112 protein-coding genes, 1 tRNA gene and 1 riboswitch (2 of these 114 only partly in view) are annotated in these 111,674 nt (G+C 64.7%); of the genes, 69 read left to right on the top strand and 44 right to left on the bottom strand.

Annotated elements, in window-relative coordinates; genetic code table 11:
* From rplP to ACN0X7_RS12275, 23 genes are all read left to right on the top strand, one after another.
* Positions 1 to 315 carry the 3' portion of a 50S ribosomal protein L16 gene (gene rplP / locus ACN0X7_RS12385; protein ID WP_417517658.1) on the top strand. 105 nt of this gene lie to the left of the window's left edge, so the window shows 315 of its 420 coding nt (coding positions 106-420); the start codon falls outside the window, past its left edge; its stop codon occupies positions 313 to 315.
* A gap of 1 nt (position 316) precedes the next feature.
* A complete protein-coding gene (gene rpmC / locus ACN0X7_RS12380; protein WP_417517656.1) occupies positions 317 to 523 on the top strand; it encodes a 50S ribosomal protein L29 in 207 nt (68 codons plus the stop codon).
* A 4-nt stretch (positions 524 to 527) separates the two neighbouring features.
* Entirely contained in the window at positions 528 to 764 is a 237-nt protein-coding gene (gene rpsQ, locus ACN0X7_RS12375; RefSeq protein WP_417517654.1) for a 30S ribosomal protein S17, read from the top strand.
* A gap of 45 nt (positions 765 to 809) precedes the next feature.
* Entirely contained in the window at positions 810 to 1,178 is a 369-nt protein-coding gene (gene rplN / locus ACN0X7_RS12370) for a 50S ribosomal protein L14 (protein ID WP_417517652.1), read from the top strand.
* Between the two features lie 2 nt (positions 1,179 to 1,180).
* Positions 1,181 to 1,504 (top strand): 50S ribosomal protein L24, encoded by a 324-nt coding sequence (gene rplX, locus ACN0X7_RS12365; RefSeq protein WP_417517650.1) that lies wholly within the window; start codon positions 1,181 to 1,183, stop codon positions 1,502 to 1,504.
* Positions 1,505 to 1,518: 14 nt separating this feature from the next.
* A complete protein-coding gene (rplE, locus tag ACN0X7_RS12360) occupies positions 1,519 to 2,073 on the top strand; it encodes a 50S ribosomal protein L5 (RefSeq protein ID WP_417517648.1) in 555 nt (184 codons plus the stop codon).
* A 4-nt stretch (positions 2,074 to 2,077) separates the two neighbouring features.
* Positions 2,078 to 2,383, top strand: a complete 306-nt coding sequence (gene rpsN / locus ACN0X7_RS12355; RefSeq protein WP_417517646.1) for a 30S ribosomal protein S14 — start codon at positions 2,078 to 2,080, stop codon at positions 2,381 to 2,383.
* A 12-nt stretch (positions 2,384 to 2,395) separates the two neighbouring features.
* A complete protein-coding gene (rpsH, locus tag ACN0X7_RS12350) occupies positions 2,396 to 2,794 on the top strand; it encodes a 30S ribosomal protein S8 (protein WP_417517644.1) in 399 nt (132 codons plus the stop codon).
* 2 nt (positions 2,795 to 2,796) lie between these two features.
* Complete coding sequence (rplF, locus tag ACN0X7_RS12345) at positions 2,797 to 3,330, top strand: 50S ribosomal protein L6 (RefSeq protein WP_417517642.1); 534 nt, start codon at positions 2,797 to 2,799, stop codon at positions 3,328 to 3,330.
* 12 nt (positions 3,331 to 3,342) lie between these two features.
* Complete coding sequence (gene rplR / locus ACN0X7_RS12340; RefSeq protein WP_417517640.1) at positions 3,343 to 3,711, top strand: 50S ribosomal protein L18; 369 nt, start codon at positions 3,343 to 3,345, stop codon at positions 3,709 to 3,711.
* A gap of 13 nt (positions 3,712 to 3,724) precedes the next feature.
* The gene (rpsE, locus tag ACN0X7_RS12335) at positions 3,725 to 4,285 is read left to right on the top strand and encodes a 30S ribosomal protein S5 (protein WP_417517638.1); all 561 of its coding nucleotides are present in this window, start codon (positions 3,725 to 3,727) and stop codon (positions 4,283 to 4,285) included.
* On the top strand, positions 4,278 to 4,472 hold the full coding sequence (gene rpmD, locus ACN0X7_RS12330; RefSeq protein WP_417517636.1) for a 50S ribosomal protein L30: 195 nt from the start codon (positions 4,278 to 4,280) through the stop codon (positions 4,470 to 4,472). The genes rpsE and rpmD overlap by 8 nt, the downstream gene beginning before the upstream one ends.
* Positions 4,473 to 4,514: 42 nt before the next feature.
* The gene (gene rplO, locus ACN0X7_RS12325) at positions 4,515 to 5,063 is read left to right on the top strand and encodes a 50S ribosomal protein L15 (RefSeq protein ID WP_417517634.1); all 549 of its coding nucleotides are present in this window, start codon (positions 4,515 to 4,517) and stop codon (positions 5,061 to 5,063) included.
* A 109-nt stretch (positions 5,064 to 5,172) separates the two neighbouring features.
* Positions 5,173 to 6,528, top strand: coding sequence for a preprotein translocase subunit SecY (secY, locus tag ACN0X7_RS12320; protein WP_417517631.1), 1,356 nt, complete (start codon positions 5,173 to 5,175; stop codon positions 6,526 to 6,528).
* Entirely contained in the window at positions 6,525 to 7,100 is a 576-nt protein-coding gene (locus ACN0X7_RS12315; protein WP_417517629.1) for an adenylate kinase, read from the top strand. The genes secY and ACN0X7_RS12315 overlap by 4 nt, the downstream gene beginning before the upstream one ends.
* A gap of 115 nt (positions 7,101 to 7,215) precedes the next feature.
* Positions 7,216 to 7,584: a 30S ribosomal protein S13 gene (rpsM, locus tag ACN0X7_RS12310; protein ID WP_417517627.1), complete on the top strand. Its 369-nt coding sequence runs from the start codon at positions 7,216 to 7,218 to the stop codon at positions 7,582 to 7,584.
* Between the two features lie 6 nt (positions 7,585 to 7,590).
* Entirely contained in the window at positions 7,591 to 7,980 is a 390-nt protein-coding gene (gene rpsK, locus ACN0X7_RS12305; RefSeq protein ID WP_417517625.1) for a 30S ribosomal protein S11, read from the top strand.
* A 101-nt stretch (positions 7,981 to 8,081) separates the two neighbouring features.
* Complete coding sequence (locus tag ACN0X7_RS12300) at positions 8,082 to 9,098, top strand: DNA-directed RNA polymerase subunit alpha (RefSeq protein WP_417517623.1); 1,017 nt, start codon at positions 8,082 to 8,084, stop codon at positions 9,096 to 9,098.
* A 54-nt stretch (positions 9,099 to 9,152) separates the two neighbouring features.
* A complete protein-coding gene (gene rplQ / locus ACN0X7_RS12295) occupies positions 9,153 to 9,581 on the top strand; it encodes a 50S ribosomal protein L17 (protein WP_417517621.1) in 429 nt (142 codons plus the stop codon).
* Between the two features lie 73 nt (positions 9,582 to 9,654).
* Complete coding sequence (locus tag ACN0X7_RS12290) at positions 9,655 to 11,070, top strand: Do family serine endopeptidase (protein ID WP_417517619.1); 1,416 nt, start codon at positions 9,655 to 9,657, stop codon at positions 11,068 to 11,070.
* Positions 11,070 to 12,383 carry a replication-associated recombination protein A gene (locus ACN0X7_RS12285; RefSeq protein WP_417517617.1) on the top strand — a complete coding sequence of 438 codons (1,314 nt, stop codon included), beginning with the start codon at positions 11,070 to 11,072 and terminating at the stop codon, positions 12,381 to 12,383. The genes ACN0X7_RS12290 and ACN0X7_RS12285 overlap by 1 nt, the downstream gene beginning before the upstream one ends.
* On the top strand, positions 12,380 to 12,757 hold the full coding sequence (gene crcB / locus ACN0X7_RS12280) for a fluoride efflux transporter CrcB (RefSeq protein ID WP_417517615.1): 378 nt from the start codon (positions 12,380 to 12,382) through the stop codon (positions 12,755 to 12,757). Before ACN0X7_RS12285 ends, crcB begins: the two co-directional genes overlap by 4 nt.
* Entirely contained in the window at positions 12,754 to 13,737 is a 984-nt protein-coding gene (locus ACN0X7_RS12275) for a pseudouridine synthase (protein WP_417517613.1), read from the top strand. Before crcB ends, ACN0X7_RS12275 begins: the two co-directional genes overlap by 4 nt.
* 614 nt (positions 13,738 to 14,351) lie before the next feature.
* Here the strand turns inward: ACN0X7_RS12275 and ACN0X7_RS12270 are convergent.
* From ACN0X7_RS12270 to ACN0X7_RS12240, 7 genes are all read right to left on the bottom strand, one after another.
* The gene (locus tag ACN0X7_RS12270; RefSeq protein ID WP_417517611.1) at positions 14,352 to 15,554 is read right to left on the bottom strand and encodes an acyl-CoA dehydrogenase; all 1,203 of its coding nucleotides are present in this window, start codon (positions 15,552 to 15,554) and stop codon (positions 14,352 to 14,354) included.
* Positions 15,551 to 15,973 (bottom strand): RidA family protein, encoded by a 423-nt coding sequence (locus ACN0X7_RS12265; protein ID WP_417517609.1) that lies wholly within the window; start codon positions 15,971 to 15,973, stop codon positions 15,551 to 15,553. Before ACN0X7_RS12265 ends, ACN0X7_RS12270 begins: the two co-directional genes overlap by 4 nt.
* Before the next feature lie 43 nt (positions 15,974 to 16,016).
* Positions 16,017 to 16,355, bottom strand: a complete 339-nt coding sequence (locus ACN0X7_RS12260) for a PilZ domain-containing protein (RefSeq protein WP_417517607.1) — start codon at positions 16,353 to 16,355, stop codon at positions 16,017 to 16,019.
* A 90-nt stretch (positions 16,356 to 16,445) separates the two neighbouring features.
* Complete coding sequence (locus tag ACN0X7_RS12255; protein ID WP_417517605.1) at positions 16,446 to 17,762, bottom strand: TRAP transporter large permease; 1,317 nt, start codon at positions 17,760 to 17,762, stop codon at positions 16,446 to 16,448.
* Between the two features lies 1 nt (position 17,763).
* Complete coding sequence (locus ACN0X7_RS12250; RefSeq protein ID WP_417517603.1) at positions 17,764 to 18,285, bottom strand: TRAP transporter small permease; 522 nt, start codon at positions 18,283 to 18,285, stop codon at positions 17,764 to 17,766.
* A 29-nt stretch (positions 18,286 to 18,314) separates the two neighbouring features.
* The gene (gene dctP, locus ACN0X7_RS12245) at positions 18,315 to 19,298 is read right to left on the bottom strand and encodes a TRAP transporter substrate-binding protein DctP (protein WP_417517601.1); all 984 of its coding nucleotides are present in this window, start codon (positions 19,296 to 19,298) and stop codon (positions 18,315 to 18,317) included.
* Between the two features lie 143 nt (positions 19,299 to 19,441).
* Positions 19,442 to 20,524: a ferritin-like domain-containing protein gene (locus tag ACN0X7_RS12240; RefSeq protein WP_417517599.1), complete on the bottom strand. Its 1,083-nt coding sequence runs from the start codon at positions 20,522 to 20,524 to the stop codon at positions 19,442 to 19,444.
* A gap of 162 nt (positions 20,525 to 20,686) precedes the next feature.
* Between ACN0X7_RS12240 and ACN0X7_RS12235 the strand changes: the two genes are divergently transcribed.
* The 9 genes from ACN0X7_RS12235 (at position 20,687) to ACN0X7_RS12195 (ending at position 27,572) form a co-directional block, all read left to right on the top strand.
* The gene (locus tag ACN0X7_RS12235; RefSeq protein WP_417517597.1) at positions 20,687 to 22,717 is read left to right on the top strand and encodes a hypothetical protein; all 2,031 of its coding nucleotides are present in this window, start codon (positions 20,687 to 20,689) and stop codon (positions 22,715 to 22,717) included.
* A complete protein-coding gene (locus ACN0X7_RS12230) occupies positions 22,714 to 23,220 on the top strand; it encodes a hypothetical protein (protein ID WP_417517595.1) in 507 nt (168 codons plus the stop codon). The genes ACN0X7_RS12235 and ACN0X7_RS12230 overlap by 4 nt, the downstream gene beginning before the upstream one ends.
* Positions 23,221 to 23,252: 32 nt before the next feature.
* Positions 23,253 to 23,891: a hypothetical protein gene (locus ACN0X7_RS12225; RefSeq protein ID WP_417517593.1), complete on the top strand. Its 639-nt coding sequence runs from the start codon at positions 23,253 to 23,255 to the stop codon at positions 23,889 to 23,891.
* Positions 23,888 to 24,358: a type II 3-dehydroquinate dehydratase gene (locus ACN0X7_RS12220; RefSeq protein WP_417517591.1), complete on the top strand. Its 471-nt coding sequence runs from the start codon at positions 23,888 to 23,890 to the stop codon at positions 24,356 to 24,358. Before ACN0X7_RS12225 ends, ACN0X7_RS12220 begins: the two co-directional genes overlap by 4 nt.
* A 40-nt stretch (positions 24,359 to 24,398) precedes the next feature.
* The gene (pgsA, locus tag ACN0X7_RS12215; protein WP_417517590.1) at positions 24,399 to 24,974 is read left to right on the top strand and encodes a CDP-diacylglycerol--glycerol-3-phosphate 3-phosphatidyltransferase; all 576 of its coding nucleotides are present in this window, start codon (positions 24,399 to 24,401) and stop codon (positions 24,972 to 24,974) included.
* On the top strand, positions 24,971 to 25,468 hold the full coding sequence (mobB, locus tag ACN0X7_RS12210; protein ID WP_417517588.1) for a molybdopterin-guanine dinucleotide biosynthesis protein B: 498 nt from the start codon (positions 24,971 to 24,973) through the stop codon (positions 25,466 to 25,468). The genes pgsA and mobB overlap by 4 nt, the downstream gene beginning before the upstream one ends.
* Positions 25,465 to 26,715, top strand: a complete 1,251-nt coding sequence (glp, locus tag ACN0X7_RS12205) for a gephyrin-like molybdotransferase Glp (RefSeq protein WP_417517586.1) — start codon at positions 25,465 to 25,467, stop codon at positions 26,713 to 26,715. The genes mobB and glp overlap by 4 nt, the downstream gene beginning before the upstream one ends.
* Positions 26,712 to 26,963, top strand: a complete 252-nt coding sequence (moaD, locus tag ACN0X7_RS12200; RefSeq protein ID WP_417517584.1) for a molybdopterin converting factor subunit 1 — start codon at positions 26,712 to 26,714, stop codon at positions 26,961 to 26,963. The genes glp and moaD overlap by 4 nt, the downstream gene beginning before the upstream one ends.
* 156 nt (positions 26,964 to 27,119) lie before the next feature.
* Entirely contained in the window at positions 27,120 to 27,572 is a 453-nt protein-coding gene (locus ACN0X7_RS12195) for a molybdenum cofactor biosynthesis protein MoaE (RefSeq protein WP_417517582.1), read from the top strand.
* Between the two features lie 421 nt (positions 27,573 to 27,993).
* On the opposite strand, the gene ACN0X7_RS12190 is transcribed toward ACN0X7_RS12195, so the two are convergent.
* Both ACN0X7_RS12190 and ndk read right to left on the bottom strand, forming a co-directional pair.
* On the bottom strand, positions 27,994 to 29,625 hold the full coding sequence (locus tag ACN0X7_RS12190; RefSeq protein WP_417517580.1) for a FumA C-terminus/TtdB family hydratase beta subunit: 1,632 nt from the start codon (positions 29,623 to 29,625) through the stop codon (positions 27,994 to 27,996).
* 266 nt (positions 29,626 to 29,891) lie between these two features.
* A complete protein-coding gene (gene ndk, locus ACN0X7_RS12185; protein WP_417517578.1) occupies positions 29,892 to 30,314 on the bottom strand; it encodes a nucleoside-diphosphate kinase in 423 nt (140 codons plus the stop codon).
* A gap of 180 nt (positions 30,315 to 30,494) precedes the next feature.
* Here ndk and ACN0X7_RS12180 point away from each other — a divergent pair, with 180 nt between their 5' ends.
* A complete protein-coding gene (locus tag ACN0X7_RS12180; protein ID WP_417517576.1) occupies positions 30,495 to 32,375 on the top strand; it encodes an ABC-F family ATP-binding cassette domain-containing protein in 1,881 nt (626 codons plus the stop codon).
* 2 nt (positions 32,376 to 32,377) lie between these two features.
* On the opposite strand, the gene ACN0X7_RS12175 is transcribed toward ACN0X7_RS12180, so the two are convergent.
* The 6 genes from ACN0X7_RS12175 to ACN0X7_RS12150 all read right to left on the bottom strand — a co-directional run bounded on the left by ACN0X7_RS12175 (position 32,378) and on the right by ACN0X7_RS12150 (position 36,591).
* A complete protein-coding gene (locus ACN0X7_RS12175; protein ID WP_417517574.1) occupies positions 32,378 to 32,875 on the bottom strand; it encodes a PAS domain-containing protein in 498 nt (165 codons plus the stop codon).
* Positions 32,876 to 32,994: 119 nt separating this feature from the next.
* Positions 32,995 to 34,212 (bottom strand): 3-hydroxybenzoate 6-monooxygenase, encoded by a 1,218-nt coding sequence (locus ACN0X7_RS12170; protein ID WP_417517572.1) that lies wholly within the window; start codon positions 34,210 to 34,212, stop codon positions 32,995 to 32,997.
* A gap of 61 nt (positions 34,213 to 34,273) precedes the next feature.
* Complete coding sequence (locus ACN0X7_RS12165) at positions 34,274 to 34,678, bottom strand: hypothetical protein (protein ID WP_417517570.1); 405 nt, start codon at positions 34,676 to 34,678, stop codon at positions 34,274 to 34,276.
* 224 nt (positions 34,679 to 34,902) lie between these two features.
* A tRNA-OTHER gene (locus ACN0X7_RS12160) sits at positions 34,903 to 34,990 on the bottom strand.
* A gap of 5 nt (positions 34,991 to 34,995) precedes the next feature.
* Positions 34,996 to 35,784, bottom strand: coding sequence for a hypothetical protein (locus ACN0X7_RS12155; RefSeq protein WP_417517568.1), 789 nt, complete (start codon positions 35,782 to 35,784; stop codon positions 34,996 to 34,998).
* Positions 35,785 to 35,817: 33 nt separating this feature from the next.
* On the bottom strand, positions 35,818 to 36,591 hold the full coding sequence (locus tag ACN0X7_RS12150) for a crotonase/enoyl-CoA hydratase family protein (protein WP_417517566.1): 774 nt from the start codon (positions 36,589 to 36,591) through the stop codon (positions 35,818 to 35,820).
* A gap of 48 nt (positions 36,592 to 36,639) precedes the next feature.
* On the opposite strand from ACN0X7_RS12150, the gene ACN0X7_RS12145 reads away from it, so the two are divergent.
* The 4 genes from ACN0X7_RS12145 to ACN0X7_RS12130 all read left to right on the top strand — a co-directional run bounded on the left by ACN0X7_RS12145 (position 36,640) and on the right by ACN0X7_RS12130 (position 39,973).
* Entirely contained in the window at positions 36,640 to 37,329 is a 690-nt protein-coding gene (locus tag ACN0X7_RS12145) for a glutathione S-transferase family protein (RefSeq protein WP_417517564.1), read from the top strand.
* A 10-nt stretch (positions 37,330 to 37,339) separates the two neighbouring features.
* Positions 37,340 to 38,557 carry an amidohydrolase family protein gene (locus tag ACN0X7_RS12140; protein ID WP_417517562.1) on the top strand — a complete coding sequence of 406 codons (1,218 nt, stop codon included), beginning with the start codon at positions 37,340 to 37,342 and terminating at the stop codon, positions 38,555 to 38,557.
* 117 nt (positions 38,558 to 38,674) lie between these two features.
* Complete coding sequence (locus ACN0X7_RS12135; RefSeq protein WP_417517560.1) at positions 38,675 to 39,301, top strand: exopolysaccharide biosynthesis protein; 627 nt, start codon at positions 38,675 to 38,677, stop codon at positions 39,299 to 39,301.
* 12 nt (positions 39,302 to 39,313) lie between these two features.
* Complete coding sequence (locus ACN0X7_RS12130) at positions 39,314 to 39,973, top strand: exopolysaccharide biosynthesis protein (RefSeq protein WP_417517558.1); 660 nt, start codon at positions 39,314 to 39,316, stop codon at positions 39,971 to 39,973.
* A gap of 7 nt (positions 39,974 to 39,980) precedes the next feature.
* Here the strand turns inward: ACN0X7_RS12130 and ACN0X7_RS12125 are convergent, their stop codons facing one another.
* The 3 genes from ACN0X7_RS12125 to ACN0X7_RS12115 all read right to left on the bottom strand — a co-directional run bounded on the left by ACN0X7_RS12125 (position 39,981) and on the right by ACN0X7_RS12115 (position 47,458).
* Positions 39,981 to 41,408 (bottom strand): glutamate synthase subunit beta, encoded by a 1,428-nt coding sequence (locus ACN0X7_RS12125; protein ID WP_417517556.1) that lies wholly within the window; start codon positions 41,406 to 41,408, stop codon positions 39,981 to 39,983.
* Positions 41,408 to 46,012, bottom strand: a complete 4,605-nt coding sequence (gene gltB, locus ACN0X7_RS12120; RefSeq protein WP_417517554.1) for a glutamate synthase large subunit — start codon at positions 46,010 to 46,012, stop codon at positions 41,408 to 41,410. Before gltB ends, ACN0X7_RS12125 begins: the two co-directional genes overlap by 1 nt.
* A gap of 495 nt (positions 46,013 to 46,507) precedes the next feature.
* On the bottom strand, positions 46,508 to 47,458 hold the full coding sequence (locus tag ACN0X7_RS12115; RefSeq protein ID WP_417517552.1) for a complex I NDUFA9 subunit family protein: 951 nt from the start codon (positions 47,456 to 47,458) through the stop codon (positions 46,508 to 46,510).
* A 129-nt stretch (positions 47,459 to 47,587) separates the two neighbouring features.
* On the opposite strand from ACN0X7_RS12115, the gene ACN0X7_RS12110 reads away from it, so the two are divergent.
* The 9 genes from ACN0X7_RS12110 to ACN0X7_RS12070 all read left to right on the top strand — a co-directional run bounded on the left by ACN0X7_RS12110 (position 47,588) and on the right by ACN0X7_RS12070 (position 55,141).
* Positions 47,588 to 48,202 (top strand): ribonuclease D, encoded by a 615-nt coding sequence (locus ACN0X7_RS12110; protein WP_417517550.1) that lies wholly within the window; start codon positions 47,588 to 47,590, stop codon positions 48,200 to 48,202.
* A 167-nt stretch (positions 48,203 to 48,369) separates the two neighbouring features.
* Positions 48,370 to 49,365 (top strand): KpsF/GutQ family sugar-phosphate isomerase, encoded by a 996-nt coding sequence (locus tag ACN0X7_RS12105; protein WP_417517548.1) that lies wholly within the window; start codon positions 48,370 to 48,372, stop codon positions 49,363 to 49,365.
* Entirely contained in the window at positions 49,362 to 50,024 is a 663-nt protein-coding gene (lptC, locus tag ACN0X7_RS12100; protein WP_417517546.1) for an LPS export ABC transporter periplasmic protein LptC, read from the top strand. The genes ACN0X7_RS12105 and lptC overlap by 4 nt, the downstream gene beginning before the upstream one ends.
* Positions 50,024 to 50,536, top strand: coding sequence for an LptA/OstA family protein (locus tag ACN0X7_RS12095; RefSeq protein ID WP_417517544.1), 513 nt, complete (start codon positions 50,024 to 50,026; stop codon positions 50,534 to 50,536). The genes lptC and ACN0X7_RS12095 overlap by 1 nt, the downstream gene beginning before the upstream one ends.
* A 17-nt stretch (positions 50,537 to 50,553) precedes the next feature.
* A complete protein-coding gene (gene lptB, locus ACN0X7_RS12090; protein ID WP_417517542.1) occupies positions 50,554 to 51,339 on the top strand; it encodes an LPS export ABC transporter ATP-binding protein in 786 nt (261 codons plus the stop codon).
* 5 nt (positions 51,340 to 51,344) lie between these two features.
* Positions 51,345 to 52,898, top strand: a complete 1,554-nt coding sequence (gene rpoN, locus ACN0X7_RS12085; RefSeq protein WP_417517540.1) for an RNA polymerase factor sigma-54 — start codon at positions 51,345 to 51,347, stop codon at positions 52,896 to 52,898.
* Positions 52,899 to 53,017: 119 nt separating this feature from the next.
* The gene (gene hpf, locus ACN0X7_RS12080; protein ID WP_417517538.1) at positions 53,018 to 53,593 is read left to right on the top strand and encodes a ribosome hibernation-promoting factor, HPF/YfiA family; all 576 of its coding nucleotides are present in this window, start codon (positions 53,018 to 53,020) and stop codon (positions 53,591 to 53,593) included.
* Positions 53,594 to 53,650: 57 nt separating this feature from the next.
* Positions 53,651 to 54,115: a PTS IIA-like nitrogen regulatory protein PtsN gene (ptsN, locus tag ACN0X7_RS12075; RefSeq protein WP_417517676.1), complete on the top strand. Its 465-nt coding sequence runs from the start codon at positions 53,651 to 53,653 to the stop codon at positions 54,113 to 54,115.
* Between the two features lie 24 nt (positions 54,116 to 54,139).
* Entirely contained in the window at positions 54,140 to 55,141 is a 1,002-nt protein-coding gene (locus ACN0X7_RS12070) for a M23 family metallopeptidase (protein ID WP_417517536.1), read from the top strand.
* A gap of 1 nt (position 55,142) precedes the next feature.
* On the opposite strand, the gene ACN0X7_RS12065 is transcribed toward ACN0X7_RS12070, so the two are convergent.
* Complete coding sequence (locus ACN0X7_RS12065; RefSeq protein WP_417517534.1) at positions 55,143 to 56,810, bottom strand: thiamine pyrophosphate-binding protein; 1,668 nt, start codon at positions 56,808 to 56,810, stop codon at positions 55,143 to 55,145.
* Between the two features lie 280 nt (positions 56,811 to 57,090).
* Here ACN0X7_RS12065 and ACN0X7_RS12060 point away from each other — a divergent pair, with 280 nt between their 5' ends.
* From ACN0X7_RS12060 to ACN0X7_RS12045, 4 genes are all read left to right on the top strand, one after another.
* Positions 57,091 to 58,239: an acyl-CoA dehydrogenase family protein gene (locus ACN0X7_RS12060; protein WP_417517532.1), complete on the top strand. Its 1,149-nt coding sequence runs from the start codon at positions 57,091 to 57,093 to the stop codon at positions 58,237 to 58,239.
* Positions 58,236 to 59,276, top strand: a complete 1,041-nt coding sequence (locus ACN0X7_RS12055; protein ID WP_417517530.1) for an acyl-CoA dehydrogenase family protein — start codon at positions 58,236 to 58,238, stop codon at positions 59,274 to 59,276. The genes ACN0X7_RS12060 and ACN0X7_RS12055 overlap by 4 nt, the downstream gene beginning before the upstream one ends.
* Before the next feature lie 154 nt (positions 59,277 to 59,430).
* Entirely contained in the window at positions 59,431 to 60,204 is a 774-nt protein-coding gene (locus tag ACN0X7_RS12050) for an enoyl-CoA hydratase (protein ID WP_417517528.1), read from the top strand.
* A gap of 34 nt (positions 60,205 to 60,238) precedes the next feature.
* Positions 60,239 to 61,192 (top strand): AEC family transporter, encoded by a 954-nt coding sequence (locus ACN0X7_RS12045; RefSeq protein WP_417517526.1) that lies wholly within the window; start codon positions 60,239 to 60,241, stop codon positions 61,190 to 61,192.
* 6 nt (positions 61,193 to 61,198) lie between these two features.
* Here ACN0X7_RS12045 and ACN0X7_RS12040 read toward each other — a convergent pair whose 3' ends face one another.
* Positions 61,199 to 64,138 (bottom strand): SBBP repeat-containing protein, encoded by a 2,940-nt coding sequence (locus tag ACN0X7_RS12040; protein ID WP_417517524.1) that lies wholly within the window; start codon positions 64,136 to 64,138, stop codon positions 61,199 to 61,201.
* Between the two features lie 162 nt (positions 64,139 to 64,300).
* Between ACN0X7_RS12040 and ACN0X7_RS12035 the strand changes: the two genes are divergently transcribed.
* Together ACN0X7_RS12035 and trmFO are read left to right on the top strand one after the other, a co-directional pair.
* Positions 64,301 to 64,762 carry a flagellar basal body-associated FliL family protein gene (locus ACN0X7_RS12035; RefSeq protein WP_417517522.1) on the top strand — a complete coding sequence of 154 codons (462 nt, stop codon included), beginning with the start codon at positions 64,301 to 64,303 and terminating at the stop codon, positions 64,760 to 64,762.
* Positions 64,763 to 64,824: 62 nt separating this feature from the next.
* A complete protein-coding gene (gene trmFO / locus ACN0X7_RS12030; protein ID WP_417517520.1) occupies positions 64,825 to 66,165 on the top strand; it encodes a methylenetetrahydrofolate--tRNA-(uracil(54)-C(5))-methyltransferase (FADH(2)-oxidizing) TrmFO in 1,341 nt (446 codons plus the stop codon).
* Positions 66,166 to 66,168: 3 nt separating this feature from the next.
* Here the strand turns inward: trmFO and ACN0X7_RS12025 are convergent, their stop codons facing one another.
* Genes ACN0X7_RS12025 through ACN0X7_RS12005 form a run of 5 tightly spaced genes read right to left on the bottom strand, consistent with a single transcriptional unit; the run spans position 66,169 to position 73,120 of the window.
* The gene (locus ACN0X7_RS12025) at positions 66,169 to 67,977 is read right to left on the bottom strand and encodes an adenylate/guanylate cyclase domain-containing protein (protein ID WP_417517518.1); all 1,809 of its coding nucleotides are present in this window, start codon (positions 67,975 to 67,977) and stop codon (positions 66,169 to 66,171) included.
* 12 nt (positions 67,978 to 67,989) lie between these two features.
* Positions 67,990 to 69,594: a cisplatin damage response ATP-dependent DNA ligase gene (locus ACN0X7_RS12020; RefSeq protein WP_417517516.1), complete on the bottom strand. Its 1,605-nt coding sequence runs from the start codon at positions 69,592 to 69,594 to the stop codon at positions 67,990 to 67,992.
* A gap of 51 nt (positions 69,595 to 69,645) precedes the next feature.
* Positions 69,646 to 71,307 carry a phospholipase D-like domain-containing protein gene (locus ACN0X7_RS12015; RefSeq protein WP_417517514.1) on the bottom strand — a complete coding sequence of 554 codons (1,662 nt, stop codon included), beginning with the start codon at positions 71,305 to 71,307 and terminating at the stop codon, positions 69,646 to 69,648.
* A gap of 2 nt (positions 71,308 to 71,309) precedes the next feature.
* On the bottom strand, positions 71,310 to 71,906 hold the full coding sequence (locus ACN0X7_RS12010; protein ID WP_417517512.1) for a histidine phosphatase family protein: 597 nt from the start codon (positions 71,904 to 71,906) through the stop codon (positions 71,310 to 71,312).
* The gene (locus ACN0X7_RS12005; protein WP_417517510.1) at positions 71,903 to 73,120 is read right to left on the bottom strand and encodes a serine hydrolase domain-containing protein; all 1,218 of its coding nucleotides are present in this window, start codon (positions 73,118 to 73,120) and stop codon (positions 71,903 to 71,905) included. The genes ACN0X7_RS12010 and ACN0X7_RS12005 overlap by 4 nt, the downstream gene beginning before the upstream one ends.
* A gap of 76 nt (positions 73,121 to 73,196) precedes the next feature.
* On the opposite strand from ACN0X7_RS12005, the gene ACN0X7_RS12000 reads away from it, so the two are divergent.
* A complete protein-coding gene (locus ACN0X7_RS12000) occupies positions 73,197 to 73,898 on the top strand; it encodes a glutamine amidotransferase-related protein (protein ID WP_417517508.1) in 702 nt (233 codons plus the stop codon).
* A gap of 54 nt (positions 73,899 to 73,952) precedes the next feature.
* Positions 73,953 to 74,762 carry a phytanoyl-CoA dioxygenase family protein gene (locus ACN0X7_RS11995; RefSeq protein ID WP_417517506.1) on the top strand — a complete coding sequence of 270 codons (810 nt, stop codon included), beginning with the start codon at positions 73,953 to 73,955 and terminating at the stop codon, positions 74,760 to 74,762.
* 194 nt (positions 74,763 to 74,956) lie between these two features.
* Here the strand turns inward: ACN0X7_RS11995 and ACN0X7_RS11990 are convergent, their stop codons facing one another.
* From ACN0X7_RS11990 to serB, 4 genes are all read right to left on the bottom strand, one after another.
* Positions 74,957 to 75,391: a hypothetical protein gene (locus ACN0X7_RS11990; protein WP_417517504.1), complete on the bottom strand. Its 435-nt coding sequence runs from the start codon at positions 75,389 to 75,391 to the stop codon at positions 74,957 to 74,959.
* 112 nt (positions 75,392 to 75,503) lie between these two features.
* Positions 75,504 to 75,947: a hypothetical protein gene (locus tag ACN0X7_RS11985; RefSeq protein WP_417517502.1), complete on the bottom strand. Its 444-nt coding sequence runs from the start codon at positions 75,945 to 75,947 to the stop codon at positions 75,504 to 75,506.
* A 126-nt stretch (positions 75,948 to 76,073) separates the two neighbouring features.
* Positions 76,074 to 76,535 carry a hypothetical protein gene (locus ACN0X7_RS11980; protein WP_417517500.1) on the bottom strand — a complete coding sequence of 154 codons (462 nt, stop codon included), beginning with the start codon at positions 76,533 to 76,535 and terminating at the stop codon, positions 76,074 to 76,076.
* Positions 76,536 to 76,616: 81 nt separating this feature from the next.
* Positions 76,617 to 77,477, bottom strand: a complete 861-nt coding sequence (gene serB / locus ACN0X7_RS11975) for a phosphoserine phosphatase SerB (RefSeq protein ID WP_417517498.1) — start codon at positions 77,475 to 77,477, stop codon at positions 76,617 to 76,619.
* Between serB and miaA the strand changes: the two genes are divergently transcribed.
* From miaA to ilvC, 4 genes are all read left to right on the top strand, one after another.
* Complete coding sequence (gene miaA / locus ACN0X7_RS11970; protein WP_417517496.1) at positions 77,476 to 78,450, top strand: tRNA (adenosine(37)-N6)-dimethylallyltransferase MiaA; 975 nt, start codon at positions 77,476 to 77,478, stop codon at positions 78,448 to 78,450. The genes serB and miaA overlap by 2 nt on opposite strands.
* A 95-nt stretch (positions 78,451 to 78,545) precedes the next feature.
* Positions 78,546 to 80,312, top strand: coding sequence for an acetolactate synthase 3 large subunit (locus tag ACN0X7_RS11965; RefSeq protein ID WP_417517494.1), 1,767 nt, complete (start codon positions 78,546 to 78,548; stop codon positions 80,310 to 80,312).
* Positions 80,313 to 80,402: 90 nt separating this feature from the next.
* Positions 80,403 to 80,909: an acetolactate synthase small subunit gene (ilvN, locus tag ACN0X7_RS11960; RefSeq protein ID WP_417517492.1), complete on the top strand. Its 507-nt coding sequence runs from the start codon at positions 80,403 to 80,405 to the stop codon at positions 80,907 to 80,909.
* 313 nt (positions 80,910 to 81,222) lie between these two features.
* Positions 81,223 to 82,242: a ketol-acid reductoisomerase gene (ilvC, locus tag ACN0X7_RS11955; RefSeq protein WP_417517490.1), complete on the top strand. Its 1,020-nt coding sequence runs from the start codon at positions 81,223 to 81,225 to the stop codon at positions 82,240 to 82,242.
* 201 nt (positions 82,243 to 82,443) lie between these two features.
* Here the strand turns inward: ilvC and ACN0X7_RS11950 are convergent, their stop codons facing one another.
* Positions 82,444 to 83,703 carry a thiolase family protein gene (locus tag ACN0X7_RS11950; RefSeq protein ID WP_417517488.1) on the bottom strand — a complete coding sequence of 420 codons (1,260 nt, stop codon included), beginning with the start codon at positions 83,701 to 83,703 and terminating at the stop codon, positions 82,444 to 82,446.
* Positions 83,704 to 83,847: 144 nt separating this feature from the next.
* Between ACN0X7_RS11950 and ACN0X7_RS11945 the strand changes: the two genes are divergently transcribed.
* Both ACN0X7_RS11945 and ACN0X7_RS11940 read left to right on the top strand, forming a co-directional pair.
* Complete coding sequence (locus tag ACN0X7_RS11945; protein WP_417517486.1) at positions 83,848 to 84,414, top strand: bactofilin family protein; 567 nt, start codon at positions 83,848 to 83,850, stop codon at positions 84,412 to 84,414.
* Between the two features lie 132 nt (positions 84,415 to 84,546).
* The gene (locus ACN0X7_RS11940) at positions 84,547 to 84,672 is read left to right on the top strand and encodes a hypothetical protein (RefSeq protein WP_417517484.1); all 126 of its coding nucleotides are present in this window, start codon (positions 84,547 to 84,549) and stop codon (positions 84,670 to 84,672) included.
* A gap of 45 nt (positions 84,673 to 84,717) precedes the next feature.
* Here ACN0X7_RS11940 and ACN0X7_RS11935 read toward each other — a convergent pair whose 3' ends face one another.
* Positions 84,718 to 86,619: a DNA/RNA non-specific endonuclease gene (locus ACN0X7_RS11935; RefSeq protein ID WP_417517482.1), complete on the bottom strand. Its 1,902-nt coding sequence runs from the start codon at positions 86,617 to 86,619 to the stop codon at positions 84,718 to 84,720.
* 161 nt (positions 86,620 to 86,780) lie between these two features.
* Here ACN0X7_RS11935 and ACN0X7_RS11930 point away from each other — a divergent pair, with 161 nt between their 5' ends.
* Positions 86,781 to 87,863 (top strand): LLM class flavin-dependent oxidoreductase, encoded by a 1,083-nt coding sequence (locus ACN0X7_RS11930; RefSeq protein WP_417517480.1) that lies wholly within the window; start codon positions 86,781 to 86,783, stop codon positions 87,861 to 87,863.
* Positions 87,864 to 87,875: 12 nt separating this feature from the next.
* Here the strand turns inward: ACN0X7_RS11930 and ACN0X7_RS11925 are convergent, their stop codons facing one another.
* Positions 87,876 to 88,226, bottom strand: a complete 351-nt coding sequence (locus ACN0X7_RS11925; RefSeq protein WP_417517478.1) for a RidA family protein — start codon at positions 88,224 to 88,226, stop codon at positions 87,876 to 87,878.
* Between the two features lie 113 nt (positions 88,227 to 88,339).
* Between ACN0X7_RS11925 and ACN0X7_RS11920 the strand changes: the two genes are divergently transcribed.
* Together ACN0X7_RS11920 and ACN0X7_RS11915 are read left to right on the top strand one after the other, a co-directional pair.
* On the top strand, positions 88,340 to 90,613 hold the full coding sequence (locus ACN0X7_RS11920; RefSeq protein WP_417517476.1) for an arylsulfatase: 2,274 nt from the start codon (positions 88,340 to 88,342) through the stop codon (positions 90,611 to 90,613).
* 79 nt (positions 90,614 to 90,692) lie between these two features.
* Positions 90,693 to 90,908 (top strand): DUF6898 family protein, encoded by a 216-nt coding sequence (locus tag ACN0X7_RS11915; RefSeq protein WP_417517474.1) that lies wholly within the window; start codon positions 90,693 to 90,695, stop codon positions 90,906 to 90,908.
* On the opposite strand, the gene ACN0X7_RS11910 is transcribed toward ACN0X7_RS11915, so the two are convergent.
* The 5 genes from ACN0X7_RS11910 to ACN0X7_RS11890 form a co-directional block, all read right to left on the bottom strand.
* Positions 90,896 to 92,086, bottom strand: a complete 1,191-nt coding sequence (locus ACN0X7_RS11910; protein WP_417517472.1) for a CaiB/BaiF CoA transferase family protein — start codon at positions 92,084 to 92,086, stop codon at positions 90,896 to 90,898. The two genes, ACN0X7_RS11915 and ACN0X7_RS11910, sit on opposite strands and share 13 nt — an antisense overlap.
* A gap of 3 nt (positions 92,087 to 92,089) precedes the next feature.
* Entirely contained in the window at positions 92,090 to 92,974 is an 885-nt protein-coding gene (locus tag ACN0X7_RS11905; RefSeq protein ID WP_417517470.1) for an enoyl-CoA hydratase/isomerase family protein, read from the bottom strand.
* Positions 92,975 to 93,010: 36 nt separating this feature from the next.
* Positions 93,011 to 94,627, bottom strand: a complete 1,617-nt coding sequence (locus ACN0X7_RS11900) for a flavin-containing monooxygenase (RefSeq protein WP_417517468.1) — start codon at positions 94,625 to 94,627, stop codon at positions 93,011 to 93,013.
* Between the two features lie 174 nt (positions 94,628 to 94,801).
* Positions 94,802 to 96,529, bottom strand: coding sequence for an N-acyl-D-amino-acid deacylase family protein (locus tag ACN0X7_RS11895; RefSeq protein ID WP_417517466.1), 1,728 nt, complete (start codon positions 96,527 to 96,529; stop codon positions 94,802 to 94,804).
* 70 nt (positions 96,530 to 96,599) lie between these two features.
* Entirely contained in the window at positions 96,600 to 97,217 is a 618-nt protein-coding gene (locus tag ACN0X7_RS11890; RefSeq protein ID WP_417517464.1) for a TetR/AcrR family transcriptional regulator, read from the bottom strand.
* A 207-nt stretch (positions 97,218 to 97,424) separates the two neighbouring features.
* Between ACN0X7_RS11890 and ACN0X7_RS11885 the strand changes: the two genes are divergently transcribed.
* Together ACN0X7_RS11885 and ACN0X7_RS11880 are read left to right on the top strand one after the other, a co-directional pair.
* Entirely contained in the window at positions 97,425 to 98,339 is a 915-nt protein-coding gene (locus tag ACN0X7_RS11885; protein ID WP_417517462.1) for a dihydrodipicolinate synthase family protein, read from the top strand.
* On the top strand, positions 98,336 to 99,673 hold the full coding sequence (locus ACN0X7_RS11880; RefSeq protein WP_417517460.1) for an NAD(P)/FAD-dependent oxidoreductase: 1,338 nt from the start codon (positions 98,336 to 98,338) through the stop codon (positions 99,671 to 99,673). The genes ACN0X7_RS11885 and ACN0X7_RS11880 overlap by 4 nt, the downstream gene beginning before the upstream one ends.
* A gap of 22 nt (positions 99,674 to 99,695) precedes the next feature.
* Here the strand turns inward: ACN0X7_RS11880 and ACN0X7_RS11875 are convergent, their stop codons facing one another.
* From ACN0X7_RS11875 to ACN0X7_RS11855, 5 genes are all read right to left on the bottom strand, one after another.
* A complete protein-coding gene (locus tag ACN0X7_RS11875; RefSeq protein ID WP_417517458.1) occupies positions 99,696 to 100,694 on the bottom strand; it encodes a mechanosensitive ion channel family protein in 999 nt (332 codons plus the stop codon).
* Positions 100,695 to 101,101: 407 nt separating this feature from the next.
* The gene (locus ACN0X7_RS11870) at positions 101,102 to 102,088 is read right to left on the bottom strand and encodes a hypothetical protein (protein WP_417517456.1); all 987 of its coding nucleotides are present in this window, start codon (positions 102,086 to 102,088) and stop codon (positions 101,102 to 101,104) included.
* Between the two features lie 107 nt (positions 102,089 to 102,195).
* Positions 102,196 to 102,699 (bottom strand): 30S ribosomal protein S9, encoded by a 504-nt coding sequence (rpsI, locus tag ACN0X7_RS11865; RefSeq protein ID WP_417517454.1) that lies wholly within the window; start codon positions 102,697 to 102,699, stop codon positions 102,196 to 102,198.
* Between the two features lie 8 nt (positions 102,700 to 102,707).
* Complete coding sequence (rplM, locus tag ACN0X7_RS11860) at positions 102,708 to 103,166, bottom strand: 50S ribosomal protein L13 (RefSeq protein WP_417517452.1); 459 nt, start codon at positions 103,164 to 103,166, stop codon at positions 102,708 to 102,710.
* Positions 103,167 to 103,342: 176 nt separating this feature from the next.
* Positions 103,343 to 104,140, bottom strand: coding sequence for a 2-keto-4-pentenoate hydratase (locus ACN0X7_RS11855; protein ID WP_417517450.1), 798 nt, complete (start codon positions 104,138 to 104,140; stop codon positions 103,343 to 103,345).
* Positions 104,141 to 104,286: 146 nt separating this feature from the next.
* A riboswitch (glycine riboswitch) is annotated at positions 104,287 to 104,379 on the top strand.
* A gap of 165 nt (positions 104,380 to 104,544) precedes the next feature.
* Here ACN0X7_RS11855 and gcvT point away from each other — a divergent pair.
* Genes gcvT through gcvPB form a run of 4 tightly spaced genes read left to right on the top strand, consistent with a single transcriptional unit; the run spans position 104,545 to position 108,900 of the window.
* Positions 104,545 to 105,651 (top strand): glycine cleavage system aminomethyltransferase GcvT, encoded by a 1,107-nt coding sequence (gene gcvT, locus ACN0X7_RS11850; RefSeq protein ID WP_417517448.1) that lies wholly within the window; start codon positions 104,545 to 104,547, stop codon positions 105,649 to 105,651.
* 23 nt (positions 105,652 to 105,674) lie between these two features.
* Complete coding sequence (gene gcvH / locus ACN0X7_RS11845) at positions 105,675 to 106,052, top strand: glycine cleavage system protein GcvH (RefSeq protein ID WP_417517446.1); 378 nt, start codon at positions 105,675 to 105,677, stop codon at positions 106,050 to 106,052.
* Positions 106,052 to 107,398 (top strand): aminomethyl-transferring glycine dehydrogenase subunit GcvPA, encoded by a 1,347-nt coding sequence (gene gcvPA / locus ACN0X7_RS11840; protein WP_417517444.1) that lies wholly within the window; start codon positions 106,052 to 106,054, stop codon positions 107,396 to 107,398. Before gcvH ends, gcvPA begins: the two co-directional genes overlap by 1 nt.
* Positions 107,395 to 108,900 carry an aminomethyl-transferring glycine dehydrogenase subunit GcvPB gene (gcvPB, locus tag ACN0X7_RS11835; protein ID WP_417517442.1) on the top strand — a complete coding sequence of 502 codons (1,506 nt, stop codon included), beginning with the start codon at positions 107,395 to 107,397 and terminating at the stop codon, positions 108,898 to 108,900. The genes gcvPA and gcvPB overlap by 4 nt, the downstream gene beginning before the upstream one ends.
* Before the next feature lie 227 nt (positions 108,901 to 109,127).
* Here the strand turns inward: gcvPB and ACN0X7_RS11830 are convergent, their stop codons facing one another.
* Positions 109,128 to 111,413, bottom strand: coding sequence for a molybdopterin cofactor-binding domain-containing protein (locus tag ACN0X7_RS11830; protein WP_417517440.1), 2,286 nt, complete (start codon positions 111,411 to 111,413; stop codon positions 109,128 to 109,130).
* 14 nt (positions 111,414 to 111,427) lie between these two features.
* Positions 111,428 to 111,674, bottom strand: the 3' portion of a protein-coding gene (locus tag ACN0X7_RS11825; RefSeq protein ID WP_417517438.1) for a (2Fe-2S)-binding protein. Its footprint extends 203 nt past the window's final position; the window shows 247 of its 450 coding nt (coding positions 204-450); the start codon falls outside the window, past its right edge; its stop codon occupies positions 111,428 to 111,430.

Genomic DNA, 111,674 nt, shown 5'->3' with positions numbered 1-111,674 from the left:
GCGCAACAGCCGGGGCGTGTCACGGCCCGTCAGATCGAGGCCGCGCGTCGTGCGATCACCCGTCACATGAAGCGTGCGGGCCGCGTGTGGATTCGCATCTTCCCGGATGTCCCGGTCTCGAAGAAGCCGACCGAGGTCCGCATGGGCAAGGGCAAGGGCTCGCCGGAATTCTGGGTGTGCCGCGTGAAGCCGGGCCGGATCATGTTCGAACTGGACGGTGTCTCGCAGGAACTGGCGCAGGAAGCGTTCGAGCGCGCGGCGGCCAAGCTGCCGATCCGCGTGAAGATGGTCAGCCGTTACGGGGGAGATCAGTAAGATGGCCGCCGAGGAATTTCGCGCCAAGTCCGATGACGAACTGCAGGAAAACCTGATCGACCTGAAGAAGGAGCAGTTCAACCTGCGCTTTCAGCGGGCCACCGGCCAGGTCGAGAACACGGCCCATGTCCGCAAGCTGCGCCGCGACATCGCGCGCATCAAGACCGTGATGAACGAACGGGCGAAACAGCCCGCGAAGGGAGCCTGACGATATGCCCAAGCGTATCATGCAGGGCGTCGTTGTAAGCGACGCCAACGACAAGACCGTTGTGGTCCGGGTCGAACGCCGTGTGCGGCATCCGCTGTACAAGAAGTTCATCCGCCGCAGCAAGAAGATCCACGCGCACGATCCCGAGAACAGCTGCAAGGCTGGTCAGATGATCCGTGTGATCGAGTGCCCGCCGGTTTCGAAGCTGAAGCGGTGGGAAGTGGTCAAGGAAGCTGACTGAATTCCGTCCGGAATTCGGTCGTGGTAGCAGGACAGGAGTAGTCCGATGATTCAGATGCAAACCAACCTGGACGTCGCCGACAATTCAGGCGCGCGGCGGGTGCAGTGCATCAAGGTGCTGGGCGGTTCGAAACGCAAGGTGGCCGGTGTGGGCGACGTGATCGTCGTCTCCGTCAAGGAAGCCATCCCGCGTGGCCGCGTGAAGAAGGGCGAAGTGATGCGCGCCGTGATCGTGCGGACAGCCAAGGAAGTCAGCCGGGGCGACGGCACGTCGATCCGGTTCGACCGCAACGCGGCCGTGCTGATCAACAAGCAGAACGAGCCGATCGGCACGCGTATCTTCGGCCCGGTGACGCGCGAACTGCGCGGCAAGGGCTACATGAAGATCATCTCGCTGGCGCCGGAGGTGCTTTGAGCATGGCTGAGAAATTCAGGATCAGGAAAGGCGACAAGGTCGTCGTGCTGACCGGTCGCGACAAGGGCCGCAAGGGCGAGGTGCTGCGCGTGCTTCGCGACGAACGCCGTGTCGTGGTGTCCGGGATCAACATGATCAAGCGCCACCAGCGCCCGGGCGCCGGCAATCCCGGCGGCATCATCGAGCGTGAGGCCGCCATTCATATTTCCAACGTCGCCCACGAGGATCCGAAGGACGGCACGCCCACGCGCGTCGGCTACAAGACCCTCGAGGATGGCCGCAAGGTACGTGTTGCCAAGCGGTCCGGCGAAGTGATCGACGTCTGAGGAGGAGCGGAAAAATGGCTCAGCCAAGACTGAAAGAGCATTACGAGAGCGCGGTTGTTCCGAAGATGAAGGAACACTTCGGCTATGCCAACGTCATGCAGATGCCGAAGCTGGACAAGATTGTCCTGAACATCGGCGTCGGCGACGCGGTCAGCGACTCGAAGAAGATCAACGCGGCCTACGAAGAGCTGATGAAGATCGCGGGTCAGAAGCCGGTGATCACCAAGGCGCGCACGTCCATCGCGACGTTCAAGCTGCGTGAAGGCATGCCGATCGGCGTGAAGGTCACGCTGCGCGGTGCCCGGATGTACGAATTCCTGGATCGCCTGATCACCATCGCGCTGCCGCGCGTCCGTGACTTCCGTGGCGTGAACCCGAAAAGCTTCGACGGCAACGGCAACTATGCCATGGGCCTGAAGGAGCAGATCGTGTTCCCGGAAATCAATTATGACCAGGTCGACGAGATCCGCGGCATGGACATCATCATCTGCACGACGGCAAAGACCGACGACGAGGCACGTGAGCTTCTCGCCGGGTTCAACATGCCGTTCCAGAAGCAGGGAGACTGATCCGATGGCGAAGAAAAGCGCAATCGAGAAGAACAAGAAACGCGAGCGTCTGGTGAAGAAATATGCTGCCAAGCGCGAAGCCCTGAAGGCCATCTCCAAGGACACGTCGCTGTCCCTGGAAGAACGGTTTGCCGCCCGGCTGAAGCTGGCGGAACTGCCGCGCAACAGCGCGCCGTCCCGCGTGCACAACCGCTGCAGCGTCACCGGCCGCCCGCACGCTTACTACCGTAAGCTGGGTGTTTCCCGTATCGCCCTGCGTGAGCTGGGTTCCCAGGGGTTGATCCCCGGCCTCGTCAAGTCGAGCTGGTAAGGAGAAGAGAGCATGTCGTTTTCTGATCCCATCGGGGATATGCTGACCCGCATTCGCAACGGCCAGATGGCCCGGAAATCCGCGATCCGCACCCCGGCATCGAAGTTCCGTGCCTCGGTTCTGGAAGTGCTGAAGCGCGAGGGTTATATCCGCGACTATCATGATGACTCCAATGAGCGGGGCCATCCCGAGATCGTGATCGAGCTGAAGTATTACGAGGGAACCCCGGTCATCTCGACCATCAAGCGGGTCTCCAAGCCGGGACGCCGGGTCTATTCCAAGATCGGCGATCTGGGCAAGGTCGCGAACGGTCTCGGCATTTCGGTGCTGTCGACCCCGCGCGGCGTTCTGTCAGATGCGGAAGCCCGCGCCGAGAATGTCGGCGGCGAAGTACTCTGTGAGGTGTTCTGATCATGTCACGTATCGGCAAGAACCCGGTTCCGGTGCCCAGCGGCGTTGACGTCAAGCTGGACGGACGCGATATGACGGCCAAGGGCAAGCTGGGTGAACTCAGCATGCGCTTCGTCGATGATGTCGACGTCGATTTCTCCGATGGCCAGATCACGGTCAAGCCGGCGAACGACAGCAAGGAAGCGCGGATGATGTGGGGCATGCAGCGCACCCTCGCCGACAATCTGGTCAAGGGCGTGTCCGAGGGCTTCACCAAGGATCTGGAGATCACCGGCACGGGCTACCGTGCGCAGGTGCAGGGCAACAAGCTGAACCTTTCGCTGGGCTTCAGCCATGATGTCATCTTCGATATCCCCGAAGGCATCGACATCAAGTGCGAGCGGCCGACGGCGGTCCGCGTGTCCGGCATCGACAAGCAGAAGGTCGGCCAGGTTGCGGCTGAGATTCGTGGCTGGCGTCCGCCGGAGCCCTACAAGGGCAAGGGTGTGCGCTACGCGGACGAGTATGTCGTCCGCAAAGAAGGCAAGAAGAAGTAAGGAACGCTGGTCATGGCCTATTACAAGCGCAAGACAGGCGCCGTTCGGCGGCGCGAACGTGTCCGCTCCAAGCTGCGTCGCGTGGCCGAGGGACGTCCGCGTCTTTCGATCCATCGCAGCGGCAAGCATCTCTACGCCCAGATCATCGACGATTCGGAGGGCCGGACACTGGCTTCTGCCGCGACGGTCGAGAAATCCCTGGCAGAGACGCTGAAGTCCACCATGTCCGTGGCTGCGGCGGAAGCTGTCGGCAAGGCCGTGGCGGAACGCGCGGTCGCCGCGGGCGTGAAGACGGTCGTCTTCGACCGTGGCGCGCTGCAGTATCATGGCCGCGTCAAGGCGCTGGCCGAAGCCGCCCGTGAGGGCGGTCTGGAATTCTAGGGGAGCGGAACCTATGGCACGACGTCCCGATTTCAACGACCGCGATCGCGATAGCGAATTCGTCGATAAGCTGGTCCACATCAACCGTGTTGCCAAGGTGGTCAAGGGTGGCCGCCGGTTCGGCTTCGCCGCGCTGGTCGTCGTCGGCGACCAGAAGGGCCGCGTCGGCTTCGGCAAGGGCAAGGCCCGCGAAGTCCCCGAGGCGATCCGCAAGGCGACCGAGGTGGCCAAGAAGACCATGATCCGGGTGCCGCTGCGCGAAGGCCGGACCCTGCATCACGACATCTCGGGCCGCCACGGCGCGGGCCGGGTGATGCTGCGGGCGGCGCCTGCGGGTACCGGCATCATCGCCGGCGGTCCGATGCGCGCGGTGTTCGAGACCCTGGGTGTGCAGGATGTGGTGACCAAGTCGGTCGGCACCTCCAACCCCTACAACATGATCCGCGCGACGTTCGATGCGCTGGAGCACATGACCTCGCCGAAGCGTGTCGCCGCGAAGCGCGGACGCAAGGTGGGCGATATCGTCGGCCGCCGCGATGATGCGGCTGCGGTGCAGGAGGCGGCAGATGGCTAAAAAGAAACAGCTCAAGGTGACGCAGATCGGCAGCCCGATCGGCCGTCCGAAGGATCAGCGCGCGACCCTCGTCGGGCTCGGTCTGAACAAGATGCACCGCTCGCGGGTCCTGGAAGACACACCGTCTGTCCGGGGCATGTGCGCGAAGATCCATCACCTGGTGAAGGTGGAGGAAGTCAGCGCCTGATAGGGGCTGCTGACGGAATACAGTACAGGAAGGACGATCAGCATGCAGCTGAACGAACTCAGAGACAATCCCGGCGCACGCCGCCCGAAAAAGCGGGTCGGTCGCGGTCCCGGTTCCGGAACCGGCAAGACGTCTGCCAAGGGCATGAAGGGCCAGAAGAGCCGTTCGGGCGTCGCCATCAAGGGTTTTGAAGGCGGCCAGATGCCGATCCACATGCGTCTGCCGAAGCGGGGCTTCAACAACATCTTCCGCAAGGATTATGTGGCGGTGAACACCGGCCGCATCCAGGAAGCCATCGATGCGGGCAAGCTCGATGCGGGTGCGAAGATCGACGGTCAGGCCCTGGTGGCTGCCGGCGTGATCCGGCGGGTGCGCGACGGCGTGCGTCTGTTGGCCAAGGGCGAGCTGACTGCCAAGGCCGAATTCGAACTTGCCGGTGCTTCGGCGAAGGCCGTCGAAATGGTTGAAGGTGCCGGTGGCTCCATTGCCCAGACCGACAAGCCGACCGAGGAACAGGCCGCGGCCAAGGCCAGGAAGGCCGAGACGCGCCGGACCAAGGTCATCGGCAAGGGCCACAAAAAGAAGAAGTGATCGATGAGCGGGTGGCGGGACACTGTTCCGCGATCCAGATGAGTGCGATGAGGGATAGCAGATGGCGGTGCCCGCGGGGTGCCGCTCCCTCGTCTTTTGAGGTGATGTAATGGCGTCAGCCGCCGAACAGCTAGCCGCGAACGTGAACTGGAGCGCCTTTGCCAAGGCGACCGAGTTGCAGAAACGCCTGTGGTTCACCCTGGGCGCGCTGGTGATCTATCGGCTGGGCACCTACATCCCGGTCCCCGGCGTCGATCCGGCCATCATGGGCGATATCTTCGAGCAGAATTCCAGCGGCGTGCTGGGGCTGTTCAACGTCTTCGCCGGCGGCGCGCTGGAGCGGATGACGATCTTCGCACTGAACGTGATGCCCTATATCTCCGCTTCCATCATCATGCAGCTGATGACCACGGTCTCGCCGACCCTGGAACAGTGGAAGAAGGAAGGCGAGCAGGGCCGCAAGAAGATCAACCAGTACACCCGCTACGGCACGGTGATCCTGGCCGCGGTGCAGGCCTACGGCATCGCCGTGGGTCTGGAAAGCCTGCAGGGCAGTACGGGTACGGCCGTGTCCGATCCTGGTGCCTTTTTCCGGTTTACCACCGTGATTACCCTGACGGGCGGCACGATGTTCCTGATGTGGCTGGGTGAGCAGATCACCGCGCGCGGCGTCGGTAACGGCATTTCGCTGATCATCTTCGCCGGCATCGTGGCCGAGCTGCCAAGCGCGCTCGCCGGGACGCTGGAACTGGGCCGCCTCGGCACCCTGTCCACCGCGATCATCCTGTTCCTGATGATCATGGTCGTTGCCGTCATCGCCTTCATCGTGTTCGTCGAGCGGGCCCAGCGCCGGGTGCTGGTCCAGTATCCGAAGCGGCAGATGGGCCAGCGCATGATCGGCGGCGAGACCTCGCACCTGCCGATCAAGGTCAACACGGCCGGCGTGATCCCCGCGATCTTCGCCTCGTCGCTGCTGCTGATGCCGGTCACGGTCGCGCAGTTCAGCCAGGCCTCGGGTCCGGAATGGCTGCAGAGCGTCGTGGCGCTGCTCGGCCCGGGACAGCCGCTCTATCTGGCGCTCTATATCGGCGGCGTGGTCTTCTTCTGCTTCTTCTACACCACCGTTGTCTTCAATCCGCAGGACACGGCCGAGAACCTTAAGAAGAACGGCGGCTTCATTCCCGGCATCCGTCCGGGCCAGCGCACGGCTGAATATCTCGATTACGTGCTGACCCGCCTGACGGTCATCGGCGCGGCCTATCTCGCCGCCGTCTGCCTGCTGCCGGAACTGATCCGCGGCCAGTGGAACGTACCCTTCTACTTCGGCGGCACCTCGCTGCTGATCGTCGTTTCGGTCACCATGGATACGGTCGGCCAGATCCAGTCCCACTTGCTGGCGCACCAGTACGAAGGGCTGATCAAGAAATCGAAGCTGCGCGGCAACAGGGGGGGGATGCGGCGTTGAACCTGATACTTTTCGGACCGCCTGGTGCCGGCAAGGGCACGCAGGCCCAGTTCATCATGGACCGCTACAATGTGGTCCAGCTCTCGACCGGTGACATGCTGCGTGCGGCTGTCGCTGCGGGCACCGAACTCGGCCGGAAGGCGAAGTCGGTCATGGACGCGGGCGAACTGGTTGCCGACGACCTGATCATCGGCATCATCGGCGACCGCATCGGCGAAGCCGACTGCGCCAACGGCTTCATCCTGGACGGGTTCCCGCGCACGCTGGCGCAGGCCGAGGGGCTGGATGTCCTGCTGGCGGAGAAGGGGCTGACCCTGGACGCCGTGGTCGAGATCCGCGTTCCGGACGAGGCGCTTTTCGCCCGCATCGAGAAGCGCGCCGCCGAGACCGGCGGCACGCGTGCCGACGACAACGCCGAGACTTTGAAGAACCGTCTGGCCGTCTATCACGAACAGACGGCACCGGTTCTGGGCTACTACGAGAAGAAGGGTCTGGTCGACACGGTCGATGGTCTGCAAGGGATCGAGGACGTGACGGCCGACATTACAAGGGTTCTGGACGGGAAGAGGTAATCAGGGGCGGTTGACGGCATCGCGCGCATTCGTATAATCGCGCGCCTTCATCGATCAACGGGTCCTGTGGCGGTTTTGGCCGACCTCTGACTGCTGCGTTTTTAAGGAGAACAGCGTGGCGCGTATTGCTGGTGTGAACATCCCGAGCGGGAAGCGAGTGGAAATAGGCCTGACCTATATCCACGGTATTGGCTCGACCAAATCGAAAGAGATCTGCGAGAAGATCGGGATTCCGCGGGAGCGCCGTGTCAACGACCTGACCGACGCCGAAGTGATCCAGATCCGCGAGACGATCGAAAGCGACTACCTGGTGGAGGGCGACCTGCGCCGTGAAGTCGCCATGAACATCAAGCGTCTGATGGACCTGAAATGCTACCGGGGCCTCCGTCACCGCCGTAACCTGCCGGTCCGCGGTCAGCGCACCCACACCAACGCCCGCACCCGGAAGGGTCCGGCGAAGGCGATTGCCGGCAAGAAGAAGTAGGAACAGATGGCCAAGAAAGAAACACGCGTCCGCCGTCGCGAACGCAAGAACATCACGAACGGCGTCGCCCACGTACAGGCGTCGTTCAACAATACGCTGATCGCCATCACCGATGTGCAGGGCAACGCGATTTCCTGGTCGTCGGCCGGGATGATGGGCTTCAAGGGCTCACGCAAATCGACGCCCTATGCCGCGCAGATGGCGGCCGAGGACGCCGGCAAGAAGGCGCAGGAACACGGCGTGCGCACGCTGGAAGTGCGTGTGAAGGGTCCGGGGTCGGGACGTGAATCTGCCCTGCGCGCGCTTCAGGCGACCGGGTTCGAGGTCACCTCGATCCGTGACGTGACGCCGATCGCGCACAACGGCTGCCGTCCGCGCAAGCGCCGTCGCGTCTGATCATTCTTTCGGCACGGTTCACCGTTGCCGGTCCGTTTTTTGGGCGGCGCGCAGGCCTTGGTTCTGCCGCTGCCGCCCGGTTTTGACATGAGGTTTGCCAAGTGATCCAGCGTAACTGGAAGGAACTGATCAAGCCGAACAAGCTCGAGTTCCAGGGCGGAGACGACCTGTCGCGCCGCGCGACCGTGGTTGCCGAACCGCTCGAACGGGGCTTCGGCCTGACGCTCGGCAACGCGCTGCGCCGTGTGCTGCTGTCCAGCCTGCAGGGTGCCGCCGTGACGGCCATCCACATGGACAACGTGCTGCACGAGTTCTCGTCGATCGAAGGTGTCCGTGAAGACGTCACCGACATCGTGCTGAACGTGAAGCAGCTTGCCCTGAACATGCACGGCGACGGCCCGAAGCGCATTTCGCTGCGCGCCGACGGCCCGGGTCCGGTGACGGCGGGGCAGATCGATGCCGGCCACGATATCGATGTGCTGAATCCGGAACTGGTGCTGATGCATCTGGATGACGGCGCGTCGATCAGCATGGAAATGACGGTCGATATGGGCGCGGGCTTCGTTGCGGCGTCGGACAACCGTCCGGAAGACGCGCCGATCGGCCTGATCCCGGTCGATTCGCTGTTCTCGCCGATCAAGAAGGTCGCCTACCGGGTGGAGAACACCCGCGAGGGCCAGGTGCTGGACTATGACAAGCTGTCGATGGACATCGTCACCAACGGCGCGCTGAGCCCCGAAGACGCCGTGGCGTTCGCCGCGCGCATTCTGCAGGATCAGCTTCAGCTGTTCATCAACTTCGAGGAGCCGCAGCGCGAGGTCGTCGAGGAAACCAGCAGCGAGCCGGAGATCAACCGCAACCTGCTGCGCAAGGTCGACGAACTGGAACTGTCGGTCCGTTCGGCCAACTGCCTGAAGAACGACAACATCGTCTACATCGGCGACCTGATCCAGAAGACCGAGGCGGAGATGCTCCGGACCCCGAACTTCGGACGCAAGTCGCTGAACGAGATCAAGGAAGTGCTGTCCCAGATGGGCCTGCGTCTCGGCATGGAAGTGCCGGGCTGGCCGCCGGACAATATCGACGATCTGGCCAAGAAGCTGGAAGACAATTTCTAGGATCTGACGATCCGAAGGCCGGTCACGGCCCCCGAACAAGAAGGTAACGTCACCATGCGTCATCGCAAAAAAGGACGGAAGTTCAGCCGCACTGCCTCGCACCGCAAGGCAATGTTCGCCAATATGGCCAATGCGCTGATCAAGCATGAGCAGATCACCACGACCCTGCCCAAGGCCAAGGATCTGCGCCCTGTGGTCGAGAAGCTGGTCACGCTGGCGAAGCGTGGCGGGCTGCACGCCCGTCGGCAGGCCTATGCCCAGCTGCCCGAGGAAGCCATGGTGCGGAAGCTGTTCGATGTGCTGGCCGAGCGCTACGCTGACAGGCCCGGCGGCTATACCCGTATCGTCAAGGCGGGTTTCCGCTATGGCGACGCGGCGCCGATGGCCATCATCGAATTCATCGACCGTGACGAGGATGCCAAGGGCACCGATTCCGGCCCGGTACCGGGTGAAGATGACGATGACCTGGAAGACGCGGCCTGACCACGGCGTCCAGACACGCTAGATTCTGGGGCGGGCCGGCGACGGCTCGCCCTTTTTCGTTCCGGAGAGTCTCATGGCAATGATCCTGCCGCGTTTTCTGCTCACGCTGCTCCTGATGGCGGGCACGGTGCCCGCGCTGGCCCAGTCCGACCGCCGGGTGCCATCGTCGGCCGCCGAGATCTCGCTGTCCTTCGCGGCGGTGGTCGAGCGTACCGCGCCGGCTGTCGTGAACATCTATGCCAAGCGCATGGTGCGCGCACGGGCCAACCCCCTGCTGGATGATCCGTTCTTTCAGCGCTTCTTCGGCGACGTGCTGGGGGGACGCAACCGTCAGCGCGAGGTGCCGTCGCTGGGATCGGGGGTGATCGTGGACGGGGCCGGCCTGATCGTCACCAACGCGCACGTAATCGCCGATGCGGATGACATCACTGTGGTCCTGAACGACCGGCGCGAGTTCGATGCGCGTGTTGAGCTGACCGACGAGGACACGGATCTGGCGGTGCTTCGCATCGATACCGCCGGCGCGCGATTGCCCGCGCTGGCGTTCGGGGATGCCGACCGGCTGCGGGTCGGGGACCTGGTGCTTGCCATCGGCAACCCGTTCGGGGTCGGCCAGACCGTGACCAGCGGCATTGTCTCCGGGCTGGCACGCAGCCGCGTGACCCCCCAGGGCGGTCCGCAGAGCTTCATCCAGACCGATGCCGCCATCAATCCGGGCAATTCCGGCGGCGCGCTCGTCACCCTCGACGGGCGCCTCGCCGGGATCAACACCGCCATCTTCACCCGCTCCGGCGGCAGCCACGGTGTGGGTTTCGCGATCCCGTCGAACCTGGTTCAGGCCGTCGTGCAGGGCGCGCGCAGCGGCAAGGGCATCGTGCGGGCCTGGATCGGGATGACAGGGCAGGACCTGACGGCGGACATCGCGGACGGGCTGGGCCTCGCGAAACCCGGCGGGGTGCTGGTCTCGGAGATCTATCCGGGTGGTCCGGCGGAACGGGCCGGCATCCGGGTCAGCGACGTGATCGTCAGTTTCGATGGCCGCCCGGTCCGCTCGCCCGCCGAATTCCAGTTCCGCCTCGCGACCCGCAATGTCGGCGAAAGCGTCGCGCTGGGTCTCCTGCGCCGCAACAAGCCGGTTTCGGTCACGCTGCCGCTGGAAGCCGCGCCCGAGGTACCGCCGCGCAATGTCACGGAACTGAAGGGGCTCCATCCCTTGCAGGGCACGCGCGTTGCCAACATCTCTCCGGCCCTGATCGAGGAACTCGGCATTCGCGGTGCGGATCGGGGTGTCGTGCTGCTGGGCGTCGCGCGCGGCTCGCAGGCGCAGAGGTTCGGTGCCCGGCCCGGCGACATCATCGTTGACGTGAACGGACAGAAGGTATCGCGCGTGCGCGATGTGGAGCCCGCCCTGCTGGGCGTCAGCGAATCCTGGGAGATCACCATGCGGCGCGGACAGAGCCTGTACCAGATCAAGGCGCGCCGGGGCTGATGGCACCCAGTCTCTTCGAGCAGGCCGGTCTGGAGAACGAGGCATCGCGTCCACTGGCGGACCGACTGCGGCCTTCGACGCTGGCTGAGGTGGTGGGCCAGACGCATCTCACCGGTCCCGATGCACCGATCGGGCGGATGGCGGCGCAGGGCCGGCCCGGGTCAATCATCCTCTGGGGACCGCCGGGCACGGGCAAGACGACCATCGCCCGCCTGATGGCCGAGAGCATCGATCTGGAGTTCGTGCAGCTCTCCGCGGTCTTTTCCGGCGTGGCCGACCTGCGCAAGGCATTCGAGGCGGCACGCACGCGGCGGCGCGACGGTCAGGGTACGCTGCTGTTTGTCGACGAGATCCACCGCTTCAACCGGGCCCAGCAGGATGGTTTCCTGCCCGTGGTCGAGGATGGCACCATCGTCCTGATCGGGGCGACGACGGAGAATCCCTCGTTCGAACTGAACCCGGCGCTGCTGTCGCGCTGCCAGGTGCTGGTGCTGCGCCGGCACGACGACGACTCGCTGGAGGAACTGCTGGCACGTGCCGAGAAGATCGAGGGCACGCCCCTGCCGGTCACGGCGGAAGGCCGCCAGGCCCTGAAAGCGATGGCCGACGGCGACGGGCGCTACATGCTGAACCTGGCCGAGGAACTGTACCGCGTCGCACCGCACCAGCCGCTGGACCCCGCCGGGCTCGCGGAAGTGCTGCAACGTCGCGCGCCCCTCTACGACAAGGCGCAGGAAAGCCACTACAATCTGATCAGCGCCCTGCACAAGTCGCTGCGGGGCTCCGACGCGGATGCGGCCCTGTACTGGATGGCGCGGATGCTGGCGGGTGGCGAAGATCCCCTGTACATCGCCCGCCGGTTGGTGCGCTTCGCGTCCGAGGATATCGGTCTCGCGGATCCCGAGGCGCTGCGGCAGGCGCTGGCTGCCAAGGAAGCCTACGATTTCCTGGGCAGTCCGGAAGGCGAACTGGCGCTCGCGCAAGCCGCGCTGTATCTCGCCACCGCGCCGAAGTCGAACGCGGCCTACACCGCCTTCAAGGCGGCGAACCGGTCCGCGAAGGAAACGGGATCACTGAACCCGCCCCTGCACATTCTCAACGCGCCGACCGGCATGATGAAGGATCTGGGCTATGGCAAGGGCTACGCCTACGACCATGATGCCGAAGACGGGTTTTCTGGGCAGAACTACTTTCCCGATGACATGCCGAGGCAGCGCTTCTATCAACCGGTCGAGCGCGGCTTCGAGCGGGACATCGCCAGGCGGCTGGCCTACTGGGACAAACTGAGGGCGAAGCGGATGGACGACGCATGAATGCGATACTGGCAGTTGCGGCAGGCGGCGCGCTCGGCGCCGTCGGACGGTTTGGCGTTCAGATCGTGATGATCCGCGCTTTCGGTGCAGGATTTCCGCTTGGAACGCTTGTCGTGAACGTGATTGGCAGCCTGATGATGGGTTTTCTGGCACACTGGTTCCTGTCGCGGGGCGTCTCGCCGGAGCTGCGCAATTTCGTGCTGATCGGCTGTCTGGGTGCGCTGACGACCTTCTCCACCTTCTCGCTGGATGCGGTGACGCTTTACCAGCGCGGTGAGATCGGCGCGGCGGCGCTGTATGTGATCCTCTCGGTGGTTCTTTCCATCGGTGCGCTGTTCGCCGGTCTCGCCCTGTCGCGGATGATGTTCGCATGAGCGGCGTCAGCAAGCAGACCGTCAGCGCGGACGAGGATGGCATGCGCCTCGACCGCTGGTTCCGCAGCCGGTATCCGGACCTGACACAGGGCCGCCTGCAGAAGATGCTGCGCAAGGGCGACGTCCGTCTGGACGGCGGGCGCGTGAAGGCCGACCAGCGGATCGCGGCGGGCCAGATCGTGCGGGTGCCCCCGATGCCGGAACCGGGCAGCGCTGCGGCGCGTCCGAAGCCAAACCGCATATCGGATGCGGATCGTCAGCTGATCGAGGATCTGGTGATCTTCCGCGATCCCGAGGTGCTGGTGCTGAACAAGGTGCCGGGGCTGGCCGTGCAGGGCGGGACGAAGGTGGTCCGTCATGTGGACGGGCTGCTGCCCGCGCTGACCTTCGGGCTGGATGAACCGCCGCGGCTGGTGCACCGGCTGGACAAGGACACATCCGGCGTTCTGGTGCTGGGCCGGACGCGGCAGGCGGCGCAGTGGCTGACCCGCGCGTTCCGCGAACGCAACACCGAAAAGACCTACTGGGCGCTGGTCGCGGGCGTGCCCCGGCCGCACCAGGGCACCATCAATCTGCGCCTGTCGAAGGAAGAGGGCCTGTTCGGCGACCGGATCGAACCCGTCGACGAAGGCGGCCAGCGTGCCGTCAGCCACTACAGCGTGATTTCGAACGCGGGCCAGCGGGCGGCCTGGCTGGCCATGCGCCCGGTCACCGGACGAACGCACCAGTTGCGTGTGCACGCGGCGGCGATCGGCTGCCCGATCATCGGCGACATGAAATACGGCGACGAGAAGGCCCATGAAGGCGGCTTCGAAAAAGGCCTGTTCCTGCACGCGCGCCGGATCGTTCTGCGACGGCCCGACGGCCGGTCGCTGGACGTGACCGCCGATCCGCCCCGGTCGTTCCTGGAGGGGATGGAACAGCTCGGCTTCGATCCCAACGATCCCGACGCCGAGGTGGACTGGTCCGAGGCCGGTTAGCGCCGCCCGCTGTTCGACTGGACCGCCGGTTTCCGGACCGTCATCCCTCGCTTGTCCGGGGGCAGAGGATCTTCATCCCCGTGCAAACGACTGTCACCCCCGGCTTGTCCGGGGGCGGGTGCGTGAGTTGTTCCGAAGGTGCAGGATGTCCGCCCCGGCCCCCGCATTCCGCTGCGCTCCAGCGGGGGTGACAGTTTGTGCGGGCGGAGAAGCCGGGGCAGAGAACCTTCATCCCCGTGCAAACGACTGTCACCCTCGGCTTGTCCGGGGGCGGGTGCGTGAATTGCTCCGAAGGTGCGGGATGTTCGCCCCGGCCCCCGCATTCCACTGCGCTCCAGCGGGGGTGACAGTTTGTGCGGGTGGAGAAGCCGGGGCAGAGGATTCTCATCCCCGTGCAAAGGACAGTCACCCCCGGCTTGTTCGGGGGGCGGATGCGTGAGTTGCTCCGAAAGTGCAGGATGTCCGCCCCGGCCCCCGCATTCCGCTGCGCTTCAGCGGGGGTGACAGTTTGTGCGGGTGGAGAAGCCGGGGCAGAGGATTTTCATCCCTCGCAGAAGACTGTCACCCCCGGCCTGTCCGGGGGCGGGTCGGTCATGGCGTGCTTCCGCAGGTCTCTAGAAGAACGCCTGTATGCCGGTGATGGCGCGGCCCAGGATCAGGCCGTGCACGTCGTGCGTGCCTTCGTAGGTGTTCACGGTTTCCAGGTTAATCATGTGGCGCATCACGTGATATTCCTCGTGGATGCCGTTGCCGCCGTGCATGTCGCGGGCGACCCGGGCGATCTCCAGCGCCTTGCCGCAGGAATTGCGCTTGATGATGGAGATGGTCTCCGGCGGGCAGATCCCGGCATCCTTCATGCGGCCCGCAGCCAGACAGGCCTGCAGCCCGATGGAAATCTCCGTCTGCATGTTGGCAAGCTTGAGCTGCACCAGCTGGTTCGCGGCCAGCGGCCGGTCGAACTGCTTGCGGTCCAGCGTGTATTCGCGCGCGGCGTGCCAGCAGAACTCCGCCGCACCCAGCGCACCCCAGGCGATGCCGTAGCGGGCGTTGTTGAGGCAGGAGAACGGGCCCTTGAGGCCGACCACGTTGGGCAGCAGGTGATCTTCCGAGACCTCGACATTGTCCATGACGATCTCGCCCGTGGTGGAGGCGCGCAGCGACAGCTTGCCCTCGATCTTCGGCGCGGAGAGGCCCTTCATGCCCTTCTCCAGCACGAAGCCGCGGATCTTGCCGTCATCGGTCTTCGCCCAGACCACGAAGACATCGGCGAAGGGCGCGTTGGAAATCCACATCTTCGACCCGCTGAGGCTGTAGCCGCCGTCGATGGTCTTGGCGCGGGTCTTCATGCCGCCCGGATCGGAGCCGTGATCCGGCTCGGTCAGGCCGAAACAGCCGACCCATTCACCGGTCGCCAGCTTGGGCAGATATTTCTCCCGCTGCGTTTCGGTGCCGAAGGCGTGGATCGGATGCATCACCAGCGAGGACTGCACCGACATCATCGAGCGATAGCCGGAGTCCACCGCCTCGACCTCGCGCGCGATCAGGCCGTAGGTCGTGTAGTTGGTGCCCGCGCAGCCATAGCCGTCGATGGTGGAACCCAGCAGACCCAGTTCGCCCATCTCGTTGAAGATGTTGCGGTCGGTCTTTTCCTCGCGATAGGCTTCGATCACGCGGGGCAGCAGTTTTTCGCGGGCGTAGGCACGGGCCATGTCGCGGACCATGCGTTCGTCTTCGGAAAGCTGGCTGTCCAGATCGAACGGGTCTTCCCAGTTGAAGCTGGCCTGTATCTGTTTGGAACCTGCGGTGTCCGCGTTCATGGCGTGTCCTCCTGACTCGTTCCGTTGTCCGGCACGACGGCCGTTGTCTCGATTTCGATCTTGGCACGGTCTTCCATCAGCGCGGTGACCTCGACGACCGCCATCGCCGGGAAGCTGCGCCCGAAGACCTCGCGGTAGGCGGCACCGACTTCACGCGCCTGATCCAGATATTCCGCCTTGCTGGTGATGTACCAGGTCTGGCGCACCATGTGTTCGGGCGCGGCACCGGCTTCGTCCAGAACCGCCTTCGTGTTCAGGAAGGTCTGGCGCGCCTGATCGGCGAAAGTGTCGGATTCGAAGTTGCCTTCGGGCGTCCAGCCGATCTGGCCTGCCACGAAAACCATGGTGCCGCGCGCGGCGACACCGTTCGCGTAACCTTTCGGCCGGGGCCACCCGGCAGGCTGTAGAACCTTGCTCATGGTCTGTTTGTAGCGGGTCGCGGAAGGCCCGGCAATTGCGCTCTCAGGTCGCGCGCTGAACCTGTTCGGACAGGGCCAGGGCGACCCGTTCGCCTTCATGGGGGTCCATGAACTGAAGTGCGGTCCCCTGATCGCGGTGGCCGACGACGATCGTCATGACGCCCGAGGCCAGAACCCCGATGTCGATCGCGACCACCGCGCCGATGGCGGGTCCGTCGACGGTCGGCCGGATCAGCAGACCGCCCGTCGAGAAATTGCGTGTCATGTGCGCGGTGCTCGTGCCGCTGAAATGCACCATCACCGGCAGCTTCACCGGAAACCGGGCCGCTGCACGCCGCTCCACATGCCGAAGCACATTCTGCTGAACCAACTGAACTGTCATCTGTCTTCCGTTCCCGCCAAACCCCGACTGTCCTGAGTGCCTTGATACCCCGGGTTGCGTTAACAAACCCCCAAGGTCCCGCAAGACGTGTCAGCGGAACTGGGCAGGCAGCCAGACGGCGATGTCGGGGAACAGCACCAGAAAGGCCAGCACCAGAAGTTCCAGCGCGATGAACGGCATGGCGGCGGCATAGATTTCCGTCAGGCGGATATGCGGCGGCGCGACGCCCTTCATGATGTAGAGCAGCAGACCGAAGGGCGGGGTCAGCAGGCTGATCTCCATGGCGATCAGCATCATCACCATCAGCCAGATCGGATCCAGCGCCAGGCTTTCGGCGATCGGCAGGAAGAACGGCAGGGTCAGCAGCGCCATGCTGACCTGATCCATGAAGGCGCCCAGAAACAGCAGGATCAGCATCATCAGCGCCATGGCGGTGACGGGCGTCAGATCGAACGCGCCGACCAGGGCCAGCAGCCCGCTGGTCGCGCCGGAGATCTGCAGGATCTGGCTGAAGGTCAGGGAACCCGCGATGATGAACAGGATCATCACGTTGATCTTCGCGGTCTCCGTCAGGGCCTTCATCAGCCGGGCCAGGGTCAGTTCCCGGTAGCAGGCGCAGACCAGAACGGCGGCGACGCACCCCAGCGCCGCCGCTTCCTCGGGCGCCGCGATGCGAAAGAAGATCGACCCGACCACGACGACGAAGATCGTGAACAGGGGCAGCACGTCGCGGATGAACGGCCCCCAGCGTGCCCAGCCGCGCGCGACCTGCAGGTCCTCATCGACAGGTGCCAGCGACGGATTGATCCGGCATCGCACCATCACGTAGATCACGAATAGCAGCGCCATCATGACGCCGGGCAGGATGCCGGCGATCAGCAGGTCCTTGATCGAATGCTCGGCCAGGCTGGCCAGCAGCACCGCCAGCGCCGACGGCGGGATCAGCATGGCGATGCCGCCGACCGCCATGATCGGTCCCATGGCCAGCTTCGGCTGATAACCGCGCTTCAGCATGTCGGGCAGCATCACGCTGCCCAGGATCGCGGTGTTGGCAATGGTCGAACCCGACAGCGACGAGAACACGGTGCCGCCCGCGATGGACACGACCGTCAGGCGGCCAGGCACGCGGGCGATCATGCGGTCGATGGCGCGGATGGCGCGGAAGGCGACGCCGGTCTGGAACAGGATCTCGCCCATCAGGATGAACAGGGCGACCGGCACCAGCGAGAATTTCGCGATGGAGAAGACATATTCGATCGGCATGATCGACAGGCCGATCTCCCCGCGCATGAAGATGAAGACGCCGACGATGTTGGCGGCGAAGAAGGCGAAGACCACGGGCAGGCCCAGGAACATCAGCCCGATGACAATGCCCAGCATCAGGCCGAGCGCCCAGTACCATTCCATGTCAGAAACCGCCGCCGGTGCTGGCGGTCCCCTCCGGCGGCGCACCCGACCGGAGCAGGCGGAACAGGAACTCGACCGCCAGCATGACGAAACAGGCGACGAAGCCCGACAGCAATATCCATTCGGGCATCTGGAAGTAATTGTGCTGCATCGACTGGAACATCCAGGCACTGGTCAGGTTGGCCCAGCCGAACCAGAGCAGGGTCAGGCAGATCGCCAGCCCCAGAAGGTCGAGCGCGCGTTCCATCACGCGTCCCACCGCCGGCGGGACGTTGCCGACGATCAGGTCGACGCGGACATGGGCGTTCAGCCGCAGCACCCACGGCGCGGCGAGGAACACGCTGGCGAACAGCAGATACTGGATCACCTCCTGCAGGCCGGGGATGTTGCCCCATGCCAGCAGGCGGAGGCCCAGATCGATCGAGATCGCCAGCGCGAAGCCGCCGATGGTGATGCCCACCAGCGCCCCGATCAGCGCATAGAACCGCCCCGCCGCCCTGTCGAGTTTTTCAAACGGGGTCATGGACAGGGCGGTCTCCGGGTGTCGACGACCTATTCCTTCGCGAACAGGTTGCGCAGTTTGGGTCCGTTCTCGGGGCTGTTGGCGATCACGCCTTCCCAGCCCGCGTCGCGTGCGGTGCTGGACCATTTCTCGGTATCGGCGGCGGAAAAGGTGATGATCTCGAATTCACCGGCCTGCTTCTCGGTCGAGGCCTTCACCGCGGCCTTGTCGGCCTCGATCCCGGCCTGCTCGGCCTCCATGGCGAGATCGGTGATCAGGCCGACGGCTTTCGCGTCCAGGCTGTCCCAGCTCCGCGCGTTGACCAGCAGGTTGATGTCGGCGTCATAGAAACCGGGATCGACGCGATATTTGGTGACCTTCTCCCAGCCGGGACGCAGGCCCGTGATCGGCCAGCCATAGCCCGCCACGGTCCCGTTCTCCATCAGCGGATAGATCTGGGCCAGGTTCGAGTTCTGTGTGGTCGCGCCCAGCGCCTTGAAGAAGTTGGTGTAGATCGGCGCCACGCGCAGGTGCAGTCCCGTCAGATCGGGCTTGTCGATCTTCTTGCCTTCGGCGAGATACAGGTGAAACGGCGTGCCGTAGTGGAATCGCGAGATCGGCACCAGGTTCTTGTTGCGGTGAATGGCCTCCATCAGGTCCCATCCGCCGTTGGCGCGGGCCTCGTCCGGCGAAGCCTCCAGCAGTTTCCAGGCATCGGCCTCGGGCACCACGTTCTGATAGTAGGCACCCGTACAGCTGACGATGTCATAGACGCCCTGCGCCTGTTTCTGCACCAGCGTGAAAGGGCTGCCGATGGCCGGTGCACCGCCCTTGTAGTCGATCTGGACGACGCCCTTGCCCTTGGCGTTGACCTGCTCGACGAAGGCCTCGAAACGCTTGGAGAAGAACGACCCTTGCGGGAAGCAACTCGCACCGACCAGCGTGGTCTCTGCGCTCGCCTGCGCCGCAAATCCCAGCGCACCGGCGGTGATGGCCGCCGCGCCCAGCACGCGGCGAAGTGTCGATCCAGACATGATGCCCTCCCGTGGCAAATGTGAATGCCGGAACTATGAAGGGCGAATGGACGTCGCGCAAGCCGACCACCGGTGTGCGTCAACAAGAACGGGCGGCCACGCCGATGGCCGCCCCGTCGACCATCTTGATAAAGTGTGTGCGACTATTCCGCGGCGGCCGGCTGGTCGGTGAGGCCGTCGCTGACGAACTGCTGGGCGTCGAATTCCTCGGCGACCTTGTTGTCGGCGTCCAGCAGGGCCTCGGCGTCGATTTCCGAGAACTGGATGACGTTCATGTCCGCATAGGCCTTGCGCACGCGATTGCCCCACAGGCCGATGTCCTTCACCGTCGGCACGATGCGGGTGAACAGGCGCTGGCGGAACTGGTTCATCTGCTCGCTGTTCTCGACAGCCTCGACCAGCTGTTCGCGGCTGAAGCCCAGGTTCTCCCAGACCTCGATCTGGTTGAAGCGGTCGCGCATGTGATAGCAGGCCTCGACCACGAACTCCTCGCGTTCGTCGCGTTCGGACTCGGTCAGCTCGGGGTAGTAGTCGCGCAGGGCCAGGCGGCCGAAGGCGACGTGACGGGCCTCGTCCTGCATGACGTAGGCGTTGACCGCCTGCACCAGATCGTTGCCCGAATGATCGCGCTGGCGCTGGAAGGCGGCGAGCGCCAGACCCTCGATCAGGATCTGCATGGTCAGATAGGTCATGTCCCAGCGGCGGTCCGACAGGCCCTGCTCCAGCAGGGACTTCAGGCCGGGCGTGATCGGATAGGCCAGTTGCACCTTCTCGTGCAGCAGCCGCGAGAAGGCCTCGACGTGACGGGCCTCGTCCATCACCTGCGTCGCGGCGTAGAACTTGGAATCCGCATCCGGCACCGTGGCGACGATCTTCGAGGTCGCGATCAGCGCGCCCTGCTCGCCGTGCAGGAACTGGCTCAGCGTGGCTCCCTGCAGGTGACGGCGCAGCTCGGCGCGGTTGTCCTCGTTCATCTTGTTCCAGGTGTCGGTACCGAAGATCGGGATGCCCTCGTCCGGCAGCGACATCGGGTTGGCCCAGTCGACGTCCTGATTCCAGTTGATGCGCTCGGCGGCGTCCCACTGCTGTTTCTTGCCCTTGTCGTACAGGGCCAGCAGGGCCGCGCGTTCGTCATCATATTCCCAGGTGAAATTGATCTCGGTCGCGCCGTCGAACTCCCATCCGGTCTGCTCGACCGGCATCGCGTACAGGTGCTGTGTTGTCATTCGTCCCTCCCGTGAATTTTTCTGCATGACGTTAACGGCAATTAGTGGCGGCGAAATGACTTCGGGTCAATAGAGCGATCGCCCGTTTCCCTTAACGGTTCTTTCAGCATGACGGTGGCAAATATGGCCGCGAATCCGCAACGGCAGACAGGGTCCGCGAGTTTGGCCAGACAAGACCAGAAACCGACGATTCACCTGATCGAGGAGAAGGACGGTCTTCGCCTGGGCGACCGCTTCACCATCGACACGGCGCGTCCGCTCGGTCATCTGTCGAAGCCCGGTGCGCAGGCCTTTGCCGTGGCCGACGACATGGAAAATCCGGACGAGTATTTCTGTCTGCTGTGCGAACCGACGGTCTACATCCGTCACGCGGCGATGGAACTGCTGGCGACGAAGCAGCCGCGCCACGTGCGCCTGCCGCTCGCATCCGGCACGGTTCGCATGAACGATGGCCGGCACTTCACCGCGATCGTCTTCGACAATGCGGGGGCGCGGCCGATCCTGGAATACTATGGCAAGGACGCGATACCCGAGCGGGATCTGACCCAGAAGGTGCTGCCCGATCTGATCAATGCCCTGTCGGACATGAATCCGCATGGCCTGTGTCATCGCGGCATCCGCCCCGAGAACATCCTGATCACGCCGGACGGCCAGGTGATTCTGGACCAGTTCGTTCTGCACCTGCCGGGCGAGACGCAGCCCGCCGCCTATGAACCGGTCCTGTCCGCGTTCGCCAGCGCCGGCGGCAGGGGCGAGGGGACCGCGGCGGACGACTTCTATGCACTGGGTGTGGCGGCGCTGCATCTGGTCAGCGGCAAGCTGCCGGCCGGCAACCTGTCGCCGGAGGAGCTTCTGGCCAGCCGCGTAATGCGCGGGTCCTATGTGGCACTGCTGCAGCGCCGGAAATACACCTCGGCCCTGCAGGCGCTGTTCTCGGGTGTCTTTGCCGACGAGGCGCATCGGCGCTGGTCCATCGAGAACCTGCGGGGCTGGGCGGGCGGACACTGGGATACGGCGCGTCCGACTGCGGGCGGGCGGCGGGCCTCCCGGCCGTTCCTGTTCATGAACCGCGACTACTACTGTCCCGAGCTGCTGGCCTGGGCCTTCTTCGGCCATCAGGAAGAGGCGCGGCAGACGATCAGCGCCGGGCGTGTCGGAAAGTGGGTCCGCAACGTTCTGGAAGACAATCAGGCGGCGGATATCATCGACAACGCCTGCTCGGGGATGAAGGCGTCCGACCGCGATCCGGAACTGGAGGCGGCGGAACTGATCACACGGATCTGCTTCGCGCTGGATCCGGGCGGGCCGTTGCGCTACCGGGATCTCGTTGTGCCGCCGACCGGCATCGCCGGCGCGCTGTGGACGGCATTCATCCGGAACGATGAGGCACAGCTCGCCAGCCTGGAACAGTTGCTGTCGTCGACGCTGCTGGGCGAATGGCAGGCCACGGGCAGCCGGGTGGTCCGCGCGGCACTGCCCAATTTCGTCACCACGACCATCAAGTCGATCATGGTCGAACGGTCCAAGCCGGGTTTCGGTCTGGAACGCGTCCTTTATGAGATGCTGCCCCGCACGGCCTGCCTGGAAGAGAACGTCCGCGATGCGTTGGCCCGCAACACCGGCGAACTGATGCTGGCGCTGGACCGGATCGCGGAAAAGGATGCCGACGCGGCCCTGCGCATCGGGCGGCATGCCGCGGCCTTCATCATGGCCAAGGACAAGAACGCCGAGACCACCATCCGGGCGCTGGGGGCCCAGCACGCCACCCGGATCGAGGAACTGATCGCCATCGGCGACCTGCTGGCCTATCTGCAGCGCAACTACTACCAGCTCAGCGTGCCCAGTCTGTCGAAGGCCATGGGGACGGCGCTGACCCCCGCCGCCGACGCCATCCGCAGCCGCGTGCGCCGCATGGTGGTCAGCAAGAAGATCGAGACACTGTCGTCTGCCGGCGACATGACCGCCTTCAGCCGCGATCTGAGCATGAAGGAAACCCTGCGTCAGGACGAGAAGGAGCTGAAACAGGCCCGTCACCGGCTCGGCGCGATCGACCAGCTCATCCGCATCGCCTCGTCGAACGGACCGGCGCAGGCGATTCTGGCGCAGAAGCGCGGATACCGCTATGCGCGCCTGTTCAGCATGTCCGTGTCGTTCCTGACCGTCTTCTATTTTTCCATGGTTGAGATGCTGTGACCGATCTGACCGCCACCGAGGAAACCGAAACCGATCCCCCCAAATCATCCGGGGGTGACGGATCGCGCACGGGCATGCTGCTGTTTGCGGCGCTGCTGCTGCTGATGCCGATTGCACCGTCGACCTTTGCCGTGGTCGCGGTCTACATGGCACCGACCTGGCTGACCGCCTGTTTCCGGCCTTTTCATCTGCCCGGTGCCATCGCGACGGTGGCGGGCATGAACTTCGCGGGAACCCTGCCGGCGCTCTACTACCTCTGGACCCGGGGCAATAATTTCGAGACCGCGTTCATGCTGCTGTTCCACACCGAATTCCAGGGGATGAATCTCGCGGCGGCGGCGATGGGCATCTCGCTGTTGTGGATCGCGCCCTTCATCGCCCGGACCTGGGTCGATATCGCCAGCCAGCGTCTGCTGCACAAGGCCGAGGCCGAGCGGGAGAAGCTGATCGACGAGTGGGGCGATCACCTGTTCCAGAAACCGGATTCGACCGAAAACGGGTGACTTCCCGTCCCGTCGGCGACAGGCTGGCGGGTATGGACGATGCGAATGATCCACGGCCCGGCGTTCTGGCCATCTGGCACGCGTGCCGGGAGAGCCGGCTGGCCGCTTTCGAACACTGGTATCAGACCGAACATCTGGCTGAACGGCTGGCCGTGCCCGGGTTTCTGCGCGGTCGCCGTTACGGCGCGGCGGACTCCAGGACGCGGTTCTTCACCTGTTATGAGGTCGACAGCCCCGATGTCCTGTTTTCGGAGGCCTATCTGGCGCGCGTCAATGCACCGACCGAGCAGACCCGGCAGATCATGGCGACGGCCTTCACCGAGATGAACCGCACCGTGTGCAGGACCGTCTGGCAGTCGGGCCGCATGAGCGGTGCCTGGGCGGTGACCTGCAAGGGCGCAGTGGCGGATCGGCTTGTCGCACAGGCGCGCGCACTGGGCGCGGATGACGGCATTGCCCGCATCGCGGTCTGGCAGCGGGCCGCGGAGGGCGACGGGACCGGCAGCGTGGAACAGGACATCCGCGGGCGCGATGCCCAGATCGATGCGTGCCTGTGCGTGGAGACGCTGCGGATCGAGGATGCTGAACGCGTTGCCCGCGCGCTGACGCCGGGGGAAATGACGGCCGAGCCACCGGAGATCTTCCGCCTGCTGTGCGAACTGACGGCATGACGGACGGCGCTGCGGCCCGGGTCTGCCTCATTCAGGGGGCCAACATGGTCGCGCTGGGGCATCGGCAGCCGGCATTCTACGGACGGACGACGGCGGCTGAACTGGACGCCATGCTGCAGGACGCGGCACCTCGCTACGGGCTGAGCCTGGATATCCACTACGTCAGCCGCGAGGCCGAGGCGATCGCCCTGATCGACCGGATCGATGCGGGCGAGGCCCGGGGCCTGATCATGAACCCGGCCGGATTTCTGTACGCCGGGCGGTCGCTGGAAGCCCGCCTGAAGGTCATGGACGCGCCCTTCATCGAGGTTCACATCACCAATATCGAACAGCGCGGCAAACGCTCGGCGACCGCCGCCGCCGCGACCGGGATGATCGCCGGGCTGGGCGTGGGATCCTACATCACGGCACTGATGGCCATGGGGGCGCTGCTGGATCGTTCGCCGGGCCGCCGGAACGGGGTTTGAAGCCTTCCGTGGGCGCAGCGAATTCGCTACGAAGGACGGCATGAACGCGAAATACAAAGCGACAGGTCTCAGGCGGCAGGTTCCCAATCTGCTGACCGCCGCACGAATCGTCGTGATCCCCGTGCTGATCCTGGCCTTCTATCTCGATCCGCCGCTGTCGGACTGGCTGCCGCTGGTCCTGTTCGTGCTCGCGTCAGCCACCGACTGGTTCGACGGCAAGCTGGCGCGGGCCTGGAACGCGCGCTCGAAGCTGGGCCAGTTCATGGACCCGATCGCCGACAAGCTGCTGGTGGTGGCGGTGATCCTGATGCTGGCGGTGACCGGCGATATTTCAGGCGTTCATGTCATTCCCGCCATCGCCATCCTGTGCCGCGAGATGTTCATTTCGGGTCTGCGGGAGTTCCTGGCGTTCCGGAATGTCGAGATGCCGGTGTCCAATCTGGCGAAGTGGAAGACGACGGCGCAGATGACCGCGCTGACCATCCTGCTGGTGCCGCTCGACGCGGCGGTGGTGCCGGGGTTGGTGCTGCTCTGGGTGTCGGCGGTGCTGGCGGTGCAGACGGGGTGGGTTTACCTGTCCACTGCCATGCCGCATTTCCGGGAGGATGCGCCGTGAAAGTGCTCGGTCTCGCGGGCTGGAGCGGTGCCGGCAAGACCACGCTGATGGTTCGGCTGATCCCGGTGCTGACCGCGCGGGGCCTGCGCGTCTCGACCGTCAAGCACGCGCATCATCGCTTCGATGTCGATACGCCGGGCAAGGATTCCCATCGCCATCGCGAAGCGGGCGCGACCGAGGTCATGGTGGCGTCCGCCAACCGGTTCGCCCTGATGCATGAACTGCACGGCGCACCCGAACCGTCGCTGGACGACCTGCTCTCAAGGATGTCACCGGTCGATCTGGTGCTGGTCGAGGGCTTCAAGCGTGAGGAGCACGCGAAGATCGAGATCCATCGCGCGGCGAACGGCAAGCCTTTTTTGTTTCCCGACGACGCGGCGATCGTTGCGGTGGCCTCGGACGCTGCTCCCGACACCGGAGGGCGGCCCCTGATCCCGCTGGACGACGTGGATGCGATCGCCGATTTCGCGTCGGATTTCGCGAGGGCGGCATGAGCCAGATCACCGATGACTGCTTCGCGTTCGGCGGCCCGCTGATGCGGGCGGACGAGGCGCTGGCGATCATTGTCGAGCGGACGCCTGCCGTCACCAGCATCGAGTCGCTGGGACTGTCCGAAGCGCAGGGGTTCGTGCTGTCGAGTGACGTGCGGGCGCGGTCGTCCTCGCCACCGCACGACAATGCCGCCGTCGACGGGTACGCGCTGCTGGGCGCCGATCTGCGCACGGACGGTGAAACTGTCCTCACGGTCCGGGGCCGCGTCGCCGCCGGTCATCCGGAAGCGGCGGAACTGCAGCCCGGTGACGCGGCGCGCATCTTCACCGGCGCACCCATGCCAAGGGGCGCGGATACCGTCGTCATGCAGGAAGACGTTGCGGTGACGGGTGACCGGCTGACCATTCCGCCGGGCCTGCAGCCCGGTGCCAACCGCCGCCGCAAGGGCGAGGACATCGAATCGGGCAAGGCGCTGCTGGGCGCCGGAACGCGGATGGGGCCGGCGGAACTGGCGCTGGCCGCGGCCGGCGGGCTGGACCGTGTTCTGGTCCATCACCGGCCGCGTGTCGCCGTGCTGTCGACCGGCGACGAGATCGCGCCGGTGGGGGGCGGGCTGAATCCGGGTCAGGTCTATGACGCCAACGCGCCGCTGCTGCTCGGTCTGTTGCGGCGGATCGGCATCGATGCGTCACACCACGGCATCGTCGCCGATGACCTGTCCGCGACGATCGCCGCGCTGGAAGACGCGTCCGAGGCCGACCTGGTCATCACCTCCGGCGGAGCCTCGACGGGTGACGCCGACCACGTGCGGGCGGCGGTCCAGCATCTGGGTGCGGTGCACCTGTGGCGGCTGGCCGTCAAACCGGGCCGCCCGCTCGCCTTCGGGCATGTGAGAGGGACGGCCTTCGTCGGGCTGCCGGGCAATCCGGTGGCGGTGATGGCCTGCTTCCTGATGTTCGTCCGGCCGCTGATCGACCGGCTGGAGGGGGCTGTGCCCGTGCCGCTCAGGCGCTGGCCGGTGATCTCCGGGTTCGACATGAAGTCGAAGCCCGACCGCCTGGAATGGCTGCGCGGTACCCTGCACGAACGCGACGGTGCCCTGGTCGCGGAACGCTACCCCAGACAGGGTTCGGGCATCATCCATTCGCTGACCGAAAGCGATGGACTGATCGAGGTGCCCGAACAGGTGACCGCGATCCGGCAGGGCGATAGGCTGGGGTTCATTTCCTTCCGGGAGGCGCTGTCGTGAAACTGCTCTATTTCGCCTGGGTGCGCGAGCGGACCGGTGTGCATGAGGAGGACTACGCGCTGCCTGCAGGCGTGGCCACGGTCGCGGACCTGATGACGCACCTGAGAGGCCGCGGCGACGGGTTCGATCGCGCCTTCGCCGATCCGGACCGGATCCGCGCGGCCGTCAATCAGGAGACCGCCGCACCGGGCGACCCCGTGTGCGATGCCGATGAAGTGGCCTTCTTCCCGCCCATGACAGGGGGCTGAAATGTACGCGGGTCGGTCTATCAAAAAGTCTGGGACCGCACCGGGACTTGATCCCGGTGCCCAGTCGGCAGCTGCAGGGTTTGCTGGCTACTCAGGACTGGGTTGCGGGATCGAGTCCCGCAACGGGCAGAGACTTTATGTCGGGAGGCGTATGTCTTGACCGTCTCCGTGCAGCGCGAGGATTTCGACCCGGCGGCCGAGATGGCGGCGATGCTGGAGGGGCGTGTCGACGTCGGTGGCGTCGTCAGCTTCATCGGGCTGGTGCGCGATTTCTCCGACGGGCGCGGCGTCGGTGCGCTGACGCTGGAACACTATCCGGGCATGACCGAAAAGATGCTGGAGAAGATCGAGACTGAAGCGCACGAGCGCTTCGACGTGCAGGCCACCCGCATCGTGCACCGCTACGGACGGATGGCACCCGGCGAACGCATCGTGCTGGTGCTTGCCGCGTCGGCCCATCGCGGCGAGGCGTTCCGCGCCAGCGAGTTCCTGATCGACTGGCTGAAGACGAAAGCGCCGTTCTGGAAGGTGGAAGACACCGACAAGGGTGCCGAGTGGGTCGAGGCCCGCGATACCGACGATGCCGCGACGGAGCGCTGGGAGCGTTAGAGCGGTCCTGCATTTGATTGAAACGGTCAAACACACCGCGTGTCATCCCCGCCTCCGTGCGGGGGCAACGGACGACCCGGCAAACCCGGCGCATGTCCGTTATTCAGGAAAGGCCCCCGGATAAACCGGGGGTGACAGTCCGAGAGTCGGCGATTCAGTCAAAGCCGGGACTGCTCTAGGAAACCGCCCGGCTGGGGTTTGCTGGGTCGGTCGGGCGGACGGCTCAGGCCCTTCAGGACCTGCACTGCCGCACTGAGGGTGAAAACAGCTTTTCCGACGGAACCAATATTTGCGGCGCGTTGCGGGACTTGATCCCGCAACCCAGTCCTGAGCAGCCAGCAAACCCTGCAGCCACCACCTGCACCGGGATCAAGTCCCGGTGCGGGTGGTGGTTTCTTCACGCGAGACTTCGGAAAACGCCCTACGCGTCCACGTCGCGTTTGCTGTTGAAATCGAAGAAGTCGTTGCCCTTGTCGTCGATCACGACGAAGGCGGGGAAGTCCTTCACCTCGATCTTCCAGACCGCTTCCATGCCCAGATGTTCGAAGTCCATGACCTCGACGTTGGTGATCTGGTCCTGGCCGATGCGCGCCGCGCCCCCGCCGATGGAACCGAGGTAGAAGCCGCCGTTCTTCTTGCAGCTGTCGACCACCTGCTTGGAGCGGTTGCCCTTGGCGATGGAGACCATGGAGCCGCCGATGGCCTGGAATTCCGCCACATAGGGGTCCATGCGTGCCGCCGTGGTCGGGCCGAACGCGCCGGAAGCGCGGCCTTCCGGGGTCTTGGCGGGGCCCGCGTAATAGATCGGATGGTCCTTGAAATAGGACGGCAGTTCGCCGCCTTCGGCGATCCGCTTGGACAGTTCGGCGTGCACGATGTCGCGTGCCACCACCATGGTGCCCGACAGCATGACCGGGGTCTCCACGGGCAGCTTGGTCAGGATGCTGCGGATCTCGTCCATGGGCAGGTTCAGGTCGATCTGCACGGCCTCGCCCGCGCTCACTTCCTTTTCCGGCAGGTAGACGGACGGATCGCGGACCAGCTCTTCCATGAAGACGCCATCGCCGGTGATCTTGGCTTTCGCCTGACGGTCCGCCGAGCAGGACACACCGATGCCGATGGGCAGGGACGCACCGTGGCGCGGCAGGCGGATCACGCGCACGTCGTGGCAGAAATACTTGCCGCCGAACTGTGCGCCGATGCCGAGCCCCTGGGTCAGCTTGTGGATTTCCTGCTCCAGCCCGATGTCGCGGAAGGCGTGGCCCGAGGCGGACCCTTCGGTTGGCAGTTCGTCGTAATATTTGGTCGAGGCCATCTTGACCGTCTTCAGGTTCTGCTCGGCCGACAGGCCGCCGATGACGATGGCCAGGTGGTAGGGCGGGCAGGCCGCGGTGCCGAGCTTCGGCAGTTCGTCGCGGAAGAAGACCATCAGCCGCTCCGGGTCCAGCACGCGGCGTGTCTGCTGGAACAGGAAGGTCTTGTTGGCCGATCCGCCGCCCTTGGCCACGAACAGGAACTTGTAGTCGCTGCCGGTCGTGGCCTCGATATCGATCTGCGCGGGCAGGTTGGTGCCGGTGTTCTTCTCCTCGAACATCGAGATCGGGGCCATCTGGCTGTAGCGCAGGTTGCGGCTGCCCCAGGTGCGCTGCACGCCTTCCGACAGGGCCGCGCCGTCATCGCCTTCGGTCAGCACATACTGGCCCTTCTTGCCCGACACGATGGCCGTGCCCGTGTCCTGACAGGAGGGATATTCCATGGCGGCGGAGATGTTGGCGTTCTTGATCAGCTCCAGCGCCACGAAGCGGTCGTTGGCCGAGGCGTCGGGGTCGTCCAGGATGGCGCGCAGCTGTTCCAGATGCGCCTTGCGGAACAGGTGGCTGATGTCGCCGAAGCCGGTCTCGGCCAGATGGCTGATGGCTTCGGGCTGGATCACGGTGAAGTCGCGCCCGCCGAGCTTTTCTCTGGTGACGCCGCCGACATCCAGCCTGCGGTACTCGGTCTTGTCCTCGCCCAGCGGAAACAGCGGCTGATAGGTGCTCGTCTCGGTGCTCATGGCAGATCCCCCAATCTGTGACCGCATCATATCGGGCGCGGTCTCCGGCAAGGCTGCAGAAAACCACAGTTCCGCAGCCGTTGCAGCATTGAACTGGCGTGATCCCGAAATTGACCGGATCAGAACCTGGCAATCACGCGCACCGGGACTTGATCCCGGTGCCCGGAACGATGCGGATGCAGGGCGATTTGCCCTGGCCGGATTTTCGATGTTGAGGCCGGACCGGGTTCCGGGATCAAGTCCCGGAACAGATCAGGCGCCAGGCCTCAGCCGACGATGTCGAGGTCCGAGAAGAAGTACTTGATCTCGATCTCGGCGTTCTCCGGGCTGTCGGAACCGTGTGCCGAGTTGGCCTCGATGGATTCGGCGAAGGACTTGCGGATCGTGCCTTCGTCGGCGTCCGCCGGATTGGTCGCACCCATCACCTTGCGATAGGCGGCGATGGCGTCCTCGCCTTCCAGCACCTGCACGACGACCGGGCCCGAGGTCATGAATTCGACCAGCGAATCGAAGAAGGGGCGTTCGCGGTGCACGGCGTAGAAGCCTTCGGCGGCTTCCTTCGACAGCTTCACGCGGCGCTGGGCGACGATGCGCAGGCCGGCATCCTCGATCATGGCGTTGATCTTGCCGGTCAGGTTGCGGCGGGTGGCGTCGGGCTTGATGATGGAGAAGGTGCGCTGGATGGCCATGGTGTCTTGTCCTCGGATTTCGGTGGGGCGATGCGGGCGGTGCCGCAGCGCAACATGATTGCTGCCGGGCTTATACCCAAGCGCCGGAGCGGCGGCAATCACCGGACTTCGCGGCGATGCGCCGCGCCGCAATCCGCTACGGCTTTCGCAGTCGCGGATAGTTCCCTATAAGCCGCCTCCATGCTGGTACTGGAAGACATCACGATACGGATCGCCGGGCGATTGCTGCTGGAAAACGCCTCGGCGCGCATCCCGACGGGCAAGCGCGTGGGGCTGGTCGGTCCGAACGGTACGGGCAAGACGACCCTGCTGCGTGCGATCCTGGGCGATCAGGCGATGGAATCGGGCGATGTCCAGATTCCGCGCGGCAGCCGGATCGGCTCGGTCGCGCAGGAAGCGCCGGGCGGCACGCTGCCGGCGATCGAGGCCGTGCTGGCCGCCGACCGCGAACGCGCGGCCCTGCTGGCGGAAGCCGAGACCGCGACCGATCCGAACCGGATCGCGGAGATCCAGACCCGCCTGGTCGACATGGGCGCGCATTCCGCACCCGCACGGGCGGCAACGATCCTGGACGGTCTGGGCATCCATGCGGATCGCCAGACCATGCCCTGCAACACCTTCTCCGGCGGCTGGCGCATGCGCATCGCGCTGGCGGCGGCCCTGTTCGCCGAACCGGAAGTGCTGCTGCTGGACGAACCGACCAACCATCTGGATCTGGAATCGACGATCTGGCTGGAGGGCTTCCTGCAGAAATATCCGCACACGATGGTCATCGTCAGCCATGACCGCGACCTGCTGAACCGTGCGGTCACCGACATCCTGCATCTGGACCAGTTCAAGTTGACGCTCTATCCGGGCGGATACGACAATTTCGAGGAGCGCCGCCGCACGGCGCAGCGGCACCTGACGGAACTGGCCAACAAGCAGGCCGGCGAGCGGGCGCGCATCCAGTCGTTCGTCGACCGGTTCCGCTACAAGGCCTCCAAGGCGCGGCAGGCGCAGAGCCGCCTGAAGATGCTGGCGAAGATGCAGCCCATCGCCGCCATCGTCGATGCGCGCGCACCGCGCTTCCCCTTCGCTGAGCCGACCAAGCTGTCCCCGCCCATCGTCACGCTGGACGAGGTGGATGTGGGCTATGAACCCGGCAAGCCGGTCCTGCGCCGGATGGGGCTGCGCATCGACGAGGATGACCGGATCGCGCTTCTGGGCGCGAACGGCAACGGCAAGTCGACGCTGGTGAAGCTGATCTCGGGGCGCCTGCAGCCCGAGAAGGGCCAGATCCGCCGTTCCTCGAAGCTGAAGATCGGGTTCTTCGCTCAGCACCAGATCGACGATCTGAAACGCAACGAGAATGCGATGCAGCACCTGCGCGAGATCTGCCCCTATGACAGCGAGTCCGCGCTGCGGACCAAGCTGGACGGCTTCGGGCTGGACCACAAGCGGGTCGAGACCCCGGCGGGCGAACTGTCCGGCGGTGAGAAATCACGGCTGTCGCTGTGCCTGATGGCGCAGGCCGAACCGCACATGATCATCCTGGACGAACCGACCAACCATCTGGACATCGACAGTCGCGAGGCGCTGGTGCAGTCGCTGAACGCGTACCCCGGTGCGGTCATCCTGGTCAGCCATGACAGCCATCTGGTGGAATCCGTCGCCGACCGGCTGTGGCTGGTCAAGGACGGCGGGGTGCATCCGTTCGACGGCGACATGGACGATTACAAGCGGCTGGCGCTGGCCGACGCGGCGGATGCCGCACGCGGTCCGGCGCCGGAGAACGGCGGTCAGCCGAAGCAGAACAAGCGGCGGGAGCGCAAGCAGGCGGCCCAGGCGCGCTCCGAACTGGCCCATGTCCGCAAGGCCAAGCGCGAGGCGGAGGAGCAGATCGAACGCTTCACCGCCCAGATCGCTAAAATCGAGGCCCGACTGCAGGATCCGAAGGTCTATCGGGGAGCGCCCGACAAGATCGCCGAACTGACCAAGCTGAAATCGCTGGCGCAGTCCGCCATCGAGGCGGCCGAGGCGCGCTGGCTGGAAGCGTCGGAAAAGCTGGAAGAAGCCTGAGTTCAGACTTCGGCGACGGGCACGAAGTCGAGACCGATCAGGATCTGATCCACCCGCATGCCATCGGTCGAATAGGGCAGCGAGACCATTTCGGCGACCCGGGTCTCGCCGCGCGTGCCGATATAGGAAACGGTGCTGGCCTGGGGAAGGGCGTCCTGCGCGGTGTCTGAAAGCAGGACCCAGAAGGCCGTGCCGACGGTCTGGAAACCGATTTCGCTCGCGCGCACCCCTGTGAAGCACTGCCCGAACTGCCGATCCAGCAAGGTGCCCGTCAGGCGGTAGCGGAAATCGAGCGGCGCGCGCTCAATCTGCAGAATGGCGAGATTGGGCAGCAACGGCAGAAGCTGGTCGGGCCGCAGGGACCTGCGTCGCGGCCACAGGCCGGATCCCCGCGCGCGGGTCCAGTTCTCCAGCAATGCATGTGTGATTCCCGATGACAGCCGTCCAGCCGCGATCAGAACCGCCCGTTCCACGGCGGCCTCGCCCGAATTCGCCAACATCTCACGCCCGAGATTGATTGTTGTCAGATCACGCCCAACGACGCCCTCAACCTGACCAACACCTGAACAGGCGGCTTATTCGAAAAAAGTGTGATTGCGATCACAGGTTGAAGAAGGTTCTATCCAATCGCTGAATCGCCGTCCTGCAGGCCGGTTCCGCCGTAGATCCACTGGATGGCATCGTACCACTGGTCCACCGTCCGGGAGCGCATGTAGGCGTTGCGCAGTTCGGCGTGGGCACCGTCCGGGTGATAGACGTGATCGCCCAGCAGCCGCGACTGCAGCTGGACCCGTGCCGTCCTCAGCTTGCGGCGCGCCTGATAGGCGGGCAGGGCACGTTCGGGATTGCCGCCATGGGCTTCCATCTCGGCGGCCAGCGCGACGGAGTCCTCCATCGCCATGCAGGCCCCCTGCGCCATGTACTGCATCATCGGATGGGCGGCGTCGCCGAGCAGGGCCACGCGGCCGTCCAGCCATTTCGCAGCCGGGTCGCGGTCGCACAGCACCCACAGTTTCCAGTTCTCGCCGCGCTCGATCAGGCTGCGCGGCTGTTCGGCGATATGTTCGAAACCGCGGCGCACCTCGTCCTTGCCGACGGGCAGTCCGGCGACCGGTTCGGGCGCGTCATTGTGATAGGTGACGACCAGGTTGAACAGTTTCCAGCCCGACAGCGGGTAGTGGACGATGTGGCACTTCGGGCCCGCCCAGAGCGTCGCCGCGTTCCAGCGCAGATCCTCGGGCATCTCGTCGGCGGGAATGACCGACCGGTAGGTCGTGTGCCCCGACACCCGCGGCGCGCCGTCGCCGATCACCTGCTTGCGGATGTTGGACCAGAGCCCGTCCGCGCCGATCAGCATGCCGCCGGTCACGCGTTCGCCGTCCGTCAGGGTCGCGGTGACCGAGCCGCCGTCCTGATCGTAGCGCTCGACACCGGCATTCGTGCGCAGTTCGACCAGATCGTTTGCCACGCAGGCTTTCAGGAAAACGCCATGCAGGTCGCCCCGGTGCACCACGGCATAGGGATTGCCGAAGCGGGTGCGGAAGGCATCGTCCAGCGGGATGCGCACGATTTCGGAAGCGTCCATCGCATCCATCAGGCGCAGGCTGTCGATGTAGACCGCCATCGCACGTGCCGCGTCGCCCACGCCCAGATAGTCGAAGGCGTGAAAGGCATTGGGACCGAGCTGGATGCCCGCGCCGATCTCGCCGAGTTCCGGTGCCTTCTCCAGCACGATGGAGCGGAAGCCCTTCTGCGCCAGACCCAGCGCCGCCGTCAGTCCCCCGATGCCGCCGCCGGCGATCAGGGCAGGCTTTCTACTGATCCAATAGTCGGACATCTCTATTCTTGCAATCGTAACCAAGTGAGAGGGGCGGAGAAAACTCCGCCCCTCCAGACGGCTAAAATACACGCCCGTTAGGCTGATGCATATCCCGTCCAAGTGAGAAGAAGACGTTTGTTTCCTCGCGGATGATGCTGACAGTAGCGGGATTATCAAACGTGAAGCCGACCTTCACGCGGGTATATCCCACAAACTCATGGCACCAAGCCCCTGTTACAATACGCTTACCAGAATTTTTGCCCAAGGTGTTCTTGTACCACCACTTGAGCTTCGCTGGTGTTCCGTCATCATATTTTGCTTCGAAGCAAACCTTGCCAGCGAGATTCAGTCCTTCATAAATTTGCTGTTTTGAGTTGCCATCGACGCGGACTTCTCCGCGAGCCATCGCAGTGTTCGAAGTCGCGATAATCGCCGAGGCTGCCATGACCGCGCAAACCGACGCAATTTTCTTCATCTGTTTCATGTCTAGGGCCTTTCTGAATGGTTAGCCAACTTTTGTCGGCCATCATTCATTTGGCGATCCACAAATTGCAGTCGATAACTTTGCAGAAGCATCGCAAAAGATGTAATGATACTAGCTAGTTACGAGATTCATATTAGTATAAATCTCCGCCCGCATGAAAAGACATAATTCTTTTAAACTCTTGTTTTTATTGACTAAATTATCAAACGGTGTTTGGGCGATAATGGTGGCCGTGGAATGATTCGAACATTCAGCCTCGATCCGGGCCACACGGCGATCTGGATCGCGCTCTACCAATTGAGCTACACGGCCATTCCTCAAATTCTAAAGATCTCATCGGTTTCATCAACGCGAATATAATCGTGAATCTTTGTCACACCTTCGCCATGTTGGTAATACTGAGAAGTGACGACACTATCACTCAGTACATAGTAGATAGAAATTATTGGTATTTTTCTATCAATGAAGAGTACTGTTCCTCCAGATCTATAAAATCGCAATATTTTTTCCCATTCTTTGCCAATAAGAAGTGAAATATCAGAATTTTTGTCATATGATAATGTAATTGATCTAGGAATTTCATCTAGTATTTTTATAGGAGAGGATATGAAAAAGCTGTACGCAATTCTAGATCTGCCTTCAATACGCACTTCTTTTAATTCAATAAAAAAATTTTCAGATATTTCAATTTTTGAGTTGTAATCCCTCTTTATTTTTTGAATACTATTGGAGATGACTTGACGATCTCCGCCGGTAATATTTGATATTTCGGACACGGAAAATGCCTGTTGAATATTGCGATAAAATTTATCTGCTTTTTCATATATTTCCTGATGCGTAAGGATTAGTAACTGGGCGGCAGTTCGGTTTGTGTACGCTGTTTTGTGTGAAAAAAATCTTTGAATATTCTTTCTATCTTGAATAAAAATATCATTGACTACGGATTTCATTTTTCGTGCGGCCATGAAGACGCCATTATTATCCAACTTTTTCTTTATTTCATTTTTCTTACTAGATTTCCAATTCAAAATGATATCAGAAAAAATATAGTCTAACGATAATGCATCCAGGTCGATCTTATTCAAGTTTTTATCAGATTCTCCCATTGAATTTCTCTCTCCAAATTCTTGATGCGATTGTCAGGTTGCTCCGCCGTGGCGTCCCGCACCTTCGGCGAAACGGGCGGCACCGTCGGTCGCTTCCTGCCGCTTGGCCTGCTCCGCAAGATGCTTCTCGTTGGCGAACGCCGCAGACAGGCTGTCATGATCCCATTGCTGCAGTGCCGAAAGCCGGTCGGACTGCATGGCGATCTGAGGGAAGCGGGCGAGCTTTTCAGCCATCGAGAGGGCCGCGTTGAGCGCCATGCCTTCCGGCACGACTTCCGTTGCGAGGCCCCAGTCGTGCGCCGTATGCGCATCGACGGCCTCGCCGGTGAGCAGCATGTGAAGCGCGCGTCCCTGACCCACGATGCGTGGCAGTCGGACGGTGGTGCCGTCGCTCATGGGCACACCGAAGCGCCTGCAGAAAACGCCGAACACGGCCGTCTCGCTGGCGATGCGGATATCGCAACGCAGCGCGACACCCAGCCCGCCGGCGACCGCGTGGCCTTCTACGGCTGCGATCACCGGTTTCGACAGATGCGCCGCGCACGGGCCATCCGCATCTCCCGCCCAGGCGACATAGTCCGATGACAGGGCCTTCAGGTCGGCCCCGGCGCAGAACGCGCCGCCAGTCCCGGTCACGATCGCCACTTTCCGGCTGTCGTCGTCATCGAAGTCGGCCAGCGCCCTGCCCAGCGCCCGGGCCGTTGTATCGTCCAGCGCGTTTCGCGCGAAAGGCCGATTGATGGTCAGGATCGTGATCTCGTCCCGGTGCTCGACCAGCAATCCGTCATCCATGGCTTTGCCTTCCATTGAATCTCCCCTACGTTGCGCCCCATCATAGTGTGGGAGCGGGCAACAATGACAATCCAGATGTACGATTTGTGCGGCGCCGAGGCGGACCGGCGGTTCAGCCCGTTCTGCTGGCGAACCCGCTTCGCGCTGGCGCACAAGCGGCTGGATCACGAGACGATTCCGTGGCGGTTTCTGGAAAAGGACGTGATCGCCGCGCACGGTTCGAAGACGGTTCCGGTCATCATCGACGGAGAGACGAAGGTCTCGGATTCATGGGCGATCGCCGAATATCTGGAGGACACCTATGCCGACAGGCCGGCACTGTTCCCCAACGGGCGCGGCGAGACGCGGTTCATCAAGTCCTGGGCCGAGGCGGTGCTGACCGGTGGTATCTTCGGCATGATCGTGCATGACATCTACCGCCATCTGGATGCCGACAATCAGGCCTATTTCCGCGAAACGCGCGAACAGCGTCTGGGCACCACGCTGGAGGACTTCCAGTCCGGGCGCGAGCAGAAGGTGAAGGGCTTTCAGGCGTCGCTGGCCCCGCTGCGCCTGACGCTGAAATCCCAGCCCTTCGTTGCAGGTGACCAGCCGGCCTTTGCCGATCACCTGTGCATGTCGCCCTTCATGTTCGCCCGCGGGGTCTCGGATTTCCAGCTGCTGGAAGCCGATGACGCGGTGAACGACTGGCGCAACCGGATGCTGGATCACTATGACGGGCTGGGCCGCAGGTCGCCCGGCTATGACTGGTAAGGAAACGGACATGATCGAGGAACGGACACTCTACAGCGGCGGGCTGGTCTTTGACGGACGTCAGGCACCGAAGCCGGGCTTCGGCGTGGTGGTCGAGGACGACCGGATCGTCGAGGTCGATACGGTCGGCAACTTCGACGGTTTCACGGGCAACAGGGTCGATACGACCGGTGCGACGCTGATGCCGGGGCTGATGGATTGCCACATCCATATCTGCTACGGCGCGGAAGGTAACCCGAGCGACGCGGCCGACAAGCTGACGGCGTCGGCGCTGACCCTGAAAGCGATGGAAAACGCCCGCCGGACCCTGGAAGGCGGCGTGGTCGCCGTCCGCGATTGCGGCGGCAAGGACTACATCGACCTGGATGTCCGCGATGCGCTGAACGCCAAGCGCTTTCCCGGTCCGGTGATGCGGGCGTCGGGCCGGATGATCTGCATGACCGGCGGCCACGGCAACAAGAACGGGATCGTGGCCGACGGCTGCGACGAGGTCATCAAGGCGGTGCGCACCAACGTCCATCTGGGCGTCGATGTCATCAAGATCATGGCGACCGGCGGCGTCATGACGCCGGGTGTGAACCCGGAAGACGCGCACTATTCAGCCGAGGAAATGAAGGCCGGCATCTCCGAGGCCCGGCGCTTCCACAAGCGCACCGCCAGCCACGCGCAGGGCGCCGAGGGCATTCTGAACGCCGTGCGCGGCGGCATCCATTCCATCGAACACGGCATCTTCATGGATGACGAATGCATCCGGGAAATGATCGACGGCGGGGTCTTTCTGGTGCCCACCCTGGCAGCGGTCAAGAACATCCTGAACAACCGCGACTCCGGCATTCCGGCCTGGGCGGTGGAGAAGTCGCTCAGGGTCTATGACATCCACCTCGCCGCTTTCCGGTCCTATATCGAGGCGGGCGGGCGTGTGGCGATGGGCACGGATGCCGGCACGCCCTTCAACCAGCACGGCGAGAACGCGCAGGAACTGGCCTGGATGGTCGAGGCGGGCATGGGCGAGGTCGACGCCCTGATCGCGGGTACCTCCAATGCGGCGGAACTGATCGAACCGGGCGAGCGCGGTGTGATCGCCGGCGGCTATATCGCCGACATGCTGCTGGTCGGCGGGGATCCGTCGAAGGATATCAGCATGGCGGCGGACCGGGCCAACCACCTGAAAGTCATCAAGGACGGCCGCGTCGTGATCGAGCGCGCCCGCCCGCAGCAGGCCGCCTGAGGCACGGGCGCGCCCGTCGTGCGTCACCCCTGACCCTTGATACGCCCGCCGTGTCTCCCATGTCCGTTGCAGGCCGGTAATCGGCCCTGAAAAAGCAACAAGCGAGCAATCGCGGACATGACGGACGACCACGACAATGAAACCCGGACGGATGATCGTGCCGGTTCGAACTCGCTGACCGATCTGCTGGACCAGATCGACCGTCAGGCCGAGGACGGGTCGACCACGATCGGTGCCATCATGGACGCGCTCGACTCGCGCAGCTTCGCGCCGCTGCTGCTCGTCCCCGGACTGATCGCCCTCGGGCCGACCGGTGCCATCCCCGGCATGTCGATTGCCACCGGGTCAATCATCCTGCTGGTCAGCGTCCAGATCCTGTTCGGCAGGGACAATCCCTGGCTGCCGCAGAAGGTTCTCGATTTCGAGGTGTCGGCCGACCGCCTGGAAAAGCTCGTCGGCTATTCCCGGTCGCCGGCCGGGTTTCTGGACCGCTACCTGAAGAAGCGGCTGACGGTTTTCACCGATGGACCCGGCGGGCGGCTCGGCGCGCTGATGTGCGCGCTCATGGCGCTGACGATGTATCCGCTCGCGTTGCTGCCGTTCGGGGTCAGCCTGCCTGCCGGCTCGGTCACGGCCTACGCGATGGGCCTGGCAACCCGTGACGGTGTTCCGGTTCTGCTGGCCAATCTGCTCGGACTCGGGGCGCTCGGCCTCGCGGTCCAGGTGCTGACGGGCTGGATCTAGGGAGGTCCTGTCATGACAGGTCACACACAGGAAGCCGGCGTGGACGGCCTGCCCGGGCGGACGGCGGCGGAAGCCGAACAGGAACGCGCCGAGGAGCCGCTGACCGAAATTCTCGATCAGCTCGAGGCAGAGTGCGATGACCGGGAGAAGCTCTCGCTGGGTGAGGTCCTGCGCGGTTTCGACCGGCGCGGTTTTGCACCGATGCTGCTGGTGCCGGCCCTGATCGCGCTGGGTCCGACAGGCATGATACCGGGCATGTCGATCGCGACGGGAACGGTCATCCTGTTGATCTCGCTTCAGATTTTGGCCGGACGGCGCAGTCCCTGGCTGCCGGAGCGGGCCAAGAACTTCAGGCTTTCGACCAGAAAGCTGAAATCGCTGGTTGACCGGTCCCGCACGACGGCACGATTTCTGGACCGCCACCTGCGCGAACGCTGGCCCTTCTTCACCAGGGGCATCGCCGCGCGGCTGGGATCGCTGTTCTGTATCGTCATGGCGCTGACGATGTTCCCGCTGGCACTGGTGCCCTTCGGCGTCGCGCTGCCGGCCGCCGCCGTCAGCCTGTTCAGCATGGGGCTCGCATCAAGGGACGGTATCCTGGTGCTGATATCGAACGCACTCGGACTGGGTGCCATCGGACTGGCAGTCTGGTTTCTGGCAACCTTCGTCTGACGTCGGGTCAGCGCGGCAGCAGGGTTTCACCCATAAGGAATTCATCGACCGAGCGGGCGCACTGGCGGCCCTCGCGGATGGCCCAGACGACCAGTGACTGGCCGCGGCGCATGTCACCGCAGGCGAAGACCTTGTCGACGGATGCCTTGTAGTCCTCGGTATTGGCCAGGATATTGTTGCGCGGGTCCAGTTCAAGCTGCAGATCCTTGATCATGCCTTCCAGGATCGGGTTGGTGAAACCCATCGCCAGCAGGACCAGATCGGCCTTCAGTTCGAACTCGGTGCCGGGGATGATCTCGAAGCCCTTCTCCGGGCCCTCGCAACGGGCGCATTCGATCGCGACGACACGACCGTTCTCGCCGCGAATGCCGGTCGTGACCACCGAAAAGTCGCGCACCGCGCCCTCGGCCTGGCTGGAGGATGTCCGCATCTTCATCGGCCAGTGGGGCCACGTCAGGCCCTTGTCTTCCTTCTCGGGCGGCTTCGGCATGATCTCCAGCTGCGTGACGGACCTGGCCCCCTGCCGGAAGCTGGTGCCGATGCAGTCGGACCCCGTATCGCCGCCGCCGATCACGATGACGTCGCACTCCTTGGCCAGGATTTCCTTCTGCACGTTCAGCGGTTCGTTGCCGACGCGGCGGTTCTGCTGGGGCAGGAAGTCCATGGCGAAATGCACGCCGTCGAGATCGCGGCCGGGCACGGGCAGGTCGCGCGGCTGTTCGGCCCCGCCCGCCAGCACCACGGCGTCATAATTGTCGATCAGGTCCTGCACCGGCTTGTTCACACCGATGTGCATGCCGCCGTAGAACGAGACGCCCTCGGTCTGCATCTGCGAGACGCGGCGGTCGATCAGATCCTTCTCCATCTTGAAGTCGGGGATGCCGTAGCGCAGCAATCCGCCCATGCGGGCGTTCTTCTCGTAGACATCGACTTCGTGGCCGGCGCGCGCGAGTTGCTGCGCCGCGGCCAGTCCCGCCGGGCCGGAGCCCACGACGGCGACGGCCTTGCCGGTCCGGTGATCGGGCACCACCGGTTCGATCCAGCCTTCGGCCCAGGCCCGGTCGACGATGGCGCATTCGATGGACTTGATGGTTACCGGCACGTCGTCGATGTTCAGGGTGCAGGCCGCCTCGCAGGGCGCGGGGCAGATGCGGCCCGTGAATTCGGGGAAGTTGTTGGTCGAATGCAGGACCTCGGATGCGCCCTTGAAGTCGTCGCGATAGACCAGATCGTTCCAGTCCGGGATGATGTTGTTCACCGGACAGCCCGTGTGACAGTAGGGGATGCCGCAATCCATGCAGCGCGCACCCTGGATCTTCAGTTCGTCCTCCGGCAACGGCACGACGAACTCGCGGAAATGCTTCACCCGCTCCTCAGCCGGACGATAGACGCGGTCCTTGCGCTCGAATTCCTTGAAACCGGTGATCTTGCCCATCAGTCGTCTCCTGCCGATGCTGCTTCAAGTGCCGTCACGCTGCCCATCCGCATCTCCATCAGCGCCCGGGCATAATCGCGCGGCGTGACTTTCACGAACTTGCGGATCGTGGCGTCGAAGTCATCCAGCAATGCCTTCGCCTGGCGGCTGTTGGTGTAGTGCGCCTGCCGTTCCAGCAGCATCCGGATGCGGCTCACATCGTGCTGCAGGTGATCGCCCAGTTCCCCGTCGGGGGCGGTGTCGTCCACATCGATGGCGTCGATGTCGACCATCTCGCGGTTGCAGCGCCGCTCGAAATCGCCGTCCTCGTCCAGGACATAGGCGATGCCGCCCGACATGCCCGCGGCGAAGTTGCGCCCGGTCGGGCCGATCACCATGACGATGCCGCCGGTCATGTACTCGCAGCCGTGGTCGCCCACACCCTCGACGACCGCCGTCGCGCCGGAGTTACGCACGCAGAAGCGCTCGCCCGCAACGCCCCGGAAATAGCACTCGCCGGAAATCGCGCCGTACATCACGGTGTTGCCGACGATGATGCTGCTTTCGGGATGAATCCGGCTTTCGGGATCGGGATAGATCGCAATCCGTCCGCCCGACAGGCCCTTGCCGACGTAATCGTTGCCGTCGCCCTTCAGATCGAAGCTCACGCCCTTGGCCAGAAACGCGCCGAAGCTCTGTCCCGCAGTGCCCGTGAAGCGGAAGGAGATCGTATCCTCCGGCAGGCCCGCATGACCGTACTTCTTCGCGACCCGGCCCGACAGCATGGCACCGGCGGTGCGGTCGCTGTTCCTGATCGTCAGATCGGACTGGACGGGCGTGCCCGTCTCGATGGCATCTTCGGCGATCTCGATCAGCTTCCGGTCCAGGATGTCGTGAATGTCGTGCGACTGACGCTCGGTGCGGCGGATGCCGACGTCCGGACCCATCATCGGGCGGTAGAACAGGCGCGAGAAATCCAGCCCCTGCGCTTTCCAGTGATCGATGGCCTTCTTCTTGTCCAGCATCTCGGTCTGGCCGACCAGATCGTCGAACCGGGCGATGCCCAGATCGGCCATGATCTGCCGGACCTCCTCGGCGACGAAGAAGAAGTAGTTGATCACATGCTCCGGCGTGCCGGTGAACTTCTTGCGCAGGTCCGGATCCTGGGTGGCGATCCCGACGGGGCAGGTGTTCAGGTGGCACTTGCGCATCATGATGCATCCGGCGGCGATCAGGGGCGCGGTGGAGAAACCGAACTCGTCGGCGCCCAGCAATGCGCCGACCACCACGTCGCGGCCGGTGCGGATGCCGCCGTCGACCTGGACCGCGATACGGCTGCGCAGCCGGTTCATGACCAGCGCCTGCTGGGTCTCGGCGAGGCCGATCTCCCAGGGGCTGCCCGCGTGCTTGATCGATGTCAGCGGAGAGGCACCGGTGCCGCCCTCGTAGCCTGAGATCGTCACGTGATCGGCCTTGGCCTTGGAGACGCCGGCGGCCACGACGCCGACGCCGACTTCCGAGACCAGCTTGACCGACACGTCGCCTTCGGGATTCACGTTCTTCAGGTCGTAGATCAACTGCGCCAGATCCTCGATCGAATAGATGTCGTGGTGCGGCGGCGGCGAGATCAGGCCCACGCCGGGGGTCGAGTGCCGGACCTTCGCGATCACTTTGTCGACCTTGTGGCCGGGCAGCTGTCCACCCTCGCCGGGCTTCGCACCCTGCGCCATCTTGATCTGCATCATGTCGGAATTGACCAGATATTCGGTGGTCACACCGAACCGGCCCGATGCCACCTGCTTGATGGCCGACCGCTCGGAATCGCCGTTCGGCTTGGGCAGGAAGCGTTCCGGCTCCTCGCCGCCCTCGCCGGTGTTGGACTTGCCGCCCATCCGGTTCATGGCGACGGCCAGTGTCGCGTGCGCCTCGCGGCTGATGGAACCGAAGGACATCGCACCGGTCGAGAAACGCTTCACGATCTCGGCGGCGGGCTCCACCTGTTCCAGCGGTATCGGATCGCGCCGGGCGATGATGTCGAACAGGCCACGCGGGGTGTAGTACTGCTTGCTCTGGTCGTTCAACGCCTTGGCGAAGGCATCGTAGCGGTCCTGGGCGTTGCCGCGCACCGCGTGCTGCAGATCAGCGATCGATTCGGGGTTCCATGCATGGGCATCGCCGCGGATGCGGAAGGCATAGTCACCGCCGACCTCCAGCGCCTTGCGCAGGGTCGGCGCGTCGGACCAGGCCAGGCGGTGCCGCTCGACCGTCTCGGTCGCGATCACGTCCAGATTGACGCCTTCGATCTGCGTGCGTGTGCCGGGAAAATACTCGGCGACGAAGGCCGAGGACAGGCCGACCGCATCGAAGATCTGCGCGCCGCAATAGGACTGGTAGGTCGAGATGCCCATCTTGGACATGACCTTCAGGATGCCCTTGCCGATCGCCTTGATGTAGTTCTTGTGGATGCGCTTCTCGTCATCGGGCGAGATGCCGGGGTGCATGTCCGACAGGGTCTGGAAGGCCAGCCACGGATTGATGGCCTCGGCCCCGTATCCGGCCAGGACGCAGAAATGATGCACTTCGCGGGCCTCGCCGGTCTCCACGACCAGGCCAACGGATGTTCTCAGGCCCGTGCGCACCAGATGATGGTGCACCGCCGAGGTCGCCAGCAGGGCGGGCACCGGCACGTGGTCCGCATCCACCCGGCGGTCGGACAGGATGATGATGTTCTCGCCCCGGCGCACGCATTCCTCGGCTTCCGCCTGCAGTTCGGCGATCCGCACGCGCATGCCGTCCGCGCCTTCCGACGCGGGGTAGATCGCGTCCAGGGTCTGGGCGTGGAAGTCGTTGCTCGGCACATCCTCGATGTGCCTGATCTTCTCCAGATCCTCATTGGTCAGGATCGGCTGTTTCATCTCCAGCCGGACATGGGCGCCGCCGCCCAGTTCCAGCAGGTTGTGGCGCGGTCCGATGAAGGACAGCAGCGACATCACCAGTTCCTCGCGGATCGGATCGATCGGCGGATTGGTGACCTGCGCGAACAGCTGCTTGAAGTAGTTGTAGAGCGGCTTGCCCTTCGACGAGAGTGCCGGGATCGGCACGTCGTTGCCCATCGATCCGATGGCCTCGGCACCGGTCTCGGCCATGGGCTGCATCAGGAATTTCAGGTCTTCCTGCGTGTAGCCGAACACCTGCTGCAGATCCAGCAGGGTCTCATGGTTCGGGCGCATCGGCGCGCTGGCCGGCGGCAGGTCCCGCACGCGCAGCTGGCTGTCGGCCACCCAGTCGCCGTAGGGCTTGGCCTGCGACAGGGTCGCCTTGATCTCGTCGTCGGCGATGATGCGGCCCTGCTCGGTATCGATCAGCAGCATCTTGCCGGGCTGCAGCCGCCACTTGTGGACGATGTCCTTCTCGGCGACGGGCAGGGTGCCGGCTTCCGAGGCCAGGATGACGCGGTCGTCGGCGGTCACGATATAGCGGGCCGGGCGCAGGCCGTTGCGGTCCAGGGTCGCGCCGATCTGGCGACCGTCCGTGAAGGCGACGGCGGCGGGGCCGTCCCACGGCTCCATCAGGGCGGCATGATGTTCGTAGAACGCGCGGCGGTCCTCATCCATCAGCGGGTTGTTGTCCCAGGCTTCCGGGATCAGCATCATCATCGCGTGGCTGAGCGAGTAGCCGCCGGCCACCAGCAACTCCAGCGCGTTGTCGAAGCATGCGGAATCCGACTGGCCGTCCGGGATCAGCGGGAAGACCTTGCGCAGGTCCTCGCCCAGCAGTTCCGATTCCAGCGCCTGGCCGCGGGCCGCCATCCAGTTGACGTTGCCGCGCACCGTGTTGATCTCGCCATTGTGGCAGATCATCCGGAACGGATGCGCCAGCGGCCATGCGGGGAACGTGTTGGTCGAGAAACGCTGATGCACCAGCGCCAGCGACGAGACCACGCGGCTGTCCTGCAGGTCCAGATAATAGGTCTCGACCTGATTGGCGAGCAGCATGCCCTTGTAGCAGATCGTGCGGCTGGACGAGGACGTGACATAGAACTGCTGCGCACCGGCATGTTCGACCTTGCGGACCTCATTGGCGATCTGCTTGCGGATCACGAACAGCTTGCGCTCGAAGGCGTCCTGATCGGCCATGTTCTTGCCGCGGCCCACGAAGACCTGACGGATCACGGGCTCGACGGCCAGCACGCTGTCGCCGATGCCGTCGCGGTTCACGGGCACGTCGCGCCAGCCCAGGATGTTCTGGCCCTCGCTGACCACGAAGCGGTCGATGATGTTCTCGCACAGCACGCGCACCGCCTGCTCTTTCGGCAGGAAGCAGTTCAGCACGCCGTACTGGCCCGGCTCGGGCAGGTCGAAGTCGCAGACCTCGGTGAAATAATCGTGCGGAATCTGGATGATGATGCCCGCGCCGTCGCCTTCCAGCGGATCGGCGCCCACGGCACCGCGATGGGTCAGGTTGACCAGGATCTGCAGGCCCTGCGAGACGATGTCGTGCGATTTTCGGCCCTTGATATCAACGACAAAGCCGACGCCGCAGGCATCGTGCTCGTTGGCTGGATCATACAGGCCCTGCTTGGGCGGCAGTCCAAAGGCGCGTGGGGTCTCAGTCTTGCGCGTCATACGAACTCCATCATCTCAAATCGACTGCCGTACTCGATGGGGCCCCGTCGTACATGCATGACATCTGTCCGGCGTGCGCCGGTCCTGCCGCATGATCGAGCACGGCCGTCGTCGGTCAGACGGCGGTCGCGGCATTGCTGCCTGTTGTCGGCCGGGCGGGTTTGCCCGGTTTCTTTCGGGGACGCGTTCGGACCGATCCACGGGTTTTCTCCCGCAAGAAACCGGCTTTCCCGACCACCCCTGACCATGATCACGCTGTCGCGCGCATGGAAGCGGAATATGGCCAGCCTGCACCATTAAGGCAAGCGTCGTGTCGCCAAACCCGCCGCGCCGGTCTTTAGTTGGTTTTGACCACTTAAGTCAATAATGTTGACGCGGTTTGGCAAGATTGTTGCGGTATGGCAGGTATGTACTTGCCGGATATTTCGAATCAGGACGATACGGCGTTCGAACCCGAATGATCGGTGCGCGATGCCTGCTGCGGCACCCCGGCGTTCAGCCGTAGTCCGCGGCGTCCTGCTGGCTGGGCTTGCGGAAGCGTTCCAGATAGGCCGGCGCAACCGCCTCGATGGTGGCCGGCTTGTCGATGCCCAGCGCGTCAAAGCCCGGCACGCCGTCGCCCACGACATTGTCCGTCTCCAGCATGACCACCTGATCGCGTGTCAGCGGCGGGGACGGCAGGAACTGCGTCACTGTGCCGATGGCTTTCGCCACCGGGAACGGCAGCGGCACCAGCAGGGCCGGACGTTTGGTGACCGACAGGATGAACTCCAGGACCTCCTTGAAAGTCATGATCTTGGGTCCGCCCAGCTCGTAGGTCTGCCCCTGCGCCGCATCCATGGTCAGCGCCGCCACGATCGCATCGGCCACGTCGCCGACATAGACCGGCTGGAACCGGGTCTCTCCACCGCCGATCAGCGGCAGGAAAGGCATGATCCGCGACATGGCGCCGAACCGGTTCAGGAAATCATCTTCCGGTCCGAACAGCACCGAGGGGCGCAGGATCGTGGCGGTCGGAACGGCCTCCCGCACGGCCTTCTCGCCCGCGGCCTTGGTGCGCGCATACAGCGCGGGACTGTCCGCGCTGGCACCGATGGCCGAGACCTGAACGAACCGCGCGATGCCGAGTTCGGCGGCGGCGGTGGCGATGTTCTTCGCGCCCGCCACGTGAACGCCCGCGAAGGGCTGTGACCCTTGATCCAGCACGCCGACCAGGTTGACCACCATGTCGGCCCCCTGCAGCGCCTGCGCCACGGACTTCGGCTTGCGGACGTTGGCATAGAGCGGGGTGATCTGGCCGACATCGCCCATCGGCTTCAGGAACTGGGCACCCTGCGGGTCGCGCACGGCCACCGTGACGTTCGCGCCGGCATGGGCCAGCCGCTTGACCAGATACCGGCCGATGAAACCCGATCCGCCAAAAACCGCAACCCGGCTGCCGCGCATTGCCCATCTCCTGAAAGAAGGAATGATCCCTTGAGGCAATCGGTCTAACCTGCCCGCCGAACATTGGCAATCGCGTGATGACGGTTGCGCCAGCATGACCCAACGAACCTGACCGGAGAACATCTGACCGTGACCATCCACTTCCATCGTGACGATCTGCCCTCGGGCCTCAGCTTTGGCGACCGTGTCGCCGTCGATACCGAAACCATGGGCCTGATTCCGGGACGTGACCGCCTGTGTCTGGTGCAGCTTTCCGCCGGGGATGGCGACGCCCATCTGGTGCAGATCCGGCCGGGCGGTCCTGCCGCCACGCACCTGAAGGCGCTGCTGGCGGATACCGGGGTGCTGAAGATCTTTCACTTCGCCCGGTTCGACATCGCGTCCCTGAAAGCCGGCCTGGGCGTCGATACCGCGCCGGTCTTCTGCACCAAGATCGCCAGCAGGCTCTGCCGGACCTACACCGACCGGCACGGCCTGCGCGACATCTGCCGCGAACTGATCGGAGTCGATATCTCGAAGCAGCAGCAGTCATCGGACTGGGGGGCGGACGATCTGACCGACGCGCAGAAGGAATATGCGGCGTCGGATGTGTTGTACCTGCATCAGCTGATGGATGTGCTGGTCCCGCGACTGGAACGCGAAGGGCGCGATGGCATCGCCGACGCCTGCTTCCGTTTCCTGCCGACGCGGGCGGAACTGGATCTGGCGGGCTGGCCCGAAACGGATATTTTCGCGCATTCGTGACGCGCGTCCGTCGGCCGTTCAGGTTGCGGCAAGCTCTGCACCCTAGGTTTGCCGCGTGTCAGGCAACCTTCGTGCCATTGCAAACGGACGCGCGAGTGGCCATTATTGGCACGAATCTTGATGCTCCCGACGGAGCGCCCATCCTGCCAGGGGAGAAAACGAACCGCATGGCCGATCAGATACGGTCCACGGCATCGGACGGCACGTCCGCCATCGTCGATATCGGCAAGCAGGTCATCCGGACCGAGGCGGCGGCGCTCTCGGCCATGGCCGACGCGCTGGACGATGCGTTTGCCGAAGCCGTCGAGATCGTGCTGGCGACCCCGGGCCGCGTGATCCTGACGGGCATGGGCAAGAGCGGACATGTCGCGCGCAAGATCGCGGCGACCATGGCCTCCACCGGTACGCCCGCCTACTTCGTTCATCCGGGCGAGGCCAGTCACGGCGATCTGGGCATGGTCACCCGCCACGACACGGTGATCTGCCTCAGCAACTCCGGCGAGACCAGCGAACTGGCCGATATCATGAGCTTTGCCGCCCTGAACCAGATCAAGGTGATCGTCATGGTGGGCCGTGCAAAGAGCTCGATGGGCGACGCGGCGGACGTGGCGCTGATCGTGCCGCCGTTCGAGGAAGCCTGCCCCAACGGGCTGGCGCCGACGACATCGACGACGATGATGCTGGCGATGGGGGATGCGCTGGCGGTCGCGCTGCTGGAGAAACGCCATTTCACCGCCGATGACTTCCGGCGCTTCCATCCGGGCGGCAAGCTGGGAGCCAAGCTGCTGAAGGTGGATGACCTGATGCATCGCGGTGACGAGATGCCGGTGGTGAAGGCCGGCACCCGGATGTCGGACGCGCTGATCGTGATGACGACGAAGAGCCTCGGCTGTGCCGGAATCGTGGATGATGACGGCGCGCTGGCCGGGCTGATCACCGACGGCGACCTGCGGCGCGGGATGGAGGAACGCCAGGATCTGCTGGCGGCCACGGTCGACGACGTGATGAACCGGGCGCCCCTGACCATCGAAAGCGGGACGCTGGCCGCGGAAGCGATGGGCGAGATGAACCGCCGCAAGATCACCAGCCTGTTCGTCATGGACGGCGACAGGCCGGTCGGCCTGCTGCATCTGCACGACTGTCTCAGGACGGGCATCCAGTGAGTCATATCGAACAGGATCAGAGCCCCGCGCGCCGCTGGAACGTCGCGCCCCGCGAGGAAATGGCCGGCCAGCGGTCGACCCGGCGCAAGACGCATGTGGTTCTGCTGAAATACCTGCTGTTCGGCCTCTCGGCGCTGATGGTGCTGGCGATCATCGTCTGGCCGCAGTTCGCCGAACGGCAGAACGGGCAGGCGATCGACTTCGCGGAAGTCGCGAAGACCACGCCCTCCTCGACCATGACGAACGCGCGCTTCGTCAGCGGCGGGGACAAGAAGGTCAACGTTACCGCCGAACAGGTCGTGCAGGACGCGAATGTGCCCGAGCTGGTTCATCTGACGACGCTCGCCGGCGACACGACCACCAACAAGGGCACCTGGATGCACCTGTCGGCCAATACGGGGCAGTTCAATCGGGAATCGGCGCAACTGACACTGAACGGGGACGTCGCGCTGTTCACTGACGAGGGGAACGAGTTCCATGCGGCCGATGCGGTGATCAAGCTGAACGAAGGGGAGATCGACGGCGGCGGGCCGGTGACGGGGCATGGTCCCTTTGGCCGGTTCGAGGCCCGCCGTTTCGCCATTCGCGAGAATGGTAACGTTCTCTTATTGAGCGGTGATGTCAAATTGGTCATCGAACCGGGTGGAGTAGCGAACTGATGGTCCGGAAATTTCTGTTCATGATGCTGGTGCTGGCCCTGCCGACAGGGCTGCTGGCGCAACAGGTGCCGGGACGCGATCCCGATGCGCCGATCGAGATCGAGGCGGACAATCTGGAAGTCAGGCAGGAACAGCAACTGGCGATCTTCACGGGCAATGTCGATGCCGTGCAGGGCGGGATGACGCTCAGGACCGATGAGCTGCGCGTGACCTACCGGCAGGACGGCAAGGGCGGCGGTGCGGATGTCGGCGGTGCGATCTCGCGGCTGGAGGCGATCGGCAGCGTGGTGATCATCACGGCCAAGGAACGCGCCACCGGACGGCGCGGCCTGTACAATGTGGATGCCGGCACCATGCAGCTGGAAGGCGGGGTGCAGCTTTTCCGCGACGAGAACGTGCTGACCGGACAGACCCTGGTGATGAACCTCAATTCGGGTGTCACGACGCTGGATGCGGGGCAGCGTGGCCGGGTCAAGGGCATCTTCCGTCCCGACAAGTCGAAGAGCAACTGAGGAAGACCGACCGAACGATGGATCTGAGCGGCGACATTCCGATAGATGCCTCCGAGGAGGGGCCGCGGCTGGTCCATCGCAGCAGCGGGCTGGAAGCGCGCAACCTGGGCAAGCGCTACAAGAAGCGCCCCGTCCTGCGCGACGTCTCGCTGTATGTCGAGCGCGGCGAGGCGGTCGGCCTGCTGGGGCCGAACGGCGCGGGCAAGACCACCTGCTTCTACATCATCACCGGTCTGATCGCCGCCGATTATGGACAGATCAGCCTGGACGGCCACGACATCACGACGCTGCCCATGTATCGCCGCGCCCGGCTGGGCGTCGGATACCTGCCGCAGGAAGCCTCGATCTTCCGGGGCCTGACGGTGGAGCAGAACATCCGGGCGGTGCTGGAGGTCGTCGAGAAGGAACGCGACATCCGCGAACAGATGCTGGAAGACCTGCTGGGCGAATTCACGCTGACCCATCTGCGGCGGACGCCGTCGGTGGCGCTGTCGGGCGGCGAGCGCCGGCGTGTCGAGATCGCGCGGGCGCTGGCGTCGCGGCCATCCTTCATGCTGCTGGACGAACCGCTGGCCGGTATCGATCCCATCGCCGTGGGCGAAATCCGGGATCTGGTGTTCCATCTGAAGGACCGGGGGCTGGGCGTGCTGATCACCGATCACAACGCCCGCGAGACCTTGGACCTGATCGACCGCGCCTACATCCTGCACGACGGGCGGGTGCTGACCGAAGGCACGCCGGACGATATCGTCAACCATGATGACGTGCGCCGGGTCTATCTCGGCGAACGGTTCAGGCTGTAACTGCCATGGCAATGACTCCCAGGCTGGAGATGCGGCAGGGCCAGAGCCTTGTCATGACGCCGCAGCTGCAACAGGCGATCAAGCTGCTGCAGCTGAACAATATCGAGCTGACCTCCTTCGTGGAACAGGAACTGGAGCGCAATCCGCTGCTGCAGGATCCGGGGACCGACGGTGCGGTCGGACGCGAGAAGGCGGAACGGTCGGACGGATTCGACGACGAACCCGTGAAGGAAATGTCCATCGACGCGGCCAAGCCGGGCCAGGCCGAGGCCGATTCCGCCATGGACGCGCGCTACGAGGACATGCACGGCGAGGATGGCGTTTCCGACCGGTCGCCGCCCGCCGATACGACACCCGCATCCGCCATGGATGTGGGCGGCGGCAGTCTGGGCGCGATGGGCAACGGCGGCTCGTCGAAGTTCGAGGACATGGACCTCAGCCTGGAGAACACGCTGAGCAATGAAGCCTCGCTGCGCGATCATCTGTCGGCGCAACTGAACATCGCCGTGCTGGAACCGACGGTGCGGATCGTGGCGCAGACCATCATCGATTCGCTGGAACCGGACGGTTATTTCCGTGAAACGCTGGAGGATCTGGCAGAACGTCTGGGGTGCGATACCGAAGTTGCCGCGTCGGCGCTGGTGGCGGTGCAGGGGCTGGATCCCACAGGCGTCGGTGCCCGCGACCTGAAGGAATGCCTGCTGCTGCAGCTGCGCGAACAGGACCGCTGTGATCCGGCCATGCAGGCCATGGTCGAGCGCCTGGAACTGCTGGGCAAGCAGGATTACCCGGCGTTGATGCGCGAATGCGGCGTCGACGAGGAAGACCTGATCGACATGATCCGCGAGCTGAAGCGTCTGGATCCCCGGCCCGGCCTGCAGTTCGAAACCGAGACCGCCCACACGGCGATCCCCGATGTCCTGCTGCGTCAGACCGCCGACGGCGGCTGGTCCATCGAACTGAACCCCGAGACCCTGCCGCGCGTGCTGGTCAACAACCGCTACTACACGGAAATCAGCGCGGTCACGAAGAAGGCCGAGGACAAGACCTATCTGACCGAATGCTACAACAACGCCAACTGGCTGGTGAAATCGCTGGAACAGCGGGCCAACACGATCATGAAGGTGGCGACCGAACTGGTGCGCCAGCAGGACGGCTTCTTCGCCATGGGCGTGCAGTACCTCAGGCCGCTGAACCTGAAGACCATCGCCGACGCCATCGGCATGCACGAAAGCACCGTCAGCCGTGTGACGTCGAACAAATACATCGGCACGCCGCGTGGTATCTTCGAGATGAAGTATTTTTTCACCGCCTCGATCCCGTCGACCGGCAGCGGTGAAGCCCATTCGGCCGAGGCCGTGCGGCATCGAATCAAGAATCTGATCGACGAGGAAACACCAAAAGCGGTGTTGTCTGACGACCGGATCGTGGAGATACTGAAGGCGGACGGCGTCGATATCGCGCGCCGCACCGTGGCCAAATACAGGGAAGCCATGCGGATTCCTTCGTCGGTTCAGCGCCGTCGCGCGAAGCGCATGCAGCTTGACATGGCGCGCTGAACGGGTGTCCTCCGGGCGGGTTGACTTGCCCTGGCACCAAACCTATGGTCCGCGCCGCTTCGAGGGCCGGTGCCGCAACGCGATGCTGAACCATTCAATCCCGGCCATGAAGGGGAACCATGCATATTACAATTCAAGGCAAGCATATCGAACTGGGCGACGCGCTTCCGCAGCGCGTGACGGAGCGCCTGGAAGCTGCCGTATCAAAATATTTCGGTGATGCCATCGAAGGCAGCGCCACCTTCACCAAGGACGCGGGCGGCGTGCAGGCCGACTGCCAGATTCACGTCGGTCAGGATATCTATCTGAAAAGCCGCGGCAGTGCGGGCGACGCCCATGCGGCCTTCGACGATGCCGCCGAGAAGATCGAGAAGCAGCTGCGCCGCTACAAGCGCCGGCTGCGCGATCACCACGCCGATCAGAAGCGTGTCGGTGCCGCCGCGGCGGCGCAGGCCTATGTGCTGGCCGCCGAGCAGGCCGCGGAGCAGGAAGACGAGCCTCAGGGCGATGCGCCGACGGTGATTGCGGAGATGCGCGATTTCATTCCGGCCTGTACAGTATCCGATGCGGTCATGCGCATGGATCTGGCCGACCAGCCCGTGATGATGTTCAGGAATCTGGGCAATGACCGGCTGAATGTCGTGTACCGCCGGACGGACGGCCATATCGGCTGGATCGATCCCAGCGAAACCTGAGATCATCCTCAGGCCCGCGCGCGACGGCGTGATGTTGGAACAGACAAGGTGGCAGTAGTGGAAATCACCGATATTCTTGATCCGAAAGGGGTCGTGATCGACCTCAAGGCCGGCAGCAAGAAGCAGGTTCTGCAGGCGCTGGCCCGGCACGCGGCGACGGCGACGGGTCTGCATGAGCGGCTGATCTTCGATACGCTGCTGGAGCGCGAACGTCTGGGCACCACCGGCGTGGGCGACGGCGTGGCCATCCCGCACGGGCGGATCGGCGAGATCGAGAAGATCAGCGGCCTGTTCGTGCGCCTGAAGGAGCCGATCGATTTCGACGCGGTCGATGGCCAGCCCGTCGATCTGCTGTTTTTGCTGCTGGCACCCGCACAGGCGGGCGCCGATCACCTGAAGGCCCTGTCGAAGATTTCCCGGCTGTTGCGCGACCGCAGCAATTGCGAGAAGCTGCGCGGTGCACAGTCCGCCGATGCGGTCTACGCCCTGATTTCGGGCGGGAGCGCATCCCAGGCGGCATAGGCCGCCACAGTCTTTCGGGGTTGCATGTACATTCTGCGTAGCATCTGGGGTCTTGCAGCGCTGATCGGCAGTGTTGGCGTTGCGTCAGCGGCCGATATCTCGCTGGGTCTGCCCCTGCGCTGCGAGATGAACCAGGAATGCTTCATCCAGCAGTATGTCGATGTGGATCCCGGGCCGGGTGCCCGCGAACACACCTGCGGTCCGCTCACCTATGACGGCCACAAGGGCACGGACTTCCGGCTGCGCGACCTTCAGATGATGCGCGACGGCGTCGAGGTCGTCGCCTCGGCGGGCGGCACGGTTCTGGGCATCCGCGACGGCATGCAGGACATCGATGTGCGCGAGCTTGGCGGATCGGCGGCGCTCAAGGGCAGGGACTGCGGCAACGGTGTCCTGCTGGATCACGGAGACGGCTGGCAGACGCAATATTGCCACCTGCGGCGTGGCTCGGTTTCGGTCCGCAAGGGCCAGACGGTGGCCAAGGGCGACGTGCTCGGGTTGGTCGGCATGTCCGGTGCGGCGGCGTTCCCGCATGTGCACCTGTCGGTGCGCCGCGGCAAGCAGGTGGTCGACCCCTATCGCGGCGCCGATGCGGCGGCAGAAGCCTGCGGCGCTTCGTTTCAGGACATGTGGGATCAGGATGTGCGCGAGGCCGTGGCCTACCGACCCGGCGGGATCATCACGATCGGCCTCTATGGCGATACCGACCTGGACAGCGGCAAAATCCGGGAAGGCCGTGCGCACCTCGGCGAGATCAGCCGCAACAGCCCCGCCCTTCTCGGCTGGGTCTCGATCTACGGCATCCGCCAGGGCGACGTGGTCAGGACCCGGATCAACGGACCGGACGGCGCGGTCTTCTTCGAGAACACGGACAAGCCGCATCCGAAGAATCAGGCCCAGTCCTTCAAATGGTCGGGCAAGCGCAACCGGGGGCGTCTGACCGCCGGTACCTATCAGCTTCTGGTCGAACTGATCCGCGACGGCAAGGTGATCGACGCCTGGCAGACCAGCTCGATCGTGCGCTGACCTATTTCTTCTTCTGACCGGCCGCCACAAGACCGCTGATCGTGGTCGTCGGCGACAGCACATCCGGGTCGATGCGGATCTCGATGATGCTCGGCCCCTTCTCCGCCAGCGCCTTTTCCAGCGCCGGATAGAACTCTTCGGTCTTCTCCACCACCGCACCGAAACAGTCATAGGCCTCGGCCAGCCTGGCGAAGTTCGGGTTCTTCAGATCGGTGGCGACGATGCGTCCGGTGTATTCCCGCTCCTGATGCATCCGGATGGTGCCGTACATGCCGTTGTTCACGACGATGAAGACGATGGGCAGGTCATATTGCGCGGCGGTCGCGAACTCCTGCCCGTTCATCATGAAGCAGCCGTCGCCGGAAAAACTCAGCACATGCCGGTCGGGATGCACCAGCTTGGCGGCGACCGCCGACGGAACGCCATAGCCCATGGAACCGGAGGTCGGCGCAAGCTGGGTGCGGTAGCGCTTGTGGCGCATGAAGCGGTGCACCCAGACGGTCGCATTGCCGCCGCCGTTGGTGACGATCGTGTCCGGCGGCAGCTTCTCGGTGATGTGGTGGATGATCTCGGCCATCTGCACCGGTCCGGCCATCTCGGTCGGTTCGGTGAAGGCCATGTAGCGGTCGTGGGCGGCCCTGGCGACACCCTTGTCCGCCCGGACGGCGATATTCTCGATGGCTCCCGCGAACCCGGCCGGTGTCGCCACCAGCCCCAGATCGCACTGATAGACCCGGCCGATCTCTTCCGGGTCGGGATAGATGTGGATCAGCTTCTGCACCGGGCGGGGGATCGCCAGATAGGAATAGCGGCCTGACGTCATCTCGCCCATGCGCGCGCCGAGAACAATCACCAGATCGGCGGTCTTGATCGACTGCACCAGTTCCGGATCGGGCGCGATACCCGCGACGCCCGCATAGGCGGGACCGGTGTTGTCCACGAAATCCTGGCACCGGAACGAGGTCATCAGCGGGATGTCGTTGGCTTCGGCGAATTTCGAGACCTTGCGTCCGGTTTCTTCCGACCAGCGCCCGCCGCCGACGATCATCACCGGGCGCTTGGCCTCGGCGATCATCTGTTCGAACCTCGCCATGTCGCCTGGCGTCGGCGCGTAGTCGGGCGCGTGATAGGTGCTGCCCAGCGCGCCCTCGGCGTGGTCGGTCAGCATGTCCTCGGGCAGCGAGATCGCGACGGGGCCGGGACGGCCCGCCATGGCGGTGTGGAAGGCGTGGCTGACGAACTCGGTGGCGCGGGCGGCGTCCTCCAGTTCGCCGGTCCATTTGGTCAGCTGGCTGAGGAAGCGGCGGTAATCCAGCTCCTGAAACGCCTCGCGCTCGGTCTGGTCGCGGGCGACCTGGCCGATGAACAGGATCATGGCCGACGAATCCTGATGCGCGATATGCAGGCCGGGCGAGGCGTTGGTGGCACCGGGGCCGCGGGTCACGAAGGCGATGCCGGGCTTGCCCGTCAGCTTGTTGTAGGCGTCGGCCATCATGGTGACGCCGCCTTCCTGGCGGCAGGTGATCAGCCGGATCTGCGGTGCGTCATGCAGCGCGTCCAGCGCGGCGAGGTAGCTTTCGCCGGGCACGCAGAACGCCAGATCCGCACCGTGATGGACAAGCGAGTCCACCAGTAACTGTCCGCCCGTCCGCTGATTGCTTGCTGCCATCTCTGCCTCCCTGAATGCCGGAGACGACGCTATGGCGGCAGGCGGCGGGGCGCAAGCCCATGCGTCGCACCGAACCGAACGGACATGGCTGCCGTACCCCTCAGGCAATTGACGATATGTCAGCCGCTGGTAGGTTGCCTGCCGGGGAGTAGGGTTGTTTCGGCAATTGACCCGGATTCGGGTCAATTGCCGAAACACAACTCGCATGAACCTCACCTGTCTTGGAATCCTGCTTGAAGATTCCGTCAGACAGGATTCCGCTGTAGAAAGGACCGACCGAATGGGATTCTTCAATTTCGAGCCATTGACACTGCCGCCCGAGGCGGAAGCGCTGCGCGGTGACGTGCGTGCCTTCCTGGACGAGGCCATGGCGGACAAACGTCCGGTGGACCGGGCCTTCAACTGGATGGGCCGGGACCGGGAATTTTCGCGCAAGCTGGGCCAGCAGGGCTGGATCGGCATGACCTGGCCGAAGAAATACGGCGGCCACGAGCGCACCTTCCTGGAACGATATGTGCTGCTGGAGGAACTGCTGGCAGCGGGCGCGCCGGTGGCGTCGCACTGGGTGGCGGATCGCCAGTCCGGGCCGATGATCCTGAACATCGGCACCGAGGAGCAGCGCGAGTTCTTCCTGCCGAAGATCGCGGCGGGCGAGTTCAGCTTCTGCATCGGCATGTCCGAACCCGATTCCGGTTCCGATCTGGCCGCAACCCGCGCCAAGGCCGTGAAGGTCGACGGCGGCTGGAAGCTGTCGGGCACCAAGGTCTGGACGTCCGGCGCGCACACCGCCGACTGGATGATCGGCCTGTTCCGCAACGACAGCGATCCGGCCAGCAAGCATGAGGGGCTGACCCAGTATCTGATCGACATGAAGTCGGACGGTCTGAACATCCGCCCGATCATCAATCTGGCGGGTCAGCATCATTTCAACGAATGCGTCTTCGACGAGGTGTTCGTGCCCGATGACCGCGTGATCGGCACCGTCGGCAATGGCTGGAAGCAGGTGACGTCGGAACTGGCGTTCGAACGCAGCGGGCCGGAGCGTTACCTGTCCTGCATCCAGCTGGTGATCGAGATGCTGCGCCTGGCGAAGGACGCCGACGATCCCGCGCTGAACGAGGAACTGGGCCGCTTGACGGCGCACGTGATGACCTTGCGCCGCATGTCGCTGGCGGTCGCCGGCAAGCTGCAGCGCGGCGAGAACCCGGCGCTGGAAGCCAGCGTGGTGAAAGACGTCGGCGGCGTCTTCGAACAGGCGTTGCCCGAGATCGCACAGCGGCTGCTGGGGGACGAGCCGACCCTGAAGGACGGCACCGACTTCCAGGAAGTGCTGGCGTTCCTGATGCAGGAGGCGCCGTCGTTCAGCCTGCGCGGCGGCACGCGCGAGATCCTGCGCGGCATCATTGCACGGGGGCTGGGTCTCAGATGAGTGAACTTCGCAATATCCTGACCGACAGCGTCAACGGGCTGTTCGGCGACCGGGTGACCAAGGAACTGCTGACCGAGTTCGACCAGGGCAAGAGCGACGGCGGTCTGTGGGATGAAGTCGAGGCGCAGGGCCTCACCCGTCCGCTGGTCTCGGAAGAGAACGGCGGCGTCGGCGGCGAATGGCGCGATGCCCATGTCCTGCTGGTGGCCAGCGGCTATCACGCCGCACCGGTGCCCATCGGCGAGACCATTCTGGCGACCTGGCTGGCCGAGAAGGCCGGGTTCGGGGTGCCGGACGGTGTGTCGACGGTGATCGACGGGCGTGGTGCGCTGAAACTCGACGGGGCGAAGCTGTCGGGTACGGCGAAGCGCGTGCCCTGGGCATCGCAGGCCGGTCATGCCGTTGTCGTGGTCGAGGATGAATCCGGTGCGAAGATCGGGCTGCTGGAGATGTCGAAGGCGGCGTCGGTCTCGGACGGCGAGAATGTCGCCAGGGAACCGCGCAACGATGTGGTGCTTGATGGCGCGTCGGTCGATCTGAAGCCGCTGCCGAACGATGTGCCTGCCGACGGCATCATGCAGTACGGCGCGATGATCCGGGCGGCGCAGATCGCCGGTGCGCTGGAGAAGGTGCTGCAGCAGACCGTGCAGTACGCCAACGAGCGCACGCAGTTCGGACGGCCCATCGGCAAGTTCCAGGCGATCCAGCAGGAAATGGCACGCATGGCAGGCGAGGCGGCATCGTCCGGCGTGATCGCCGAAGCGCCGTTCGCCGCGCTGGACGAAGGCCGGAACGCCGAGTATCTGATCGCCGCTGCCAAGGCCCGTACCTCGGAAGCAGCAGGGACGGGCGCCTCGGTCGGTCACCAGACCCATGGCGCCATCGGCTTCACCTACGAACACAACCTGCATTTTGCGACGCGCAGGCTGTGGTCCTGGCGATCGGAATTCGGCAACCAGCGCTACTGGTGGAAGAAGCTCGGCGAACGCTCCGTCAGCCGGGGTGCGGACCAGTTCTGGGCGGACATCACGGGGTAGCGTTCCGTACCGGCAGGTGTCATGCCCGCCTCGCGCGGGCATCCGGCGACCAGATGACTTGCAGCAAAGCTGCACCGGACCCCCCGCACAAGGCGGGGGTGACCCGCCTGAGACAAGGATGGCGGGCGGGAGTTCCTGAGAGGTAAGAAGAACCATGACCGACTACGAATACATCCAGGTCGCGCGCGAGATGCGCAAGGGCGGCGAGATCGCGACGATCACGCTGAACCGTCCGAAGAAGCTGAACGCCATGTCCACGGCGATGAATCACGAGCTGCGCAAGGCCGCGCACGCCCTGTCGAAGGACAAGGACCTGCGCGCGGTCGTGCTGACCGGGGCGGGGGACAAGGCCTTCGTCGGCGGGGCGGACATCGACGAGATGTCCGAACTGGATGCGCCCTCGGCGCGCGAATTCATCACCAACCTGCACCGCGCGATCAACGAGGTGCGCATGCTGCCGATGCCGGTCATCGGACGCATCAACGGCTTCTGCCTGGGCGCGGGGCTTGAACTGGCGGCGGTCTGCGACATGCGCGTTGCCGAGGAAGGCACGAAGCTGGGCATGCCCGAAGTGCGCGTCGGTATGCCGAGCGTGATCGAGGCCGTGCTGCTGCCGCGCATCATGGGCTGGGGCAAGGCCGCCGAGATCCTGCTGACTGGCGACATGATCGACGCGCAGGACGCGAAACAGTGCGGTCTGATCCAGCAGGTCACCCCGAAGGGCCGGATCGACGATCAGGTTGAGGCATGGCTGGAGTCGCTGCTGGCGTCGGGCCCGCAGGCGGTGCGCATCCAGAAGCGTCTGATGCGCCAGTGGGAGAACCTGCCCATCGACGCGGCGATCCGCTCGGCCATCGACGCCTTCGAGGAAAGCCATTCGGGCCCCGAACCCAAGGCCTACCTTTCCCGTTTCACGCGGAAAGGCTGAGATGAAAACCGCGCGGCGCGGGGGCGCTGCCTAGGTGGGCGCGGTCTTTGAGGTTGTCTTTCCGGTCTTCGCGCTGATCGCCATCGGCTATGCGCTGGGCCGCTCGCCCCTGCTGGCCGGAGAGGCCGGCATCAAGGCGCTGACCAACTTCGTCTTCTATGCGGCTATCCCGGCCCTGCTGTTCCGCCTGTTCGGGCGCGGGCTGCCGGAAGGCGGCATCGAATGGTCCATCGTGCTCGGCTATTTCGCTGCGGCGCTCTGTCACTTCGCGCTGGTTATGGCGATCGGCCGCTTCATCTTCCGCAACCCGAATGTGGAACTGGGTCTGGCGGCGATGACGGCCACCTTCTCGAACACGGTGCTGATGGGCATCCCGCTGGTCTATACCGCGTTCGGCGACGAAGGCATGATCCCGCTGCTGATGATCGTGACCTTCCATCCGATGATCCTGATCCCGCTGGCGACCATCCTGACCGAGACCCTGCGCGGGGGCGATCACGGCGAACGCCAGAGCATCCTGACCATCCTGCTGAAGTCGCTGAAGAGCCTTGCCGTGCATCCGGTGATCCTGGGCATGCTGGCGGGGATTCTGTTCGGGGCCAGTGGGCTGACGCTGCCGACGACCATCGACCGGCTGATCGACATGCTGGCGGCTGCGGCGACGCCGGCGGCGCTGTGCGCGCTGGGCGCGTCGCTGACCCAGTTTTCCATCGCCGGCGACATCCGCGAAAGTGCGACGCTGGTGACGATGAAGCTGGTGACCCTGCCGCTCTTCGTCTGGTTCTTCACCGCACACGTGTTCGAGAACGATCCGCTCTGGGTGACGGTCGCGACCATCAATGCGGCGATGCCCGCCGGAATCAATGCCTTTCTGCTGGCACAGTACTACGGCACCTACACGCAGCGGTCGGCGTCGGCGATCCTGATCGGAACGGTGATGTCGGTGTTCACGGTGTCGGCCCTGTTCGCGCTGTTCGGCACGGGGTAGCCCGACTCAGACCGACAGGCGGGTCAGCGCGGCCTGGAAGTTGGCGATCTGGTTCCGCAGGAATTCCGGCGGTTGCTGCAGCAGGGCTTCCTGACGGCGCTTGGCCAGCGGATCGGTTTCCTTCTCGCTCAGGAAGTCGAACGCCTTCTCGATCTCGTTCAGCGTGAAGCCCAGATGATCGCGCGCCTTCTCGGACTGCTCGAAGTCGGTCAGGTTGATGAAGCCGCCGAAGCCCAGCGCGAAGACCGATTTGTCTTCCTCGATCTCCTTGCCGAAGATGGTGCCTTCCCGCAGGCCCAGTCCGGGCAGCGCATCGAAACCGTCCCGGCCGCCGCGCAGGGAAATCGTCGAGTCGTCCTTGGCGGTGATCTTCAGGAATTCGAAGTCGCCTTCCTTCTTGACCTCGGCCAGCCCGGCATTGCCCAGGACCCGATTGACCTTGAAGGCCAGAAACCGGATCGAATCGTCGCTGTCGATCTTGATCTGCCGCTGCGCGCCATTGTCCACCGCGATGGAGAAGGACATGCCGGGTCGGACCGCGCTGGCCGCCGCGACCGTGCGGGATCCGACATCGCCGATATCGCCATGCCCGATGCCCAGCCGGGTCAGCACGGAATCGCCGCTTTCGTCGACGATGATGCTGTTTGCGTCCGCGCGGCCGTTGATGCCGCTGAACGTCGTGGTCGAAACCTCGGCACCGATGCGCGTGACAAATCCGTCGCGGGTGCCGACCAGATTGTTGCCGTGCAGGTCGCCCTGCGTCTCGCCGGTCACATAGATGTCGCCGTTGGATGCGACCTTCACGTCGTTGACCCGGTCGGTCTCGCTGCTGCCGACATAGGCGGTCAGCCCCAGCGAGGCATCCGAGACATCGATCTGGGCCACGAAACCGTCGGTGCCGCCGCCATGAGTCAGCGAGATGGTGCCGCCGGTCGTGCCGCCGCCGGAGTCTCCGCCGCCGCCCGTGCCACCGCCTGTGTCACCCCCGCCTGTATCGCCACCGCCGGATCCGCCGCCACCGGAACCGCCACCCGTGCCGCCGCCGCCGCCCGATGTGCAGGTGCCCAGCAGAATTTCAAGCTGGGTGCATTCATGGCCGCCCGTGTCGCCACCGCCTGTATCGCCACCGCCTGTATCGCCACCACCCGTGTCACCGCCGCCCGTGTCGCCACCACCCGTATCACCACCGCCACCGGTATCGCCGGTGCCGGTCGTCTGGCCTGTGGTCGATCCGCTCAGGGTCAGGTTGGCATCCGATGTATCCCCGCCAACGAACAGATTGCCGTTGCTGTCGAAAGTAATGCTGGTGATGCGGGTTGCCTCGGTGTCGGCGCCCAGCCGGGTGTTCATGATCGCACCGGCAGACAGGTTGCCCAGGTCGTAGCTGCGTATGAAGCCCTGACCGCCGTCATTGCCGGCCACATAGGCGATGCCGTCACGCACGGTCATCGCCGTGGCGGTCTGGTTGGCCGCATCCCCGAACTGCACCTGGCCCAGGACGGCGCCGTTCACCGCCGACAACTGCTGCAGGTAAGCGTCCTGGCCGCCCTGATGGGTTTCGCCCGACAGCGGTCCGGATGTGGCACCCGCGACGACCACATTGCCGGAGGCGTCGAAGTCGACGGCGAAGGCGGCATCGACCGCCTGCGGTCCGGTGTTTCGCGTCCATTGCGCCTCGCCGCCCGAATCGTAGAGGGTGACGAAGCTGTTGATGCCATTGTCGGGCGACGTGGCCGTCAGCGGCTTGTTCACGCGGCCCGAGATCGCGATCGCGCCATCCGCGGACACGGCCAGCCCATAGCCTTCCGCCGTGTCGGTGGCGCCGACCAGCCTGCGCCAGACCTCGTTGCCCGCCGCGTCGTAGCGGGTCAGGAAGACGTCCTGTTCACCGCCCACGACCTGTCCGCCGATGTCGCCGGTGGTCGTGCCCAGCGTGAAGATCTCGCCGTTCGGCCCGCGCGCGGACGCCATCAGTTGCGAATTGCCGTCGGTCACTTCGGTCTTCACGTCATAGACCTGGGTCAGCGCCGCCGCGTCCCCGGTGAACTTGCGCAGGGAGCCCTTGGCGAATTCATCGTTGCCCGATGTGCCCGCGACATAGATCGCGGGTTCGGCATCGACCGGTGTCAGCGTCACCTGCTCCAGGATCGAGCGGGTGACCTTCAGCCCGAACCTGCCGTCGCCATCGCCGTAGGTGAAGAACCGTGTGGTGACTTCGGCGGCCTCCAGTGCACTGTTCAGGTGCTCGGAGATGGCGGCCAGGGATTTCGGCGTGTCGCCCATGTCGGCCAGGTCGACGGCCAGATCGATGTTGGTCCCGTCGCTCTTGACGACATTGATGTTGAACCTGGTGTTCGTGCCCAGTCCCGCAATTTCCTCGCTGATGCTGCCGAACAGCCGCTTGCCTTCGTATTCCGAGCGGGCGCGAGGGATGCGGGTCTCGGTTTCGGCGTTGGTTTCCAGCGGACCGGCGATCACCTTCACGCCCGAAAGCTGCTGCGCGCCGATGAACGATGCGATCTCGGCCTCATAGCGCTCGTACTGCTTCTGCAACTGGCCGCGTACCAGATCGGCGCGCTTGTCCTCGGCGGCGAAGATCGTCAGTTCATGAACCTTCTTCAGGCCCTTCCAGATGCGAAACAGCGACTCCTGGGTCTTGTCGAGGTCGGCGCGCAGGCCGGATTCGGTGCCGGCGAACAGTTTCTGCTGGGAGAGATGTTCCCCAAGCTCGTCCGGCAGGTCCAGCAGGCTGAGCGGTTTCTCCCATGGCGGCACGACATCCGGCCCGAAACGGCTGTCGCCGGTCTGGGTAATCGGTCCGGCCTGCCGCGCGGCGTTCTGTGCCAGCTTCGCATTGAACGCGCCCTGCAGCAGCGACGAATCGATCTGGAACAGCGAGATCTGTCGCGTCTGACCCTCGTTGCCGTTGCCGAAAATGCCAACCATGGCGGATGAAACTCCTCTCAATCGGACAGAAGTAGACCGCAAATTCTTTAAGGTCGCTTAAACGATCGCCGAAAATCTTTCGCAATTTCCGCCATTAACCGATGCTTAAATCGAAACCGGCATGCTCAGGGGATTGATCCAGCACCTGGGAGTGCCCTGCAGATGAAGAAGATCGTGGTTTTCGGCGCGCTGGGCGTGCTGCTGCTCGGCGGCGGCGGGGCGGCGGCTTTCATGATGATGTCCGGCAGCGAAGCGGAAGAGAAGGCCAAGGCGGAACAGGCCGCGCTGGAACAGTCGGCCAGCCGCGAACCGATCTACATGCGCATGGAAGGTCTCACCGCGCCGATCATCCGGGCCAACCGCATCCGCCACTACATCTTTCTGAACGTTTCCCTGGAGATGGTCGACAATTCCGCCCGCGAAGAGGCGATGAAGCTGCGGCCCCGCCTGCATGACGCGTTCCTGCGCGAATTCTACAGCCGCTCGGTCACCGACAAGGACGGCAAGGGCACCATCGACTTCGAATCCATCAAGCGCCGCCTGGTGAAGCAGGCCGCCAATGTGCTGGGCGAGGACAAGGTCCTCGACGTTCTGGTGACGCGGGCGATACGCGGCGCCAGCTGACGCGCGGCCGTATTTCGGCCAAACCGGTTGTCTCGCGCGGTCATTCCGACTATCTCCCGCGCATGACAGACATTCAGCCCATCCACGTCGTTGGCGGCGGTCTCGCCGGTTCCGAAGCCGCCTGGCAGATCGCCGAAGCGGGCGTTGCCGTCATCGTGCACGAGATGCGCCCCGAACGGGGCACCGATGCGCATCAGACCGACGGTCTGGCCGAACTCGTGTGCTCGAACTCCTTCCGCTCCGACGATCACGAACAGAATGCCGTGGGGCTGCTGCACGAGGAAATGCGCCGCCTGAACTCGGTCATCATGGCGTCCGCCGATCAGCACAAGCTGCCGGCAGGCGGTGCGCTGGCCGTGGACCGGGACCATTTCTCGGCTGCGGTGCAGGCGAAGCTGGAAGCGCACCCGCTGGTGACGATCGCGCGCGGCGAGGTGCCGGGCCTGCCGCCGGAGGACTGGCAGAGCGTGATCATCGCCACCGGTCCGCTGACATCGCCGGCGCTCAGCGAGGCCATCCTGGCGCTCACCGACGAGGATGCGCTGGCCTTCTTCGATGCCATCGCGCCCATCGTGACGAAGGAAAGCATCGATTTCGACATCGCCTGGTTCCAGAGCCGCTACGACAAGGCCGGGCCGGGCGGCGACGGTGCCGATTACATCAATTGCCCGCTGGATGAAGACCAGTACAACGCCTTCCTGGATGCGATTGCCGAGGGCGACAAGACCGAGTTCCGCGACTGGGAGAAATCCACGCCCTACTTCGAGGGCTGCCTGCCGATCGAGGTGATGGCGAGCCGGGGCCGGGAGACGCTGCGTTACGGTCCGATGAAGCCGGTCGGTCTGACCGATCCGCGCACCGGTGAATCGCCGTATGCCGTGGTGCAGCTGCGCCAGGACAATGCGCTGGGCACGCTCTACAACATCGTCGGTTTCCAGACGAAACTGAAGTACGGCGCGCAGCAGCGCATCTTCCGCATGATTCCGGGGCTGCAGAAAGCCGAGTTCGCGCGGCTGGGCGGCCTGCACCGCAACACCTTCATCAACAGCCCTCGCCTGCTGGACGACCAGTTGCGCATGAAGGCCATGCCGCGCCTGCGGTTCGCCGGACAGATCACCGGTGTCGAGGGCTATGTGGAAAGCTCGGCCATCGGTCTCATCGCGGGCCGCATGGCGGCTTCGGAAGCGAAGGGGGATACGATTGCGCCACCGCCCGCCGAAACCGCGCTGGGTGCGCTGCACGCCCACATCACCGGTGGCGCGGACGCGAAGACCTTCCAGCCGATGAACGTCAACTTCGGCCTGTTTCCCGACCTGGGGCAGCGGTTCAAGGGCCGCGACAAGCACCGTCTGAAACGCAAGGCGCTGTCGGATCGCGCGCTGGGCGCGCTGGCCGCCTGGTAGGGGTCAGCGGTCGCGCGCGAGGTCGATCCGCCAGAACCGGATCTCATCGGCAACGCCGCGGATCGCGGCTTTCTCGGCCACCGGATCGTGTCGTTCGGCCAGCGCCCGCACCGTCGGGTCGTGACGCACGGCGTCGGACATGACGATATCGCCGCCGCGTGACTGGTTTTCCAGACGAGCCGCAAGGTTGGCGGTCCGCCCGAAATAGTCCAGCCGTCCGTTCAGGGTGACCGCCATCGCCGGACCCGCGTGCAGGCCGATGCGCACCACCAGATCGGTGTTGTTGCGGACATTGAAGCCCTCCAGACCATCCTGAAGCGCCAGCGCGGCTTGCAGCGCGTTCTTCGGTTCGGCAAAGGCGGCCAGCACGGCATCGCCCATGGTCTTCACCACACCGCCGTCGTGATGACGGACGATCTCCGCCACATGGACGAAATGCTCGCGCACCGTGGCATAGGCTTCCGCATCGCCCTGGCGTTCGAACATGGCGGTCGAATCGCGCAGGTCCGTGAACATCAGCGTCACGTGGCTGACCCCGGCGCTGTCGCCCGGTCGCAGGCTTTCCGCCGCGCACAGGTCGCGAAAGGCCTGCAGGGTGGTGACCTCGGCGGCCGTCAGCGCGTCGGCGGCCCAGTCGCGCCGCTCGATCACCGCATAGCGCTGCCTGATGTCCCGGTTCACGAACCTCAGCTCGCCTGCAGGCGCGTCCTCGCCGCTCATCACTGCGTCCTCGGTCAGGATGAGGACGGGTGAACGGTCCGCGTCCAGATCGATCTCGACATAGGGACCGCCGCGCAGGTCGCGGGCACGGTACGGGCCTGCGGGCAACTGCCCCGGCCAGGAGCGCTCGGCATGCGGGTCAAGGCGCACCTGCGCCATCACATGCGGCGTGGTCATCGGACCGCCCAGGCAATATTCGCCGTCATAGACCGGACGCAGCGCCGCGGACGGCGTGAAGGTCAGTTCGACGTTGCGGTCGAAATCGCGCCGGTAGTCGATCCTGCAGGACGCGCAATGTGCTTCCTCGGGCAGCCGGTCAAGGCCGTCGACGAACACCTTCGCGCCGCGGCAGCGCGGGCAGAGCAGGTCCCAGCGCTGTTGCAGCAGACCCGCGCGCACCGCCTGAAGCGAGAGTTCGATGGCATGGCGCGGCGGCGCGTTCAGCGCACGGGCCAGCACCAGCGGCCGGATGCGCACCAGGTCGACCTCCTGCGCGTTCAGCACCCAGTCGACCAGCTTCCGGCCCAGACCGTGGCCGTAGTCGGTGGCCTCAAGATGGCGGACCATGTCGTCGATGCGCTGTTGCTCGGCGGGGCCGGGCCGGTGCGGTTCGACCTGATAGGGAACCTGCGAGACCCCCTCGGCCCAGTCGGCGACCTGCGCACACAGCCGCCTGAAATCCTTCTCCGCGCGGGGGAAGAATCCGGTGTTCAGGATCAGGTGCCCGAAGGCGCTGCGGGCGGTGGCGCTGACCTCATAGTGGCAGTTGCAGGCCGCGCCCTCGTCCAGTCGCTCGAACGTGACCATGGCGCCGATGGTGGCGAAGGGGCCCTTGTGGAACTCGCGCCAGTGCCAGAACCACTGGCCATAGACCCATTCGACTGGAAAATCCTCCCACGCCACCTCGACGCCCGAAAAGTTGCCCTCGGCGAACAGGCGGACGGAGCCGTCTTCCTGTTCGACTTCCTCAATCTCATGCTTGGGGAAGCCGGCCGCCTCGTTGAAGCGGGCGGTATCGGCCAGCGCCGGCCAGACGGTCTCGACCGGATGGTCGAAACGATAGGTGAAACTGCGTTTGTAGGTGCGGGCCATGATCGGAACCTACTATACCGGTTTCGCGTCTGCGGCGGTGGCGTCGATCATGTTTTCCAGTGTCTCCAGCCGATCCGCTTCCGCGGCCGGCTTGTCCCAGCGGATGCGGCTTATCCGGGGAAAGCGCATGGCGACCCCGGACTTGTGCCGTTTCGAGCGGTGAATGCCGTCGAAGGCGATCTCCAGCACCAGCTTCTGCTCGACGGCGCGCACGGGACCATAGCGGTCGATGGTGTGGGTGCGCACGAACTTGTCCAGTTCGGCGAGCTCCGCATCCGTGAACCCGAAATAGGCCTTGCCGACGGGCACCACCTCCGGGCCGTCCTGCCCCTCCCGCCAGGCACCGAAGGTGAAGTCGGAATAGAGCGACGACCGTTTGCCGTGGCCGCGCTGGGCGTACATCATCACGCAATCGACGGTGAAGGGATTGCGCTTCCACTTGAACCAGAGCCCCTTCGGCCGGCCCGCGCGATAGGGGCTGTCGCCGCGCTTCAGCATCACGCCCTCGATGGCCGGATGGGGCGGTTCACCGCGCAGTGCATCAAGCTGTTCGATGCTGTCGAAGGGCACCAGCGGCGACAGGTCCAGCCGCGCATCCCGGTGCATTGCGTACCAGCCTTCCAGCCGCTTGCGGCGCTCGTCGAACGGCAGGGCACGCAGGTCCTCGGACGCATCGAACAGGATATCGTACAGCCGCAACCCTGCCGGATAGTCGCGCATCATCCCGGCCGAGACCGTCTTGCGGTTCAGCCGCTGCTGCAGCTCGTTGAACGTGCCGACCTGCCCGTCGCGCATCACCAGCAGTTCCCCGTCGGCGACGACATCGCCGGACAGGCCGTCGAGCAGGTCCGGGAAGGCCCCGGAAATGTCGTCGCCGGTGCGCGAGAACATGCGCCGTTCGTCGCCCTTCAGCACCAGTTGCACCCGGATGCCGTCCCATTTCCATTCGGCGCGGAAATCGCGGGGATCCAGCTTCTCGCGGTCCGCGTCATCAAGCGGATGCGCCAGCATGAGCGGACGGAACACCAGTGCGTCCTCCAGCGAAGGTCGTCCGGCCCGGCCCTCGATCCAGTCGAACAGGGGCGCGTAGGGCGGTTCCAGCGCGTGCCAGACCTCCTCGATGTCATCGATGTCCGGTTCGCCGAGTTCCGCCAGCGCGGTCTTGGCCAGCCGCGCGGACACGCCCACGCGCAAGCCGCCGGTGATCAGCTTCAGCAGCGCCCAGCGCCCGTCCGCGTTCAGGCTGTCGAGCCAGCCCGCGACCAGGCCCGGCACCTCCTTGCGCCTGGCCGCGCTCAATCGTTCGACGATGTGGGACAGCGGCGGCGACTGATGCGTCTCCCCCGTGTCCGGCCAGATCAGGGCGACCGTCTCGGCCAGATCCCCGACGTAGTCATACGACAGGCGGAACAGTTCGGGATCGCTGCGCGCGGCGGCCAGTTCGCGGATCATGCCGGCCTTGGCGGTCTTCAGGTCCAGTCCGCCGGCCAGCGCTGCCAGCGCGAAGCCGCGATCCGGGTCGGGCGTGCCGGCCATGTAGTCGCGGATCAGCGCGATCTTCATGTTGCGCGAACGCACATGGGACAGGCGGTCCAGAAGATCGGCGAAGGCTTTCATGCTGTTCTCTACGTCGGCAGGCCGCCGTTGGTTCCCGTCCGGACGGCCCGATCAGACATAGCGGTCGCGGATCAGACGGGACTTCACGGCATTGAGGCTGGCCCATTCATCCCTGAAGGGGATGGCGAACCCCGGACGGTGTTCGGTGCGCGCGCGCGCATTGGCCTCGGCGGCGCGGTTCCAGACGGGCAGCGACGGCGTTTCCAGCGGGTCGTGGCTGTCGGGCAGGAGGGTGCCCAGGTGAAGCTGCCAGAGCCGCTGCCGGAAGTGTCTGACGGCGTCGGGCTGGGTCCAAAGGATCGCCGTCTCGGTATCCAGTCGGAAACTGCGTCCGTTGAGGTTGGCCGATCCCACCATGGCATGCAGATCGTCGACGATGATCGTCTTGGCATGGACATATACGCCCTTCGCGCCCAGCGCGGTGTGCTCGGGCTCGTCGTCCGGCTCTTCGTGCTGACGGCTGACCAGTGTGTAGGCCCCGAACCGCGCGCCCAGTGCCTGCTTCAATCGATCGATGCTCCGGTACTGCAGCCACTGGCCGTGTTTCGTGGCGATGCTCCAGTCACCGTCCGGTTCCAGAATTTCCGGGGCGCGCGGTACCAGAATGATCACTTCCAGCTCTGGATGCTGCTCCGCCGCCCGGATCAGCCAGTCCGCCACCAGCGGCTCGCGCAGGAACTGGGTCTCGATATAGATGAATCGTTCGGCGCGCAGGATCAGGTCGCGCACGCCGTCCGGCAGATGCCCGATATCCAGATCGCCTGCCGGACCGCCCGGCCCCTCGTTCCGCGCCGACGATGCGATGACGGCGACCTCGCCGCTGCCTTGCCAGGTGGCCATGTCCGGACCGCCGCGCCGGGGGGCATCTTCCAGTTCGTGAAGGTGATCGCGCGGGAAGCCGATCGCCGGGCCGTGTTCGGGCAGCCGGTCGAGGTAGCGGTGGAAGTCGGCAAGCTCGACATTCCAGCGATCGATGAAGTGCGCGGTCAGCAGATCGACCGCCGGACCTTCCACGCGGCAGGCCAGATCGTGCCATGGAAAATCGCTGTCATGGTCCAGCGTGTCGAACCGCCGTTCCCCGATATCGAGCCCGCCGACGAAAGCCACGTCGCGATCGACGATGCACAGTTTCTCGTGATGCGATCCGGGCAGCAGTTCCGCCGGCCGAAACCATCGCCTGACCATCCGGCCATCCCGGATATCCAGATGCCGCCACATGCCGGGTACGGTCTTCAGGATGTCTTCCGGCGCGGCATTGCCTGCTGCATATTCATCGTTCAGCCGATCAACGATCGATGCGATCTCGCCGGTGGCGGCCAGGTTACCCATGATCCGCTCCGGCAGGTTCGGGCGTGCCGGGTTCTGCGAACAGATCACCTGCAGCGCACCGGCCTTGACGCCCTCGGCCCGGGCCAGTCCGGACAGGCGCCAGAAGGTCCGCCAGGCGTCGCGATGCATCGGAAAGGTGAAGACGGGATCGAAATCCGCCAGCAGAATATTGAAGCGAATGCCCCGTTGCAGGGCACCCTCCAGAAGCGCTTCCCAATCGTCCGCGCGATCCGTCACCAGATCCAGATCCGGTGCCAGCGACCAGTAGGCCATGAAGACCTCGCGTTCGGCCTCGGCGATGGCGCGTTCGATGGCGGCGTAGGTTTCCTCCGCCTCGATCAGCGGATGTACCGTATGGCCGGACTGATACTGGATGGGCGACACGGTCAAAGCCTCGGTGGCGGCGGGGATGCGATCCTGTTTACATGATCCACCCGCGCGCCGCCATCGAACAGCGTGACGCGTGTCATCGACAGATGCGCGACGTCGAACGCGATCCCGCTGGCAGGCGGTGCGCCCAGTGCGTGCACCAGTGCCGCGCGGATGACACCTGCATGGGCGACGATGCCCAGGATCTGCCCGGCATGCTCGCGGCAGAGGTCGTCGATCTCGTCGGCTGTACGGGCGCAGACGTCGGCAAAGCTCTCGCCGCCGGGCGGGCGGAACGCCGCCAGCGCCTGGGCATCGAGATCGTCGGGAAACGGGCAGTCGTCGTGCGCACGGTCCTCCCAGTCGCCGAAATCCTGTTCCACCAGTCCCGCGCGGCGTTCCGGCCGCATCTCGGGGAACAGGGCCGCCGCCGTCTGGCGCGCCCGTATCAGCGGGCTGCAGATCACCCGATCCACCTCCGACAGCGCGTCCCAGAGCGGTCCCAGCATCTCCGGCTCCGGCAGGATCGCCGGCACGTCGGTCCGTCCGATCATCCGGTCCGCGATGCCCGTCGGCGCGTGGCGGACCCAGATGAAGGTGGTCGCTGTGCTCAATCCACCAGCGCCTGATGCACCAGCGCGCGCAGCTCCTTGCGGATCGGATAGAAGCTGGAGGGCATGAGTTGCGTCATGAAGATGACCACCATGTCCTCGACCGGATCGACCCAGAAGGCCGTGCTGGCCATGCCGCCCCAGCCGAAATCGCCGGGGCTGCCCATGCTTTCGGACTTCGGCGGATCGATCATTACCGCAAACCCCAGGCCGAAGCCGATCCCGGCATAGGATACCTCGGAAAAGACCGGCTGACCGTTGGCGGCCAGATCGCCCTCCAGATGGTTCGACGCCATGAAGTCGACGGTGCGCGGACCCAGAATGCGGCCGCCGTCATATGCGCCCTTCGCGCGCAGCATCTCGGCGAATTTCCAGTAGTCGTCGATGGTTGATTGCAGGCCGCCGCCGCCGGAGAAGGTTTTCACGCCGGCCTCGCGATAGACGGTCTTCTGCGCCGTATCGACCAGTTTCAGCGAGAGGTCCTCGTTCGGCGTGTACAGTTCGGCAAAGCGGTCCAGCTTGCTGTCGGGGATGCCGAAGAACGTGTCTTCCATGCCCAGCGGGCCCAGGATGTGGTCGTTGAAGAAGCTCTGCAGGTCCTGTCCCGAGATCACCTCGACCAGGCGTCCGACGACATCGGTGGACACGCCGTAGTTCCAGCGGCTGCCGGGCTGGAACGCCAGCGGCAGTTCGGCCAGTTCCTTCACGCCCGCCTCCAGGCTCTCGCCCTTCGGCCCGAAGGCCAGCTTGCGCGCTTCGTAGGCATCGCCCAGCACGCCGCCCTGAAAGCCGTAGGTGAAGCCCGTGCGATGGGTCAGGGCGTGGGTGATCGTCATTGTGGCGGTGCACTCCTCGACATCGTCGATGGAGGTCGCGCCCTTTTTCAGCACCTTCAGGCCGGCGAGTTCGGGCAGCCATTTCGCGACCGGATCGTCGAGATGGAACAGGCCCTTCTCGTAGAGCATCATCAGCGCGACCGACGTGATCGGCTTGGACATGGAATAGGCCCGGACGATGGTGTCGGCGGTCCAGTCGGTGCCCTCGGCGACGTTGCGCTTGCCGCACCAGTCCAGGAAGGCCAGTTCGCCGCGACGGGCGATCAGGGTCACCGCGCCGGGCAGCCGGCCCGCATCGACATAGCGGCCCATCCAGTCGTTGAGGCGGTCCAGCCGTGCCGGATCGAAGCCCAGTGCCGCGCCGTTGTTCGTCCTGTCCATGATGCCTGCCCTCTGTTCCCGAAACCTCTGCATCGCGGTATATCAGCCCGCGTTGCAAACCGGCAGGGGCGAATTGATGAAACTGGGCATTCTGGAAACGGGGCGGTTGCCCGAGGCGCTGTCGGACGTACACGGCAGCTTTCCCGACATGTTCGAACGCTGGCTGGCGCCGCATCTGATGGACGTCGCGTTCACGACCTTTCCGGTGCTGGATGACCGCTGGCCTTCGGGGCCGGACGCCTGTGACGGCTGGCTGATCACCGGCTCGCGTTTCGGCGTCTATGACGATGAGCCCTGGATCCCCCCGCTGATGGCCTTCATCCGGGATGCCGCGGCGGCCCGTGTCCCGATCCTGGGCATCTGTTTCGGGCATCAGATCGTCGCCGAAGCCATGGGCGGCAAGGCGGTAAAATCGCCGAGGGGCTGGGGCGCGGGCATCCATCGCTACTGCTTCGCCATGGACGGCACGGAACGCATCCTGCCGATGCTGGTCAGCCATCAGGATCAGGTCGTCGCGGTGCCGCCCGGCGCGACCGTGCTCGGCGGCAGCGATCATTGCCCGTTCGGTGTGCTGGAATATGACGCGCCGATCCTGACGGTGCAGTTCCACCCCGAGTTCGATCCGGCACTGTCGGCGTCCATCCTGCGCGAACGGGCGGGCATCACCATCCCCGAGGCCGTCGCGACCAAAGCCCTGGATTCGCTGGGCACGCCGCCGGAGAACAGGGCCGCCGGTGCCTGGATGGGCGCATGGCTCGCCCGCCAGATGAAGGCTTGAGTCGCCGGTGCCGTCGCGACATCCTGAGGACGTCAGACAGCGGAGGAGCACACCATGCTGAAGCGCGCGATCACGGCGGACGAGATCGAGACCTATGACCGCGACGGCATCGTCTGTCTGCGCGGGCTGTTCGACACGGACACGGTCGAGATGCTGCGCACGGCGGCGGAACAGTGCATGGCCGCTGACCCGACCAGCCTGACCATGGAAGTGGCGCAGATGCGCGAGAAGGAGGGCCGCTTCTTCTTCGACACCTTCACCTGGCTGCGCAACGATCTGTGCCGGGCGTTCGTGCACGAGTCACCGGCAGGCGAGATCGCCGGTCGCATCATGGGATCGGAAAAGGCCAACATCTTCTTCGACCAGTGGCTGATCAAGGAGCCGGGCACCCCGGTCGAAACGCCCTGGCACCATGACCAGCCCTACTGGCCGGTGCTGGGGGATCAGGTCTGTACGCTCTGGCTGGCGCTGGATCCCGTCACCGCCGACAGCGGCGCGGTGGAATACATCAGGGGCAGCCACCGCTGGGGCCAGCGCCTGAAGCCGGAAAGTTTCTCAGGCCATACAAAATTCACCGAGGAACTGCCGCCCGTGCCGGACATCGAGGCCGAGCGCGAAAAACATGACATCGTGCAGTACGAACTGGAACCGGGCGACTGCACCATCCATCACGCGCTGCTGGTCCACCACGCACCGGGCAACACCCGCAGCGACCGCCGCCGCCGCGCCTTCGTCACCCGCTGGGCCGGCGACGACGCGGTGTTCCACCCTCACGAAGGCGTTCAGCACATGCCGCCTTTCCCCGACATCCCCGCCGGCGGCCCGCTCGACAGCGACCTCTGGCCGGTGGTCTGGCGATCCTAGAGCGTTTTTCGATTTCATGGAATCACCATGAAATCGAGATAACGCAACTCGCACAGATAGTTGCCATTCTTGAAAACAGTCTGAATGGAACCATTCAGACTGTTTCCGCCCTAGAAACCGCACTACAGACGGCGGGTCGTGCGTGGCTTTCCCCTGGCGAATGACAGGACGCTCCCCGTCCAAAACCACACCACTCAGTCGTATTCGTAGATCGGTCCCAGCATGACGGTGACGATGACACCATTGCGCACCCAGATTTCCGCACCAAGCGCATCGAAGTCATAGACCTGTTTCAGGTCGCCCTCGGGCATCTTCACCGTATCGCTGACGGGCGGGGTCCTGAGTCCGATCATCTCGGAGAAGGCAGCCAGCTTCATGCCGATCACGTTGCGGTCGCGCAGCATCAGGGTGCGGGCGACACGCATCGTATCGATGCCTTCCTCGTCCGGGTCATCGTCCCAGACACTCAGGCCCAGCGCCTCGTTGTCGTAGGAGACGTCTTCCTCATCACGCAGCATCTTCGTGGCCTGTTCCAGTTCGACAAAGGCGCGTGCGCGCTCGATCGTCATACCGAACTTGATCGGACCAAGGCCGATGCCCGGCTGCCAGACCATGTCTGCTTCTTTCATCGTCATACTCGCGCTGTTCGACAAATCGATGCGGACAATACCGCCCGTGCGGCAGACTTCCAGCCATTCCCGGTACCGGTCCCATGCGACATCTCCGCTGACCCGTCAGGACTCACGCGTCATCATCATAGATGCGACCGACGATGATGGTATCGACCAGCTTGTCTCCCTCATTGACCCAAACCTGGAGGCCCAGGCTGTCGAACTCGTAGACGAACTGCCGTTCGCCAGTTGCCAGTTCTATGAAATCCGTGGCACCGAGATCCGGCCATGCTGCGATGTGAGCGGCAAAGTCATTGATGTGCATCCCGATCAGGTTTTCTCTCTCAAAGAAGAGAAACTTGTGGCAGTGAATGGTGTCGATGCCAGGTTCATCCGGGTCATCGTCATAGATTGTCAGCCCAAGTGTGTTGCTCTCGAACCACCTGTCCCCGTCGCTGACTGTCGAAGCCATGGGCTGAAGCCTCAGTCGGCGCACATGAGATTCGATGGACTCGCCGAATTTAATGTTACCTGCACCCTTGTCAGGATGAAGGATGACGTCCTCAGGTTTCATTTGTTTGTCCTTCCTATTCTGCCATGTTCGGTGCCGGATGCGTCTTAATTGGTCTTCTCAATCGCTCGTTTTTTCTTCTTTTTTCAAAAATTTTGTTCCTTTTATTATTTGAACTACTAATTTTTTTCATATCCATCTTTTTTTTGGTTGCAAATTTTCTTTTGATCGACCAACGTTTCCATGTTTCTCACCTTTACTATTATCTTGCGCTTTTCTCCCCGTTCCGGATTTGCCTTCTTCCGTTCCGGGTTCGGCATCGTCGCCATCATCCGGTTTTTTGCGATGCCTGCGCGCTTCGGAAACGTTTGATCCCCTTTGCTCGCGACGTTCACGTTCCAGCCGCTCCTGGGTCGCGACGCCGTAAGCTGCCGCCCCGCCGAAGGCCAGTGCCCACAACCACGGAACGGCAGCCAACGGCGCTGCGGCCAGTTGCACGCGATTGCCGTCGCCTTCTTCGGGCAGGGCATCATCGACATGCAGCTGCAATGCCGCCTTCAGATCATCGGACCAGCCTTGCTTCTCTGTGAGTTCGTCGAGCCGGGACAGTGCTGCAGAACGCAGGACCCGGGTGTCGACCGAGGCGGGCAATGTGGCACGCCCGGGCCGACCGAAGCCTGCAATGGCAGGTTCGTGCCCCGTTCGAGGACGTGACGCTGCGACCGTGTTTTTCTACACCCCCAGGAACCGCAGCAGCGTGTCCAGACCGCCATGGTCGATGGCGGCGTCGGCGGCGTTTCTGGTGATGGGCTTGGCGCGGTAGGCGATGCCGAGGCCGGCGGCCTCGATCATGCCGATGTCGTTGGCACCGTCGCCGATGCAGACCGCCTGATCTGTTGAAATATCCAGTCGGCCGCAGATCTCGTGCAGGGCCTCGATCTTTGCCTGTCGGCCCAGGATCGGGCGGACCACGTCGCCGGTCAGCAGGCCGTCCTCGAACAGCAGCACGTTGGCGCGGTTCTCGTGGAACCCGCACATCTCGGCCACGCGTTCGGTGAAATAGGTGAAACCGCCCGAGACCAGCGCGCAGTGAATGCCGGCGTCGCGGCAGCCCTGCACCAGATCGCGCGCGCCGGGCGAGAGCTGCACCCGCTCGGCGAAACAGTCGGCCAGCGCGCCCTCGGGCAGGCCCTTCATCAACGCCACGCGCTCGGTCAGCGCGCCCTCGAAATCGATCTCGCCGCGCATGGCGCGCTCGGTGATGGCCACCACCTGATCGCGTACGCCCGCGAAGTCGGCCAGTTCGTCGATGCATTCGACGGTGATCATGGTCGAATCCATGTCGGCGATCAGCAGCTTCTTCTGCCGCATGGCGGCGGGCTGCAGGCAGAAGTCGACTGGCAGGTCGCCGAGCGCGGCTCCGATCTGCGCGCGGAGATCGGGCAGGTCATCGCAGTCGAAATGGCTGTCGTGGAAGGTCAGCCCGTCGCCCTCCTCGTGGCGCGGGTAGGGCAGCAGGGCACCCAGCCGTTGTTGCACCACCTCACCCGGCAGTTGACCTTGCGTGGTGACCAGCGTCAGAACTGTCTGCATGGATGAAACTCCGAAACCGGGTGTGCGGGGCAATGGTGTCCTGCTGATACTTGGCCCCACGGCCAGCGGCAAGTCCCGGCTGGCCATCGAGGCGGCAAAGCGCTTCGACGGGATCATCATCAATGCCGATTCCATGCAGGTCTATCGCGACCTGCGGCTGATCACGGCGCGGCCCTCGGCGGCGGATGAACGGGAGGCGCCGCACCGGTTGTACGGCTTCATGGATGCGGCGGAGACCTGTTCGGCGGCGCGCTGGGCGGCGCTGGCCAAGGCCGAAATCGACGCGGCACGCCGGGCGGGGCGGCTGCCCATCATCGTCGGCGGCTCGGGGCTCTACGTGCGGGCCCTGCTGGAAGGCTTCTCGCCGATCCCGGATGTGGGCGAGATGCACCGCCAGCAGGCGGCGGGGATGCTGAAGAAACTGGGCAATGCGGCATTCCACGCGCGGCTTGCCGAGCGCGACCCTGAGACGGCAGCGCGGCTGAACCCCGGCGACAGCCAGCGCATGGTGCGGGCCATGGAAGTCTGGTTCGCGACCGGCAGGCCGCTGTCGCATTTCCAGATGCTGCCGCCCGAGCCGCCGCTGCTCGACGGCCCCGCGCTGAAGGTCGTGCTGATGCCCGATCGTGCCGCGCTTTACGAACGCTGTGACCGGCGCTTCGAACAGATGATCCATGACGGTGCGATGGACGAGGTGATGGCCCTGGCCGCGCGCGGTCTTGATCCGGACCTGCCTGCCATGAAGGCCCTGGGCGTGAAGCAACTCATCGCCGCCGGGCGGGGCGACCTTCTGCTGGAACAGGCGGTTGCCGATGCCCAGACCGGCACCCGCAGATACGCGAAACGGCAGATGACATGGCTGCGCCATCAGATTGTTGCGGACGTGATCGATGATGCGCAAGATTTGGAAAGAATGACGGCAAATATCTTTCCGAAAGTGAGCGAATTCCGGTTGACGTCCCCCGGTGCCTGACCTATGGTCCGCGCGCCCTGCAGAAGGCCGTCCGATCGAGGCGACCGGCAGGGCGTTGTTTTTGTAATTCACCAGGACGAAAGTTGGGCAGGACCATGTCGACGAACGGAATGACCGGCGCAGAAATACTGATCAAATCTCTGGTTGATCAGGGCGTGGATACCGTATTCGGATATCCGGGCGGCGCGGTATTGCCGATCTACGACGCCCTGTTCCAGCAGAATTCCATTCGCCACATTCTGGTCCGTCAGGAAGGCGGGGCCGTGCACGCAGCGGAAGGCTATGCGCGCTCGACCGGCAAGCCCGGCGTCGTGCTGGTCACCTCCGGCCCGGGCGCGACGAACGCCGTCACCGGCCTGACCGATGCACTGATGGATTCGATCCCGGTCGTCTGCATCACCGGGCAGGTGCCGACGCACATGATCGGCAACGATGCGTTCCAGGAATGCGACACCACCGGCATCACGCGGCCCTGCACCAAGCACAATTATCTGGTGCGGGATGCGAACGATCTCAGCCGCGTCGTGCATCAGGCGTTTCACGTGGCTACCAGCGGCCGTCCCGGCCCGGTCGTCATCGACATCCCGAAGGACGTGCAGATCAATCCCGGCAAGTATGCGGGCATCGAGCAGACGCGCCACAAGACCTACCGTCCCAAGGTGAAGGGCGATCTGGAAGCCATCCGCCAGGCGGTCGAACTGATCGCCAACGCGGACCGTCCGATCCTGTATACCGGCGGCGGCGTCATCAATTCTGGCCCGAAGGCGTCGATGCTGCTGACGCAACTGGCGCACATGACCGGCTATCCGGTGACCTCGACCCTGATGGGCCTGGGCGCGTTTGCCGCCTCCGACCCGCAGTTCCTGGGCATGCTGGGCATGCACGGTGCCTATGAGGCCAACATGGCGATGCACGATTGCGACGTGATGGTCTGCATCGGCGCGCGCTTCGACGATCGTGTGACGGGGCGTCTGGACGCCTTCTCGCCGCATTCGAAGAAGATCCACATCGACATCGATCCCAGTTCGATCAACAAGAACGTCCGGGTCGATGTGCCGATCATCGGCGACGTCGCCCACGTGCTGGAAGACATGATCCGCATCTGGAAGGCGGGTGCCCGCAAGGCCGACAAGAAGCGGCTGGAACCCTGGTGGAACGACATTGCCCGCTGGCGTGCCCGCAACGGATTCGCCTATGGCGAACGTCCGGGCATCATCAAGCCGCAATATGCCATCGAACGCCTGTACGAGAAGACCAAGCACCTCGATCCGATCGTCGCGACCGAGGTCGGGCAGCATCAGATGTGGGCCGCGCAGTTCTTCAAGTTCGAAGGCCCGAACCGCTGGCTGACGTCGGGCGGACTCGGCACCATGGGCTATGGCCTGCCGGCGGCGATGGGAGCGCAGATCGCGAATCCGGGCAAGCTGTGCATGGATATCGCCGGCGAAGCCTCGATCCTGATGAACATTCAGGAGATGTCGACCCTGGCGCAGTACAAGCTGCCGGTGAAGATCTTCATCCTGAACAATCAGTGGATGGGCATGGTGCGCCAGTGGCAGGAACTGCTGCACGGCAAGCGCTATTCGGAAAGCTACACCGAAAGCCTGCCGGACTTCGTGAAGCTGGCCGACGCGTTCGGTGCCGTGGGCATGATTGCCGACAAGCCCGAGGATCTGGACGGGATGATCGACGAGATGCTGGCCACCGATAAGCCGGTGATTGCCGACGTCCGGGTGGACCGGGAAGAGAACTGCTTCCCGATGGTGCCGTCGGGTGCCGCCCACAACGAGATGATTCTGGGTGACGAGGCCAATCCGGAAGACGCGGCGCAGGTGACGAGCGACGGCTTCGCACTGGTCTGAGCGAAAAAATCTGATACACCCATCACGATTCACGAGGGGAAGCGTCCGGCCCATGACTGCCGGACCGCTGGATGCACGATGACCGACACAATGACGGATACCATAGAAACCCACACGATGGCCGCGCTGGTCGATAATGAGGCCGGCGTTCTGGCCCGTGTCGTCGGCCTGTTTTCCGGCCGCGGCTACAACATCGAAAGCCTGACCGTTTCCGAGGTCGATGCGGACAACAACCTGTCCCGCATCAACATCGTGACGTCGGGCACCCCGATGGTGATCGAGCAGATCAAGGCCCAGCTGGACCGGCTGGTGCCGGTGCACCGCGTCGCCGACCTGACGGTGGACGGTGAGCATATCGAGCGTGAACTGGCGCTGCTGAAGGTGCGCTGTTCCGGCGAGAAGCGGGTGGAGAGCCTGCGTATTGCCGACATCTTCAAGGCCAAGGCGGTGGACGCGACCGACCGCAGCTTCGTGTTCGAAATCACCGGCTCGACGTCGAAGATCAATGCCTTTGCCGAACTCATGGAGCCGCTGGGCCTGATCGACATCAGCCGCACCGGCATCGCCGCGATCAGCCGCGGCCCTGACGAGTTATAGAAACTGCCAATCCGGGGAGGGATGGGCTGGCCAGATTGGCGGCTCGGTATTTCCGAAAGGGACTGAGGAGAACTTCTTCCCCCTTGAGGGGGAAGTGGCCGCTGAAAGCGGTCGATGGGGGGTGGAGCCGCAGGCTTCCTGAACTGGCGGAACCGCTTGGTCGGCTTCGCCGATTCACCCCCTCCCTGATCCTCCCCCCTCAAGGGGGAGGAAACTACATGGCGACCATGCGGGCGGTTTGACTTGACCAGAAGCGGCCAAACCCGCATGGACCCCGCACAAATCGAATGACACCCGGAGGGAGACATACAGAATGCGCGTTTACTACGACCGCGATGCGGACCTGAACCTGATCAAATCCAAGAACGTCATGGTTGTCGGCTACGGCAGCCAGGGCCATGCCCATGCGATGAACATGCGTGACAGCGGCGTGAAGAACGTCGCCATCGGCCTGCGCGAAGGCTCGTCCACACGCAAGAAGGCCGAAGAGGCCGGCTTCAAGGTGATGACGGCCGCCGAAGGTGCCAAATGGGCCGACGTGATCATGGTTGCCACGCCTGACGAACTGCAGGGCGATCTGTATCGCGACGAGCTGGCCGACAACATGAAGGAAGGCGCGGCGATGATCTTCGCCCATGGCCTGAACATCCACTTCAACCTGATCGAGCCGCGTGCCGACCTGGACGTGTTCATGATCGCGCCCAAGGGCCCCGGCCACACGGTGCGTTCCGAATACCAGCGTGGCGGCGGTGTGCCCTGCCTGGTGGCCGTGCATCAGGATGCGTCGGGCAACGCGCTGGACGTCGGTCTCTCCTACGCATCCGCCATCGGCGGCGGCAAGGCCGGCATCATCGAGACCACCTTCCAGGAAGAATGCGAGACCGACCTGTTCGGTGAGCAGGTCGTCCTGTGCGGCGGTCTGGTCGAACTGATCCGCGCCGGGTTCGAAACCCTGGTCGAGGCGGGTTACGCGCCCGAGATGGCCTATTTCGAATGCCTGCACGAAGTGAAGCTGATCGTCGACCTGATCTATGAAGGCGGCATCGCCAACATGAACTACTCGATCTCCAACACGGCCGAGTACGGTGAATATGTCACCGGCCCGCGCATCGTGACCCCGGAGACCAAGGCCGAGATGAAGCGCGTTCTGGAGGATATCCAGTCGGGCAAGTTCACCCGCGACTGGATGCTGGAGAACAAGGTCAGCCAGACCAGCTTCAAGGCCACCCGCGCCCGCACTGCCGCCCATCCCATCGAGGAAGTCGGCGAGAAGCTGCGCGCCATGATGCCGTGGATCAGCGAGAAAGCCCTGGTCGACAAGGCCAAGAACTAGGGCGGAAACAGTCTGAATGGAACCATTCAGACTGTTTTCAAGAATGGCAACTACCTGTGCGAGTTGCGTTATTTCGATTTCATGGTGATTCCATGAAAACGAAAAACGCTCTAGATCCGTTCGCTCGGATCCGAGCAGACAGAAAAAGGGCCCGCCGGTCTGCACTGGCGGGCCCTTTTGCATGTCTCGCCTGTCTGGCGGTCAGTCGCGGGCGCGTTCCAGAATGGTGACGGAACAGGCCGCTTCCTCGAAGCCCATCACCCCGCCGCCGTTTTCGGCCAACGCGATGCGGGCATCCGGCACCTGCCGCTCTCCGGCCTCGCCGCGCAGCTGGGTTGTCAGTTCGTAGATCATCGACAGGCCGGTCGCGCCTACGGGATGGCCTTTTGAAACCAGCCCGCCGCCGGTGTTCACCGGCACCTTGCCGCCCGGCCCGGTTTCGCCCGCCTCAATGAAGCGGCCGCCTTCGCCAATGTCGCAGAAGCCCATCATCTCGACCTGCAGCACCTCGCAGAAGCTGGTGGCGTCGTGGACCTCGGCAACCTGGATGTCTTCCGGCTTCAGATCGGCCATCTTGTAAGCCTTCTGTGCTGCGGTCATGGACAGGGACGGCTCGTCCAGCTTCTTGTACTTGCCGCCCGACAGCGCATTGCCGCGGATCTTCACGGCGCGATCCTTCACGTGCTGCGGCAGACCGTTGTAATAGTCCTCCGAGCAGACGATGGCCGCCGCCGCGCCGTCTCCGATGGGCGAGCACATGGACCGGGTCAGCGGATAGCTGACCGCGCGGTCTTCCAGCACCATGTCGGTGGTCATCTCGAACTGATACTGCGCGTTCGGATTCTTGGCGCCGTAATTGTGGTTCTTGGCTGCGCCCGCCGCGATCTGGCGCTGGGTCGTGCCGTGCTTCTTCATGTGATAGCAGGCCTGCATGGCGTAGGTGTCCATGAAGACGGTCCGGTCCGGTCCGGTCTCGAAGGGCTTGCCCGCCTCGTCACCGGCCGCCGTGTAATATTCCTTCCATTCGTCGGGATCGAAATTGTCGATGCCCGCATAGAAGCTGCGCTGGATCTTCTCCGGCTCGTCGGGGATCCAGATCTTCTCGACACCCATGGCGATGCTGACATCGGTCTGGCCCGAAAGGATATCCTTCCATGCACCGTGCAGCGCCATCGATGCCGTGGCGCACGCGCCTTCGACATTCACCATGGGCACGCGGGCGGGGAACAGGCCTTCGTTCACCAGCGGCGTGAAACACACCTGGCCCCGGATCGAGCCCTGATCATTGTGCAGCCACATCCCGCAGTTGCCGAACCAGCCGAACTCGATGTCGTCGCCATTCTCCAGTCCCGCATCCGCCAGCACGCCCATGTAGGCGTCCCGGGTCAGGTCTTTGAAGCTCTTGTCCGGCCATTTCTGGAACCGGGTGGAATAGCTGCCAATGATGTAAGCGTCCTGCATGTCGGCCTCCCCGCCACTGAATTGTCACCGGATATACCCTATTTTCCAGCTTTCGCCCAATTGTCGCCGCCTTCCGGCGGGACTATGGATAGGTAAGAGATAAGCACGCGTCACACATTTCCCAGACAAGGGGAGCATCAGCACATGTTCAACAAGAAGCAGGGCGGCCAGCAGGGCAGCAACGACACGCCGGAAACCGAGGGTGAAGACAAGGTCCGCACGCCCCGGACCAGCACGCCGCGCCCGGCGGAGGACCTGCTCGCCCGCCGTCCGCGCGCGGACATTCCGCGCACGCCGATCCCCAGCGTTCCCTCGGACAGCCGCGGCCCGGCCCGGCGCGAGGACGACAGCAAGCTGCTGGTCGGCGACGGCATCACGCTGAAGGGCGAGGTGACCAACTGCGCCGAACTGATCGTCGAGGGCAAGGTCGATGCGAAGGTCGAGGCGACACGCTTCCAGGTCAGCAACTCGGGCCGTTTCTCAGGCGAATGCAACGTCGATGAAGCTGACATCGCGGGACAGTTCGACGGCATCCTGAACTGCCGTGGCAAGCTGGTCGTGCGCGGCACGGGCAAGCTGAAGGGCACGCTGCGTTACGGCGATGTCGAGATCGAGGCCGGTGGCCGCATCGCCGGCGAGATCCAGGTCTTCGGCGAGGATGAAGCCGAACAGACCGGCAGCGTCGCCAGCCTGAAGGCTGCAGGCGAGTAGTCCGCGGCCCGAATGCAGGGGCGCGGGATTATTCGGGCAAGATAACGTGATCGACCGAAGGGTGGTTTTCAGCCGCCCGGCGACCAGATTGGGCAGGTACCCACATACCTGTCCAATCGAAAGCGTCTCATCATGACTGCCATTCTCAGAACAACCGTCGTCGCGGCACTGATGCTCGGCGTGGCCGCCTGTGCGGGCATCAAGATCGAGCCCCTGCCCGACAGTGAAATCCCCGAGCGCGCCACTCCCGATCCCTGAACGCGGTCTACGGCCTCACCGGATCGGCGGCTGTCCCGCAATACCTCAGAAGCGGATGTCGGTGAGACTTTCAATGGTTCGCAGGGGCGTTCCTCCGGCAGCTTTCCCCGCGGTCGATGCCTGTTCGATTCCGATGCGTTCGGGCCTGTGCATGGCATCGGCTTTCCGATAGGCCTCGAACCCCAGGCCGGTGCGTTCTTCAAGCGCGCTGACGGCGATCTGGTAGAGCCGGAACGGTTCGAAGTCGATCGCTTCCAGACCGTGCAGAAGATCCTTCTGCGACAGGACGAACGCGGACGCGGAAAGCGCGCCGTCCGTGTGCCGGTACGCGATCAGTTTCCAGTAGGAGCGCGGGATGCGCGCGCCCCGGTAGCACGGGTCGTCCTTCTCGAAGATGGGACCGGCGAGAACCGATACCCGGATCCTTTCGGACTCGGCGTGTTCCAGGATGGTGTTTTCCAGCGCGCCCCAGATGCCCTTCAGGCTGGACCGGTTGTAGTTCTGATGCTGCGGCGCGATGTTGGTGTAGAAGAAGGAGTCGGCGTTGGCCTGCCGGGCCTCGGCGACCGTTCCCCACGCCAGGTCGGCCCGGCGTGCGATGTGTCCCCGGTCCAGCGGATTGTCTTCGTAGAGTTCGTTTCCCCACTGCAGATCCCGGTCGATGCGGGGATCGCGCCTGAAATCGACCGATTTGACCGTGACCTTGCGTTCGCCGTCGATGTTCCAGGCGACGAAGCGGGCAAGGCGGTGCCGCGCACTGAGGCAGACCGAGAAGTGCGTGTAGGGAATCGTCTGCGCCCGGCCGAAGTTCACCGCGTCGATCTTGATCGCATGGGACATGCCGGGCATGGGGGCGGGAACCTCCAGGAAGCCGGGGTCGTAGCCATGGCGCGCACCAAAGTCTTCCGGCAGCGCCCCCTCGACGGAGACGGGTTCCGGCGCGTCCAGTCTGAAGCGCAGCTTCTTCTGTACCGAGCGGGGGTAGCAGGCGATGGCGTGTTCGTCGGGGTTGTCGCCGGTTTCTCCGGCGAAATGCAGGCCGGCGAATATGTCGGTGGCCTTGCCGTCTTTCGCGATCATCCACGCGGCACCGGAATCGCCGCCCTGGCTGATCTCGTCATTCGGAGCAGGGTGTTCTTCGTCGGGTCCGATTTCGAAGCCGCCGATGACCCGGGTGCCCATGCCCGGCCCGTAGTGGATCTTGACCATCACATCCGTGCGGCGGACCTTGCCGTGGGTCACGGCGGTGGTGCGGCCCGATTTGATGATCGTGTCGTCGAGCTCGACATCCGCGAGCCGCTCTGCGGTCACACCCAGCTCCCGGGTCTTGCGGCTGAAACCGCGTCCGCTGATCCGCGCCAGCGCGCAGTCCCCGGCGGCGCCCAGATGGCTGCGCAACAGCGTGCCGCATCCGTTGTCGCGGGCATTGTTGTCGTCGGACAGGCCCGGCTGGACCACCCTGTCCCCGATCTGCCCCCGGTCGGTGTGCAGCACATGCCAGTTGCTCAGGATGCACGGTGCGCCGGTTTCCTCATCGAACACGATCAGCCCGATCGTCCCGGAGGCCCCGCGCGCGTGCGACACGCTGATTCCGGGATAGATCGGATCCTGCCAGACCTTGCGGTGGCTCGTGCCTTCGGGTTCGACCATGCGATAGGACGGTGTGTATTTCCGGGCGATCACGTCGGTCGGGACCGTGAACCCGTCGACCTCGATCTCGGTCGGCAGTTCGCGGGTGCCCAGATGTTCCAGCATCGACGTTTCGGCCTTGGTCCCGACGGTGAAGACAATGCTCAACGGACCGTCGCCGTTCTTGCGGCCGACGCCGATCGACGTGACGTTCGGGTCTTCCAGATAGTCGGCACCACGGGCGCGGATGAACTGCCTCAGGGCGTGCTGCCTGTCGGGTTTCTTCGGGCCGCGGGATTTCGCTGATTTCTTCGCCATCGGACTCTCCCGTCCTGTGCCTGCAGGTCGAATATAGCACGTTCCGCGTGTATTTTCGGCGCATGAATCTTGCGCGACCGCGCATGCGGTTCGCGAAGCTTGCCATTCGACGGTCATCTGCGATTCTGCCTGCCGGGGAAGAGACGCAGCGGGAGGACGCCATGAAATTCGGCGGCATGGTCGCGACCAACATCGGCGACTGGCAGATTTTCAGGGAACTGGAAGACCTGGAATATGACCACGGCTGGGCGCCGGACAGCCAGATGATCTGGTCGGATGCCTATGCGACCCTGTCGCTGGCCGCCTGGCATACGGAGCGGATCAGGCTCGGCACAGGCGTCGCCATCGCGGGCACGCGGCTGGCGCCGGTGACCGCGCACTCCATCGCCTCGATCAACAAGCTGGCACCGGGGCGGACCTTTCTGGGCATCGGCACGGGCCACACGGCGATGCGGATCATGGGTGCGCGTCCGATGAAGGCGAAGGCGTTTCGCGACTATCTGCGCGTGGTGCGCGGCCTGCTGCACGGCGAGGAGGTCGAACACACCCACAATGGCGAGACGAAACCGATCCGCTTCCTGGACCGCGAACTGGACAGCGTGAACACCGAACAGCCGGTGGACATCTATGTCGCCGCCAACGGGCCGAAGGCGCTGAAGGCCGCCGGTGCCTTCGGTGACGGACGCATCTGTGCGGGCAACGAGCCGCTGGGCGTGCTGGCCCGCAATCTGGACACCATCCGCGAAGGCGCGGCGGAGGCGGGCCGCAAGATCGGCGACGATTTCCATACGGCGGCGCTGACCTTCGCCTGCGTCATGCGCCCGGGTGAGACCCTGGAAAGCGAACGCGTGATCGACGAGATCGACAGCCAGGTCGTGTCCACCCTGCACTACTGGTACGAGCTGTATCAGGAATGGGGCCGCGACGACTTCGTCTCCGACCGGGTGCGCGGCACGTGGGAGGACTACAAGACCTACGTCGAGACGACCATGCCGCCCGACCGCCGCCACCAGATGCTGCACCGCGGCCACTGCGCCTTCTGCCCGCCGGAAGAACGCCGCTTCATCACGCCCGACATGATCCGCATCGCGGGCGGCCTGGTGGGCGAACCGGACGAGATCGTCGAACGGCTGGGGCAGCTTGAGAAAGCGGGCCTGAAGGAAGTCACCCTGCTGCCGCCTGTCGCGCACATGCGGTCGAACTTCACCGACTTCGCGGAACAGATCATGGCGCGGGTGCGCTGAAGCGCCAGCCCCTCACGCCAGTGCGGCGACGCAGATGATCTCGACGTCGAACCGGTTTCCGGCGAGGCGGGACTCGCCGCAGGCCCGCGCTGGCGCATGGCCCTTCGGCATCCACGCATTCCAGACGTCGTTCATGGCGTCGTAGTCATCCATGTTCGCCAGCCAGATCGTCGCGTTCAGGATGCGCGTTTTGTCGGATCCCGCCTCGGCCAGCAGCCGGTCGATCTTCGCCAGACATTCGGTCGTCTGCGCCCTGATGTCGTCGCCCGATGTGCCGCACTGTCCCGCCAGCCAGACGAGGCCACCGTGCACGACAGCCTGACTCATGCGCCTGCCGGTTTCGATGCGTTTGATGTTGGACATGTGTCGTTCTCCGTGTTCGGGCTTGCGGGACGCGCTCTGCGAAAAGAAGCATAGCGGCAGCCAGGCGGAACAGGCCATGATGTATCGACAGAACAAGCCTTGGGGAGGGCACGATGAGCGGCGCGGACGGTGATACATTTCCCGGCAGGATCGGGCGGACGATTGCGGAGTCCGAGCCGTGGTGGCCAGCAAAGCCGAAACGGCCCGAGACTGCGCCGAACATCCTGATCGTGCTGTATGACGATGTCGGCTTCTCGGACTTCGGCTGCTACGGTTCGACCATCGCCACGCCGACCATCGACCGGCTGGCGGCGGAGGGGCTGCGCTATACCGGGTTCCACACGACGGCCATGTGTTCGACCACGCGGGCGGCGCTGCTGACCGGGCGCAACCATCATTCGGTGGGCGTCGGCAGCCTGGCGAACTTCGACAGCGGCTATCCGGGCTATCGCGGCAAGATCTCGAAGCATGCCGGCACGCTGGCCGAGATGCTGCGCGGCCACGGCTATCGCAACTACATGCTGGGCAAGTGGCACGTGACACCGCTGACCGAGACCGGCTCGACCGGGCCGTTCGACGGCTGGCCGCTGGGGCGGGGGTTCGACCGGTTCTACGGCTTCATGGATGCCGAGACCGACCAGTACGCGCCGGAACTGGTGCGCGACAACAGCCATATCGACCCGCCGGGCACCTTCGAGACCGGCTATCACCTGACCGCCGATCTGGTGGACCAGGCGATCACCTTCCTGTCGGGCCACATCGCCGAGAAGCCGGACATGCCGTGGTTCACCATGTTGTCCTTCGGTGCCTGTCACGCGCCGCATCAGGCGCCGTTCGACCTGATCAGGAGCTATGATGCGATGTTCGAAGGCGGTTGGGATGCCGAGCGCGACCGCCGTCTGGCGAAGCAGATCGAGATGGGGATCGTGCCGCAGGGCACGAAGCTGCCCGCGCGCAACGACATGGTGAAGCCGTGGGACGCGCATTCGGACGACGAACGCCGGGTCTTCACGCGACTGCAGTCGGCCTATGCGGCGATGCTGGACCATTCCGACCGGCATCTGACGCGACTGGTCACGTTCCTGGAGACGGCGGGCGTGCGCGACGACACGATCATCATCGTCATGTCCGACAACGGGGCCAGCCAGGAAGGCGGGCCGCTGGGTTTCGTCAACGCCATGGGACCGTACAACGGGCGCAAGGAAGTGATGGCCGAGAAGCTGGCGCGCATCGACGATATCGGCGGCCCCGACACGCACACCAACTTTCCGTGGGGCTGGGCGATGGCCGCCAACACGCCCTGCAAGCGCTACAAGCAGAACACCCATGGCGGCGGCATCCGCGACCCGTTTGTGATCTCGTGGCCGAAGAGGCTGGGGCGCTCTGACAGCGACGAAGGTGGCGGGCTGCGCCACCAGTTCGCCCATGTCAGCGATCTGTTGCCCACGGTGCTGGATATCGTGGGACTGGACGCGCCGGACGAGATCGACGGTATCGCGCAGATGCCCGTCGAGGGCGAAAGCTTCGCCGCCAGCCTGACCGATGCCGACGCCCCGTCGCGGTCGAAGGCGCAGTATTTCGAGATGTTCGGCCATCGCGGCATCTGGCAGGACGGCTGGAAGGCGGTCGCCTATCACCCGCCGGGCACGCCGTTCGATGACGATGTGTGGGAGCTCTATCACCTCGACGCGGATTTCTCAGAGCATGACGATCTGGCGGGCGCGGAGCCGGAGCGGCTGAAGGCGATGATCGCCGACTGGTGGGCGCAGGCCGAGGCGCACAAGGTGCTGCCGCTGGACGACCGCTTCGCCCCGCGCTTCGCCGAGAACGCCGAACGCAATCAGGGGGCGCGGACGCGGTTTGAATTCCATGCCGGGATGGGGCATCTGCCGACGGAAGTCTGCCCCGATATTCGCGGACGCAGTTACACGATCACGGCGGATGTGGAGATCGGCGACACACCGCCGACCGGCATCCTGCTGGCCCACGGCGATGCGACCTCGGGCTATGCGCTCTACATCGACGGCGGGCATCTGGTGCACGTCGCCAACATCGGCGGCGAGAAGGCCACCGTGCGCTCGGAAAGGCCGGTCCCGCCCGGCACGACCGCGCTTGGACTGCGTGCGGGCCTCTCCGACACGGGCATCGGCTATGAACTGCTGATCGACGGTGAAGCGGCGGGGGCGGCGCAGTCGCCCCACACGTTCGGCCCGTTCATCTCATGGTCCGGTCTGGATATCGGGCGCGACCGCAGCAGCCCGGTCGGCGACTATGACGCGCCGTTTACCTTCACGGGCACGCTGAAGCGCGTCACCGTCGACCTGAAGCCGCGCGGCGTGCCGCTGGACGGCGAGGCCATCGGGCGGGCCGAGATGGCCCGGCAGTAGGCGGACCCGCAACGCCATCAACAAAAGCTTCATCATTCCCCTCTAGGCTCTGTTCGACTGGTACGGAGCCGAGAGCGATATGGCCGAGATTCTGCTGGAATACACCGTGATCGACGACATGGTGCGCGTCGCCGCCATCGATGGCGAGACGGGCGTCGAGGCCATCCTGATCGGTCCGAGCAGCGCCGGACGCGCGGCCTTGAGCCGTGCGGCAGCGCAGAAGCTGAAGTACGTACTGGCGAAGCGGGCGCGCACGACGAAAACGGTCGCGCAGCGCCCCGGTTACTGGGCCTGACCGTCGGTCCAGACGGACGCGCCCGACGCCAGCGCATCCCTTATGGCGTCGCCGTGCTGGTCGACCTCGGGCGCGGGCCGGGCGACCGTCTTCTCCACGCCTGACAGCCACATGGGACTGTCGATGATCTCGGGCATGTCGGGATTGGCGGACCGGGTGCTGATCGCCCCGCTGGCCCGGGCCTGCGCATCGTTGACCGCCGCCTCGGTGGTGTAGACCGGCCCGGCCTGCAGCTGGACCCGGGCGAAGATCGTCTTCCATTCCGCCCAGTCCTTCTCGGCGAAGATCGGTTCAAGCAGAGCCACCAGTTCCTCGACATGCGCGCCGCGCTGTTCCAGCGTCGCGAAGTTCGGGTCGTCGGCCAGGTAGGGGCGTTCGATGGCCTCCACCAGCCGAAGCCAGTCGCGGTCGGCCTGCAGGGCCGAGAGGATGAACCACTTGCCGTCGCGCGCCTTGTAGCTGTTGATCAGGGCGGTCCAGGGCTTTTCGCGGGGCCGGCGCACCGGCTCCTCGCCCTTGCACAGCGCGGCCTGTGCGAAGACTGCATTCGACCACAGCCCGTTCGCGATCAGGGACGAATGCACCTCGCGGCCCCTGCCGGTCTGCTGCCGGTCATACAGCGCCAGCATGATCGCGCCGAACAGGGCGATGCCCGTGGGGTGATCCCCCTGGCCGGCGACCGAACCCGCCGGCGGTCCCGTCATGTCGTTGCGGACCAGGTGCATCAGGCCCGACCGCGCCCAGTAGGTCGACAGGTCATAGCCGCGGTTGTCCGCCTCCGGCCCGCTTTCGCCGAAGCCGGTCAGGGACGCATAGATCAGCCGGTCGTTCAGCGGTGCGAGATCGTCGTAGGTCAGGCCCAGCTTGCGCCGCACCGGCAGGGGGTGGTTGATCACGAAAACGTCCGCCGATGCCACCAGTCCGTGCAGGATCTCCATATCCTGCTGGTCGGCGAGGTTCAGTTCGATGCTGCGCTTGTTGCGGTTGTCCAGCTGCCACTGGAAATCCGTATGCGCGCTCGGAAATCCGGGCAGGCCGGACAGATTGCGATACCCGTCACCGCCGGGCGGTTCCACCTTGATGACGTCGGCACCGAAATCCCCCAGCACGGTCGCCGCGCAGGGGCCCGCGATGTATCCGGCGGCGTCCACCACACGCAGCCCTTTCAGGATGCTCATCGTTCAGTCCGCCGCGCCCCTGGCCGTTCCATCCATCTCGTCCAGCCAGGCGTTGAAGGCCGGTGTGCGCTTTTCCCTGAAGGACGCGACACCTTCGCGCGCATCGGGATGATGATCGACAACGGCGGTCTTGCCCGCGATGTCGTCCAGCGCCTGTGGCCATGTCATTTCGGCGGCATTGTAGACCGAGCGCTTCAGCAGCCGCATCGCCACCTGCGGCCCTTCGGCCATTTCCCGGGCGAGGCTTTCAGCGGCATCCATCAGCGCATCCGGCGCCACCACCTCCGTCACCAGACCGAGGTCGTGCGCTTCCTGCGCCGGCACGATCCGCTTGCGCATCAGGAAGTCCATGGTCTTCGCGAGGCCCATGTGCTGCACCAGCAGGTACTGCCCGCCCTCGTCCGGCAGCAGCGCAAAACGCAGCGTGCCGCTGCCCAGGCGCGCTTCTGTGCTGGCGATGCGGAAATCGCAGGACAGCGCCATCGAAAATCCGGTCTGGATCGTGATGCCGTTCAGCGCTGCGATGGTGATCTTGTCCATCTCGCGGATCTTCGTGTTCAGGGCCTGCGAGATGGTGCGCAGCGCGGCATAGGTACCGATGCCGCTGTCATGGCCGCCGTGGATCAGCGGGACCTGATTGTCGTCGGTCTCGCGGTCGAGGGCGGCATAGCCCTTCAGATTGTCGCCGGCGCAGAAGCTGTCACCCGATCCGGTGAAGACGATCACGCGGACGGCGTTGCTCATCTGCGCCTCGGTCAGCGTCTCGATCAGGTCGCGTTTCATGACCGACGTCATGCCGTTCTTCTGTTCCGGCCGATTGAAGCGGATCCACAGGATGCCCGGATCGCTCAGCCAGGTTTCATAGCCCTTGAATGTGCCGGTCTTCATTGGATGGTGCCTCCCCGCATCGTCCCCGTGATTTCCTCAGCGCAACACCATACCGCGATATCCGTCCGCCGCCACCGCGTCGCAGAGTTTCCGGTAATAGGGAATGCCCGACGCGTAGAGCAGGAACATGCGCTTCTCGCGGCCCTTGATGTTGCGGTTCACGCCCATGAACCAGCTGTCGGTACGGGTCAGCAGCATCTTCTGCGAGGCCTCGATGACCTCCTCGGTCCAGGCGGCCTCGGCTTCCGGTGTGGAGGCGACATAGTCCAGCCCGTTGTCGCGCATGTGGCGGACCAGACCGGTCACCCATTCGACGTTCTGTTCGATCCCGCGGGGGATGTTGCCGAACCCGGCGGCATTGTGCGGTCCGACCAGCATCAGCATGTTGGGGAAGCCGACCACCTGCATCCCCAGATTTGTCAACGGTCCGTCGGCCCATTTCTCGCGCAGGCTCTGGCCGTCCTCGCCGCGGATGTCGATGCGGTTGAACCCGCCCAGTACGGCATCGAAGCCCGTGGCATAGATGATCATGTCGAAGTCGCGCGCGCCCGATTCCAGCTCGATCCCGGTCCTGGTGATGCGCCGGATCGGGTCGGCCACAATGTCGATCAGTTCGACATTGTCCTGATTGTAGGCCTCGTAATAGCGCGTCTCCATCGGCACCCGGCGCTGCCCGAAACCGTGGTCCTTGGGGATCAGTTTCTCCGCCGTTTCCGGGTCTTTCACACGCTCCCGGATCTTGCCGGCGATGAAGTCCGACAGGATGCGGTTGGCTTCCTCGCTGGTGAAGGTGTCGCGATAGTTGCCCATCCAGATGCCGAATCCCGGTTCGGCGTATTTCTTCTCGAAGAAGGCGAGGCGCTCCTCCTCGGGCGTGTCCAGCAGGCGGCGCGGATCGGCATCGTGAATGAAGCCGCCGTGCGTGGTGCGGCAGTGCGCGAAGATCTCGTCCTGCCGGGCCTGGATGTCGGCCCATTCGTCGTCCGTGATCGCGCTGTTGTGCAGCGGCGCGCACCAGTTGGGACGGCGCTGGAACACGGTCAGGTGGCCGACGGTCTTGGCGACCTCCTGAATAAGCTGCACCGCCGTCGCGCCGGTGCCGATGACGGCCACGCGCTTGTTCTCGAAGCTGACGGGGTGGTGCGGCCATTCCGCCGTGTGGAAGGCTTCGCCTTCGAAATCGTCGATGCCGTCGATCACGGGCATCTGGGGCACGGACAGCGGGCCGATCGCCGTGATGAACAGCCGCGCGCGGGCCGTGTAGCCATCTTCCGCGGTCACCGTCCACTGGTTCGCCGCTTCGTCGTAATGGGCCGACGCAACCTTCGTGGCGAACCGGATGTCCTTCTTCAGGTCCAGCCGGTCGGCGACGAACTGGCAATATTTCAGGTTCTCCGGCTGGCCGGAAAAATGCTCGGACCAGCGCCAGTCCTTCAGGATTTCCGGATGGAAGGAATAGCCGTAGGACCAGCTTTCGGAATCGAACCGTGCGCCGGGGTAGCGGTTCCAGTACCAGGTGCCGCCGACATCGTCTCCGGCTTCCAGCACCTGCACCTTCAGGCCCAGTTCCCTGAGGTTGTTGAGCATGTACATGCCGGAAATCCCGGCGCCGACGACGATGGCGTCGAAATCATTGTCTGTTTTCGCGTTCAACCGGCCCTCACAATCCTGATGACGTCATCCCCGCCTTGCGCGGGGATCCGGCTGGGCAGCCATCCCGGAACCCGCGCCCTGCAATGATACGCGGACCGGACCCCCGCGCAAGGCGGGGGTGACGCGCCGTGAGCGGCACATCGCGGTCGAGATGGATTCCGAGCGATCTACGCCCTACTCGGCAGCGACCGCCATCTGCTGCACGCCGCCGCCGTTGCGCAGCAGGCGGCCCGAATAGGTCTCGGTCTGCTGATCGTCGCGGATCGTGACCTCGCCGTTCACCAGCACATAGCGGTAACCGCTGGCGCGCTGGATGCGTCGCCATTCGTTGCCCGGCAGATCGTGCGCGATCTCGTCGGGCAGCACCTTCAGGTTTTCATAGTCGTAGACGATGATGTCCGCTGGCGCACCGAGAGTCAGCGTGCCGCGCCCGGTGAAACCCGCGACCTGTGCCGGCAGGGCCGACAGCCGCCAGTGGGCTTCCTCCAGGCTGATCATGCCGTTGTCGCGGACGATCTTGCAGATGGTCTCGGTCGGATAGCGGCCCGCGGTCAGGAACTTGGTGTGCGCCCCGCCGTCGGAGACGCCGAACAGCACATAGGGATCGTCCACGATCTCCTTCAGGTGTTCCAGGCTGCCGTTCGGCGGTGCGGCGAAGAACTCGGTTTCCAGATTTTCCTCGACCGCCATGTCCAGCATGACGTCGACGGGATGCTTGCCCATCTTCTCGGCGGCCAGCGCCAGCGTGTGGTCCTCCCACTGCTTGTTCTTGTCAAGCTGCGGGCCGACGATGACGATATCGGGCAGCGGCCCGGTTGCCGTGCGGGGCATGTTGTCCTTCAGCGCCTGACGCCGTGCCGGATCGCCCAGCTTCTGCTTGCGCTCTGCCAGCGTGCCCGTCGTCGCGTCGCACCATTCCTGGGCGTCGTCGAACAGGTTCCAGTTCTCGAACGTGAAGGTGAAACCGGCGTCAGTGGTCAGACCCTGGCCGACCACGCGGATGCCGCGCTCGCGGCAGCTCTTCAGCCAGGCCAGCACGGCCCGGTGGATTTCCGGCTTGTGGTCGAAGGCCTGAACCACGTTCATGATCATCGGGCGGCCCGAGATCGTCGCCATCTCCTCGTAGAACTCGCGGTCGGCTTCATTGTCGCCGGAGACCAGCAGCATCTGCATGAAGCCGTCGTTGCGCTCGCGCAGGACATTGGCGAAGACGCGGCAGGTCTCGTCGTTCATGACGTCGGTCGGCATCGGCGTGCCGTCGAAGTCGCGCTGCACGGACGCCGGGCCCGTCGGCAGCATCCGCTGCGCCGACCAGCCGCAACCGCCCGCATCCATGCTCTCGTGCAGCAGGCGCGCCATCTCGGCGTGTTCCTCGTCCGTCGGCATCTCGCCCGCCTTGGCGCGATCGAAACCCATGACCCAGATCAGCAGCGGGCTGATCGGCACATAGGGCAGCAGGTTCATCGCCTTCGGCGTCTTCTCGACCGAATCCAGGAATTCGGCGAACGTCACCCAGTCCCAGGGCATGCCTTCCTTCATGGATTCCAGGGGGATGGCCTCGACGCGGGTCATGGACATCATCGCCCGCTCGCGCATCTCCGGTTTCACCGGCGCGAAGCCGAAGCCGCAGTTGCCGATTACGGCCGAAGTGATGCCGTGCCAGCCCGACAGGGTGCAGTACGGATCCCAGAACACCTGCGCATCGTAGTGGGTATGCAGGTCGATGAACCCCGGCGCGACCACCAGCCCCTCGGCGTCGATGACCTCGTCAGCATCAGACGGATCGATGTGTCCGATCTCGGCGATCACACCGTCATTGATGCCGATATCGGCCTTGAAGCGCGGTGTCCGCGTGCCGTCCACCACCATGCCGCCGCGTATCACGCGCTGAAAACGAGCCATTTCCATCTCCCCTGAACGATCGTTCAGTCAAGGATACACGGACGCTTCGCCCGGGCAACAGATTTTTGCGTCAGCGGGGGTGGCGCAGCAGGTCCAGCGCGAACGTCACATAGTCCTCGGCGATCTGATCCGGTGTCTTCGCGCCGTCGGTGCGATACCAGTCGGCAACGCTGGTACACATGGACAGGATCGCCAGGGTCGCCTCGTCGGGTGAGCGCGTCGCGAAATCGCCGCGTGCCAGCCCGTCCGCGATGGTGCGCTTGAACAGTCCGGCGATGGCGTCGCGGCTGCGCACGACTTCGGCCCGGTTCTTCGCGTCCAGGCTGCGCAGTTCGGTGTTGGCGACGAAACTCTCGGCCTGCCGGTGCGTGTGGAAGCTGACGTGAACCCGCACCAGTGCGGCCAGCCGGTCGGCGGGCAGGGGACCGGCTGCCTCGCAGGCCGTCAGCAGGTCCGCATGCAGGTCATCGGTCACCCTCAGCATCAGGGTGCGCAGGATCTCTTCCTTGGACGGATAGTGATAGTAGATGAGCGCGATGCTGACGCCGGCACGTCTTGCAATGGCCCGGATCGAGGTGCCGTGGAACCCTTCCGCCTCGAAAGCCTCCAGCGCCGCCCTCAGGATCGCGGCCGACCCGGCTTCGGTCGCATTGTCCGGCAACGCGGCGTGCTGTTGCGCCTTCGACATTGGCATCTTCTCCCCGAGCGCCCGAAACGCCATCGTTTCAGGGACCGCACATCGCGCTCCGCTCTAGCACGGCTGGCAGAGCGAAGGCTAGGCGAGCAGACCGTCGGGGATCGGCATACGCGGCCATCGTGTATGGTATATGTGCTGGATGAAACGGGCCGCGCCTTGAGCGGACAGGAACCCGCGTACGACGTCAGGAGGCGGCATATGCGTTTCGAAGGCATCTACACACCGGTCGTGACACCCCATCGCGCGGACTTCAGCATCGACCGGGACGGCTTTGCCGCGGTCATCGAGCATCTGATCGCCAGCGGGGTTGACGGCCTGATCGTGGCCGGCACCACCGGCGAGTATTATGCGCAGACGATGGAGGAACGCGTGGCGCTGATGCGCCTGGCCCGCGACGTGATCAGGGACCGCCTGCCGCTGATTGTCGGCACCGGTGCCATCCGTACCGAGGACAGCGTGGCCTGCGCCGAGGCTGCGAAGGCGGTGGGCGCGGATGCCCTGCTGGTGACGACACCGCCCTACGCCTATCCGACGGGCCGGGAGATCGCGTTGCATGCGCTGGCCATCGACCGTGCCGCGAACCTGCCGGTCATGCTCTACAATTACCCCGGCCGGATGAGCGTCAACATGGATGAGGAGACGCTGGACGCGCTGCGCGGCAGTCCGAACTTCTGCGCCATCAAGGAAAGCTCCGGTTCCCCGGACAGGCTGCACATGCTGGCGTGCGACTATCCGCATATCCAGCTGTCCTGCGGGATGGACGACCAGGCGCTGGAATTCTTCGCCTGGGGTGCACGGTCGTGGGTCTGCGCCGGATCGAACTTCGCGCCCGAAGCGCACATTGCACTCTATCGTGCCTGCGCGGTGGAGAGGGATTTCGAAAAGGGTCGCCGGATCATGACGGCGATGATGCCGCTGATGCGGGTGCTGGAACAGGGCGGGAAGTTCGTCCAGTGCATCAAGCATGGCGTTTCGGCGCGGGGCATCGACTGCGGGCCGCCGCGCCTGCCGCTGCACCCGCTCGATGAGGCTGAAAAGGCGCAGCTGCAGCAGGTTATCACTGACCTGGATACCGCGCTGGCGCGGATCGCGGATGGTGCCGGGCCCGCATGATCAAGGTTCGCGGTCTGCCGAAGGATCCGGGTCCGTCGGCATGGAACGCCCTGCTCGGCGCTGTCCGACCGGCCATGCCGCTGCGCGAGAAGAAGACCGCCGACTGGCTGGTGATCGGTGCCGGGTTCGCGGGGCTTTCGGCTGCGCGACGTCTGACACAGAACCGCCCCGACGACCGCATCGTCGTGCTCGACGCGGCGCAGGTGGGCGAAGGGCCGGCAGGCCGCAACTCCGGCTTCATGATCGATCTGCCGCACGATCTGGCCTCCGGCAACTACGGCGGCGATCTGGACAGGGACCGGGCGCAGATCCGGGCGAACCGGGCGGCCATCGATTTTGCGCTGGATGCGGGCGCGGCGTATGGGCTGCCTGCGGAAGCCATCGTGCGCAGTGGCCGGATCAACGGCGCGGCCACCGCGCGGGGCGTTGGCCACAATCGCGATTTCGCGCGGCACCTGTCGGCGCTCGGCGAGGATCACGAGGTCCTCGACGCCGCCCGCATGGCCGCGATCACCGGCACCGATTTCTATCGGGACGGCCTGTTCATGCCGCACAGTGCGATGATCCAGCCCGCGATGTATGTGCGCGGCCTCGCCGACGGCCTGCGCGGGGCCGGTGTCGCGATCCACGAACATTCCCCTGTCGTCGCGCTCAACAGATCGGGTGGCGCCTGGACGGCGGCCACGCCCTACGGCTCGGTGGCCGCGCCCGCCGTCATCCTGGCGGTGAACGGCCACGCCAACAGCTTCGGGTTCTTCAAGCGCAGGCTGATGCACGTCTTCACCTATGCCGCGATGACCCGCGCCCTGACGGAGGGCGAAGTCACGCGTCTGGGCGGGGAACCGGTCTGGGGGCTGACGCCCGCCGATCCGATGGGCACGACCGTGCGCCGCATTTCCGGCACCGGGGGAGATCGCATCGTTGTCCGCAACCGCTTCACCTACGAACCGGGCATGGAAGTCGGCGATGCTCGATTCGAAGTCCTGGCGAAGGACCATGACCGGTCGTTCGTGGCGCGGTTCCCCATGCTGCGCGATGTGGCGATGGAATACCGTTGGGGCGGGATGCTGTGCCTGTCGCGCAACGACGCGCCGGCGTTCGGCGAGGTCGAGCGCGGCCTGTTCGCGGCCTGCTGCCAGAACGGGCTGGGCACGGCACGGGGCACGTTCTCGGGCGTCGCTGCGGCGGATCTGGCGTCAGGCCGCGAAAGCCTGTTCGTCGATCACCTGGCGGCCGCACCCGGACCGTCGCGCCTGCCCCCGGAACCGTTCGCCTGGCTGGGAATCAACGGGTATCTGCGCTGGCGCGAACGGAAAGCCGGGGCTGAACTCTGATCTGCCCCTGACGGCCCGGTCGTCAGTCGGACTTCGGTACGGCGGTCTGTTTCCGGACTTCGCGGTCCAGATCCTGGCGCGGTCGTGGCGGCTCTCCGTCCTTCGGCACCGGCCAGCCTTCGCGCTGCCGGGCGCGGTCGCCGTCCGATTCCTCGGTCTGGTCATGGAACAGCATCAGACCGGTCTCGTACGGCATGTCGATGCCGGCTTCGTCCAGCTTGCCTTTGATCCTTGGCAGGACTTTCGCGATGGTCTGGACGACGGTGGCGCGGTCGGATTTCGTCCACCAGCGGGCCCGGATCGTGACCCATGACGCGTCCAGCCCCCATGGCAGGGCTTCGGGGGCCGGATCCGTCGCCACGCCTTCGACCTCGCCCAGGGCTTCCAGGATCAGCGTGCAGGCCTCGTCGATATCGTCGGCATAGCCGATCCCGATGTCATACTCGCTGCGGCGCTGTGCGTTCGCCGTGCGGACGATCACCGCATCCGTGTAGATGTCGCTGTTGGGGATCACCACGCGCTGGTTGTCGTAGGTCTTGATGATGGTGGCACGGCTTTCGATCCGTTCGACCGTCCCTTCATGGCCCTGGCTGACGATCTGGTCGCCGATGTTGAAGGGCTGTCGCAGCAGGATCAGGATGCCCGCCAGCCAGTTCTGCAGGATGTCCTTGAAGGCGAAGCCGATGGCGACCGAACTGACACCCAGACCGGCGACCAGATCGCCGGGACTCAGGGACGGGATGACGATGGTCAGGGCCAGCAGGACGGCGAACAGGTACAGGCCCCAGCGCGTGAAGGACCCCAGCACTTCGCCCAGATTGTCGCGACCGCGCGACCTGGCGCTGCGGGTGATGATCCGCCCAACCCAGCGGGCGATGAACCAGGCCAGGATGAGAAACAGCAGAGAGACACCAAGGTTCGGCAGGATCCTGACGAAGCCGTCGAGCCATGAATCGATCTGTTCGACCATTCTCGTCGGGTTGAGATCGATCTCACCCGGCGTGTCGGCCTGCTCTTCCATGCCCCTCGTCTCCCTCGTGGCCAGTGAAGGTGCGTCGCTGCACCCGTCCGGGCATCATTCTCGTCACCGGTTGTCCGGTGTTCAGGAAGTGAAATGGGGACGATCGACCGCATGCACCAGACCCTGCGGCACCCTGTGCCAGTCCTTGCGTGGCAAGGAACAGTACGGCGAGGAGACGTCCGGCAGCATCGGCGCGGGGCACCTGCGGGATGCAGGCCGTCGGCGTGTCTGGAGCCGTCCCGTCCTTGAATGAATCGCTGATTCCCGGATTGTCACTCCCGGCTTATCCGGGGACATTCCTGAATAGTCGACACGCGCGGCGTTCGCTGAACCGTCCGTTGTCGCCGCACGGAGGTTGGAGACGACTCTCCGTGCGGCTGGCGGTTTCAATCAAATGCTGGAACGTCCTAAAGGCCGAGGCGGCGTTTCAGGCGACCGATCAGGCCTTCTTTTTCGGCCGTTTGCCTCGCTTGCCGCTCGGGCCGCTCCTTGCAGAGACGACCATGCATCCAGATCAGGCCGCTGAAATCCTGTCCGGCCACCGGACCCGCGCCTTTGCGGGTATGATCCGCAATCAGAACGGGCAGGTCGAAATCGTCGCCCATGCGAAGCACCGTGATGACGGCGCGATGAAAGGTCTGCCCTCCGACCTCGTCGAAGGTCACCGACTTCACCGGTCCGGTAAATGAATACTCGCTGGCTTGCCCGTTTTCTGCCGGAAACAGGATCGCCATGCCCTCAGTGCGAAATTCGATACGATCGGAGGTGCGGCTGTCGCCGGCTATGGCGCGAATTTCCGCCACGCGGTCGGGATCGTCGATCACGATGGGCTTGTGTTCCGTTGGCTCGGCGAAGAGTGCCAGCGCGGCCAGCTCTACGGTCACGCGACGTCCTTCGTGGTACTGTCCGGAATTCCGGAAGTACTCGAGATCGAAGAAGGTGACGATGGCCCCGTCATCCAGTACGCCGGTTATTTCGGCCTCGACGCCATTGTCCCATTCCTCGACCGACTGCACGACCATGTCGCGGATGCAGCCCTCCGGCATGAAGGGATAGGCAGATCCCACGAATGTCTCCTCCATGCCATCCTGTTTCATCAGGACGACCATGACTGAATACGGCCCGCGATCCGACACCAGACCGAACGTCAGGGTGGGCTCGCCTGGCTCGTCCGCGATCTCGCCGTCCCGCGACATCTTCTTCAGAACAAGGGTCTCGCCTTCGACGAGCGCGCCGTCGGCGATAGCGACCGGCAGGAGCTCGGAAATGCCGGTATCCGTATCCTTGAACACGCATCCCCAGTGATCGCCATGTCCCATCGCATCCGCCTTCCTCTCGCAACGTTGACCCATCTTGCCGCGCGGCAGGCGTGCTGACCACACCGGATCAGACAATCAGGGCGTGATGCCAGAGACGAAAACGGGCCAGCCCGTGCAGGCTGACCCGTTGATCTCGTGACGTGAGGATCGCCGACAGGGCGATCCTCGCGATTTCGGCAGAATTAACGCTTCGAGAACTGGAAGGACCGGCGGGCCTTGGCCTTGCCGTACTTCTTGCGCTCGACGACGCGGCTGTCGCGGGTCAGGAACCCGGCCTTCTTGAGGATCGGACGCAGGCCCGGCTCATACAGGGTCATGGCCTTGGAGATGCCGTGGCGCACCGCGCCGGCCTGGCCGGACAGACCGCCGCCGGTCACCGTCACATAGACGTCGAACTGGTTCTCGCGGTTGGTGATCTTGAAGGGCTGGGCGATGATCTGGCGCAGCACGGGGCGGGCGAAATACACGTCCAGTTCGCGACCGTTGACCATGATGCGGCCCGGTCCCGGCTTTACCCAGACGCGGGCGACCGCGTCCTTGCGCTTGCCGGTGGCGTAGGAACGGCCCTGTGCGTCGATCTGCGGCTCGACCTCAACGGCCTCGGCTTCCTCGACACCCATCGCCTGACCCAGGTCGGCGAGATCGTTGACGGTGGCTTCTTCTGCCGTCTCAAGTTCTTCAGACATGGATCAATCTACCTTGCGTTCTTCGGGTTCATGGCCTTGAAGTCGATGACTTCGGGCTGCGCGCCTTCATGCGGATGGTCGGGGCCGGCATAGACGCGGAGGTTCTTGTACTGGGCGCGGCCCAGCGGTCCCTTCGGGATCATCCGTTCGATCGCCTTCTCGACGACACGCTCGGGGAACTGGCCCTCCAGAATCTCGCGGGCGGTGCGCTGCTTGATGCCGCCCGGATAACCGGTGTGCCAGTAGTAGATCTTGTCTTCCCGCTTGTAGCCGGTCAGCTTGACCTTGTCGGCATTGATGATGATGACATTGTCGCCATCGTCCATGTGCGGCGTGAAGGAGGGCTTGTGCTTGCCGCGCAGCCGACTGGCGGCAAAGGCGGCGAGACGCCCGAGAACCACATCTTCGGCATCGATCAGAATCCACTTCTTCTCGATCGTCGCCGGCGTGGCGCTGAAGGTTTTCATATTTGCTTATCCCATCGTCGTTGAGCGACACGCGCGCGATCGCGGCCCCGCCCGGAACCGTTTCGAAGGCGCGCTTCTACGCCCGCAGATTGCGCACGTCAAGCACTATAAGCATAAGAAATTCATGCCTTTTTATATGTGGTATTATTTGCACACGCTACGCCGGGAAGGTGCGTCTACCCCTTGTCGATGGTCAGTTCGACCTGGCCCAGAGCGCCGAAATCGGCCAGCAGATGATCGCCGGCCTTCGCGCCATAGACGTCGATGGTGGTGCCGGTCGAGATCACGTCACCGGCCTTCAGGCCGTCGCGCGCATAGACCGCACGCACATTTGCCAGCCATGTCAGGGCGTTGAGCGGATTGCCCATCACGGCGAACCCGTTGCCTTCGCGCACGCGCTCCCCGTTGGCCAGCAGTTCGACCTCCAGTTCCGACAGGTCGATGTCCTGCCAGTCGCTGACCGGCGCACCGTGGACCCAGGCCCCGTGGCTGCCGTTGTCGGCGATGATGTGCGGCGCGCCGATGGTGGTCCATTCATCGTAGCGGCTGTCGACGATCTCCATGCAGGGCAGCACGCATTCCACCGCACCGGCGACCGAGTCCGGGTCATAGGGCGCGGCGGCGGCGGGCAGATCGTCCTTCATGCGGAAGCCGATCTCGGCCTCGATCACGGTCATGAAGAAGTCCGACGCGCGGACGGTCGCAGGTGACGTGAAGGTCGTCCGTTCGAAGACGCCGCCATAGAAGGGCTCGTCGATGCCCAGGTGCGCCTGCGCGGACGGGTTGGTGCAGCCGATCTTCCAGCCGATCTGCCGCCCGCCGACCTTCTCGCCGATCAGCCTGCGCACGGCGGGTTGCAGCGCGTAGGCATCTTCCACGCTCGCCGGCGCGATCCCCGCGGGCAAGGCGGCGATCCGCTGCCGGTTCATGCGTACGTCCATCAGGGCGCGTGCCGCGCCGTCTGCGTTGGTCATCTCAGTCTCCCGCCAGAAATTCGCCGCGCACTATCGCGACCGGAGTTCATGGGGGCAAGCCTTGTACGTCAGCGACCTTTGTTTGACCGGGAGCGTCATGAGCATTGACCGATTCCCGATTCCAAATCACATTGGCGGCTGTTCGATTGATGTCAGTGGGAGAGACCGGCACCCGATGCGCCGGCGCCGAAGGAGCAACCGCCCCGGAAACTCTCAGGCAAAAGGGCCGCTGACAGACGACACTCTGGAAAGCAGCCGATGCGTCAGCACCGGCTCACCGAAGGGGTAAAGCCCGCGGACCGGTCTTGGGTCCGCAGGCGTAATCTCTCAGGTTCCGCGACAGAGGGGGCGTGACCGTTGCCGGAAGGCCGCGGACGCGTCTGACTGTTTGCGGAGGGCCGAGCTTGAACGACACCACGAACGAGAGCCTGAAGACGCCGCTGAACGCGCTGCACCGCGAACTGGGCGCGCGCATGGTCGATTTCGCGGGCTATGACATGCCCGTGCAGTTCGACGGCATCATGGCCGAGCACAGGCACGTCCGCGAGGCGGCGGGCCTGTTCGATGTTTCACACATGGGGCAGGTGCGGCTGATCGGAGAGAATGCGGATGCCGGGCTGGAGAAGCTGGTGCCCTCCAACATCCGCGAACTGAAGCCGGGCCGCCAGCGCTACACGATGCTGCTGAACAACCAGGGCGGCATCCTGGACGACCTGATGGTGACGCGTCGCGAAGCGGACCTGCTGCTGGTGGTGAATGCCGCGTGCAAGACGGACGATATCGCCCACATGCGGGCGAACCTGCCCGCGGATATCACGCTGGATGTTCTTGAAGATCGCGCGCTGCTGGCCCTGCAGGGACCGCAGGCCGAGGCGGTCCTGTCGGCGCTGGTGCCGGGCGTCGCCGACATGCGGTTCATGGATGCGGCGGGGTTCGACTGGGACGGCGCCGATCTGTGGATTTCCCGTTCCGGCTACACCGGCGAAGACGGTTACGAGATCTCGGTGCCGAACGATCGGGCCGAGGATCTGGCGCGCGCGCTGCTGTCGGACGATCGCCTGAAACCCATCGGTCTGGGCGCGCGGGATTCGTTGCGGCTGGAAGCGGGTCTTTGCCTCTACGGCCATGACATCGACACCACCACATCGCCGGTCGAGGCCGGGCTGGTCTGGGCCATGCAGAAGCGGCGGCGCTCGGAGGGCGGCTTTCCCGGCGCGGACCGTGTCCAGCGCGAGCTGGCGGATGGCCCGTCGCGCCATCGCGTCGGCCTGCAGCCCGAAGGCCGCGCGCCCGTCCGCGAGGGTGCGGAGATCGCGGACGCGGACGGCAACATCATCGGCACGGTCACGTCGGGCGGCTTCGGTCCCAGCGCGGGAACGCCGGTCGCCATGGGCTATGTCGCTGCCGGTTTCGAGACGCCAGGAACACAGGTACAGGCGATGCAGCGGGGCAAGGCCCTGCCCATGACCGTTGCCGGCCTGCCTTTCGTCAAACATGCCTACAAACGCTGAACAATCGACAGGAGACCCCGGATATGGCTGACATCAGGTTCACCAAGGACCACGAATGGATCGTGCTGGATGGCGACGAAGCGACCGTCGGCATCAGCGAGTATGCCCAGGATCAACTGGGCGACGTGGTCTATGTCGAACTGCCGGACCCCGGCACGAAGCTGACCAGGGGCAAGGAAGCCGCCGTGGTCGAAAGCGTGAAGGCCGCCAGCGAGGTCTATGCGCCGGTCGACGGCGAGGTCACCGCCCGCAACGACGATCTGGACGCCAACCCCGCGCTGGTGAACGAGGACGCCGAGGGCGGCGGCTGGTTCTATCGCATGAAGGTCGACAACAAGGACGATCTGGCGGGCCTGATGGACCGCGAGGCCTATGAGCACTTCGTGGAGGCGCTGGACTGATGCGCTACCTGCCCCAGACGCCTGAAAACCGCGCGGCCATGCTGAAGAGCATCGGCGTCGGCGGTATCGATGACCTGTTCGACGATGTGCCCGCCGCGGTACTGAATGCGCCTGTTGACGGCCTGCCCGACCATATGAGCGAGATGGCGGTGGAGCGTCATTTCCAGGGTTTTGCGCGGCAGAACCTAGGGCCGTCGAGCGCGCCGTGCTTCGTCGGGGCGGGGGCCTACCACCACCACATCCCGGCCACCGTGGATCATCTGATCCAGCGGTCGGAATTCCTGACCAGCTACACGCCCTATCAGCCGGAGATCGCACAGGGCACGCTGCAGTATCTGTTCGAGTTCCAGACCCAGGTCGCCCTGATGACCGGGATGGAGGTCGCCAATGCCTCCATGTATGACGGCGCCACGTCCTGCGCCGAGGCGGTCCTGATGGCGCATCGCGTGACCAAACGCGGCAAGACCGTGCTGTCGGGCCGGTTGCATCCGCACTATCGCGATTCCACGCTGAACCTGACCCGCTATACCGACTTCGTGACCGAGGTCCGCGATCCGGCGGTCGGCGGGCATGGCACGCTGGCCGACGCCATCGACGAGGATACGGCAGCCGTCGTCGTGCAGAACCCGGACGTGTTCGGCGAACTGCACGATCTGACGCCGCTGGCCGAGGCGTGCCACGCGAAGGGCGCGTTGCTGATCGTGGCGGTGACCGAGTTCGTGAGCCTGGGCGCGGTGACGCCGCCGGGCGAGATGGGGGCGGATATCGTCGTGGCCGAGGGCCAGAGCATCGGCGTGCCGCTGTCATTCGGCGGACCGCATGTCGGCCTGTTCGCCTGCCGCCAGAAGTTCATCCGTCAGATGCCGGGGCGGCTGGCCGGGGAGACGGTCGACGTCGAGGGACGGCGGTCCTATGTGCTGACCCTCAGCGCCCGCGAGCAGCACATCCGCCGCGAGAAGGCGACGTCCAACATTTGCACCAACGCGGGCCTGTGCGCGCTGGCCCACTGCATTCACATGACCCTGCTGGGCGAGGACGGCGTGACCGGTCTGGCGGACCTGAACCACCGCACCGCCTGCCACACGGCGGACCGGCTGGCGAAAATCGACGGCGTGACCCTGAAGACCGATGTCTTTTTCAACGAGTTCGCGGTGGCACTGTCAAAGCCTGCCGCGCCGGTCGTCGAGAAGCTGGCGGACATGGGCATCCTGGGCGGCGTGCCCGCGTCGCGCCTGTTCCCCGACGATCCGTCGCTGGAGAACGTGCTGCTGATCGCGGCCACGGAGACGGTCACCGAGGAGGACATCGAAGCCCTCGCCATCGGCCTCAGGGAGGCGCTGTCATGAGCATCAAGGAAACCATCTCTGGCGCGCGCGGTCTGGACAAGGACGAGCCGCTGATCTTCGAACAGAGTTCGGACGGGCGCAGCGGCGTCGATCTGCCCGAGGGGCCGAAGGCCGAAAGCCGTCTCGGCGGACTGAGGCGGCGCGGACCCATCGGGTTGCCGGGCCTGTCGGAACCGCAGGTAGTGCGCCATTTCGTGCGGCTCAGCCGGATGAACTACGCCATCGACTACGGTTTCTACCCGCTGGGATCGTGCACCATGAAGCACAACCCGCGCCTGAACGAGAAGATGGCCCGACTGCCCGGCATCGGCGATCTGCATCCGATGCAGCCCGTCTCGACGGCGCAGGGCGCGCTGCGCCTGATGCACGAACTGTCGGACTGGCTGATGAAACTGACGGGGATGCCCGCCGTGGCGCTGACGCCGGGGGCGGGCGCGCACGGCGAACTGTGCGGCCTGATGGCGATCCGCGCGGCGCTGGAAGCCCGCGGCGATGCCCGCACGCGGGTGCTGGTACCGGAATCGGCACACGGCACGAACCCTGCCACGGCGGCCATGTGCGGCTACACCGTCGATACCATTCCCGCCGATGCGTCGGGCCGCGTGGACATGGCGGCGTTCGAGGAGAAACTCGGCCCCGACGTGGCGGCTCTGATGCTGACCAACCCGAACACCTGCGGCTTGTTCGAAAGCGATATCGTCGAGATCGCCGAAAAGCTGCATGCGGCGGGCGGCTTCTTCTATTGCGACGGTGCGAACTTCAACGCCATCGTCGGCAAGGTCCGGCCCGGTGACCTGGGCATCGACGCGATGCACATCAACCTGCACAAGACCTTCTCCACACCCCATGGCGGCGGCGGGCCCGGCTCCGGTCCGGTCGTGCTGTCCGAGGCGCTGGCGCCCTTCGCGCCGCTGCCGATGGTGGTGAAGACCGAAGACGGCTTCGACCTGCAGGAACAGGGCGGCACGGAACGGGTCTGGCGCATGAAGGGCTTTCACGGTCAGTTCGGCATGTTCGTCCGCGCGCTCAGCTACATGATGAGCCACGGCGGGGACGGGCTGAAGCAGGTGGCCGAGGATGCGGTGCTGAACGCCAACTATGTGCTCAGCGAATTGAAGGACGTGCTGCCGCCCGCGTTCGATGGCCACTGCATGCACGAGGCCCTGTTCACAGACAAGGGACTGGAAGGTACCGGCGTCGACACGATGGGCATCGCCAAGGCGCTGATCGACGAGGGCTATCACCCGATGACGGTCTACTTCCCGCTGGTGGTGCACGGCGCGATGCTGATCGAGCCGACGGAGACGGAAACCAAGGCCACGCTGGACGAATTCATCACCGTCATGCGCGGTCTGGTCGAGAAGGCGAAGGCGGGTGAGTCGGAGATGTTCGACGCCGCGCCGGTGCTGACCCCGCGCCGCCGCCTGGACGAAACCCGCGCCGCCCGAAAGCCGGTCCTGCGCTGGACCCCGCCCGACGACGTGGCCGAAGCCGCGGACTGAGAGGCACTGCGCGCATTGATCGAACGCACCGAGTGTCACCCCCGCCGCCGTGCGGGGGCAACGGGTTGATCAGCGAGTGCCGTGCGTGCCGGCTATTCAGGAAGGCCCCCGGATAAACCGGGGGCGACAGTCCGAGAAGTGTACGGTTCGGTCAAAGACGGCACGGCCTTGGAACGTTCCAGCCTTTGATTGAAACGGCCCACTCTTGGTTTGCCCAATGCGCCCGATCAGGTGCCGGTGCTGGACCAGTCCTGTTTGGACAGGGGCAGTTCGCGCACACGCTTGCCGGTCAGTCGGAACAGGGCGTTGGTCACGGCGGGCGCGATCGGCGGTGTGCCGGGTTCGCCCGCGCCGCCCGGCGCTTCGGCGGACGGGATGATGACGGTCTCGATCGTCGGCATGGTGTCCATGCGGATGACATCATAGTCGGTGAAGTTCGACTGCTGGACTGCGCCACCGTCGAAATTCACCTCACCCCAGAGCGCGGCGGACAGGCCGTAGACGATGCCGCTTTCCATCTGCGCGACCAGCGTGTCGGGGTTGATGACGATGCCGCAATCGACAGCGCAGACAACCCGGTGCACGCGCGGTTCGCCGTCGGTGATGCCGACTTCGACCACCTGGGCGACGATTGCACCGAAGCTTTCGTGCAGGGCGATGCCGAGCGCGCGGCCCTCGGCCAGCGGACGGTCCCAGCCGGCCTTCTGCGCGGCGGCGTCCAGTACCTTCAGATGGCGCGGCCTGTCGCGCAGCAGATGGCGGCGGTAGCGGTAGGGATCCTTGCCCGCCGCCTCGGCCAGTTCATCGATCATGCCTTCGGTGAAGAAGGCATTGTGCGAATGCCCGACCGAGCGCCAGAAGCCGACCCGCATGGGCACACGGCTCAGCACATGTTCCACCCGCACGTCGGACGCGGTGTAGGGCAGCCAGGCTGCGCCGTCGACGGTCGTCCTGTCCGGCCCGGAATCGGAACCGAAGGGGATATAGCGCATGGTGGCCTGACCCGAGACGGAGGGGCCGACGACCTTGTTGTGCCAGGCCGCCGGATAGCCGTCCGGGTCGAGACTGACGCGGAAATGCGACAGGCCCGCCGGGCGATAGGTGTCGTTCCGCATGTCCTCCTCGCGCGACCACATCAGCTTCACCGGGCGGCCCGGCACGGCTTTCGCCAGCGCCACGGCCTGGCGCACGAAGTCGGGTTCGCCGCGACGGCCGAAACCGCCGCCCAGATAGGTGACATTGATTGTGACATCGCCCTCGGACAGGTCGGCCTCGCCGGCTGCGATCCAGCGCATGACGCTGGGGGCCTGCGTCGGCGCCCAGACGGTCAGCCTGTCCCCTTCCAGGTGCGCGGTGGCGTTCATCGGCTCCATCGTGGCATGGGCCAGAAACGGCGCGCGATAGGTGGCTTCGATGACCTTCGACGCGCCGTTCAGCGCCTCGACCGCATCGCCGTCATCCTGATAGGCGAATCCGTCCTCGGCCAGTGCCTCCTGGAACCCGGCGAAGATATCGGCATCCGAAACCTGCGCGGCTTCGGTCATGTCCCAGTCGATGGTCATCGCGTCGATGGCCTGTTTCGCGCGCCAGTAGCTGTCGGCGACCACGGCCACGCCGCCGGGCACGGCGACAACCTTCTTCACGCCCGGCATCCGTGCGACCTCGGCGGGATCGAACTGCCTGACCGTCGCGCCGACGACCGGCGCATGGCGCACGGTGGCGTACAGCATGTCGGGCAGCCGGACGTCGGCTCCGAAGATCGCCGTCCCGTCGACCTTGGCCGGGATGTCCAGCCGCGCGCGCGGTGTGCCGATGATGCGGAAGTCGCTCGGCTGTTTCAGGGGCAGGGTATCAGGCGGAGACTTGGTCGCCGCACGGGCCGCCAGCTCACCATAGCTGACCGTGCGGTCGCTGGCGGGATGCCGGACGATGCCATCCTCGGTGACCAGTTCACCTTCGGACACGCCGAATTTCTCTGCGGCCGCGGCCAGCAGCATGGCCTTCGCGGCGGCGCCGGCCTCACGCATCGGCCCCCAGGCGGCGCGCACGGACGTCGAACCGCCGGTTGCCTGCACGCCGATCAGTTCGGACAGATATCGTCCCGTCGCGCGGGCCTGCCGCGCCAGGAAGCTCTCGTCGTGCGGTCCGAAGGGAAAGCCCTCGGGCATCATGACGTCGTTGACATAGACGGGATCGACGCCCGCATCGATGATCCGGACCTTCGACCAGTCCGCATCCAGCTCCTCGGCCAGGATCATCGGCAGGGCGGTATGTACGCCCTGACCCATCTCGCTGCGCGGCACGGCGATGGTGACGGTGCCGTCGGTGGCAATCTTCACCCAGGCGTTGAGTGCCCTCTCATCGTCGGACGGTTTCAGCAGCGCCTGCGGGGATGCCGGATCGCCCGGCGTCAGGAAGCGCCAGCCCACCACCAGCGCGCCGGTGGCGACGACTGCGCCGCCGATCAGGAAATTCCGCCGTGTCCGGCTGCGGGGTCTTCTGGATTTTGCCATGATGAAGCTCCCCCTCAGGCCTGCGCGGCGCGATGGATCGCGCGCCGGATACGGCTGTAGGTGCCGCAACGGCAGATGTTGGTCATCGCCGCGTCGATATCGTCATCGGTGGGGGCCGGGTTTTCCGCCAGCAGCGATGCCGCCGCCATGATCATGCCCGACTGGCAATAGCCGCACTGGGGCACCTGCTCGTCGATCCAGGCCTGTTGCAGGCGGGTGATGGTATCGCCCTGACCCGACCCTTCGATGGTGGTCACGGTC

The sequence above is a fragment of the Minwuia sp. genome, from assembly GCF_048263705.1.
GTDB lineage: Bacteria > Pseudomonadota > Alphaproteobacteria > Minwuiales > Minwuiaceae > Minwuia.
Note: the sequence above shows the minus strand (reverse complement) of the source record. Positions and strands in the feature narration are given on the sequence as shown.

Bases quoted from the DNA above. Each gene is read 5' to 3' on its own strand.
- rpmC (WP_417517656.1), top strand. From the start codon at position 317: ATGGCCGCCGAGGAATTTCGCGCCAAGTCCGATGACGAACTGCAGGAA.
- rpsQ (WP_417517654.1), top strand. From the start codon at position 528: ATGCCCAAGCGTATCATGCAGGGCGTCGTTGTAAGCGACGCCAACGAC.
- rplN (WP_417517652.1), top strand. From the start codon at position 810: ATGATTCAGATGCAAACCAACCTGGACGTCGCCGACAATTCAGGCGCG.
- rplX (WP_417517650.1), top strand. From the start codon at position 1,181: ATGGCTGAGAAATTCAGGATCAGGAAAGGCGACAAGGTCGTCGTGCTG.
- rplE (WP_417517648.1), top strand. From the start codon at position 1,519: ATGGCTCAGCCAAGACTGAAAGAGCATTACGAGAGCGCGGTTGTTCCG.
- rpsN (WP_417517646.1), top strand. From the start codon at position 2,078: ATGGCGAAGAAAAGCGCAATCGAGAAGAACAAGAAACGCGAGCGTCTG.
- rpsH (WP_417517644.1), top strand. From the start codon at position 2,396: ATGTCGTTTTCTGATCCCATCGGGGATATGCTGACCCGCATTCGCAAC.
- rplF (WP_417517642.1), top strand. From the start codon at position 2,797: ATGTCACGTATCGGCAAGAACCCGGTTCCGGTGCCCAGCGGCGTTGAC.
- rplR (WP_417517640.1), top strand. From the start codon at position 3,343: ATGGCCTATTACAAGCGCAAGACAGGCGCCGTTCGGCGGCGCGAACGT.
- rpsE (WP_417517638.1), top strand. From the start codon at position 3,725: ATGGCACGACGTCCCGATTTCAACGACCGCGATCGCGATAGCGAATTC.
- rpmD (WP_417517636.1), top strand. From the start codon at position 4,278: ATGGCTAAAAAGAAACAGCTCAAGGTGACGCAGATCGGCAGCCCGATC.
- rplO (WP_417517634.1), top strand. From the start codon at position 4,515: ATGCAGCTGAACGAACTCAGAGACAATCCCGGCGCACGCCGCCCGAAA.
- secY (WP_417517631.1), top strand. From the start codon at position 5,173: ATGGCGTCAGCCGCCGAACAGCTAGCCGCGAACGTGAACTGGAGCGCC.
- rpsK (WP_417517625.1), top strand. From the start codon at position 7,591: ATGGCCAAGAAAGAAACACGCGTCCGCCGTCGCGAACGCAAGAACATC.
- rplQ (WP_417517621.1), top strand. From the start codon at position 9,153: ATGCGTCATCGCAAAAAAGGACGGAAGTTCAGCCGCACTGCCTCGCAC.
- ACN0X7_RS12290 (WP_417517619.1), top strand. From the start codon at position 9,655: ATGGCAATGATCCTGCCGCGTTTTCTGCTCACGCTGCTCCTGATGGCG.
- ACN0X7_RS12285 (WP_417517617.1), top strand. From the start codon at position 11,070: ATGGCACCCAGTCTCTTCGAGCAGGCCGGTCTGGAGAACGAGGCATCG.
- crcB (WP_417517615.1), top strand. From the start codon at position 12,380: ATGAATGCGATACTGGCAGTTGCGGCAGGCGGCGCGCTCGGCGCCGTC.
- ACN0X7_RS12275 (WP_417517613.1), top strand. From the start codon at position 12,754: ATGAGCGGCGTCAGCAAGCAGACCGTCAGCGCGGACGAGGATGGCATG.
- ACN0X7_RS12270 (WP_417517611.1), bottom strand. From the start codon at position 15,554: ATGAACGCGGACACCGCAGGTTCCAAACAGATACAGGCCAGCTTCAAC.
- ACN0X7_RS12265 (WP_417517609.1), bottom strand. From the start codon at position 15,973: ATGAGCAAGGTTCTACAGCCTGCCGGGTGGCCCCGGCCGAAAGGTTAC.
- ACN0X7_RS12260 (WP_417517607.1), bottom strand. From the start codon at position 16,355: ATGACAGTTCAGTTGGTTCAGCAGAATGTGCTTCGGCATGTGGAGCGG.
- ACN0X7_RS12255 (WP_417517605.1), bottom strand. From the start codon at position 17,762: ATGGAATGGTACTGGGCGCTCGGCCTGATGCTGGGCATTGTCATCGGG.
- ACN0X7_RS12250 (WP_417517603.1), bottom strand. From the start codon at position 18,285: ATGACCCCGTTTGAAAAACTCGACAGGGCGGCGGGGCGGTTCTATGCG.
- dctP (WP_417517601.1), bottom strand. From the start codon at position 19,298: ATGTCTGGATCGACACTTCGCCGCGTGCTGGGCGCGGCGGCCATCACC.
- ACN0X7_RS12240 (WP_417517599.1), bottom strand. From the start codon at position 20,524: ATGACAACACAGCACCTGTACGCGATGCCGGTCGAGCAGACCGGATGG.
- ACN0X7_RS12225 (WP_417517593.1), top strand. From the start codon at position 23,253: ATGGACGATGCGAATGATCCACGGCCCGGCGTTCTGGCCATCTGGCAC.
- ACN0X7_RS12220 (WP_417517591.1), top strand. From the start codon at position 23,888: ATGACGGACGGCGCTGCGGCCCGGGTCTGCCTCATTCAGGGGGCCAAC.
- pgsA (WP_417517590.1), top strand. From the start codon at position 24,399: ATGAACGCGAAATACAAAGCGACAGGTCTCAGGCGGCAGGTTCCCAAT.
- glp (WP_417517586.1), top strand. From the start codon at position 25,465: ATGAGCCAGATCACCGATGACTGCTTCGCGTTCGGCGGCCCGCTGATG.
- ACN0X7_RS12190 (WP_417517580.1), bottom strand. From the start codon at position 29,625: ATGAGCACCGAGACGAGCACCTATCAGCCGCTGTTTCCGCTGGGCGAG.
- ndk (WP_417517578.1), bottom strand. From the start codon at position 30,314: ATGGCCATCCAGCGCACCTTCTCCATCATCAAGCCCGACGCCACCCGC.
- ACN0X7_RS12180 (WP_417517576.1), top strand. From the start codon at position 30,495: ATGCTGGTACTGGAAGACATCACGATACGGATCGCCGGGCGATTGCTG.
- ACN0X7_RS12175 (WP_417517574.1), bottom strand. From the start codon at position 32,875: ATGTTGGCGAATTCGGGCGAGGCCGCCGTGGAACGGGCGGTTCTGATC.
- ACN0X7_RS12170 (WP_417517572.1), bottom strand. From the start codon at position 34,212: ATGTCCGACTATTGGATCAGTAGAAAGCCTGCCCTGATCGCCGGCGGC.
- ACN0X7_RS12165 (WP_417517570.1), bottom strand. From the start codon at position 34,678: ATGAAACAGATGAAGAAAATTGCGTCGGTTTGCGCGGTCATGGCAGCC.
- ACN0X7_RS12155 (WP_417517568.1), bottom strand. From the start codon at position 35,784: ATGGGAGAATCTGATAAAAACTTGAATAAGATCGACCTGGATGCATTA.
- ACN0X7_RS12150 (WP_417517566.1), bottom strand. From the start codon at position 36,591: ATGGAAGGCAAAGCCATGGATGACGGATTGCTGGTCGAGCACCGGGAC.
- ACN0X7_RS12145 (WP_417517564.1), top strand. From the start codon at position 36,640: ATGACAATCCAGATGTACGATTTGTGCGGCGCCGAGGCGGACCGGCGG.
- ACN0X7_RS12140 (WP_417517562.1), top strand. From the start codon at position 37,340: ATGATCGAGGAACGGACACTCTACAGCGGCGGGCTGGTCTTTGACGGA.
- ACN0X7_RS12135 (WP_417517560.1), top strand. From the start codon at position 38,675: ATGACGGACGACCACGACAATGAAACCCGGACGGATGATCGTGCCGGT.
- ACN0X7_RS12130 (WP_417517558.1), top strand. From the start codon at position 39,314: ATGACAGGTCACACACAGGAAGCCGGCGTGGACGGCCTGCCCGGGCGG.
- ACN0X7_RS12125 (WP_417517556.1), bottom strand. From the start codon at position 41,408: ATGGGCAAGATCACCGGTTTCAAGGAATTCGAGCGCAAGGACCGCGTC.
- gltB (WP_417517554.1), bottom strand. From the start codon at position 46,012: ATGACGCGCAAGACTGAGACCCCACGCGCCTTTGGACTGCCGCCCAAG.
- ACN0X7_RS12115 (WP_417517552.1), bottom strand. From the start codon at position 47,458: ATGCGCGGCAGCCGGGTTGCGGTTTTTGGCGGATCGGGTTTCATCGGC.
- ACN0X7_RS12105 (WP_417517548.1), top strand. From the start codon at position 48,370: ATGGCCGATCAGATACGGTCCACGGCATCGGACGGCACGTCCGCCATC.
- ACN0X7_RS12095 (WP_417517544.1), top strand. From the start codon at position 50,024: ATGGTCCGGAAATTTCTGTTCATGATGCTGGTGCTGGCCCTGCCGACA.
- lptB (WP_417517542.1), top strand. From the start codon at position 50,554: ATGGATCTGAGCGGCGACATTCCGATAGATGCCTCCGAGGAGGGGCCG.
- rpoN (WP_417517540.1), top strand. From the start codon at position 51,345: ATGGCAATGACTCCCAGGCTGGAGATGCGGCAGGGCCAGAGCCTTGTC.
- hpf (WP_417517538.1), top strand. From the start codon at position 53,018: ATGCATATTACAATTCAAGGCAAGCATATCGAACTGGGCGACGCGCTT.
- ACN0X7_RS12070 (WP_417517536.1), top strand. From the start codon at position 54,140: ATGTACATTCTGCGTAGCATCTGGGGTCTTGCAGCGCTGATCGGCAGT.
- ACN0X7_RS12065 (WP_417517534.1), bottom strand. From the start codon at position 56,810: ATGGCAGCAAGCAATCAGCGGACGGGCGGACAGTTACTGGTGGACTCG.
- ACN0X7_RS12060 (WP_417517532.1), top strand. From the start codon at position 57,091: ATGGGATTCTTCAATTTCGAGCCATTGACACTGCCGCCCGAGGCGGAA.
- ACN0X7_RS12055 (WP_417517530.1), top strand. From the start codon at position 58,236: ATGAGTGAACTTCGCAATATCCTGACCGACAGCGTCAACGGGCTGTTC.
- ACN0X7_RS12050 (WP_417517528.1), top strand. From the start codon at position 59,431: ATGACCGACTACGAATACATCCAGGTCGCGCGCGAGATGCGCAAGGGC.
- ACN0X7_RS12040 (WP_417517524.1), bottom strand. From the start codon at position 64,138: ATGGTTGGCATTTTCGGCAACGGCAACGAGGGTCAGACGCGACAGATC.
- ACN0X7_RS12035 (WP_417517522.1), top strand. From the start codon at position 64,301: ATGAAGAAGATCGTGGTTTTCGGCGCGCTGGGCGTGCTGCTGCTCGGC.
- trmFO (WP_417517520.1), top strand. From the start codon at position 64,825: ATGACAGACATTCAGCCCATCCACGTCGTTGGCGGCGGTCTCGCCGGT.
- ACN0X7_RS12025 (WP_417517518.1), bottom strand. From the start codon at position 67,977: ATGGCCCGCACCTACAAACGCAGTTTCACCTATCGTTTCGACCATCCG.
- ACN0X7_RS12020 (WP_417517516.1), bottom strand. From the start codon at position 69,594: ATGAAAGCCTTCGCCGATCTTCTGGACCGCCTGTCCCATGTGCGTTCG.
- ACN0X7_RS12005 (WP_417517510.1), bottom strand. From the start codon at position 73,120: ATGGACAGGACGAACAACGGCGCGGCACTGGGCTTCGATCCGGCACGG.
- ACN0X7_RS12000 (WP_417517508.1), top strand. From the start codon at position 73,197: ATGAAACTGGGCATTCTGGAAACGGGGCGGTTGCCCGAGGCGCTGTCG.
- ACN0X7_RS11995 (WP_417517506.1), top strand. From the start codon at position 73,953: ATGCTGAAGCGCGCGATCACGGCGGACGAGATCGAGACCTATGACCGC.
- ACN0X7_RS11990 (WP_417517504.1), bottom strand. From the start codon at position 75,391: ATGAAAGAAGCAGACATGGTCTGGCAGCCGGGCATCGGCCTTGGTCCG.
- ACN0X7_RS11985 (WP_417517502.1), bottom strand. From the start codon at position 75,947: ATGAAACCTGAGGACGTCATCCTTCATCCTGACAAGGGTGCAGGTAAC.
- miaA (WP_417517496.1), top strand. From the start codon at position 77,476: ATGGATGAAACTCCGAAACCGGGTGTGCGGGGCAATGGTGTCCTGCTG.
- serB (WP_417517498.1), bottom strand. From the start codon at position 77,477: ATGCAGACAGTTCTGACGCTGGTCACCACGCAAGGTCAACTGCCGGGT.
- ACN0X7_RS11965 (WP_417517494.1), top strand. From the start codon at position 78,546: ATGTCGACGAACGGAATGACCGGCGCAGAAATACTGATCAAATCTCTG.
- ilvN (WP_417517492.1), top strand. From the start codon at position 80,403: ATGACGGATACCATAGAAACCCACACGATGGCCGCGCTGGTCGATAAT.
- ilvC (WP_417517490.1), top strand. From the start codon at position 81,223: ATGCGCGTTTACTACGACCGCGATGCGGACCTGAACCTGATCAAATCC.
- ACN0X7_RS11950 (WP_417517488.1), bottom strand. From the start codon at position 83,703: ATGCAGGACGCTTACATCATTGGCAGCTATTCCACCCGGTTCCAGAAA.
- ACN0X7_RS11945 (WP_417517486.1), top strand. From the start codon at position 83,848: ATGTTCAACAAGAAGCAGGGCGGCCAGCAGGGCAGCAACGACACGCCG.
- ACN0X7_RS11940 (WP_417517484.1), top strand. From the start codon at position 84,547: ATGACTGCCATTCTCAGAACAACCGTCGTCGCGGCACTGATGCTCGGC.
- ACN0X7_RS11935 (WP_417517482.1), bottom strand. From the start codon at position 86,619: ATGGCGAAGAAATCAGCGAAATCCCGCGGCCCGAAGAAACCCGACAGG.
- ACN0X7_RS11930 (WP_417517480.1), top strand. From the start codon at position 86,781: ATGAAATTCGGCGGCATGGTCGCGACCAACATCGGCGACTGGCAGATT.
- ACN0X7_RS11925 (WP_417517478.1), bottom strand. From the start codon at position 88,226: ATGTCCAACATCAAACGCATCGAAACCGGCAGGCGCATGAGTCAGGCT.
- ACN0X7_RS11920 (WP_417517476.1), top strand. From the start codon at position 88,340: ATGAGCGGCGCGGACGGTGATACATTTCCCGGCAGGATCGGGCGGACG.
- ACN0X7_RS11915 (WP_417517474.1), top strand. From the start codon at position 90,693: ATGGCCGAGATTCTGCTGGAATACACCGTGATCGACGACATGGTGCGC.
- ACN0X7_RS11910 (WP_417517472.1), bottom strand. From the start codon at position 92,086: ATGAGCATCCTGAAAGGGCTGCGTGTGGTGGACGCCGCCGGATACATC.
- ACN0X7_RS11905 (WP_417517470.1), bottom strand. From the start codon at position 92,974: ATGAAGACCGGCACATTCAAGGGCTATGAAACCTGGCTGAGCGATCCG.
- ACN0X7_RS11895 (WP_417517466.1), bottom strand. From the start codon at position 96,529: ATGGCTCGTTTTCAGCGCGTGATACGCGGCGGCATGGTGGTGGACGGC.
- ACN0X7_RS11890 (WP_417517464.1), bottom strand. From the start codon at position 97,217: ATGTCGAAGGCGCAACAGCACGCCGCGTTGCCGGACAATGCGACCGAA.
- ACN0X7_RS11885 (WP_417517462.1), top strand. From the start codon at position 97,425: ATGCGTTTCGAAGGCATCTACACACCGGTCGTGACACCCCATCGCGCG.
- ACN0X7_RS11880 (WP_417517460.1), top strand. From the start codon at position 98,336: ATGATCAAGGTTCGCGGTCTGCCGAAGGATCCGGGTCCGTCGGCATGG.
- ACN0X7_RS11875 (WP_417517458.1), bottom strand. From the start codon at position 100,694: ATGGAAGAGCAGGCCGACACGCCGGGTGAGATCGATCTCAACCCGACG.
- rpsI (WP_417517454.1), bottom strand. From the start codon at position 102,699: ATGTCTGAAGAACTTGAGACGGCAGAAGAAGCCACCGTCAACGATCTC.
- rplM (WP_417517452.1), bottom strand. From the start codon at position 103,166: ATGAAAACCTTCAGCGCCACGCCGGCGACGATCGAGAAGAAGTGGATT.
- ACN0X7_RS11855 (WP_417517450.1), bottom strand. From the start codon at position 104,140: ATGACCAACGCAGACGGCGCGGCACGCGCCCTGATGGACGTACGCATG.
- gcvH (WP_417517446.1), top strand. From the start codon at position 105,675: ATGGCTGACATCAGGTTCACCAAGGACCACGAATGGATCGTGCTGGAT.
- gcvPA (WP_417517444.1), top strand. From the start codon at position 106,052: ATGCGCTACCTGCCCCAGACGCCTGAAAACCGCGCGGCCATGCTGAAG.
- gcvPB (WP_417517442.1), top strand. From the start codon at position 107,395: ATGAGCATCAAGGAAACCATCTCTGGCGCGCGCGGTCTGGACAAGGAC.
- ACN0X7_RS11830 (WP_417517440.1), bottom strand. From the start codon at position 111,413: ATGGCAAAATCCAGAAGACCCCGCAGCCGGACACGGCGGAATTTCCTG.